The organism is Natranaerovirga pectinivora (assembly GCF_004342165.1).
GTDB classification, from domain to species: Bacteria; Bacillota; Clostridia; order Lachnospirales; family DSM-24629; genus Natranaerovirga; species Natranaerovirga pectinivora.
Window position 1 is genome coordinate 346,030 of record NZ_SMAL01000001.1, and the last position, 115,343, is coordinate 461,372.

Genomic DNA, 115,343 nt, shown 5'->3' on the forward strand with positions numbered 1-115,343 from the left:
AGGTGTTGTGATATATTCACTAGGGAATTTTATATCTTCACAAAGATATAGTACCAATCGTCCAAAAGATACAGACATAGGTATGATTTTTGATATTCATTTTGAAAAAATATATAATGATAAGCCCACTATTAGTGGTATATCCATAATACCTACAATGACCCACTGGAATAGTGAAGCAGTGTCTGTAATACCTGTAAATGAAGTATATGAAAATCTCGATGCAACAGATATAAAACTTAGCAATTTTGAAAGAGAACGGTTAAAATATTCTTATACCAATAGCTTTAAACATTTAATAAGTTACTTAAATGATATAACCTATCATTATGAGGATTACATTTATACGATAAACATAAATGAATAAGATTGGATATTATTAACAAAAATTTTTGTGTAAATAATACCAATAAATATAGGTGTAAGTTTAAATTCAATATATGATACAATAATTTACCAATAAATAGATATTAAATTATTGTATTCTGTACAGTATATTTTTTAAACAGGGTATAATTTTTCATTATTTTTGTTAAAAATAAGTTGACGAATTTTAAATTTATGCTATAATCAACTATAGTGCTTATAAGTATTACCCAATAGTTGTATTAGCACAATAAGCAACTGGAGGGAGGTAGGAGTGGGCTATGTCTAACGTAACTATAAAAGATAATGAGTCTCTCGACAACGCTCTTAGAAGATTTAAACGCAACTGTGCAAAAGCAGGAATTCTTCAAGAGGTACGTAAAAGAGAACATTATGAAAAGCCAAGTGTAAAACGCAAAAAGAAATCCGAAGCTGCTAGAAAACGTAAGTTTAAATAATTTAGTAGAAAAGGATGATTTTATGTCTTTAAAAGACACGTTAATGCAAGACTTGAAAGTAGCTATGAAAGAAAAAGATATAGTTAAGAAGAATACAATTCAGTTGGTTAGAAGCGCTATCCTTCAAATTGAAAAGGATAATCATACGGAGTTAGATGATTCTGCTATTATTGAAGTAATTGCTAGTCAAGTCAAAAAAAGAAAATCAAGTTTAACAGAATTTGAAAAATCTGATCGTAATGATCTGATCGAAGAATTAAATAAAGAAATTGAAATACTAATGGATTATTTGCCTAAACAATTAACAGATGAAGAGCTTGAACAAGTTATTTCACAAGTTATTGCTGAAGTAGACGCTACGTCAATGAAGGACATGGGTAAAGTGATGTCAGCTGTTTCTGAACAAATTGCAGGAAAAGCTGATAATCAAAGAGTTAGTACAATTGTTAAACAAAAATTAAGTTCTTAGCTTTTGCTAAGAGCTTTTTTACTTTATAAGAAAGTTCTCTTTCCTATAAAGTAAAAAAGTTGATTAAAAGCGCGGCATTTTTCTAACAAAGTTAGAAAAAGCTTGATGCGCAAGAACAAAAGTGACTTCAGATAAGATGTTAATAAGTGTTTTAAAGAGTGACGAAGTCACTTTGTTACATGCTAGAAAATTATTAATTTCCTAGCATATTAAAATATTGATTCCCAAAGGGCAAAACAGTTCTACCATATGTTTTGTTCTTTTTTTTATCTTATTTTTCAATGTTTTTATAGTCTTCTTTGTCACATAAATACGTTCTAGTTGAATATAATAAAACATAGAATTATAGGGGTGATATATATGAAGAAAAAATTAAGAAGTGAGGAACACTCTATTAAAAAAAATCTTACTCAAGCGTTGAATCTACCCCAGGATGTAACATTAGGGGCTTCCTTAGTGACAATTACAGGGAAAAATGAAGTTTTTATAGAGAATTATAAAGGTATTATAGAATATGATACTGATTACATAAAGCTAAGTACAAAACAAGGAATAATAGAACTTAGAGGAAAAAGATTTCTTATTAATTACTTAACAGACGATGAAATGAAAATAACGGGTAGAATTAGTAACATTAATTTTATGTAACAAGGTTATAACTATAATCGTTTCTTTTATTTGAACAAATTAAAGTTTTTAGATTAAAGAAAGAGGGGGATTAAGCTGATAAAATTGATGAAATTTATAAGAGGTTATTTATTAGTTCAAGTATCAGGTTTTTCGCCAGAAAGGTTTTTAAATCTATGTGCTAATAAAGGCATTCTAGTATGGAATCTTCAAAAAAATAAAGGTGGATACATATTTAATATTAGTGTTTCAGGTTATAGGTTATTAAAACCTTTTGTAAAGAAGACAGGAACTAAAATTAAAATTCTAGACAAAATAGGACTGCCTTTCTTTTTCTATAAGTACAGAAAGAGAAAGCTGTTTTTTTTAGGCATTGGCATTTTTGCTTCTTTTTTATACATATTATCACTTTTTATTTGGAAAATAGAAATTGTAGGAAATTATAGTTATACAAAGGAAATGCTAACAAAATACTTATCCACCAATTCTTATTCTGTTGGTATGTGGAAGAATAATGTCATAGGAAGCGAAATTGAACAAAAAATGATGATGGATTTTCAAGATATAGCTTGGGTATCTGTTGAAGTCAAAGGAACGAGAATGATACTTAATATGCAAGAAACATTAGAACGCCATCAGTTTGTTTCTGAGGATTTACCTGCAGATATCGTTGCTGACAAAGAAGGTATTATTACTTCTATTGTCACAAGAAGAGGTATGCCACAGGTAGTTCAAGGTGATGTAGTAAAAGAAGGCGATATATTAGTATCAGGCGATATTTTAATAAAAATGGAAGAAGTTTTACGTGATGTTGAATTTACGCATTCTGATGCAGATATTTATGCAAAAACCATTTACGATTACAATAAAGTCTTATCATTAGATTATAGAGAAAAAGTATTTACTGGAAAAGTATCTAAAGGATATGCTTTTAGTTTATTTAATAACAAAGTAACCATGTATCACCCAAAAATAAAATTTGATAAATACGATAAAATTGTAAAAAATGATACAGTAAGAATAGGAAAAGACTTTTATTTACCCTTTGATAGGGTAACAATGGAATACAGAGAATATTATTATGAAGATCGACAATACTCAGTAGAAGAAGCTACTGAAATATTAAAAAGTAAATTACAAAAATTTATTAAGGAATTAGAAGAAAAGGGGGTTCAAATATTAGAAAATAATGTTAAAATAGTAGAAGAGAATAATACAGTAGAATCTACTGGAAGAATTATAGTAATAGAAAGAATAGGCGTAGATGCACCAATAAATACAATAGAGCGGAGGCTAAAATACGAAGATGAAATTATTCGAGAAGACGATACAAATACCCAATGAACATATCATTAATATATTTGGTCAATTCGATACCCATATTAAGAAGATAGAAAAAATATTAAATGTAACCATTGTGGATAGAGAAGAAAACGTTAAAATCATGGGTGACCAGGACAATGTAGATAAAGCCTATAGAGTATTAGAACAACTCCTAGTTTTGTCTGTTAAAAATACCAGTATTAATGAACAAAATGTTAATTATCTACTGGCTTTATTAACAGAAAATGAAGAAACAAAATTAGCAGAAGTTCATGACGATTTAATTTGTGTTACAATAAATGGAAAACAAATTAGGCCTAAGACCCTTGGTCAAAAACACTATGTAGATCTTATTAGAAAAAATATGATTGTTTTTGGTATAGGTCCAGCAGGGACGGGTAAGACTTTCTTAGCTATGGCCATGGCAATTACAGCTTTTAAAAATAATGAAGTCAATAGAATTATTTTAACAAGACCAGCAATTGAAGCCGGTGAAAGATTAGGATTCCTTCCTGGAGATTTACAAAGTAAGATTGATCCGTATCTAAGACCATTATATGACGCATTGTATCAGATTATGGGTGCTGAAACCTATTTGAAAAACATTGAAAAAGGTTTAATCGAAGTTGCACCATTAGCCTATATGAGAGGTAGAACATTAGATAATGCATTTATCGTTCTTGATGAAGCACAAAATACAACACCTGCTCAAATGAAAATGTTCTTAACACGTATTGGTTTTGGTTCAAAGGCAGTAATAACAGGAGATATAACTCAAAAAGATTTACCTTATGGTGCTAAATCAGGCCTAGAAGAAGCTATAAAGGTATTAAATAATGTTGAAGGTATTGGTATCTCTAATCTAACCAATAAAGATGTAGTTAGACATCCATTAGTTCAAAGAATTGTAACAGCATATGAAAAATATGAAAGCAATAATAAACCAAAAGAAGAAAAAAGGTCTACAAATAATTCCGAACTAAAAAGACCTGATAGAAAAAAATGGAAGAGATAGTTTAATCTTGCTAAGGAGAGGGTATAGATGATTAAAAGACAAAGGATAAAAAATCTAGGTTTATTACAATGTGCTTTAGCTTTTATTACTATATGTTCAACAGTGGGGGCTGTTTTAACATATGTGTTTACTGAAGGGTATTATCCAGATACATTAATTGGTATAACAGGTACCATTATACTTCTTTTAATGGGCCTTTGTTTTTATATTTTTACTCAAAAAAAAGAGATAGTTGATCATAAAAACACCCTGTTTTTATTGTTTTTTATTTACCACGTTATTCTGGTTGCTTTTATACTTACAAGTAAATTATCTTTTTACTTATTACCCATTGCAATTGCTGGGATGCTAATTGCGTTACTATTAGATACTCAGTTAGCAATAATAGTCAATGGTATATTAGCTATATTGGCAAGTTTATTAAGTCTTGAGTTTAATTGGCATATTTTAATTTTTTACTTAGTATCAGGGACTATGGCAAGTTTATTGATTCATCATACCAAATTAAGACGAAATATTGTATGGATTGCAATAACATTAATGGCTACAAATGGTTTCCTTGTTGTTTTCATTAAACTAATTGTTGGTGAAACACCTATAGGGATAGATATATTGTACGCTCTTTTGAACGCAGCTTTTTCAATAATTTTGACTGTTGGAAGTTTACCACTTTGGGAGGCGTTATTTGAAGTAGTAACGCCTTTGAAATTATTAGAACTAAGTAACTCAGATCAAAAATTAATTAAAAGATTATTAATTGAAGCACCTGGAACTTTTCATCATTGTCAGTTGGTTGCGAACCTTGCAGAAACAGCATCAACGGATATTGGTGGAGATTATTTGTTAGCAAGAGCTGGTGCATTATATCATGATATTGGCAAGTTAAAGAATCCTCATATGTTTAAAGAAAATCAAAGTGGAGAAAATCCACATGATACCTTAGAACCTGATGAGAGTGCAAGAGTTATTATTGATCATGTTGCCTATGGCATTAAATTGGCCAATGATTATAAGCTGCCTAAAAGTATTATCAGTATAATAGAACAGCATCAAGGGACAACCTTAGTAAAATATTTTTATCACAAGGCAAAAGAAAATAATGCTACAGAGATTGTTGAAGAAAAAGAATATACTTATAAAGGGCCAACACCCCAATCTAATGAAGCTGCAATTGTAATGTTAGCAGATTCTGTTGAAGCTGCTGTGAGGTGCATACCACAAAAAGAAAAATCATTACAAAATATTGAGATAACTATTAAAAAAATAATAAAAATGAAACTAGAAGAAGGTCAATTAGAAAATTCAGATCTTAAAATTAAAGAATTAAATTCTATTTCAGATGCATTTTTGAAAGTTTATAAAGGCATGTATCATGAACGTATAGATTATCCAAAAGAAGCGTAGAGGTGACTTATGACAATATATATTGAAAAAGAAACAGAAGACACATTAAACTTTGATTACGAAGAAATAATCAATAAAGTAGTTATTCAATCATTACAAAGTGAAAATTTTAAACATGACATAGAGGTAAATGTCATCTTAACAAATAATGAAGAAATACAATGTTTGAATAAACAATATAGAGGTAAAGATGCCCCAACAGATGTTTTGTCTTTTCCAATAATAGATGATAGTGAAATTGGCGATATAAAAACATTAGATGAACATATTCCAGTCCATTTTAATATGGAAACAAAGGAATTATTACTTGGTGATATGATTATTTCTATAGAAAAATTAAAGGAACAAGCACAAGAGTATGGTCATTCAGAAGAAAGAGAATTGGCTTTTCTTGTAGCCCATAGTATGTTACATTTATTTGGGTACGATCATATTGAACCAGAAGAAGAAGAGATAATGAAGTCAAAGCAAAATGAAATATTGGATAAAGTAGGTTATTCTAGATGAAAAATCGTACTCTATTAGATTCTTTTAAGAATGCAATAAATGGATTTGTATATTGTTTAAACAATGAAAAAAATTTTAAGATGCATCTTAAAATCTTTGCAATATCAATTTTCTTTGCTTTTTTTCTTGGTTTTAATGTGACAGAAATAGCCATTGTATTATTAATAAGTACAATAGTTATTGCTTTAGAGATGATTAATACTTCAATAGAAAAACTAGTTGATTTAGTAGTGGATAATAAGATACATCCTCTTGCAAAAATCATTAAAGATATTTCTGCAGGGGCTGTTTTTATATCAGCAATTTCCTCTCTTATCATTGCGGGCTTTCTTTATATTCCAAAGTTTTTAATTATACTAAAGTCTTTTAAATAATATTTTTACTAATGTTAAGGGGGAGTACATAATGAAAAATATACTTAGATGTGTTTTGGTGTTATTAACAATATTTGTTTTCGTTGGATGTGGTGGAAGAGATTCAGAAATTATTGAGAAAGAACCTATAGTAGAAGAAATAATTGAAGTTGAAGAAGAAGAAGAAGAAGAAGAAATAGAAGAAATTCCTGAAGGGATGGCCATTAACCCTTTAACTGGATTATGGATTGATGAAGAAGCTGCAAATAGACGCCCTATTAGTATTATGATTAACAATTTAGGACCTGCAGTACCTCAAAGTGGTATTGCACAAGCAGATATATTCTATGAAACATTAGTAGAAGGCGGGATTACAAGACTCTTGGCTATTTTTCAAGATTTTAATGCTGAAAAGATTGGTCCTGTAAGAAGTGCTAGACATTATTTTTTAGACTATGCATATGACCACGATGCATTATATGTACATTATGGTCAAAGCCCTCAAGCCAATGTAGCGTTTAGAGATAGAAGTGCTCCTAATCTTAATGGATTATCCTACTTAGATACTATTATGTGTTTTAGAGACCATTCAAGAGTAGCACCCCACAATACATATACTAGTTTTAATGGATTAATGGCTGCTTGGGATAGAGTTGGCTATAGAACAAATATCAGTGATGAGTTTGAATCTAAACTTCATTTCTTTGAAGAAGAAACAATACATGAAGATGGTAAAAATGCTATTAAAGTAACTTTACCCTATTCAAACAATACCATTTATAGATCTATTTTTAAGTTTGATGCTGATAAAATGGAATATAGACGATACCATAGAGGTGGGACAGAGCCTTTTATAGACAAAGAAACAGGGGACCAATTGCACTTTAAAAATATTATTGTTCAGTATACAGAAATGTGGGTCATTCCAGGAGATACAGAACATCGAATGGACCAACGATTAGTTTCTGAAGGAAATGGCTATTATATAAGTAATGGTAAAGCAATTGAAATATCTTGGAAAAGAGATGATATGAAATCTACCACGAAGTATTTTGATAAAAATGAAAACGAACTTATGATTAACAAAGGGAAAACTTGGATAGCTATATTCCCTAATAATAGAGAAATTATTTTAGAATAGAGGTTATTATGGAGAATATCGAATTAATTAAAGCCGCAAAAAAAGGGATGAGAAATGCGTATGCGCCTTACTCAAAGTTTCAAGTAGGGGCAGCAGTCCTCACTATTAAAAATAATGTTTATACAGGTTGTAATATTGAAAATGCATCTTTTGGTGCAACGAATTGTGCAGAGAGAACTGCTATTTTTAAAGCGATTTCTGAAGGGGAGAGGGAGTTTGCTAAGATAGCTGTTGTAAGTTCATCAAATGACTTAACCTACCCTTGTGGCATATGCAGACAGGTCCTGGGAGAGTTTATGCCTAATGGCGAAGTAATTTTAGTAGATAAAGACGATAATATAAAAATCTATAAAGTAGAAGAATTTCTTCCATATAGATTTATTTTAGAAGATGACAAGTAGACTAACTAGAGGTGTGAGAATGGAACAACAGACAAAAAGAGTAGATACTGGAAACAGTATTGTAAAACAAGGAAGCATACTTGTTATGTCTTCTATTATTGTTAGATTAATAGGTTTCTTTTATAGGGTCCCCCTATATAACATGCTTGGAGATGAAGGCGTTGCTCTTTATTCAAATGCATATGATGTGTACTCTCTTTTATTAATTATTTCTTCATATGGCATTCCAATTGCTGTTTCAAAATTAGTTGCATCAAAACTATCAAATAAAGAGTACAATAATGCCCATAGGGTATTTAAATTATCCTTACTTTTTGCATTTATATCAGGTTCTATTGCTTCTTTAATAGTTTGGTTTGGAGCAGAATTTATTACTCGTGAGATTGTAAATATACCACTTGCTGCAATTCCACTAAAAGCTTTATCTCCTACTATTTTAATTGTGTCAATATTAGGCGTGTTTAGAGGGTATTTCCAAGGTATGAATACAATGGTACCAACGGCATTATCTCAAATAATAGAGCAAATACTAAATGCAATTGTTAGCGTTGTAGCAGCGGCGTCCTTATTAAGTATGGGTATTGAATTTGGTTCAGCTGGTGGTACCATCGGGACTGGAGTGGGTGCACTAACAGGTTTAATATTTATGATAAGTATATATTTACTGATACGTCCTAAGATTAATAGAAGGTTAGCAAGAGATACAAAAACTATTGAAATATCTACCATAAATCTATCTAAAATGATTGCTTTAACCATAGTTCCCATTGTTATAGGGACAACAGTCATTAATCTTACTAATTTTCTAGACAATGTAATGTTTAATCAAAGTTTAGGATTTAGAGGATATACGGATTCTGATATTAGACTGTTAAGTGGCATATTAAATGGTAAATATAAATTAATCATTACTTTTCCTATTTCAATAGGGTCGGCTTTAGCGGCTGCAACGGTACCAAGTATAGCATCATCATTGAATAATAGTTTTAAGGACATTAATAGAAAAATAGATGTGGCTATTAGGTTTTTAATGCTTATCGCCATTCCTTCTGCTTTTGGTATTTTAACATTAGCGGGTCCCATATTAAACTTAGTTTTTAGGGATGAGTCAACGATAGAGGTTGTTAGATTGTTACAACTAGGTTCCGTTTCAATTATTTTCTTCTGTTTATCAACCATCGCAATTGGAATCCTTCAAGGGTTAGATAGAATTAAGTTACCTATAAAGCATTCTGTTATTTCAATGACCATTAAAATGATTATAAACTTTATATTCTTTTTTGTTTTACGTTTAAGTTTGTTTGCAATGATTGTATCTAACATTATCTTTTCAATCATTTCTGCTTATCTTAATCTAAAAGCAGTTAAAAAAATTACAAAATTAAACATTAATATTAAAAAAGCTTTTATACTGCCATCTGTTTCCGCGACAATTATGGGGGTTATTGTTTTTTTAGTATATAACATTACTCATTATATAGTAAAAAGCAATGCCATTAGTACTTTGGTAGCTATTGCTTTCGGTATTGCTACATATGGCATTCTTATCATCAAAACAAAAGCAATTAATGAAAACGAATTATTAGGATTACCTCAAGGAGGTAAACTTGTAAAATTATGCTATAAATTTAGACTACTATAATTATTATAGTAGTCTTTTACTACTTTATAGAAAATGCCCTTCCTATAAAGAAAAAAGTAGATTTAATGTACAGCAATATTAAGCTAAATTTATTGAGTAAGTATAATATAATAGATTTTGGTAGATAATAGGATATATTCCAATATAAGCAAAAACTGCTAGCATAGTCTAACTATGAAAAGGAGTGTTTGAAGTGAAGAGAAAAATTATCTATCCATTATCTTTTTTATTTGTATTTGCATTTGGTTTTTTTATTGCTTACCAGATATTTGTACCAGATAAAGAAATAATTGATGAAAACGAACCTGCTATTGAAGATATTATAGATACAGAAATGCTAGATATTGCAGAAGCAGAATTGAATGAGCCTATTGTTGAATTAAATAGTGGTACTGTTGCTGTTGATACTGTTAGGCAAGAGAGGATAACCCCATCTACCAAATTAGTCATTGAATATCTTTACTTAGAAGACAATACAATTGTTCAAGATGAGATGATTCCCCCTTACTACTTCCTAGATTTAACGAGAGATCAATTAGAGAAATATACAAAAGATTATTTAGGCAATCCAACAGCAAGTGATCAAGAAAAAGACTTGGATAATTTTGAATTGGTTTCATTTTCATCATCTAAAGTAGTACTGCGTAAAGTATATGATTCAGGTTATAAGAATTATTATCAAGTTTATATTGATCCTGAAAGGAATATAATTGTTATTGAAAATCCAGATGGAAGTATACGAGAAGATATTAATGCAGAGGTAAATGCTTTAGGAGAGGAAGAGAGAGAGTCTCTTAAGAAGCCTGGTAGGAAGGTTTATAGTGAAGAGGAGTTATTGCATCTTATTGAGAGTTATTCTAGTTAAAGTAATGTTAATATATAATATGACAAGGTATTTGCCTTGTCTTATTATAATATTTTGTTTTTCTTTATTTTTTAGCAGGAAAAAAATTCCTGTTTAAGGTATAAGAATATTTTAGAGTCCGAAAATAAATTAATATCATATAAACTAATAACAAAGATACGAAAAACATCCTGATACATCCTGTAAAATCAAGAGTTCTAAAAGCAGAGAGATACAAAGATAGACCTGTTCAAAAGGGAGAATGAAAAAAGTCATTTATATGTTTCTATTAAATAAAATTTCTGATTAATATTTGACAGCTTATGCATATGCTAATATAATTTACATATTAGCATATTTTTTTGTAAAATTTTATGATTTTAAGTACAAAAAGATTCTATGGTAGTTGATAAAAATAAATAGGAGTGATATAAGTGAATTGAGATCAGATTATTGATAAGAATAACAACCTGTAATAACAATTTATTTGCATAATGACATCTGTACTGTATCAAGACATTGTAAACTTTGGTTATAGCTGTAATAAAAGTTCCCTAGTATCATCAAAGAAATAGAGTTTTTAGATTTTAACTTATTCCATTTTTTTGTAAATATTTTTTGTAAATATTTTTCTATTTATTAGATTGAAAAAATTATATCATAAAAAACAGTAAAAATATATTTTTCTAGAGATGTACTAAAAAAAAGATTATTAATGTGGGGGATAAAAATGAATAAAAAAAGAAAAATTAGTATGTTATTAATTGTTTTAGTAATCACTACTTTTGTATTACAAGTTCCAGCTCAACAGGCTAAATCAACTTTTGAAATAGGGGATTATATTGAATTTGGACGCTATAATGGAGAACCTATCTTATGGAGAATTATTCATATTGATGATGAGGGAGCACCGCTGTTGTGGTCTGAAAACATTATTACTTATAAACCCTTTGACTCAGCATTGAGTGGTGAATTTGGCGTTACAAAAAGTGGAAAGGATTTATGGAATAATAGAATAAGCAGTACTGAAAAAGAACGGCGAGAAGCTTATGGTAGCAATCGCTGGTCTACTTCAAATCTTAGAGAATGGTTAAATAGTGAGGACTTTAATGTAAACTATACAACGCATCCACCTACGGAATCAGCAGTGATACGTAATGCCTATTCTCATGAACCTGGATTTCTAAGTCATTTTACTTATGAAGAAAGAGGAGCTATTAAGTATGTTACAAATAAAACTCTTTTATCTGAAATAGATCAGTACTTAGCTAATGGAGGAAGTGAATATCACGAATACGAGCATGAATTGCCTCAAGAAGCAGTAACTAATTATGATAGTGCATATTTTGAATGGGTAGTAGATCAAGTTTTTTTGCTTTCTATTAAAGAATTAGCAGATTACGTCGATGCAAGAGGATATCGAAGGTTTAAATCTCCAACTAGTAAAGCCCTTGAAAAAGATGAGGGTGATAGGTTTAGAGAGCCAGGATTTGAAGATTACTATTGGTTACGAACTCCATTAACGGCTTATGCTACTGATGTTCGAAGTGTGTGTGTGTTTGGTAGTGTTAGTGAGGTTCAAGCTTTCCATTATGAAATTGGAGTGGCTCCAGCATTATATCTAAACCCTAACTCTGTTATTTCTACATTTGGCTTGGGAACAAAAGAGAATCCTTATGAAGTAAAGATAAACTTAAATGAAGAGCATTCAGAATTAATTAACAATCCTTCACCTTGGGCAGTAATGGAAATTGAGAAAGCAAAAAAGAATAATTTAACCACTGTCAGAATTACAAACAATTATCAACAAAGTATAACCAGAGAAGAGTTTTGCGAATTAGTAGTTAAGCTATATGAAAAATTATCAGGAAAAAAAGCAGAATTGTCTTCAATCAATGGATTTACTGATACAATTAACCCTGAAATACTTAAAGCACATGCATTAGGAATTGTAAATGGAGTAAGTGATACTAAGTTTAAACCTAATAATAATGTTTCTAGGCAAGAAATAGCTGTTATGTTTTTTAGAACTTTGAAAGCAGTAGATGAAAGCTTAATAGATGGTATTTATCCGGTTAATTTTGAAGATAAAAGTGAAATCGCAAGTTGGGCTGAAGAGGCTATAGGCTTTATGAGCAATAAAGGGATAGTTGGGGGAGTAGGAAATAATCTAGTTAATCCAAAAGGAAATGCAACAAGGGAGCAAGCTATTGCTTTGGTTGTTAGGACATTTGAAGAGTTTAATTAATTAAGGATTGTAATTATACAAAGTGAATTAATGATAATTTAGAAAAGGAAAAATGAAAGATGAATAATAAAAAAAGAATAGTATTATCGATACTTATTATGACATTAATGAGCTTATTATTAGCTTGTGGAAGTGCACAGAAAGAATCAGAATTAATTGGTGAGTGGGAATTAATAGAAGATGTGTTAGCTTTTGGATTTTTTACTTATCCTAAAGGATCTAAAGTGCAATTTTATAGTGATGGTAATATGAGTTTTATGGGAATTGGATCAAAATATGAAATAGTTGATGGTAAATTAAAATTAACAGAAAATGATGGACCAGTTACGTATAACGAATACAAAGTAGATGGAGATACGCTGACATTACATTTACAAGCAACTGGATTATTGGCAGGGAACTCTGTTGAGTTGAATTATAAAAGAGTAGCTAAATAAATCAATAATAGCAGTAAATACAATAAAAAAGGATAACCCACACATAAGGGTTATTTTTTTTAGCTACAACTTACAACTCATTATATAAAACAAACAACGTAAGTTATACAGCCATTAGTAAAGGTAGTATGATGTTAAGATACGGTATAAAGAAATTCCAGATGCTATAAATATTAAATAATTAGAAGATAAAGGTATTGGTTTAAAATGAGAAGAAGGCTATGGGCAAATTATCTTTAAAGTTTTTTTGAAGTTTGTATTTACAATCAAATTAATTTATTAAGAAACTAAATTTATTGTTGGTAAAATCCATCGCTATTCTGTATAAATGTAATAAATAGGTGGTAAAATGAGTATGAACAAAAAACTAAGATTTATTCTGGTTAGAATATGTTGAACTTAAGTGGATTTTAAAGTAGAATAATATATAAATATAAAGCAAAGTAGGGTAATTATGGGTAAGAACACAGTTGCAATTATTGGTGGAGGTGCTTCTGGCCTTGTGGCAGGTATTGTTAGTGCTAGAGGTGGTGCCAAAGTTACGATTATTGAAAGAATGGATAGATTAGGTAAAAAAATATTGGCTACTGGAAATGGACGTTGTAATTTGACTAACACAGTATTGTCTGTAGATCATTTTAATGGAGAAAACCCTAAGTTTTCTATGCCAGTACTAAGTGCTTTCGATGTAGAGAAGACCATAGAGTTTTTTAATGGGCTTGGAATCTACCCAAGGGTAGAGAATGGGTATGTTTATCCTTATTCTAATCAAGCTTCTTCTGTTTTAGATGTACTTAGGCAAGAGATTGAACAATTAAAAATTAATGTTGTTTATGAGGAAGAAGTTAAAGAGATCGAAAAAAAGAAAAATCAATTTATTATACATACGAATGGTAATAAATATTATACCAATAAAGTTATTTTATGTGCAGGAGGGAACTCAACTCCCAACCTTGGGTCAAATGGGAGTGGTTTTGATTTAGCCAAGAAACTAGGACATAGAATCGTTAGCCCTTACCCTGCATTGGTTCAGATTAAAGCCAGTGAAAATTATTTGAAAAGGATTAAAGGGGTAAGGGTAATAGCAAAACTTCATTTGTATATTGATGATACTTTAAAAAGAGAAGAAGTTGGGGAAGTTTTGTTTACAGATTATGGTTTATCAGGTATACCAATATTACAGATTAGTAGATATATAGGTGAAGCCATTAATAATGGTAAAAAGATTAAAGTTTTATTGGATTTAATCCCAGAATTAGAAACGGAGGCTTTAGATAAAATATTAGTAGAGCGATTTACCAATATGCCTTATAAATCCATAGAAGATAACTTAATTGGGTTATTAAATAAAAAGCTAATTCCTATAATTACACATTTATCAGATATAAAAGATAATCAGCCCGTTAGTCAGATAAGTAAATCTCAAAGACATAAATTAATTGAATCAATAAAAAATCTAACCTTTAATATAACAGGAACAAATGATTGGAATCAATCACAGGTTACTGTAGGCGGTGTGGCAACGGATGAAGTAGATCCTAATACATTAGAATCTAAAATTCATCCAAACTTATATTTTGCAGGAGAAATTCTTGATATTGACGGCGATTGTGGGGGATATAATTTGCAATGGGCTTGGAGTAGTGGGTATATAGCTGGTAAAACCATAGTTAAGAAAACCAATTAAAAACAAAGGATGTAAAAGTGATGATAAGAATACAACAATTAAGATTTGAGTTAAATCATAATGATAATAATATTAAAAATAAGATACTAAAAGAGCTAAGAATAACAGAAGATGCTTTAAAAGAATACAGAATTATTAAAAAATCCATTGATGCTAGAAAGAAAAATAATATCATAATTGTATATACTATTGATATTAAAGTACAAGATGAAAAGAGTGTAATGAAGAAGATTAACAATAATAATATTATGTTAACAACTCATCAAAAATACACTTTTAATGTTACTGGACCAGAAAAGATTAAGCATAGACCTATAATTGTTGGAACAGGTCCAGCAGGATTATTTGCTGCTCTACTATTGGCAGAAAAAGGGTTTAAGCCTATAATAATAGAAAGAGGACAGCCAGTAGAAGAAAGATTTAAAGATGTGAATCGTTTCTGGGAAACAGGTGTATTAAATCCTGAGTCAAATGTTCAATTTGGTGAAGGTGGTGCAGGTACTTTTTCTGATGGAAAGCTAAATACCATGGTAAAAGAGGAAACAGGAAGAAATCATAAGGTTTTAGAGACATTTGTAGAGGCTGGAGCCCCATCAGAAATTCTTTATATAAACAAACCTCATATTGGTACAGATTATTTAAGAACGGTTGTAAAAAATATGAGAGAAAAGTTAATTGATCTAGGAGCAGACATTAAATTCGGAACTAAATTAACGGATATTATTATTGAAAACAATACAATTATTGGAATTGAAGTCAATAACAATGAAAAAATAGAGTGCCAAATGTTAATTCTTGCAATTGGTCATAGTGCTAGAGATACATTTGAAATGCTATACAAACATAATATCCAAATGGCTAGTAAACCTTTTGCTATTGGTGTTAGAATTGAACATCCACAGATTCTTATTAGTAAGAATCAATATGGAGATTATTATGAAAGCCCACATTTGCCAGTTGCGGATTATAAATTAACCCATAAATGTTCTAATGGAAGAAGTATTTATTCTTTTTGTATGTGCCCAGGCGGTTTTGTTGTTAATGCCTCTTCTGAAAAAGGTCGAATTGTTACTAATGGCATGAGTAATTATGCCAGAGATGAAGTAAATGCCAATAGTGCTATTATTGTCACTGTTAAGCCTGAAGATTTTGAATCAGAACATCCCTTAGCAGCTATAGCTTTTCAAAGAAAATGGGAAGAAAAGGCTTTTCAAGTGGGTGGAAGTTCATACAAAGTACCCATTCAATTGGTAGATGATTTTTATAAAAATAAAGCATCAAATAATTTAGGAGATGTTATGCCATCTTTAAAAGAACAAGGGGTATTGGCAAATATTCAGGAATGTTTACCTCATTATGTTATTGAGGGATTAAAAGAGGGCATTCAAGCTTTTGATAAAAAAATCAAGGGATTTGCAAGACAAGATGCAATTTTATCTGGAGTAGAAACAAGAACGTCATCACCAGTTAGAATCCATAGAGATGATAATTTTGAAAGTAATATCAAAGGATTATATCCTTGTGGTGAAGGTGCTGGCTATGCAGGAGGTATAACTTCTGCAGCTATGGATGGTATAAAAACGGCAGAAGCTATATTTAAACGATTTAAACCAGAATAATAGGGGGGATTCACTTGAGTAAACGAAGTCATTTGAAAGATAAAAAAAGAATTGTAATAAAGATTGGTTCATCTTCATTAACCCATCCAGAGACAGGGCATCTGAATCTTGCTAAATTAGATAAGTTCACAAGGATTTTGTCTGATTTAAAGAACAAGAATAAAGATGTTATTCTTGTAACCTCTGGTGCTATTGCAGTTGGGTATAAAGCTGTAGGATTAAAAGAAAAACCTGTGGAAATTTCTAAAAAACAAGCCTGTGCATCTGTTGGGCAAGCTATTCTTATGATGATTTATCAAAAGTTATTTAGAGAATATAACCAAACAGCAAGTCAGATACTGTTAACCAAAGATATTATGGATTCAGATATAAGAAGAAGGAATGCAGAGAATACATTTAAAGAATTATTTGAAATGAATGTTATTCCTATTGTTAACGAGAATGATACAATCTCTACTGAAGAAATTGAATTCGGTGATAATGACACATTATCTGCAATAGTGGCCACCTTGGTTAAAGCAGATTTATTAATACTTCTTTCAGATATAGAAGGGTTATATACAGATGATCCAAGAAAAAACAAAGATGCTGTTTTTGTTGAGGAAGTTGCAGTGATTGATGAAAATCTACTCAATATGGCAAAAGGTGCAGGGAGTAAAGTTGGCACAGGAGGTATGATTACTAAAATTCTGGCTGCTAAAATTGCAACTGAATCAGGTGTTGATATGGTTATTTCTAATGGGGATGATGTTAACAATATACTTAGAATTATCGATGGTGAAAACATAGGAACATTATTTTGTAAAAACTAGAAATCAAGGATACATAGGAATGAAAACCACTGTAAATAATTATAGTGGTTTTTTTAAAGGAAAATTCCACAGGAAGTTTTAAATTTTACAACCAATAATAGTATTAAAAATAATAAAGGCTATATATAATATTAAAAAGAGGAAATTTGCAATCTATGAAAGCAAGAAGGGATATGGCTATCGCATTAATACTAATTGGAGTACTAATCATTGGTATTATTATCTTCATTAGGTACTTTGATTTGAATTTTAAGAATGAAGAAAATAAATTAGAATTTAGAATATCCAATAAAAGGAATGGAGAAAAAGAAGATACAAAAGGAAAGACCTATGAGGGGATATGGCTCATAGAAAGTGAAGATATTAAACAGTGCCAGCCTTTAATATATGTTTTTGGTGGCATGATTTTAGATATCCAACAGATCAATAATGAAATTATTAAAGGTGAAATAAGTACAATACAAAGTGCCCCCTCCAATAGAATTGCTAGTGTAACTTTTGAAGCATTAAGGTCCAATAATATTCTAAAGTACCTTTTTTCTGATGACGGATGGGGGAATAAAGGGCAAATTACATTAGAGTTTTTAGAAGATACATTAGACCTTACAATTGATTTAACAGACATTGGAGAAGGTGCTATGTGGGGAATTGGAAATGGCAATTTTATTTTTCATAGGGCATTACCATTTGAAGAATTAGAAATAACAGAATTATCAAGAGCACCTTTTGAAAAATATTTTTCTGAATTAGAAAAAGGGTATTTACAACCATTTAAAGAGTTTCATTTAGAGAATGATCAACTTATTACTTTTGCAATTTTATATTATGCGTATAACCATATTAATGCCACAACAATTGAAAAGTCTGAAGTAGATAAAATAATTTATGATTTTTTTGGTATTAAAGACATAGAACATAATTCAGTATTTGATTATGGCATTATTTATACCAATAATTCATATACATATCCTGTTGTTTCGGGTGTTTCTCGAATCCCAATTGTTGAACAAATCATAGAATGTGATAGTAAGTATTATATTATGTTTACCTTCAATTATATTGATTTTGAAACAAGTGGGTACAATCTAGATGCGTTAATGTTAGCAACTTTAGAGAAAGGATCTGAAGGGTCTAGTATGGACTATTGGCTTAAGGAATACAAAGAGATTTATAAATTTGATTAATGCTACTTTAAACTAGTGATGATTGCACTAGTTTTTTCTTTTAGGATTTAGGCATTAAAAAACTCTTGGAAAAAAAATTGATACATGTTACTATAAAAGTAAAATTTTTATATATGAACTATTTTGGGCTACCTTTTTTCTAATAAGAAAAATATGGGGATGCAATAGAGTTTACATTATGGAGGGTTTTTATGACTTACGAAGATGCGTTAGAATATATTCATGGTTCATTAAGATTCGGTGATAAGCTTGGACTTGATAATATACGTAAATTATTAGAATTAATGGGTAATCCACAAAAAAAATTAAAATTCATACATGTAGCAGGCACCAATGGGAAAGGGTCAACTTGTGCAATCCTTGCAAGTATTTTAAAAGAAGAGGGTTATAAAGTTGGTATGTTTACATCCCCTTATATAGAAGCCTTTACAGAGCGAATAATTATAAATGATGAACAAATTCTTAAAATGGACTTAGCAAGAATAACTGAAGATATAAAAAGCCATGTTGATCATATGGTGAAGGAAGGTTTTAATCATCCAACAGAATTTGAGATTGTTACGGCCATTGGCTTTCAACATTTTTTTGAAAAGAACTGTGATATAGTTGTCCTTGAAGTAGGTATGGGCGGAAGATTAGATTCAACAAATGTTATTGATCTACCCTTGGTTTCTGTAATAACTTCCATAAGTTTAGATCATACAGATTATCTTGGGGATACCATTGACAAGATTGCTTTTGAAAAATGTGGTATTATTAAGGATAATGGGATTACAGTAAGTTATCTTGATCAGAAAAATGAAGCACTTGAAGTCATTAAAAAAACTGCAGAAGAAAGAAACAATCACTTTGTAGTGCCGAGTAATCATTATAAGATTATTAGTAATGACTTAAATGGGATTGTTTTTAATTATAATGCGTATGAGAATCTTCGAATCACTTTATTAGGTAAGCATCAATTATTAAATGCTATTACTGCAATTACAGTGATCGAGGTATTGAATGAAAAAGGTTTATTGAGGGTATCTAGAGAAAGTTTAATAAATGGTCTTAGTAATGCAAAGTGGATTGGAAGGTTTGAGGTATTAAAAACGGAGCCTTATTTTATCATTGATGGTGCTCATAATATTTCTGGTATTGAAGCTTTATCAGATTCTGTTGATGCTTATTTGATGGATAAGAAATTGACTTTTTTAGTTGGGATGTTGAAGGATAAGGACTATGAGCAAATCTTAAGTATTATTGGGCATAAGGCTCATAGGATTATTGCTACGACCCCTGATAATCCTCGAGCTTTGTCTGGTGAAGCGTTAGGTGAGGTTGCTAGGAAGTATTGTGAGGATGTTATAGTGGAAGAAGAGATTGAAAATGCTATTACTAGGGCTTTTGAATGTACAAGGAAAGATGAAGTGATTTTGTGTTTTGGGTCGTTATATTTGATTGGGGAAGTAAGGAGAAGAGTCTTGTGTTTTAATTAGTGAATAGGAAGACTAAGGTATTATATATATAAGATTAATTGCCCCATATCCTTCCTTGGATATAAGGGGCAAGCTACGCCATCCTTGGCTCCGCTGTTACATCTTATATATATATACCTTAGTCTGAGAGTACTGTTTGTTATGGATTTGATAGGGAAGATTCTTATAATAGTATATAATGACAATTATAAATATAAATAAACTTTAGTTTTTACTTTGAAAGGAGATTTTTTTATGGAACAACATAAGATTGATAGGATAAATGAGTTGGCTAGGAAGAAGAAGGCAGAAGGGTTGACTGAGGCTGAAGTTCAGGAGCAGGCTGTTCTTAGGGAAGAGTATTTGTCTTTGATTAGAGGGAATTTTAGAAGTACTATGAGTACTATTAAGATTAAGGATGAAGATGGTACCATAAGACCATTAAAACCGAAAGAATGACGAAGAAAGAGATTCGTCGTTTTATTTCTCAAAAGAAGAGTCTTTTAAGGGAAGACAAGATTCGCTTTGATAGTGAGACAATAGCAAGAACCCTTCTTGAACAAGTAGAATATGATAGTTGTAATACTATTTTTGTCTATGTGCCTTTTAATCAAGAAGTGAGAACTCAAGGGATTATTGAACAAGGGTGGATGGATCATAAAAGAATTGCCGTACCTAAGATAGTGGATAATGTAATGAGATTTTATTACATAAGTTCGTGGAATGATTTGCAAATTGGGTACTATAATATACTTGAGCCACATAGTAAAGAGGAAGCTTTATTAGATGAGACGACTTTAGTCATTATGCCTGGGTTAGCTTTTGATACCCAAAGAAATCGAATAGGTTATGGTGGCGGTTTCTATGATAAATTTTTAGAGGATAGAAAACCTTTTTCAAAGATTGCACTTACATTTGATTTTCAAGTTTTAGATAGTATTCCAAATGAACATAATGATATAAAACCTGATACCATTATAACTGAAAAAAGAATAATAAGAGGTGATAAGGATGTCTAATGAATTAATAATGAAGGGGCAGAAAGCCCAAGAAGTAAGTCGTAAGCTAATGCTTTTAAGTTCTAATGAAAAGAATAATGCTCTTGAAGCTGTTGCAGAGGCTTTGATAAAGAGAGAGGCAGAGATTCTTGAAGAGAATGGAAAAGATTTAGAAAGTGCGAAAGAAAAAGGTATTACTGGGGCCTTAATGGATAGGCTAACACTGAATCATAATAGAATTGAAGGTATTGCAGAAGGTCTGAAAATGCTAATTAATTTAGAAGATCCAGTAGGAGAAGTCTTATGGATGAAAAAAAGACCTAATGGCTTACAGTTAGGGCAAAAAAGAGTGCCTTTAGGGGTTATTGGTATTATTTATGAAGCAAGACCAAATGTAACTGTTGACGCTTTTGGTTTGTGTTTTAAAACAGGAAATGCAGTGATTCTTAGAGGCGGTAGTGAAGCCATTCATGCCAATACTAAAATTGTTGAGATTATTCAAGATGCACTAATGAGCATAGGTCTTCCAGCAGAAGCCGTTCAATTGTTAGAAGATACAAGCAGAGAAACCGCTAAAGAAATGATGCGCTTAAATCAATATATTGATGTGCTTATCCCAAGAGGTGGGGCAGGTTTAATTAAAACCGTAGTAGAAAACAGTACCATTCCTGTTATTGAAACAGGGGTAGGTAATTGCCATGTGTATATTGACTCTGAAGCAGATATTAATATGGCTGTAAAAGTTGCTTATAATGCCAAAACCCATAGACCAGGGGTATGTAATGCTTGTGAGAGTATTTTAATTAATAAAGAGATTTTAGATAAAGTAGCGCCTCTATTAATTGCCAAATTACAAGAAGGCAATGTTGAAATCCGTGGCGACGAAGAAATTAAAAAATACAGTGACAAAATAGTTGATGCTTGCGAAGAGGATTGGTCAACAGAGTATTTAGATTATATTGTTTCTATGAAAACTGTAGCAAATATTGAAGAGGCCATTAATCATATTAACACTTACGGATCAAAGCATTCAGAAGCCATCATAACAAATAATTATGAAAAATCAAATCGATTCTTAGATGCAATAGATGCAGCTGCTGTTTATGTCAATGCATCCACTCGATTTACAGATGGATTTGAATTTGGTTTTGGTGCAGAAATCGGTATTAGTACTCAAAAACTCCATGCAAGAGGACCAATGGGGTTAAAAGAATTAACAACGACAAAATATATTATATACGGTAATGGACAAATTAGAGAATAATAGCAGACACCTGATAAGATTAAATTTATATTAAAATTTAGTATCAAAATGGGAACAAAACTTTTAATCACTACGTCAATTAGTATATACCAAGTTTTAACAACTATTACCTTAGGAGGTTAAAAATGAAAAAAATATATATTGGCGTAGTTTTTTTATTGTTGGTTATAGGGAGTTTGACATTAATTAGACTTTTTGTATTAGGGGAAGAAAAAGAAAGTTTTATTGAAAGCAGGGGGATTACTAAAGTAGGTATTATATCTGTTTGGTCAGACTTAGATAATAAGCAATATGCATTAAAAGAAGAAATAGAAGTTATGGATAAGGAGACAATTGATAAGTTTATAGAGATAATTAATAATGGAACATTAAGTAAAGGTCTTTTAATGGATCGATTGCCTCACGAATATGAATTGAAAATATATTATAAAGATAGAATTATTAGATGTTCCTATGGTTATGAGGAGTCCCAATATAATATGCAAATTCAAGGTGTAAGTGGTGTTATTACAATTGATCATAGGATAATGGATGAATTAATTATTGGTGTTACAGGCGAAGTGAATAGACAAAAAAACGTGAACCCATATTAAAAGAGACAATTATTAATTGTCTCTTTTAATATATTCTATTATAGGTGATATATGGATTTTGATTATACATGAGTTCCGGAAACCCGCAACCATCCTTGCTGCGTTATTACACTTATATAAAATAAAAATTCTTGTTCTATCAGCTTGCCTACAGACTGAGAGACAATTATTAATGATCCCCTTAATATGTTTGTTAGTTAATGATTTGAATATTCCTTTCTAACTGTCTATAAACCTCAACAAGCTTATCTTCTAAAGCATCTTTTTCAGGATCAACATATTTACCAGATGCTTCAAACCAATTTATGATTTCTTTCAAACCTTCATTTAAGCCAATTGTTGCTTCATACTCTGGAGCATCTCTTTTGATCTTTGAATTATCAAATATACCTGGATAACATTTTTCTAAGTGTATATGAGTAAATAGGTCTGGGTTTCCTTTATAAAGGATCTCAGATGGCAAATAGTTAATAATAGGTTCAATCCCAACGATTTTACCAATCTCTAAGTATAAATCTTTCCACATTTGTCTATCTTCATTTGTAATGTGATATGCTTCACCGTATGCTTTTTTATTCCCTACTAATGCCACATAGCCTTTCGCCAAATCAGGTGCAAAAGTAAAGCTCCAAGGGTTTGTACCATCACCAAACATAATAAGTGGTTTGCCTTTTTTTATTCTATCCACAATACCATAATTTTGTCTTAAGACACCTATATTGGCCGCACCTATACCATAAGTTAAAGAAGGTCTAACAATTGTAATAGGAAGTATGCCTTCTTCAATCACTGTGTGAAGATATCTTTCCATTTCAGCTTTTTTATATGCATATAGGAAGCTTGGGTCATCACATAATGATTCTTTTTCTTCAATAATGGGTAACGTATTATAAGGTCTTTTATAAGCTGCTACACTAGAAGTGAAAATTATTTGACTGGTTTGATTTTTAAAAGTATCAACGGTCATTATGGCATCTTGTTCATGAAAGGAAATCATATCAATAACAACATCAAAAAAACGATTCTTAAATGCAGATTCAAACTGTTCTTTATTATTTCTATCACCAATAATCTGCTCAACTTGACCATCAAATAATGTATTGTTACCTCTATTAAAGATAGTTACTTCATAATTTTTATTCAATAGTTCTACAACAATAGCACGACTGATTACACCTGTTCCACCTAAAACTAAAACTTTCATCTTACCCCATCCTTTCAACTTATATTCTTCTTTAGTATAGCCTAATAACAAAATTGAAACAACGCAATATTTGCGGGGTGTGAATTCAAAGTAAATAGATTTTGCATAATTCATCTAAATCCTGTAAACTATTTATACAATAGTTGAAAGGACTGAAGGTATGAATTCTAAAAAAATAATCTTTGGGATAATTGGTAGTGGATGGAGAGCTGAATGTTTTTTAAATGTGGCAAAAGCATGTCCTGATCGATTTGAAGTCTGTGGTGTTGTAACAAGAAGTGAAGAAAACAAAATAAAGATAGGTAACAAATGGAATGTGAATGTCTATCATACCATAGAAGAACTTCTAGAAGAGCATAAGCCGGAATTTGTAATAACTGCAGTTGCTAAAAAAGCCGGAACAGAGGTTATCTTAGATCTTACATCTAAGAATATTCCTGTATTAGCAGAGACCCCACCAGGAAATACAATAGAAGACTTAATTAGATTACATAATAATATTAATGTAAACTCGAAAATACAAATTGCAGAGCAATATCATCTACAACCGATTCATGCATCGAGGATATCATTAATAGATGCCAAGACAATTGGACCCGTACAATATTGTGAAGTTTCAATTAGCCAAGGGTACCATAGTATAAGTTTAATGAGAAAGTACTTAGGCATACAATTTGAAAATGCTACCATCAGAGCCTACAGATTTAAAAATCCTGTTATTGAAGGACCTGGAAGAAGCGGTCCACCTAATAAAGATAATTTAGTGGAAAATGAACATACAATAGCCATTTTAGATTTTGATGGTAAAGTGGGATGTCATAATTTTGAAAATAACCAACATCGTTCTTGGGTAAGATCTCAAAATGTTGTCATTAGAGGCACAAAAGGGGAAATAAAAAATACAAGAGTGAGTTATTTAAAGGATTATCTAACACCAATAGAATTTGAGCTTAAAAGAAAAAGTGCAGGAGAATTTGAGAATCTAGAAGGTTATTACTTTAAAGGCATTATAGGTGAAGGGGAATGGCTATATAAAAATGAGTTTATGCCTTCTAGAATGTCAGATGAAGAAATAGCTTTAGGGACTACAATTATAAAAATGAGCGAATATGTAAAAACAGGACAATCTTTTTATAGTCTGGCAGAAGCTTGTCAAGATCAGTACTTATCTTTAATGATAGAAGAAGCTATAGAAAAGGACATTACAGTAAAAACAAAATATCAAAAATGGGCAAGGCTTTAAAAGTAATTTAAGAAATTCTTTGGTTATCTTTAATTAAATATTAATGTACTAACCAAAGAAATATAGTATAATATTATCAATTAATATCAATTAATATCAATTATTATCAAATATTATTGGGAATTCAGGGGGACACATGAAGGACATTAAATATTCAACTAAAATAGGTTTTTTTGATAAACTTTCATATGGTATAGGGAATTTAGGTTTTGGTGTTGCTATGCAATGTTTGGCAAGTTTTTTAATGTTTTATTCTACAGTTATATTAGGTGTGCCAGGTAGGTATGTTGGTTTTATTGTGGCCTTAAGTGTGTTTTGGGATGCTGTAACTGATCCAGTTATCGGTTATTTATCCGATAATACCAAGTTTAAGCGCGGTAGAAGACATTTTTATTTATTTTGGGGAACAATTACCATTGCCTTTTTTAACTATTTTATGTGGACGATTAATCCTAGTTATAGTATGGAAATTAAAGTTGTTTTCCTATTCCTTTTAATATTTGTATTAAAAACTGTAATGACTGTTTATGGTACACCTTATACAGCATTAGGTGCTGAGCTTTCTTATGATTATGATACAAGAACGGCTATTCAAGGTTATAGAATTTTTTTCTTTCTAATGGGACTTGCCTTTCCTACAGTAGTAGGCATTACTTGGTTTTTTAGAAGTACATATGAGTTTCCAATAGGTCAAATGAATCCTGTTGGATATGAATTAATGGGCATTACCATATCTATCATTGTTTTAGTATCTGGGTTTATCTGTTATTTTGTAACCAAAAAGTATATTCCTAATTTACCTAAAGCCAAATCAGAGATGGAAAAATCTAAAAATATTTTAAAGGATATTTTTATAATGTTTTCAGAGGCACTAAAAAATAGGTATTTTAGTAAGATATTTTGGGGTTACTTGTTTGTTAATATTTGCGCTGCATTAATTGGAACCCTTGGTTTACATGTTTTTACCTATACCTTTATTATGGATAATAATCAGATCGGTATTGTTATGGGCATCTTCTTTTTAATGAGTTTACTTTCGCAACCTTTCTGGACCAAATATTCTGCTAAAAATGATAAGCAACCTTCAATGGAAAAATCCATTCTTATTTCATTAATTGGCTGTATCTTTTTAACAGGGTTGGTTATTTTCAAACATATCGTTAGAACACATTTTTGGCTTTTAATTCCCATTTTAGGTGTAGTGGGTTTTGGAGCTGGAGGTTTATTTTTATTTCCACCTGCAATGGTTGGAGATGTAATTGATGTAGAAGAGTATGAAACGGGAAAAAGATCAGAAGGTATATACTTTGGAACCATGACTTTTGGTTATAAGGCATCTCAAGCTATTGCAATATTCTTAGTTGGTATTTCTCTTGATGTTATTGGTTTTAACGCTGAAATTGAAATTCAATCATATTATACCTCTTTAATGCTTGGACTAATTCTTTGTATTGGCAGTATTATTGTTTTAATTATTGCATTATTTATTTATAGAAAATACACTTTAAATAAAGACAAAGTATTGAACATACAAAGTGAAATTATTGACACAGAAATAGTGAACTAATTTTTAAATTGGAATATTATATAGTAACCATTAATTTCGGAGGGTGAAAAATGAAATCACTTGACGAGTTTCGTACATATTACAATAGTATGTATTACAGATTAGTTGCCCTTGATAGCCAAAGGGAAAATGTTAAGAGAAGATTAGATTTAATGTATGGTCTAGTGGTTGTTATAGGCGTTTGTTTATTTTTAATATTTTATCGTTATAAATTAATTCCAACACTTCTAATAACCGTTGTGGTTATTAGTATTCAAATTTTAACAGGGTATATTTTACAATATTTTATTAAAAGAAACTATCTAATTGAGTTTAAAGAGATCTTCATCAAAGAAGCCATCGTTTTTTTTAGTGAGTCTTTAGAGTACAAACCAGATGCTTTTATTCCTATTGAAGAATTTAATTTGTCTAGGCTTTATATAGGGAGTCCTGACCAATACACAGGAGAAGATCTTGTGAGTGGTACATTATACTCATCTCAAGAGAAGGAAAATCTTGGAAAAGGTATAAATATAAAAATGTCTGAACTTGAAGTTAAAGAGAGACGAAGAGGTCATAAGGGTCAAAGTCATTATGCAACTTATTTTAAGGGCGTTTTTATGATCATAGATTTTAATAAAAATTTTAAAGGTGAAACATTTATCCTTGAAGATGCAGGTGTTTTTAACTATCTAGGGGGTAGGAATGGAACAGAGAGAGTAAAATTAGAAGATATTGACTTTGAGAAGAAGTTTGCTGTGTATGGAACGGATGAAATTGAAACCAGAGAGCTACTAACCCCTTCTTTCATAGATGATATCTATGAGATGAGTTGTAGAATTGGCAAACCTAAAATGGCACTGATCAATAATAAAATGTATATTGGTATACCTACTAAAGGGAATATTTTAGAACCTATGTATAAAGATTCTTTATTGGAATTTGATAATGTTAAAAAGTACTATGATCAATTGGCAAAGTATTTTAAAGTTATTGAGGAGCTAAATCTTGATGAGTAAACAGGAAGTTGATATATATAGATAGCAACAAAAAAAGTTAATTTATGTTATGATTATAATAAATAATTTTATTAGACGGAATTCAATTATAAAATTACAATAAAAGGAGTTGGTTATGAAAATCACCTTCAAAAACAGTCTGAGTAACTTTTTGGAGGTGATTAGTATGATTGTAACTTTGGTATTATTATTTATAAGATTACCAACAGCAGTTACTTTTACTATTATAAGGAGTGAATACATTTGGACAAAAAAAATGACTACCAAGAAGAAAAAGGGAATGGGAATATTAGTAAATTAGTAAACTTTAGTTTTTTTAGGAGCGTAAGTTGGAAGTTAGTATTGGTTATAACAATTACTTTTATTATTAATGCACCAATTACACAGAGTATAAATAATTTTATCATTGAACTTGGAATAATCAGTAACGATATTGGTGCTTACATAAATACAGTAGTAAACATACTTTTTGTTAATATTATTATATTATTTGTCTTTAATACTATTATATTAAAGCCTTTGAAGGCACATATTAAAACACTTAATGAATTAAGTTTAGGCGATTTGTCTCATAATGTTGAGGTAAGAGGCAATGGGGAATTTGCACAACTTGCAGTAGCAACGAATGCAACCATAGATAAATTAAATAGTCTTATTAGTGAAATTAAAACAAGTGCAAATGACACAGAAGAAGTTACTTCAAATTTTGCAAAAAGTTTGAGTGATATTAATATTAGTACCAAAGAAGTTGCAAAAGTAATAGAAGAAATTGCAGTGGGTAATACTAAACAAGCTCAAGACATAGAAGAAGGATTTTCAAAAGCTGTCCAATTAGGGGCTGCAATAGAAGATAATCAAATTCATTTGCAAGAATTGAATATATCCTCTAAAAATGTTAGTGAATTAGTTGAAGAAGGACTCAGTGAGATGAAAGAGTTATCTGATATTACTGATAAAAATGGTATGGCTATGAAAGAGATTTATGATGTAATATTAAGATCAAATGAAAGTTCAAGAAAGATTGGAGAAGCAACTAGTGTAATTTCATCAATAGCAGAGCAGACGAATTTATTAGCTTTAAATGCAGCAATTGAGGCTGCTCGTGCAGGAGAAGCAGGAAGAGGATTTGCCATTGTTGCAAATGAAATAAAAAACTTAGCTGAACAATCATCTGATTCTACAAAATCAATTGATGAAACAGTAAAAGAATTACAAAATACTTCAAAGATTGTAGTTGATACCATGGAGAAAGTTTCTTCAATATCACTAACACAAGAAAAAAGCATAGAAAATAGTAAGTCAAAATATACTTTAATATCCGTGGCAATTAAAAAATCAGAAGAAGCAGTTAACAGATTGAATACCTCTGGAGATCAGGTGGGAGAATTAAAAAAAGAAATAATAGATACCTTACAAAATCTATCAGCAGTTGCACAAGAAAATGCTGCATCAACAGAAGAAGTTGCAGCGTCAATACAAGAGCAAACAGCTTCTATTAATAAAATTGCTACTGCAGGAAAAAATATGTCAAACTCTGCAGAAAAATTAAGTTTAATGGTTGATGTATTTCAAGTGAAAAATGAATTATAAAAGAAATCCATTCAATAATGATACTTTGTGAGTTGAAATTGCTTTTATAGTTATCAAAATTATATGTGTTTTAAATAAAACTTGACATATTGTTTGTCGTCTGATAATATTATTATAAATTAAATGGTTTAAAGTCAATGATCAAAGAGAGTACTTATTGGAAAATGTTCAGCGAGTCGATGGTTGGTGTGAGATCGATACAGGAGACCTTTAAGGAATGGGTTTGTGAGACGCAAGGTGAATTATAGTAGCTGATGCCGTGGTCCTTACGTTACAGAGGTAAGATATCGAATTTATTTCCGTATCTGAAAATGAGAGAGAATGTTATTTACATTTGGTGGCTATAGGTATTTCCCAAATTTTGGGGGATACCTTTTTTGATTTTAAGATAGTTGCTTTTGTAGATAGGATTCTAACTTGGGTGGTACCACGGTAACGCATCGTCCCATATTTTTGGGGATGAATGCGTTTTTTTATTACCTTTTTTAAAAGTTGTTCCTTGGTTTAGAGAGGTTACTTACTTTAGAAAGCTGTTCCTGCAAGGCTTATATTATTAAATTGGCTGCCTTTCCTTTCAGCCGGTCGACGCCAATTCAATAATATAAGCCTTGCTGGAACATGAGTCGGATAAGAGTTGACTTGCTTGAGCATGTTATAAATTAGAAATAATAATAAAAAATTATTTGGGAGTTGTTGAGTATGAAGAAGTTGAGGATTTATTTTAAGAGATTAGAGAATATAGGTGTTAATCCATCTTATTTGTATGAGTTGTATGTTGGTGATGCGTTAGGTTTTTTACTTGAGAGTTATAGTGATGGGAAAGGGCGTTATTCATTTGCGGGGAAGAGACCTTGTGAGAAGTTGGTTTCTAGGGATGATGGATTGAGTATTGATGATTTTAATGGGAATATCAGGACTTTGAGTGGAAATCCTGTGGCCTTATTGAAAGCGTATCTTTCAGAGTATGAGGTTATGAATTCTATTGATTTGCCTTTTGAAGGCGGTTTGGTTGGAGCTATTGGATACGATTTTATTCGATATATAGAGGAGTTGCCTAATTCTAATGACGATCTTTTAGGTATTGAGCCTGTGCAGCTTTTATTGGTTAAAGAGTTTATTGCCATTGACCATATGACGAAGGAAATGACCATTGTGGTTTTAGAGAGTGATTCAGTAGAGGGTGAAGAAAGAGCCAGTAAGAAGATCAAAGGCATAGAAGTTGAAATAGAAGGTTATTTTTCTAATCCAATAACAAATAAATTTCAAGGATACAGTCAATGTGACGGTGTGATTGTTGGTAAGACAGATAATAAGGAAGGGTTTTCTGAAAAGGTTAGAAAAGCCAAAAGGTATATAAAAGAGGGAGATATCTTCCAAGTTGTTTTATCACAAAGATGGGCAATTGAAACAAAAAAAGAAGGGTTTACTTTGTTTAAGGAATTAAAAGAGCTTAACCCATCTCCTTATTTGTATTATTTTAATTTTATTGACTATGAGATTATAGGGAGTTCACCAGAGATGTTGGTGAATAAAACAGGGGATAAAGTCCTTACTTGCCCAATTGCAGGCACAAGAAAAAGAGGTAAAACACCAGAGGAAGATTTAGCTCTTAAAAAGGAATTATTAGAGGATGAAAAAGAAAGAGCAGAACATGTTATGTTAGTAGATCTTGCTAGAAATGATATGGGAAAAATAGCTGAATTTAATTCTGTTAATGTGTGCCAGTTTATGGAAGTTCACAATTATTCTCACGTAATGCACATTGTTTCTTTAGTTGAGGGCATTAGCAAATCAAAACATTCGTTAGATATTCTTGGTTCCTTTTTGCCAGCAGGTACATTAAGTGGGGCACCGAAAATTAGGGCAATGGAAATCATTGATGAGTTAGAGTCTGTTAGAAGAGGTCTATATGGTGGGGCCATTGGTTATATTGGGTTTAATGGGAATATGGATGTATGTATTACCATAAGAACCATGATTAAAAAAGCCAATACAGTGTATTTACAAGCTGGAGCAGGTATTGTTGCTGATTCAATACCAGAGATGGAATATGAAGAATGTTGTCACAAAGCAAAAGCACTATCAAAAATTTTATTAGAGGAGGTAGACAGTCTTGATTCTACTTATTGATAATTACGATTCTTTCACTTATAACTTGTATCAATATCTTGGCAAATACACATCAGATATAAAAGTAGTACGTAACGATAAAATTACCATTAAAGAAATTAGAGAACTTAATCCAGATAAAATCATATTATCACCAGGACCTAAAACCCCTTATGAAGCAGGTATATGTATGGATGTGGTAACAGAATTATCAAGAGATTATCCAATATTAGGTATTTGTTTAGGTCATCAATCCATTGCAGCAGCTTTTGGTGGTACCGTAAGTTATGCCAAAGCATTGTTCCATGGCAAACAATCAGTCATTACGCATGATGGTGAAGGTATTTTTAAAAACCTTCCAAACCCTTTACCTGTTGCCAGATATCACTCTTTATCTGTAATTAAAGAAAACCTGCCAGAAGAACTTATGGCTATTGCAGAAACAGATGATGGAGAAATTATGGCAATAAAACATAGAACTTATAAAACAGTTGGGTTGCAATTCCATCCTGAATCTATTTATACAGAGGAAGGACACCAAATTATTTATAACTTTTTGAAAGGGGATATTTAAGATGATTAAAGAGGCATTAGAACAAGTAATCCATAAAGAAAATCTTTCAGAAGAAACAATGACAATAGTAATGACTGAAATTATGAACGGAGAAGTCAATGAAATTTTGTTATCCTCCTTCTTAACAGCATTAAAAATAAAAGGTGAAACAGCAGATGAAATTGCTGGCGCAGCAAAAGTAATGAGAGAAAAGGCAGATAAAATAGATTTAGAAGCCTTAGACACCATAGATACATGCGGTACTGGTGGAGATGGTGTGGGTACCTTTAATATATCCACAGGTGTTGCCTTTGTATTAGCAGCTGCAGATTTAAAAGTAGTAAAACACGGTAATCGCTCCATTAGTAGCAAGTGTGGAAGTGCTGATGTTTTGGAAGAAATGAATGTTAATCTAGATTTAGATAAAGAAAAAATTAAAAAATGCATTCTAGAGGAAAATATAGGTTTTTTATTTGCACCAAATCATCATCAAGCAATGAAATATGCCATGACTGTTCGAAAAACTTTAGGTTTTAGAACCATCTTTAACCTTCTTGGGCCTTTATCTAATCCAGCTTTAGCAAAAAAACAGCTACTAGGTGTTTATGATGCCCATTTGACAGAAACTATGGCATTGGCTCTTCAAAAAGTTGGTGTAGAGCGAGCCCTAGTGGTTCACGGTAGTGATGGTCTTGACGAGATAACCATTACTGGGCCAACGAAAATGACTGAACTAAATAATGGACAAATAACCACATACTTTGTAAAACCGGAAGACTTTGGTCTTAAGGCTGCATCTATTGAAGACATTAAAGGTGGGAATAAAGAAGAAAATGCAGCAATTCTTAAAGCTATATTTAATGGGGAAGAAAGTCCAAAAACAGATATTTTATTGCTAAACAGTGGAGCAGCACTTTATATTGCTGGTAAGGTAAAAAATATAGAAGAAGGTATTACAATGGCTAGAGAGTTGATCCGTAGTCAAAAAGTATATAAAAAACTTGAATCCTATGTCAATTATACAAAAAAGTTAGCATAAGCCCCTTGAAAGGATGAGGACAATGATATTAGATGAAATTATAGAAAAAAAGAAAAAAAGAATTGAAGAAGTAAAGAGGGATATACCTTTTGAGATAATAAAAGAGAGAGCATTAAAAATGGGTATTGAAAAGGATAATAAATTTTATAATGCCATAAGTCAACAAGGCTTATCTGTCATAGGTGAAATTAAAAATGCTTCTCCATCAACAGGTCCATTACAAGTCCAGCTTAGTTTAGAGGATAGGGTGGATAAATATACAAACGCTGTTGATGCTATTTCTGTATTAACAGAAGAAGATTACTTTAATGGAAGTGTTACGATTTTGGAAAGTGTACGTAAAAGAACAAGAACACCAATTCTTAGAAAAGATTTTATAGTGGATACCTATCAAATATATGAAGCAAGAACAATAGGATCGGATGCCATCTTACTCATTGCCGCAGCATTGCATTTAGATGAATTGATTATGTTCAATGTATTGGCAAGAAGTCTTAATTTAGAAGTGTTATTAGAAGTACATGATGAAGAGGACTTAGATAAAGCATTGCTTACAAACAATAGAATCATAGGCATTAACAATAGAAACCTTAAAGATTTTTCCATAAGTTTAGAAACGACAAAAAGACTGAGACCTCTCATACCAAATGATCGATTGGTTGTATCAGAAAGTGGCATTAGTACAATTAGAGATATAGAGTATTTAAAAACATTAAATATTAATGGTATTTTAGTGGGAAGATCTTTAATGGAAACAGAAAATCCAGATCAATTGGTGAAGGAGTGGAAAGAGCATTTTGAATCCTAAAATTAAAATATGTGGTATAACAAAAAAGGAAGAAATTCCTGTATTAAATGAATTCAATATAGATTATGTAGGATTTGTATTTGCTAAGTCCAAAAGAGAAGTAAGTGTAAAGGATTCTATGAATTTAAGAGCCAATCTTAATAATAATATAAAAACAGTAGCCGTTGTAAAAGAACCTCCTATAGAATTATTAGAAGAAATCCTCCAAGGTGGGTTTGATATTCTTCAATGGCACGGTTCTTTAAAAGAAGAAACAATAAAACATATTAATATGCCCATATGGCAGGCCATTTCAGTTAAGGACAAAGAATCATTAGGGAATATTATATATGACGAAAAAATTATTGGATATGTTTTTGATGGGAGCGCCCCTGGAAGTGGGAAGCCATTTGATTGGCAAGTTCTAAGTGATATTCAAATCAATTCTGAATTAATCCTTGCAGGTGGATTAGATAGTGATAATATTATTGAAGCCATCAATAAGATTAAACCGACAATTGTAGATGTAAGTTCAGGTGTAGAAAGTGACAAAGGCAAAGATCCTTATAAAATAAAAGAATTTGTAAGAAAGGTGAAAAATTATGGAAATGAACAGTAAATTTGGTATTTTTGGTGGACAGTATGTGCCAGAAACATTGATGCAAACTTTAAAAGAATTAGATGAAGCCCTTGAAGAAGCGATAAAGGATAAAGACTTTATGGAGGAATACAATTATTACCTTGCTCAGTATGTGGGACGTCCAAGTCCATTGTATTATGCAAGCAGGTTAACAGAATATGTAGGTGGAGCAAAAATTTACCTTAAAAGAGAAGATTTAAATCATACAGGGGCACATAAAATCAACAATGTTATTGGACAATTGCTCTTAGCCAAACGTTTAGGTAAGACAAAGATCATAGCCGAAACAGGAGCAGGGCAACATGGCGTTGCAACAGCTACAGGGGCAGCCCTTTTTAATATGGAATGTACTGTTTATATGGGAGAAGAAGATATGCGTCGTCAAGCCCTTAATGTCTTTAGAATGGAATTACTAGGGGCGAAAGTGCAAGGGGTTTCTAATGGGAGTAAGACTTTAAAAGAAGCAACAAGTGAAGCCATTCGTGCTTGGGCAAAAAATGTAGAGGATACCTTTTATATAATTGGTTCAGTTGTAGGCCCACATCCGTATCCTAAGATGGTAAGATGTTTTCAACAGATTATTGGAGAAGAGACTAAAAGTCAAAGCATGGAACAAGAAGGCAAATTGCCTGACGCTGTTATTGCCTGTGTAGGTGGAGGTAGTAATGCTATGGGTATTTTTTATCCAATGCTTAAGGATGATGTTGAATTAATAGGCGTTGAAGCAGCAGGAAAAGGTATCGATACAAAAGAGCATGCCTGCTCCCTAGCTAAAGGTCAGATTGGTGTTTTACATGGTATGAAAAGTTATTTATTACAAGATGAAAATGGCAATGTGGATCTTGCTCATTCTATATCTGCGGGACTAGATTATCCAGGAATAGGACCAGAACATGCCTACCTTAAAGACAGTAAAAGAGTTAGTTATGTGTCAATAACAGACGATGAAGCTGTTGATGCCTTTATGTTATTGTGTAAGAAAGAAGGGATTATTCCAGCCCTTGAAAGCTCTCATGCAATAGCCCATGGGCTTAAAAAAGCCAAAGAGATGAAAAAAGATGAGATTTTAGTCATTAATTTATCAGGTCGTGGTGATAAAGATGTTCATACAATAGGGGATTATCTAAAAGATAAGGAAGGTGAGAAAGTTGAATAGGATTGTTAATAGGCTGGAAATATTAAAAAAAGAGAATAAGAAAGCTTTTGTTACTTATATAATGGCGGGATATCCTGATGCCAAAACCACAAAAGAATTAGTACTTGAACAGGCAAAAGTAGGAGTAGATGTATTAGAAATTGGGGTGCCTTTTTCAGACCCTGTTGCTGATGGCTCCGTTATTCAAGTTGCAGGTGCTAGAGCATTGGCCAATGGCATGTCTCATAGGAAAGTTATTGAGATTGTTAAAGAAGTAAGAGAAGAATGTGATGTGCCTATTATTTTGATGCTATATTATAATACGGTTTTACACTATGGCTTAGAAAAATTTGTCAATGATTGTATAGAAGCAGGAGTAGATGGATTGATTATACCTGATTTACCATTAGAAGAACAATATGAATTAGAAGCTTTTTTGAAAACAGATGAATTGATTAATATTCAATTGGTGGCACCAACTTCACTAAAAAGACTACCCTACATACTTGATCAGGCAAAAGGGTTTTTATATTGTGTTTCTTCATTAGGGGTAACGGGACAAGAAAATGCCTTTCATAATGGGTTGTCAGAATTTTTAACAACTCTGAAAAGTCATACAGAGTTACCGCTAATGTTAGGTTTTGGTATTACTAAACCAGAAGATGTAAAGCCATTAAACAATGTTATTGATGGGGTTATTGTTGGCTCTGCTTTTATAAATGAAATAATGAAAAATGAAAGTAATATTGAGAACGCAATTCACTGGGTTAGGAATTTTAAAGATAATCTATAAGTTTAGTTATGAGCCCTTATTATTTAAAATAGAATATTTGATATAATTCTATTAAGTTATGTGATTGAATAATATATTATGTTCAATATAAATTTAGATAAGGGGAATTAAAATGTATAATCAGGGATTTAATAAGTTTTACTGGGCATTTTTATTTATAATGCTTAATTTCAGAATACAAGGTGTAAGCTTAATACCGGATATTGTAGGGTATTGTCTTTTAGCATGGGGATTTAAAACTCTTATGACAAAAAGTATTCACTTTAAAAAAGGCTTTAATTTTACTATTCCATTAATTTTTTTATCCATATTTACTATTTATGAACCACCTGCAACAGAACAATGGATTGTATTCAATAATGCTTTGTTCCTAAGTGCATTATTAACCATTGTCTATGTTGGATTAAACCTATATGTAGTCTATTGCATGTTTTATGGCATTATAGATATGGCTAAAGGAATGGAAAAAAATGGCATAAGTAGTGGAGCACAAAAATTATGGGAAACATATCTGTTTCTTAAGCTTGCAATGTTAGTGATTTATGTTTTAATGATCATCCCATTAATAGGGCTATTATTTTTAATCGGATACTTTGTTGCAACTATAGTGGTTCTAGTTAAAATTATGAAGTTTATTAAAGAAACAAATATTGAGTTTAGTAATTACGATGTAGAGACTTGTAATAGAGATTATTTAAATTAGTTCTATAAAACTAGGGGATTCTCCTAGTTTTTTTGCCATCGTTCCTAACTATTGAAGTTGTCCTTGTAATTTTAACCAATATCAAGTATAATTTGAACAAGTGTTCTTAAATACAGGGGTGATTTTATGTTAGCATTTATTAAAGGGATTTTAAATGATATTATAGAGGATATCATTATTATAGAAAGCAATAATATTGGTTATGAAGTTAGAGTACCTCTTTCTGTTATATCTCAATTGCCTACCATTGGCAATGATATAAAGATACATACATACCTTTATGTTAGAGAAGATGCTATGTCCTTGTATGGGTTTTTAACTAGGGATGACTTAACAGTTTTTAAACTACTTATTACTGTTAGTGGCATAGGTCCAAAAGGTGCTTTAGGTATTTTATCAACGGTTACCCCAGATGAATTAAGATTTGCAGTTATTGCAGACGATGTTAAAACCATTTCAAAATCACCAGGTATAGGCAAGAAAACAGCACAAAAATTGATTCTTGAATTAAAAGATAAATTAAGTATCAGTGATACTTTAATTCATAAAGAAGTAGAATCTAATTCAAATGATTTTATACCAACAGATATAAAAACAGAGGCTATTCAAGCATTAACCACACTTGGATATACAAGTACAGAGGCGGTAAAAGCTGTCAAGGATATAGAAATTAATGATAACACACAAGTAGAGTATATAATTAAAGAAGCTCTAAAAAAACTATCTTTATTTTAAAGGTGATCTAAATGGAAAAGAGATTTATTACAACAGAATTAATTGATGAAGATAATAAAATAGAGAATCATTTAAGACCTCAAATGTTTGGTGACTACATAGGTCAGTTTAAAGTAAAAGAGAATTTGAAGGTATTTATAGAAGCTGCAAAGTTGAGAAATGAATCCTTAGACCATGTCTTACTATATGGTCCACCTGGTCTTGGCAAAACAACATTAGCAAGTATTATTGCTAATGAAATGGGCGTTAATATTAAAGTTACTTCAGGACCGGCCATAGAAAAACCAGGAGATATGGCAGCTATACTTAATAATTTACAAGAAGGAGATGTCCTTTTTATAGATGAAATACATAGACTAAATAGGCAAGTGGAAGAAGTGATGTATCCTGCAATGGAAGATTTTGCTATTGATATTATTATTGGCAAAGGCCCAGCTGCAAGATCAATTCGATTAGATTTGCCTAAATTTACTCTTATAGGGGCTACTACCAGAGTAGGGTTATTAACATCTCCTTTAAGAGATCGATTTGGTGTTATTAACAGATTAGAATTATATTCTACAGAAGAATTAACAGATATTGTCAAAAGGTCGTCAACAGTTCTAAATGTATGTATTGATAATACTGGTGCAGAAGAGATTGCAAGACGCTCTAGAGGCACACCAAGATTAGCCAACCGATTATTAAAAAGGGTGAGAGATTATGCCCAAGTAAAGTACGATGGTTCAATAAATAAAGAAGTGGCAGATGATGCCCTTAACTTACTTGAAGTAGATAAAATGGGATTGGATAAAATAGATCGTAGAATGCTAAAAGCGATGATGGATAAATTTAATGGAGGTCCTGTTGGGTTAGACACATTAGCAGCTTCTATTGGAGAAGACAGCGGAACAATCGAAGATGTTTATGAACCTTTTCTAATTAAGATAGGGTATATCAATAGAACGCCTCGAGGTCGTATGCTTACCCCTTTAGCCTATAAGCATTTTGGTATAGAAATAGAATAAATACTGAATCAACTAACTTTCACTGCCCTAGTGAAAGTTTTTTTGCTTTAAATGTTTTTTAATAAATTATTATCTAAATTCCCATAAATACTTATTTATATAAATAATAATAAAAAACTATAATTATTATAAAGAAATATTGACAAATTACGACTATTTAATTAAACTATATATAGATACTGTTCACTAATTGAACTGGTGGTGAAAATATATGGATCGGGAATTACAGATACTAAGCTTAATCGAAGAAAATGGACAAATTACCCAAAGAGAACTTTCAAAAGAAACAGGACTTGCATTAGGCACCATCAATAATGCTTTGCAAAAATTGATTTATGAAGGGTTTATTAATGTTGTTCAGGAGAATCCACGATCTATTAATTATTTAATTACAATAAAAGGGAAAGTATATAAAGCAAAGTGCTATTCCAATTTAATAGAAACGAGCTATGATATCATTACCAGCTTCAAGTCAGACATTAAGGAATGTATTAATACTTTAATTATTGAGGGAAAGAACAATATATTACTTTATGGTGAACAAAACAATATTTTCAGATTGGTTAAAATGAACTTAATAGAAGCAAGTAGAGTACATAAAATTGACTATAAAGTGATAAATGAATTGCCAAAGCATATAGACAGCAATACCATCGTATTAATATGGCATGCACAAATGGATAAAAAAGTTATAAAAAAAGAAGGCATTTATAATATTCTACTAGATTGGGACAGGCATCAGAAGAACAGAGTGACTTCGGCACTCTAAAAACTGTTGTAACTTCTTATCTGAAGTCAGTAATACCCATATTTTACGATTGGTATACGGTGAAATATGTGTTATAATATAAAAAATTGTAAGGGGGTCTGTTATTATGTCGCCTAAGAAAGATATTGAAGTTTTAATAGGTGGTAAAGTATACACTTTAAGTGGTGATGAGTCTGAAGAATATATGCAAAAAGTGGCTTTGTATATACATAATAAAAAAATGAAGCTACAAGAACTCGACAGCACTAGAAAGTTGAATATTCAGACTTGGGAAATATTATTGGCCCTAAATATTGCAGACGATTATTTTAAAGCAAAAAATCAATTAGATGGAAAAGATTCTATTATAGAGAAGAATGAAGAATTAATCACTGCCTTAGAACAAGAAGTTATTAGCGAAAGGCTCCGATCTGAAGAATTAGAAGCTGTTGTAGGCAAATTACATTCTGAAATAAATAGATTAGAAGTAGAACTGAACAAATACAAAGCTGAGTTAGATGAATACATCAATACATTTGGTGAGTAAATACGATTATATAGAGGGTATATCTATAAAGGACATCAAAAAACTTTATAGATATTACCCTTTTTTTAAATATTTATTAAATAAATTAGGATTTCTTTCTATAATATTCCAAATGGGTTATAATATATAATAATAATAAATGTAAAGAAATTATATGACGATATAAATTTTACAAATAGATAAGGAGAATTTTATGTTTAGAAAACCTGAGTTATTAGCACCAGCAGGTTCATTTGAGAGTTTAAGAGGCGCTATTAATGCTGGAGCAGATGCTGTATATTTAGGTGGGAAACTATTCAGTGCTAGAGCATATGCAACGAACTTTGATGAAGAAGAATTAAAAAGAGCAATTAATTATTGCCATATACATGGTGTTAATATATATTTAACCATTAATACATTACTTAAAAATAATGAAATTGAATCTTTGTACGATTATGTACTGCCATATTATAAAGAAGGGTTAGATGGTGTGATCCTTCAAGATTTTGGTGTTTTAAATTTCTTAAAGCAAAGCTTTCCAGATTTGCCATTACACGGGAGTACTCAAATGAATGCTCATAATTACAAAGACTTAGAAGTATTAAAAAATCTTGGGTTACAACGTGTGGTATTAGCTAGGGAAGTGACTTTAGAAGAAATTGAAGATATAAAAAGTAAAACCAATATAGAAATTGAAACCTTTGTTCATGGTGCTCTTTGTTATTGTTATTCGGGGCAATGTTTAATGAGCAGTATTCTAGGTGGACGTAGTGGTAATAGAGGCAAATGTGCACAACCTTGTCGTCTCCCTTATACACTAAACTCTGATGCACTACCAAGTAGAGAATCTAAGAACAAATATTTATTAAGTCCAAAAGATATTAATACCCTAGAAATTATTCCAGAATTAATTGATAGGAAAATTGACTCCTTTAAAATAGAAGGAAGAATGAAAGGGCCTGAATATGTATCAGGTGTCACCAATATTTACAGAAGAGTTATAGATGAATATATTGAAAAAGGTTCTATTAATAAAAACTTTCTTAATAAGGATATAGATACATTATTAGAGCTCTTTAATAGGGGTGGTTTTTCAAAAGGTTACTATCTTGGAAAACATAATGAAGATATGCTAGCCATTGATAAGCCAAAACATTTAGGCAATCCTATTGGTAAGGTCACTAAAGTTAGTAAATCTAAAATTACTGTTACCTTAAGTGAAGACGTCAATAAAGACGATGTAATTGAAATAGGAGAAACAACGGATATTCAAGAAAAACTAAAAATTGAAAATGATACAAAAATGGGCAGTAGCATTGTCTTTTTGCTTAAAAAACAAATTTCAGTTGATCCTCTTAATTTAGTGGCGTATAGAACTAAAAATATGGCTCTTATCAAGAATCTAAAAGAAAGGTTTATTGAGAATGACAAAAAAGTAAACATTGAAGGTTCCATTGTTTGTAAAAAAGATAAACCATTGTATATGAGTGTTGCTTATGATAATTACATCCTTACAAATACTGGTCCAATAGTTGAAAAAGCTAAAAACCAACCTTTGCTTATGAAAAAAATAGAGGAACAAGTAAAGAAAACAGGGAATACCCTTTTTAATATTGACACATTAGATGTCCAAATGGATGAAGATATATTTATTCCTATTAGCGTAATCAATAAACAAAGAAGAGATTTATTAGAAGAACTGGAAGTAAAAATTCTAAAGGATTACAAAAGAAGTAAAGAAATGACTAAACCATCTTTTACGAAAGCTTTTGTTACAAATAATGAAAAGAAAAAAAACCTTATTGTTGCCTTTGATAATCTAGAGAAAGCTTTAATTGGTGTGGAAGCAGAGGGTGTTGATAGTATATATGTAGAGGCTGGGCCTAGTGATTTAGGGGAACTATTAAGTCTTGTTAATGCAGCCCATAGTTACAAGAAAAAAATCTATCTGCTCATGCCACATATTTATAGAAAAGCCACTAATAAATCCTTTGCAAAGTTTATAGAGAGTTTAAAAAAATCTCATATAGACGGCTTTGTTATTAAAACCCTTGGTCAGTATTATGATTTGGAAGATAGTAGTAAAGAATTGATTTTAGATTATAACCTTTATGCTATTAATAATTATGCTGTGGATGAATGGGAACAACTAGATGTTTCAAGATATACCCTTTCACCAGAGTTACATTATAAGGAAATGTCTGAATTGCCATTAGAGCGTTATGACTTAATTGCATATGGTTATCTACCACTTATGGTTAGTGATCAATGTGTCATTAAAAATGTGAATGGATGTCATAAAAATAGCAATGATAACAGAATTATCGATCGGTACAAAAAAGAATTTAGAATAAAGTCCAATTGCAATTATTGTTATAATACCATTTACAATAGCAGCCCTACTATGTTATTAGATCAATTGAAAAAAACAAATGAAATGGGAATTAATAATATAAGGCTTCATTTTACTTTTGAAGAAAATGATGAAGTGAAAAGAATCATTAAAAGCTATGTAAATGTGTTTAAATATAATAAAGAGGAAAGATTAGATTTAGTAGATTTTAATAGAGGGCATTTTTTAAGAGGTGTAGAGTAGGTGATGAAAATTGATAAGTCTTTATACAACAGCGTCCATGTACCTTTTTTTGTTTTTGATGATTTTATTTATATATACAAATGTTAAAGGGTATACAGATAAAAATATAGCCATTAACAATAGAACAAGCAGAAGTCAAAGAATAATAATATATTTGTCTCATTTAATGGGATTCTTAATAGTATTTTTTCAAAGTTTGAATTTAGAAGTAGTGTTTTTATATTTACAGCAAGTAGGTTTTATTGTTTTATTCTTTTTCTTTTACAATCGCTTTTATAAAGATGCCTCAAGAATGTTATTGAATAATATAATGTATCTCCAAATAATAAGTTATATGATATTAACAAGGCTATCTTTTGATACAGGTGCCAAACAATTTAACTGGAGTGTACTAAGTGGGGTAATCACTTTTTTAGTGCCATTTATTCTATTGCATCTTGAATATATTGTCTTTAAGATAAAATGGATTTATGCCATTGTAGGTTTTATTTTACTTGTGGCTGTTTCTTTTTATGGTCAAGAAATATATGGTGCCCAGAACTGGATTATTATCGGTGAATATAGTTTTCAACCATCAGAGTTAGTTACCATTGTATTTATCTTTTTTGTGGCTTCTATGTTTAGAAAAGATCAATCTTTTAAAAATGTTGTATTGACCTCAATGGTTACATTAGTTTATATAAGCATATTAATCTATCAAAAAGACTTGGGAATAGCATTAATATTCTTTATTATATATATGGTAATGTTATATGTAGCTACTTCTAATTGGTTGTATTTTTTTGGTGGTTTATTAGGCGCATCTATTGTATCTAGAATTGCCTATACCCATTTTTACCATGTTCAAAGACGTGTTATGGCTTGGTTAAATCCTTGGGCACATATATCTGATCAAGGATTTCAAATTGCCCATGGTTTATTTGCCATAGGGGCTGGTGGCTGGTTCGGTGTAGGTCTTGGAAAAGGAATGCCTAATAGAATTCCAGTAGTTGATTCAGACATGATATTTCCCGCAATAACTGAAGAATTTGGCGCTTTCTTTGCCATTGGTTTAATCCTAATTATGCTTTCTATTTTCTTTGTAGGTCTTAAAATATCTAGAAATTGTAATAGTTTTTTTTATATGCAAATTGGGGTAGGTATTAGTTGTGCGTATGCTTTTAGGGTTTTTTCAATCATAGGTGGATCAACAAAATTAATACCATTAACAGGATTAACACTACCCTTTGTTAGTTATGGTGGTAGCTCACTGTTTTCAAGTTACTTAATGATTGCAGTTTTACAAGGAATTTTAATTATAAATAATAGAAAAATAGAAAATTCATCTGGTGATATTAATGATAAAAAAGAAGAAAGCTAAAGAAAATATTAATAGAATTCAAAGTCTCTTTATAGGATTATTTGTATTGCTTATTGCTAATATGATTTATTTAGCGGGATATAAAAAGGAAGAACTGATTATTAGTCCTTATAATCCAAGATTAACAACTCTAGAAGAAGAAGTAATTAGAGGTAAAATCTTGGGTAATAATTATGAAGTTCTTGCAGAGACAGTAGAATTAGAAGATGGAATAACAGAAAGAATTTATCCTTATGGAAGAATTTTTTCACATATTATTGGTTATACAGCGCAAGGCAAATCAGGCATAGAGTCTTTAGCTAACTTTGACTTAATTAGAACTGGTGAAGGGATAATTGGTCAAATCTGGAATGAATTTATAGGTGAAAAAAATAAAGGGAATAATGTCGTAACAACATTGGATCCTCTTTTACAAGAAATAGCTTTTGAAGGTTTAGGGAATAATAAGGGTGCTATTGTAGTATTGGAACCATCTACTGGAAAAATACTTGCATTGGTTTCTAAGCCAGATTTTAATCCCAATGAAATCGAATTTTTATTAGCAGAATTAAATAGGGGTAATACTTCAGAAACTTTTCTTTTTAATCGAGCAACTCAAGGATTATATCCACCTGGATCTACTTTTAAAGTATTAACAGCACTGCATTATATAATGGAAAATCCAGATTGGGAAGAATTTCAATACACTTGTAGTGGATCAGATGTGTTCTACGACAATACAATAAACTGTTTTAACAATACGGCTCATGGAATAATGGGTATTAGAGAAGCATTGGCGGTATCTTGTAACACTACCTTTGCCCAGTTAGGTACAGAAATTGACCTGAAAGATTTTAAAAGATTCAATGAAAATTTTATGTTTAATAATAGATTACCATTTCCATTACCAAATTCAATTAGTAAGTATCAATTAGATGTAAATAGTAATTTAGAAAGTATTCCTGAGACAGTTATGGGTCAAGGAAAAACTGAAATCACGCCACTACAAAATGCATTGATTACGGCCACAATTGCTAATGGGGGCATTATGATGAAGCCTTATTTGATTGATCGAATTGAAGACCATAATGGAAAAGTTATTAAAAAATTTATGCCTGAGCAACACAAAAGAATCATAAACCCTAATTATGCATTTCTGATTACTGAACTTATGGCTGGTGTTGTCACAGATGGAACAGGTAGAAGTCTTAATAATTTACCTTTTACTGTAGCTGGTAAAACAGGAACTGCAGAACATAGAAAAGATGAAAAGCCACATTCCCTATTTATTGGTTTTGCACCGACTGATAATCCTAAAATTGTAGTAAGCATAGTCGTTGAAAATGCTGGTACAGGAACTCAAGCAGCTGTACCCATTGCTAGAAGACTACTTGAGGCATATTTTGAAAATCAGTAATTTCTTATATGTGTAATAATGGATGTATACCTATTAGTATATGTACAAATCCTATCATTAATAGAGACTATATATTTGAGTAAAAATTTCTATTATCAAAAAGTTAATTTTTTATATCAATATAAATATAAAAGTTGAAAAATGGATAAAAAAGTTGTATACTGTGAAAAGATAATGAAACTCAAATACGTTTTACAGGAGGCTATTATATGATCGAAGCAACTAGTTGCGGCGGGGTGGTCATATATCGAGGGAAAATCCTATTATTGTATAAGAATTATAGAAATAAATATGAAGGATGGGTTTTGCCAAAAGGAACGGTAGAAGAAGGCGAAGAATTTAAAGAAACGGCTATAAGAGAAGTTAAAGAAGAAGCCAGTGTAAAAGCCAATATAGTTAAATATATTGGGAAAAGTCAATATTCATTTGCTACTCCAAGTGATACAATTGTTAAAGATGTTCACTGGTTCCTTATGAAATCTTATGGTTATTTTAGCAAACCACAACGCGAAGAATATTTTGTAGATTCAGGATATTATAAATACCACGAAGCTTATCATTTATTGAAATTTAGCAATGAAAGACATATTTTAGAAAGAGCATACAATGAATATGTTGAATTAAGAAGATGTAATTTATGGGGAGGCAAAAACTTTTAATTAAGTTTTAGATCCTAGAAATTGTATTTATTGAAATGTTATACTAAGATTATAAAAGCAAAAAACGTATCAGATAATCTGATACGTTTTCTTATGAGATATTTAAAAAATGCGGATGAAGGGACTCGAACCCCCACGATGTTGCCACCGGCAGATTTTGAGTCTGCTGCGTCTGCCAATTCCGCCACATCCGCTTAAAAAATAACTGCTTTAAAATAGTATCACATAAATAAAATTATTTCAACAGGAATTTTAATAAAAAGTTTAATTTATATACTTGTGGAGGTTAGACATTTCAGAGAAACTTGTGTGTCTGGAGATGTATAGAGCATAAGTTAGTTAATGATGAAAGGGGTGTTTGTGTGTGTTTGATATGGAAAACGCATTGATTAAAAAAGCGCAGAAAGGTCAAATGGATGCTTTTGAAAAATTAATATTAAAATACGAAAAAAAAATATTCAACTTAGCATATCAGATGTTTCATAATGAACAAGATGCATATGATATATCTCAAGAAGTTTTTATTAAAGTATACCAATCCATTAATTCATTTAATTTTTCTTCTAAGTTCTCAACTTGGTTACATAGGATAACGGTAAACACTTCAATAGATGAATTAAGAAAACGAAAAAACAAGGTGACACAGTCTATGGACGAACTATTAGATTTAGGTGAATCTACTGTCCATAAACAATTTGAAGATACTGAAAAAACGCCAGAAGAAGCTGTTTTAATAAAAGAAAAAAATAACGAAATGGTGGCATTGTTAAATCAATTAAAAGAAGAACATAGAACGATTGTTATACTTAGAGATATAAAAGGATATTCATACGAAGAAATATCAGAAATTCTTGACTGCACAATAGGAACTGTTAAATCCAGATTATCAAGGGCTAGAGCAAAATTAAAAGACTTATATTTGGAAAACAAAAAAGATAGCATAACTGAGTTTGTAAAATAATAGAGGAGGCTGAAATTATGAACTGTAATAAAGTACAATCATTAATCTCCTTATATCTGGATAACAGTCTTTCTGAGATTGAGAAGTTAGAGTTGGAAAAACATATAGAGAATTGCCCGAGTTGCAAAGAAGAAGTTAGGACTTATGCTTTTTTAATGAGTGAATTAAGTCATTTAGATGATGAAAAAGACTTGCCAGAACATTATCATAAGGATCTTATGTCAAAACTTAAAAATACAAGTCAAAAGAAGAAGAGATTCAATTATCGCCCGTATATTTCTTCGGCAGCAGCAATTATATTAGTTGTCCTTGTTGTAAGTATTTTTTCACAGAACAATCCTTTAGATTTTAAAGGTGGTACAGAGGAAATTGCTTTTGATGCTCTTGAGTCAGAGGGAGAAACTGATTTTTTTACTACGGCTGAAGGGGCTAGAACCTTGTTGCCTGAGGTAGAGATGGAGATGAAGACCTTTGAATCTGGGGAGATTATGATGACTTCAGCTTTGGAAGTTGAGAAGGAAGAGCATTATACATTGTATATTATTTTAGGTGGGCTTTTTTCTGTTGGGGTTGTTGGGTTTGTTTATATGCTTCTTCGGAAGGCTAAAAGAAAGTCAAAACCTTAAATATAGGTTTTAAGCGGGTACAGTGGATTTTTCATATATATGAAAAATCCTTATACTTAGTCGGCTACCATTTTGATAGGGATACTAGATGTGCTTTTGCACATCTTTTTTAGTACATAGAAGATTCATTTTCTAGCATATAAAAAATTTTTTTCAAATTCCTTTATTATATGGAACAAAATATATTTTTATACGTCAAATTATTATAGACTTGAAAGGAGGCTGAGGACATGAAATGTTTGGATTTTAGATTATTGATCTCCTTATATCTTGATGATTTGTTATCAGACCAAGAAAGACTTGAGTTTGAAAACCATTTTAATGAGTGTATGGATTGTAAAGAAGAACTAGAGTTGTATTGTGAAGTTCAGAAAAAATGTAAAGAAAGTTTTGTTGACATAGAAGTTCCAAATAGTTTTCATTTGGATTTAATGTGTAAAATTGGAGATATATCTAGTGTTAAAATTAGTGATACTAAAGGAAAGAAAAAAGTTTTTACAAAGTATATGTATACTGCAGCTTCTTTAATAATGATGCTTTTTGTTGTTCATCTTGTAAATGGATTTGATGTAAACACTTTTAAAGGTGATTCTGGTGATGAATGGGTTAACAACCTAGCTATGTTGTCTGTAGTGGAAGATATAGATTTAGAGATACCTGAAAGTTATTCATTGGACAAAGCAATGCGGATGGAAAGTAAAGTTGCACTAGAAGTAGATGTTCCTTTTGAAACAGAATCTACTGAAGACGATTTTTTTATTACTTCAGAAGTTGTAGCGTTAGATAGTGACTTTATGGATATTAATGATATTAATGATAGGACAGATTCTTTAGTGATTTATTTAATTGTGACAAGCTTATCATTAATAGCATTCTTATATATATTAAAAAGGAGGCGTTCAAAATGAAACAATTGGTTAAAAGAGTAGTTACTATCGTAACTGTTTTAACATTAGTTGTTTACGGAAGCATCATTGCTACAGGTGTTTTAAATACCAATGTAGATGCATCTGAATCATCAAAAAGTACAATCAATGTAACAGGAAAAGGTGCAATTCAAGTGGCACCAGATATGGCTTATGTAACACTTGGTGTAAGGACAGAAAATAAAGACCCAAAAGTTGCTCAAGAAGAAAATAGTAAGAAAATGAATCAGGTAATTGATGCCTTAAAAAAACTTGGCATTGATCAAAAAGACATTAAAACTTCAAATTTCAATATTTACCCTGAGTACATCTATGATAAAAACGATTATTCAGTAAGAAGTATTGACAGATATGTGGTTAATCACAATCTTGAAATTACAGTAAGAGATATTACGAAAGTTGGTAATATTATTGATACAGGAGTAAAATTTGGTGTGAATATGGCTAATTCTATTAGATTTACTATTTCTAACCCAGATGAAGTGTATCAACAAGCTTTAGTAGAAGCCATTAAGAATGCAGAAGGAAAAGCAAAAACAATTGCCAGTACCTTAAGTGTAAAAGTATCAAAACCAAAGTCAGTAACAGAACAAGGCTCATATAATATACCTATAGCATATAGCAGTTATGATAAAGTTGCTATGGAGCGTGCAGAAATGTCAGTTCCAATGCCTGTAGAAACAGGGGAACTTGAAATAGTTGCTCATATAAATGTGGTTTATGAATATTAAACCTTATTAACTGTTTAACGTTAGAAAATCAGCTGAGATTCTTTACTATTATTAAGATTAAGAATTATTTCTTATAGTAGAAAGGGTCTCAGTTTTTATATGCTAAGAACTAATTGAAGTTACTAAAGGGGCTTCATTACTTTTTAGAGGTGATGACGTTACTTTGTTCCTTCGACCTAATTCTTAAGTATTCATCATAATTGTATAATTGTACCTTGTTTATAATATATACATTTGTTATAATTACCTAGAAGATTTAATGTTTTACAAATCCTTTAAATATAGTTATGGAGAGATCTAATGAGTAAAATTTTATTAGTGGATGGACACAGTATTTTAAATAGAGCATTCTACGGATTACCTTTATTGACTAACAATGAGGGCCTTCACACCAACGCTGTTTATGGTTTTTTAAATATTTTATTTAAAATTTTAGATGAAGAGAAAAGTGAATATGCCATAGTAGCCTTTGACGTTAGTCAACCTACATTTAGGCATGAAATGTTTGAAGAATATAAAGGAACAAGAAAAGGAATGCCAGATGAATTAAGAGAACAAGTCCCTATTATAAAAGAAGTTCTTAAAACAATGGGGGTTAATATATTAGAGTGCCCAGGGTTTGAAGCAGATGATATTATTGGTACAATTGCGGCTAAAGGAGAAGAAAAGGGTCTTGAGGTATCCATACTTTCTGGAGATAGAGATCTACTTCAATTGGCTACAGATGTAGTAAAAATTCGAATTCCTAAAACCAAAAAAGGCGGGACGGAAATAGAGAATTATAATAGTGAAGAAGTGCTTGCTAAATATGAGGTTAACCCAAAAGAGTACATTGATGTAAAGGGACTTATGGGCGATCCATCAGATAATATACCTGGCGTACCTGGGATTGGAGAAAAAACAGCTGTAAAAATAATAAAAGAATATAAATCAATAGAAAATGCATATGAGAATATAGATAAAGTAAAACCAGCAAGAGCAGCAAACAATTTAAAAGAGTTTTACGATCAAGCCTTACTTAGCAAAAAATTAGCAACAATCAAAGTAGATTGTGATGTAGATTTAGATTTAGAATGTAGTAAATTAAGCAATTTGTTTAATGAGGAAACTTATAAGTTATTTAAACGATTAGAGTTTAAAACTTTGTTAACAAGGTTTAACTTTGAAGTGGATTATAATAATTTAAAAGATTTAAACAAAGATAATTTTAATTGTATCAAAAACAGTGATGATTTTAAAAATATTAAAAAAGCTATCTGTGAGCAAGAAGTTATAAGTATAACTCTAATTGGTCAAGATAGTTTACTAGGGATTTCATTGTGCTATGGGGAAGAAAGTGCATACTATATACCTATATCGCTAGACATATCAGAAGATGATATAATATGTTATATTAATGAGTTGTTTTTACAAGATAACAAAAAAATAGTAGTGCACAATTTAAAAAAACAGCTACAACTAGTAAAAAATAAAGGCATACAATTTAATATTCATAGTTTTTTTGATACACACTTAGCTGCATATTTATGTAATCCATCTAAGGAAACTTATAATTATGATGAGTTGGCAAATGAATTTTTAAGCTTACTTGTTCCAAGTGAAGAAGAGCTCCTTGGAAAAGGCAGAACTAAAAAATTATTGAATACGATATTAGAGGATGATTTAGTGAATTTTGCTTGTTATCAAACAAGTATTTTTTATAAAGCCTATGAAGTTCTTAATTCAAAATTAGAAACAGAGAAGATGAAAGAATTATTCTATAATATAGAAATGCCTTTAGTAGAAGTTCTGTACGAAATGGAACAATTAGGTATTAAAATTGATTCTAATGCATTAAAAGAATATGGAAATAGATTATTAGAACGCATCACTGAATTGGAAGAAGAAATTTTTAATTTAGCAGGTGAGACGTTTAATATTAATTCTCCAAAGCAGCTGGGAGAAATATTATTTGAAAAGTTAGAATTACCAACTGCTAAAAAAACAAAAACTGGGTATTCAACGGCACAGGATGTTCTTGAAAAGTTAGTGGACAAACACCCTATTATTAATCTTATAACAGAATACCGTCACTTGGTTAAACTTAAAAGTACTTATGCCGATGGCCTTTTTGACTGTATATGTCAAGAAGATAATCGTATTCATAGTCAGTTTAATCAAACCATTACAGCAACAGGAAGAATTAGTAGTACTGAGCCAAATCTTCAAAATATACCTATTAAACTAGAACTAGGTAGGGAGATAAGAAAAGTTTTTGTGCCAGAAGAAGGCTATTCTTTTGTAGATGCTGACTATTCACAGATAGAATTAAGATTATTAGCTCATTTATCCCAAGATGATAAATTAATAGATGCTTACAAAAACAACCAAGATATACACAGACTTACAGCATCTCAAGTTTTTCACACGCCTTTTGAAGAAGTAACTTCTCTTCAAAGAAGCAATGCAAAAGCAGTTAATTTTGGAATTGTTTATGGTATTAGTGCTTTTGGTTTAAGCCAAGACCTTAATATTACTAGAAAAGAAGCAGATACTTATATAAATAATTACTTTGATAAGTATCCTAGTGTAAAAATCTTTTTAGAAAACACAATAAGGCTTGCTAAAGAAAGAGGCTTTGCTGTAACAATGTTCAATAGACGAAGACTTATTCCTGAGTTGCAGTCAAAGAATTTCATGCAGCGTTCATTTGGTGAACGTGTTGCAATGAACTCTCCTATCCAAGGAAGTGCAGCAGATATTATAAAAATTGCTATGATTAAAGTCCATAATAAGCTTAAAGAACTGAATCTTAAATCACGTTTGATTTTACAAGTTCATGATGAGCTATTAATAGAGGCACATAATAGTGAAATTGAACAAGTTAAGACAATCTTAATTAGCGAAATGGAGAGAGCTGTAGAATTAAGTGTTCCTCTAGACATTGATGTTAATGTAGGAAAAAGTTGGTACGAAACAAAGTAGAGGTGTATAGATGAAAAGAATTGGATTAATCGGGGGCGTGGGTACAGGTAAATCAATAGTTGCTGACATACTAGAAAAATATTTTAATAGTTTTGTTATTAAAGCAGACACTGTTGGCCATGAAATTATTAAAAAAGGAACCCCTAGTTATCAACTAATTGTAGACTATTTCGGTAAAGAGATTCTGAACTCAGAGGAAGAAATAGATCGTTCAAAACTTGGACCAATTGTTATGAATGAGAAGACCAAATTGAACAAACTCAATAGTTTTACTCATCCGTTTATCTATGATTATATAAAAAATCAAGTATTAAAAACCATGTCTGAAGGTAGTTATCAATATATAGTTATAGAGGTACCTTTAATGATTGAAGCTGGATTTGATGATTTAGTAGATGAGAATTGGTATATTCATACTGACTTAGAAATTCGAAAACAAAGACTTAAAGACAGCAGAAACTATTCAGACGAAAAAATAAACAGTATACTATCAAATCAATTATCAGATGAAAAATACAGAGAAAATGCGAATTATGAAATTGATAATAATGGGGAAATTGATGAGACTGTACAACAAATAAAAGACATCTTAAGTGGAGGTAAATATGATTAAGTCAAAAAATATATTGATCTTATTATTAATAATATTATCATTGTTTCTAGTAGGTTGTGACGAAGCTGTTGAAATAGAGGAAGAACCAGAAATTATAGAAGAAGAAATGGTTGTAGAAATACCTGATCCGGATTTTGGGGGGAATATTAATGTACCAGTGAGAATTCCAGCAACTTTAAATCCTATATTAAATGAAGATAGATCCATTGATCAATTTCTTAAACTGGTATTTGAACCCTTATTTGATTTAGATGAAAATGAAAGACCAATACCTAATTTAGTAGAATCCTTTACCATTGCTGATGAAGGTAACTTTATAGATATAAAATTAAGAGAAAATTTATTATGGCATGATGAAGAACCAATTACTGCTGATGACATAATTTTTACTTTTAATCAATTACAAAGTGCTAGAAGTACAGTAGTTTACAAAAGATGTATTAACAACATAGCCCGTATGTCTAGAGTAAATGAACTAGAAGTTAGAATTTATTTTAACCAAGCATCTTCAACAAATTTATTTGCTTTACTTTTTCCAATCATACCAAGACATTATTATGAAGGAAAAATGACTATCGATTCGGATGTGAACTTTAAACCGTTAGGAAATGGTATGTATGAATTTGATAGTTATGTACCAATGCAAGAAATCACTTTACTAAGAAACGATAACTGGTATAAAGGTAATCCTTACATTGATACAGTAAGAGGCGTAATTATTAAGGATGATGAAACAGATACAACAGCCTTTGAACAAAATTTAGTGGATATTATATATCCAAGTATTTTTAACTGGCAAAACTTTGCAGAGAGAGAAGGTTATAAGGTAAATGAATATACTTCATATTTCTATGATTTTATAGGATTTAACTTTAACAATCCTTTGCTTAATGATAAAAATATTAGACAAGCAATTGCATATGGTATTAACAGAGACGTAATGAACAGACAGTTATTTCTTAATTCTTCAACCATTATAGATGTGCCACTACATGCCAATTCTTGGTTAAACAATACTGTTGTAAGATATGAATTTAATTCGGAAACAGCTAGTGAATTACTAAAGAATAGTGGTTTTATAACAGCAAATGAAGAAAATGTTTTGGTGAATGAAAATAACCAAACTTTAACTTTTAAACTTATTGTTAATGAAGATGATTCTGTGAAAGTTCAAATGGCAGACGCCATTAAAGAACAATTAAAAAACATTGGTATTTACATTAACATTAATGCCCTAGATTCAGAAACTTATTCAACTAGCCTTAGTGAAGGCAATTATGACTTAGTAGTAGGATCTTGGAAGCTTTCTCCTATTCCTGATTTGACTTTTGCATTTCATACAGGATCAAACCGTAACTTTATTAATTATTCTACTGAGCAAATGGATAACTTATTAAGTCAAAGTTATAGGGCCTATAGAGAGAATAATATTACAAGAGCATATAATGAATTGTTAGGGTATATTCAAGAAGAATTGCCATATTTTAGTTTGTATTTTAGAGGCTCTGCAGTTATATTAAATAGAGATGTTTATGGGGAGTTAAACCCTAGCACTTATAATGCATTTAGAGGCTTTGAAGAATTATATATTAGTAGATAACACAAAGGGTGGAGTATCTCCGCCCTTTTCCAAACCCTTGCAAGCAAGTTTGTAAATTACTCACCTTATGCCTTTTTCATTGAAAAAGACAAAAGGTTCATTGAAAATGTAATTTCTAAACCCTTGCAAGCAAGTTTATAAATTACTCACCTTATGCCTTTTTCATTGAAAAAGACAAAAGGTTCCTTGAAAATGTAATTTCTAAACCCTTGCAAGCAAGTTTGTAAATTACTCACCTTATGCCTTTTTCATTGAAAAAGACAAAAGGTTCATTGAAAATGTAATTTCCAAACCCTTGCAAGCAAGTTTGTAAATTACATTTTCAAAATAATACTAGAAATTTCCCTTGTAAATTGGTATGATTATATTTATAAATATTGTATCTGGAGGTGTCTTAATGACTGACCAGTTTAATGATAACACACCTTTGGTTTTTGGACTTGATATTGGAACTAGAAGTGTTGTTGGTATAGTTGGCTATAAAGAAAAAGAAAAGTTTCATATTGTTGGTCATCATATGATAGAACATGATACAAGAGCTATGATTGATGGTCAAATTCATGATATAAATAAAGTAGCCGAAACAGTGAACTTAGTTAAAGAGGCCTTAGAAAAGCAGATTAATAGGCCTTTAACAAGTGTATGTATTGCGGCTGCTGGACGCGTCTTAAAAACAGGGAATGTTAAAGTGGAGTCTGAATTTGAAGTGGAGACCCCTCTCAATAAAGAACATATATTTTCTTTAGAACTACAAGGGGTAGAACAAGCACACAGACAAGTGATATCAACAGATGACAATGATATCACTTACCATTGTGTTGGGTATTCTATTGTTAAGTATTATTTAAATGACTTTATTATGACAAGTCTAGATGGCCATAAAGGGAAAAAAATAGGAGCAGAAGTTTTGGCTACTTTTTTACCTCAAGAAGTCATTGATAGTTTGTATTCAGTGATTGAAAAAGTAGGCTTAAAAGTTAGCAGCCTTACATTAGAACCCATTGCGGCTATTAATGTGGCAATACCTGAAAATTATAGATTGCTTAATTTAGCTTTAGTAGATGTAGGTGCAGGAACTTCTGATATTGCCATTACAAAAGATGGCAGTATTATTGCTTATGGTATGATTCCCTATGCAGGGGATGAGATTACAGAACAAATTGTACATCATTATCTTGTTGATTTTGAAACGGCTGAGAAAATCAAATTAAAGTTAGATAAAAGTAAAGTGATTTCATTTAAGGACATTATGGGGACGTCACATAAGTATGAGCCTAGTGAGATTATAAAAACAATTATGCCTGCCATTGAAAATATGGCTGAGAATATTTCAAGTAAAATTTATGAACTTAATGGTAATAAACCAACTAATGCTGTTTTTTGTGTTGGTGGTGGTGGTCAAATAAGTTCTTTTACAGACCTTCTTTCACAAAAGCTTAATCTAACGAAAGAAAGGGTTGCGTTAAGGGGTTCAGAAGTTCTACAATTTGTAAACATATTAAAAAAAGGTGTTAAGAAAGACCCTTCAATAGTGACTCCTGTAGGAATAGCATTAAGTGCTTATTATCAAAACAGCAATTTCATTCATGTATTTGTGAACGATACGCTTGTAAAGATTTATAATAATAATAAGTTAACAGTAATTGATGTTGCTGTTTTAACTGGATTTAATTATAAAGATTTATTTCCTAAAAGAGGAGAAAGCTTAACATTTACCCTTAATGGCGAGGAACAAGTTATTAAAGGTATGCTTGGTGAGTCTGCAAAAATAGTTTTAAATAATGAAGAAGTAAGTATTAATACACCTATTGTACATAATGATCAAATACAATTAATAGAGGCAACTAGTGGAGAACCCCCTACTGTTAAAGTAGAAGAATTAAAAGCCTTTAAAGGGGATCTGCATTTTATAATAAACAATCAAAACATTAGCTGCCCTCCTATTATTAAGGCCAATGGAGAACATATAACAAAAGAATATATCATTAATAATAATGATCGAATTGAGATTAAAAATAACTATACCGTTGGAGACTTATTAGAATTTATGGATTTAACTATTGAAATTGATAGAATCATCCTTAATGGAGAAAAAGTTAATGAAGACTCAATCATTGAGAATAATGATTATGTCAATTGGAAAGAAAAAAAACCTTCAATGGAAATAGAAGAATTATTAAATAACAAAGAAATTGCCTTTCAAGAGGCAGTTGTAACTGTAGATGAAATTGGAAGCAGTGAAATGTCAGATAGAATTCTTTCATCCATAATAGTAAAAGTAAACAACGAAGAGATAAAGCTTTTAAACAAATCAGAATACATCTTCGTTGATATATTTGACTACATTGATTTTGATTTAAGAAAACCAAAAGGAAAATTGATTACAAAGCTAAATAATAATGATGTTACCTATACACAAGCTTTAAAATCCGGAGATAAAATAGAAATATATTGGGAAGGATAGTGTTTCATGGATAGGCTCCTTAGATATGAAAAAACCTTTATTAATATTCATAATAATATTGCCATAGCTGTACTTATATATATTCTAATATTTACGATTTCAGGACGAGCTGATGAATTGTTATGGATTTATGTAATTCTTGCAGTAGTAAGTCATGGGATAAACTATTTTATATTTAAATTTGATTTTTTTAATAAAATACAACTATTTTATTCTATAAAGTATGTACAGATACTTTTATCTGCTTTTTTTGCTTTTGAACAAGTGAATTATACAGAAGCAATAGGATCCATTTTTTATCTTTTACTATTTATTGAAGTTATTATTGCAACGGGCAGACACTCCAAACTATCCCAATATATACTTTCTGCTGTTTTTATTTTTCCAATAATTATATCTTATATTTTCGCGGCCTATACCTTTAATTATCCTGAAAATATTGGTATTGACATTGTTTTTTTTATGTCTTCATTTATAATTGTAATAATGGGGCTTGGCCATATTATTTCAGAATATGCCATTGAATTAAATGATCAAATTGATATCCAAAGAAATCTTGTTTTTAAAACAAAGCAATCTAACGAAGAGTTAATTACTACACAAAAAAAATTCCAAGAAGCCCATGAAAAACTAACTGTACAAAATACTGACTTAGAACAAGCCTATAAAAAACTTAATCGTGCTAGTTCTGAGATGTATATTCAAAATGAACTTTTGAAATATATTAGTTCATCTTTAGAAATTGATGAGCTAATGGATATGGTGACAGACTCTATTATTGGAGCCATAGGTGTAGATACTTGTTCCATTATTATTTATGACGACAATAGAGATGTATACCAATTTAAGATAAAAAGTACCTATAGCAAAGATTACACTAAAAGTTTAGAACAATTTATTAATGAAGGAAAATTTGATAAGTACTTTAAGAGTACAAAAGCATTTACGGATAACAATGTGGAACAAGAAAATTATTCTTTTTTAGACGATAGAACTGTGGGTTCTCTAATGATAATGCCCTTAATTAGGAATAATTTAACTTATGGATTGTTAATTGCTGAACAAAAAACCAATAATACTTTTGTAGATAATATACAATTCTTTGAAGGGATTGCAACACAAATTATTATAGCCATCAGCAATGCAAACCTTTATACAAAAATGGAAGAAATGGCAACTCATGATGGATTAACAGGGGTATATAATAGAACTTATTTACAAACCCGTTTTAGTGAAATCGTTAGGGAAGCCATTATGAATAAATCTTGTATTTCTGTTGCATTATTTGATATAGATAAGTTCAAAAGAATAAATGACACCTATGGTCATTTGTTTGGTGATGAAGTTATAAAAATGGCAGCAAGAGTTACTGAGAAAATCGTTTCTATTAATAAAGGTTTAGTTGGTCGTTTTGGTGGAGAAGAATTTGTTATGATTTTTCCAAATAAATCCGTTAATGAAACATTAGAAGTTGTTAAGGAAGTACAAGAGGCTATTAATAGTGAAGTATTATATCATAATGGAGAGAAAGTTATTGTGAATGTGAGTACTGGAATAACCAATTATCCAGATATTTGTAAAAATCCAAGTGAATTGCTTAATAGAGCCGATCTTGCTATGTATTATTCAAAAGAGAACGGTAGGGGTATTATTACCGTGGATAATGATACTTTAAGCAAATAGTATAGCCCACTTACACTTTCTTGTAATAAAGTGCTTATTGTGTTATAATTATCTTTATGCTTTTGAAGAACATGTTAGAGTAGGTGCGTTAATATCCTAGTTTTTAGGATATTCTTTTTAATAAATTTGAGGTGTAAATAATGTCGATGTATTTATGTAGTATTGCAAGTGGTAGTAGTGGCAATTGTATTTATGTAGGTTCTGATAATGCCAATATAATTATTGATGCTGGAATAAGTGGAAAAAAGATTGAAACAGGATTGAATTCAATAGGACTAAAAACCTCAGAAATTGATGGGATTTTTATAACCCATGAACATTCAGATCATGTTAAAGGCATTGGTGTTTTAGCTAGAAGATATGGCATTCCAATTTATGCCACAAAAAATACATCGGATGCTATATTAAATGCTAGTGCCTTAGGAAAAATACCTGAAGGTTTAGTACATATTATTGAAAGCAATGTTGATTTAAAAATAAAGGACTTAACCATTCATCCATATAATACGCCTCATGATGCGGCTGATCCTGTATGTTATACCATTAAGAATCATAATAAAAAGATTGGTATTGCAACAGATTTAGGGAATTATAATGATTATATCATAGAAAAGTTAAGGGATTCTAATATGTTGTTTATTGAGGCCAATCATGATGTTAAAATGCTTCAAGTTGGTTCTTATCCTTATTTTCTTAAGCAAAGGATTTTAGGAGAGCATGGTCATTTGTCTAATGAAATGTCGGGACAATTGATTTCTAAGCTTGTTAATGATAACCTTGAGCAAATTGTGTTAGGGCATTTAAGCAATGAGAATAATTTTGAAGAATTGGCTTTTCAGAGCGTCCAATTGGAGATTAATAGTCATAGTGATTATATTGCTAGTGATTTGAATATGTTTGTTGCTAGTCGTAGTGAGAGTTCTAGGCGTATTGCAATTTAGGCTTGTTGTTGATTTATTTAGGTCGTGGGTGCTTTCGTATGTGGTTTACTATGTAAAACAGTTCCGTTAAATATTATGAGAAAAACTAAGCGCTCTGAGATGTAATTTCCTAAGCCTTAAGAACTCCCTTCGGTCAGACACTTAAGGCTTTTAACGGAATCTTCATCTCAGATTGCTAAGGTTTTCTTCATAATATTTAAAAGTCACTTTATTTTCATAGCAAATCACATACTGGAACCATGCATTAAATATGAGCTACCTCGGGATATTATAAATTAGAGATTCAAAACAAATTAAATAAATAATTAAAATTATATAAATATAACTATTACTTTAGGAGGATTTACCATGGAAAGATGTATTATTACTGTAGTTGGAAAAGACAAGGTTGGTATTATTGCTAATGTTTGTACTTATTTAGCGGATAATCAAATTAATATTTTAGATATTTCTCAAACGATTGTTCAGGATTTCTTTAATATGATGATGATTGTTGATGTTGTTAAGGTTGATAAACCATTTGAGACCGTTGTTTCTGAGCTTAAGAAACTTGGTGAAGATATTGGTGTTAATGTTAGATTACAACATGAAGATATTTTTAATAGAATGCATAGAATCTAGAGAGGGTTGGCGTAATGATTAATTTTTTTGAAGTTAATGAAACAAATAAAATGATCGATCAAGAGAATCTTGATGTTAGAACGATTACTCTTGGTATTAATCTTTTAGATTGCTCTGATAGTAATCTTGAAGAGTTAAAGAAAAAGATTTATAACAAAATTACGACGACAGCTAGAGATTTGGTTAAAGTCGGTAAAGAGATTGAGACTCAATATGGTATTCCTATTGTGAATAAGAGAATTTCTATTACACCTATTTCTTTAGTGGCTCATTTTGACAATGAAGAAGCCTATGTTTCTATTGCTGAGACTTTAGATAAGGCTGCTAAAGAAGTTGGCGTTAATTTTATTGGTGGTTTTTCTGCTCTTGTTTCTAAAGGTATGACTAGGAGCGATAGAATGCTTATGAATTCTATTCCTAAAGCATTGGCTAAAACAGAAAGAGTCTGTTCTTCTGTTAATGTAGGTTCAACTAAAACAGGTATCAATATGGATGCAGTTAAAATGATTGGGAGAATTATAAAAGAAACAGCTGTACTAACACAAGATAAAGATTCTATTGGTTGTGCTAAGTTTGTTGTTTTCTGTAATGCACCTGATGACAATCCATTTATGGCTGGCGCATTCCATGGTGTTACGGAATATGATGCAGTTATTAATGTTGGTGTTAGTGGTCCAGGAGTAGTTAAGAAAGCTCTTGAATCTGCTAGAGGTGCTGATTTTGGTGAGTTATGTGAGACTATTAAGAAAACAGCTTTTAAAATTACAAGAGTAGGACAATTGGTTGCAATGGAAGCTTCTAAGAAATTAGGCATTCCATTTGGTATTATTGACCTTTCTTTAGCGCCTACACCTGCTATTGGTGACAGTATTGCTGATATTTTAGAAGAAATTGGTGTAGAGTATGCAGGTGCGCCTGGTACAACGGCAGCTTTAGCTTTACTTAATGATCAAGTTAAAAAAGGTGGGGCAATGGCTTCTTCTTATGTTGGTGGATTAAGTGGTGCCTTTATTCCAGTTAGTGAAGACCAAGGTATGATTAAGGCAGCTACTATTGGTGCTTTAACCATTGAAAAATTAGAAGCAATGTCATGTGTATGTTCTGTTGGATTAGACATGGTTGCAATTCCTGGTGATACTAAAGAAACAACAATTTCTGGTATTATTGCAGATGAAATGGCCATTGGTATGATCAATCAAAAAACAACGGCTGTAAGAATTATACCGGTTATAGGTAAAAAAGTAGGGGATTCTGCAGAATTTGGTGGTTTACTTGGGTATGCACCAATTATGCCAGTGAACCCATACAGTTGTGATAGATTTATTGCAAGAGGTGGAAGAATTCCAGCACCAATTCACAGTTATAAAAATTAATTTTAATTGTTGGAAAAGTATTTTCTAGCATAAATTTAATAGGGATATGAAGAAGATACAAAAGTTCTTATATACTAGGAAAGCGTTACTTTCCCAGTATATAAAACTTATGATTAGAAGGGCTGACTTTTCTCGCAACAAAGAAAAAAGCTTGATGCCATGAACAAATTGACTTCACCAGGATTATTACTCTTGGGTTAAATATAATGAAGTCAATTTGTTCTACGTGCATATAACATATCTTCCTTTCATATCCTAATTTTATATAACTATAAACTTTAATTAGAGGTGAGGAAATGGTCCTTAGTAATCTAGAACCAAAATCCGTTTTTTATTACTTTGAAAAGCTAACACAAATCCCAAGGGAATCAGGAAATGAAAAAGAAGTTAGTGATTATTGCGTGAATTTTGCCAAAGAAAGAAATTTATCTGTCTATCAAGATGAATACTTTAATGTCATTATAAGAAAACCTGGAACGAAAGGGTATGAAAATCTTCCAACGGTTATTATACAAGGTCATTTAGATATGGTATGTGAAAAAAACATGGATACAGAGTTTGACTTTGATACAGAGCCCTTACAGCTAATTATAAAAGATGACTTGTTAATGGCTAATGGGACGACTTTAGGTGCAGACAATGGTGTTGCTGTGGCTTACGGTTTGGCGTTACTAGATTGTAATGATATCCCTCATCCACCTTTAGAAGTATTGCTTACTACAGATGAAGAAGTAGGTATGAAAGGTGCTCTAAAACTAGACTGTAAACAGTTAAAAGGGAAGTATTTTATCAACTTAGATACGGAAGAAGAAGGGGAACTACTTGTAAGTTGTGCAGGTGGTTTAAAAGCATCTATAAATTTACAAAAAGAAGTTATAGACAATAAAGATGAGGCAGCCTTTAAGATTCTTATTAAAGGATTAAAAGGTGGACACTCAGGAATGGAAATAGATAAACATAGAGCCAATTCTAATAAGCTCATGGGTCGTTTGTTAAATGAATTGAATGATGTGATAGAGTATGCTATAGCCGATATAGGTGGTGGTCTAAAGGACAACGCTATTCCAAGGGAAGCATTTGCCACAATAACTTTAGCTGAAAGTACGATACCAGCCCTTGAAAAAGTTGTTAAGAATATGGAAGCTGTTTTTAGAAATGAGTTTAAAACCAGTGACCCTGATATTGAGATTGTACTAGATAAAGTTGAGAATCCACATAAAGTATTCTCATATAACCTTAAGAAAAATTTACTCTTCTTAATGCTAACATTACCAGATGGGATTCAAACAATGAGTGCTGATATTAAAGACCTTGTTGTGAGTTCTTTAAACTTTGGGGTTTTAGTTAATGAAGAAGATAAAGTAAAGCTTATTTTTGCCATTAGAAGCTCTGTAAAATCTAAAATATATGATATTAGAAATCAAATCAAAGCTTTTGCTGATTTTATAGGAGCAGAGTTTATTCAAACTGCAGAATATCCTGAATGGGAATACAATAAAGAGTCCAAGTTAAGAGATCTTTTTATTAGAACTTATGAAGAGATGTATGGTAAAAAGCCACTGATTAAAGCAATTCATGCTGGATTAGAATGTGGTGTATTTGCTGAGCAAATAGAAGGTTTAGATTTAATATCTTTAGGCCCAGATATTTTTGATGTGCACACCCCTAAAGAAAATTTTAGTATTAGTTCTGTTAAAAGAACTTGGGAATATTTACTGGAAGCGTTAAAAAATTTCAAAGACATTGAAACTTTTGATGGTCAATAAATGATTAATAAAAATAATTAAACAGGTGATAAATTTTGAAGTCAAAAAAAACCAATGATGAAATAGGTCAATTAAAGAAAAAATACAATTACAAACTCCTAGAATCTTTTTATAAACACTCTTTAGAGAATGAAATGTATCCAACCCTAGATGATAGTACTTGGCATGATTTAAATATGAATGAAGTATTTTCAAAGTTAGACTGGACCATTACAACACCTGGAGAACAAGTTTTATATAAGACCCTTAGAAGTCCAGCAATGGATAAAGGGCCTATATTAGAGAAAGGTAACGTAATCAACAAACTGAACAACAAAGAAATTAGTGAACCCATTAGAGGGGAATTAGCTAGAATAGGTAGAATCAAATATGATGTAGATACAATCCAGGTGCTTAATAAAATCAAACCCAACAAACCTTTAAAGAATATCTGTAGATTGTTGGCATTTTTAAATGTGGCCAATCTTATTGCTTTGATTGTATTTTTACTACCAATGTTTATTATTAATGCCATTATTTTATTTGTATTAAGTCTTGTAATGCATTATAAAATTGAGGATGTTATCCATAGAGAATTACAATTTGTTGATTATATAACCAAACTCATTGGGAGAAGTAATAATATTGGAGATATGCTTCCAGAAGGTGTAGCAGATTATAAAAATAAACTTAAGGCCACTCATAACAAATGTAAACCTATTCTAAGAAAAGCTTCTGTATTATTTAAGATTCAAGGGTTGAATGTTATAGCTGATTATATCAATATCTTTTTATTCGTTAAAGAAAGGAACTTCTTTAACATTGTAACAGGATTTGAAAAAAACAGAGAAGACATTTTTGAACTCTATACACTCCTTGGAGAAATTGATGTAAATATTGCTATCAATTATTATAGAGACAGTTTAGAATATTACACCGAGCCTAATTTTACAGATAATAAAAAAACATTAAATGTAGAAGGGTTGGTACATCCTTTATTAGATGACCCCATTTCTAATACCCTAGAAATTAATAATTTTGATGTTGTAATTACAGGTTCTAATATGAGTGGAAAATCAACTTTTCTTAGAACTATTGGTGTTAATGCATTATTAGCTCAAACAATAAATACAGTACTGGCAAAGACATATACCGCTAGTATTTTTAATATCATTACTTCTATAAGCTTAAATGATGATGTCCTTCAAGGAAAAAGTTATTATTTAAGTGAAGCAGAAGCAGTTAAAAGGATCATCTTATCAAGTAAGGAAGATATTACCTGCTTATCCCTTATTGATGAGATATTTAAAGGAACAAACCCGGTAGAAAGAATTAATGCAGCTGCAGAAATACTTAATTATCTTAATAAAAGCAATACCCTAACATTTGTTGCTACCCATGACTTGCAATTAATACCTATGTTAGAAGGCTATAAGAGTTATTACTTTAAAGAAGAAGTTTCTGAAGAAGAAGGCATGATTTTTGATTATAAAATTAAAGAAGGTATTTCTTCTACAAAAAATGCTATAAAAATTCTAGAATTCTTAAATTATCCGAAGGAATTAACCGATAAGATTAATGAAAGAATAAAAAAATCAGAACATAAGTAAAACAGTAAATTATAGCTAATGTAATTATGATGGAGGTCATTCACATGGAGATAAAAATTTTTGCAGGAAGCACAGGAAAAGAATTTGCTGAAAGAATGTGTAAGTATTTAGGCACTGACTTAGGTAAATCAAAAGTCCTTACCTTTACAGAAGGCAACACATATGTTAAAGCTGAAGAGACCGTTAGAGACAAAGATGTTTACTTAGTTCAGTCCATTGGATTACACCCAAACAATGAGTTTACGGAGATTCTTTTCTGGATGGATGCCTTTAAAAGAGCAAGTGCTCATTCTGTTACCGTTGTGATGCCCTATTTCTCATATGCCAAAGGAGACAAAAAAGACGAACCTCGTGTTTCTATAAGAGGACGGGTTTGTGCTGATTGCATTGAATTGGCTGGAGCAGATAGAGTTGTAACAATGGATTTACATAGTCCTCAAATTCAAGGATTCTTTAAAATACCTGTAGACCATTTATTTGCATTACCTATTTTATGTGAGTATGTTAAAACTTTGAATATTGAAGATCTAATAGTTGTATCTCCAGACTCAGGGTTTGCTAAAGAGGCTAGAAGCTATGCTAGATACCTTAACGCCCCTGTTGCTATAGGGGATAAAGAAAGAGTGGATCATAGCGAAAACGCTAATGTTATCGACATTGTTGGTGATGTACAAGGAAAAAATGCCCTTATTGTAGATGATTTTAGTATTTCTGGGGGCACACTTATAGATGTGGCCCGTGCCTTAAAAGAAAAAGGCGCTAAAAAGATATATGCAGCATTATCCCATATTGTCTTAAATGAAAAAGGTGTCAAAAAAATTGAAGACAGTCCAATTGAATTACTAATTAGTACAGATTCAGTAAATAACCCGTTTGTTAAAGACTCAGATAAAATAAAAATTGTATCTGTAGCCCCTTTATTTGCTGAAACCATAGCTAGAATTGACAGAAAAGAATCGGTTAGTCCGTTATTTAATGAAGTACCAAGCAAGGTATTTAATAATATATAAAAACTATTTACAAAAAGTTCTTACTAAGAAAAGATTCACCTATTGAAAAAAATAGGTGCATCTTTTTTTATTGTATATTTATTAGTACCTTTCTCATAAAAAGAACATAATATAAATCAATCTAATATGTAGATGATTTGCTTTTATGGAGGGTATATGACAACAACAAACAGCAACTATAAAAATGAATTATGGGCTAAGAGTCTATATTATTATAACTTGTTTGATGACATCAAAGAATTTGATAGGGATAAGGCCTTTGATTATTATCAAGCATCAAATTACTATTTAACCCTATACCATGAAGAAAATGAAAATTCCCCTGAAATATATACTCAAGAAAGTGAATTTCCAGAGGAGATTATAAGAATATCTCATATAATGGATTTAGATACCAACTGGAGCAAACATATTGTTCCTTATAGTGAATTAACAAAGCTTCAACCAAAAGATAGAATTGTAACAGAAAAAGATTTAGTAGAAAGACCAGTAAAAGATGAAATAAGAGGAATGAAAGATGACGAACCTGTTATCGTTGCTAATGTTAATGGAATAACCAAAGCATATCCCATAAAAGAACTACTCTGGAATCCAGTAATTAATGACTTTTTGGGGGATATACCTATCGTTATAACCTATTGTCCATTATGTAATATTGCTTTTGTATTTAATAGAGAAGTACAGGAAGAAATCCTTACCTTTGGGTTCTCAGGTATGCTCTATAACTCTTGTGTTGTTTTTTATGATTTCAAAACTGAAAGTTTATGGGATTCATTAACAGGAATCTGTCTTGCAGGTGATTATGCTGGTAACCAATTAAGTTATATTCCGAAAAATACAGTATCCTATTCAAGCTATAAAAGAGATTTTCCAGATGGTACAGTTGTCGCTAACGTACGTGGCATATTAAGACCAATTACAAAAAATCCTTATATTGCTTACGACCTTATTAAAAAACCATTGTTTTTTTACAAACAAATTGACCCACGCCTACCTGCAATGGAAAGAGTCGTTGGTATATGGAATGATGATAGATCTATTTGTTATTCTTACTCAGATGTCCTTAGAAGAAAAGTTATAGAAAATGAATTTGAAGGAGAGGATTTTATTATCTTTCATAAGTTTGGTATGATCTCACCTTTAAGTGATCCTATTGCAGACGGAAGAGATATTGGGTCAACTTCAGTATTTAGCCCTTATGTGGATGGTATAAAACTCAACTTTTATGTAGTGGACAATAGATTGTTTGATGTAGAAACAAATTCAGAATGGAGTAGCTTAGGAGTAGCAATAGATGGATTCTATAAAGGTACACAACTAAGATGGATTCGTCATGCCGATACCTATTGGTTTGTATGGGCAGCATATTTTCCAGAAGTAACCATAAGAAGATAAATAATAAAGCTCCCATTAGGGGAGTTTTTGTTATTATTGGAATTTATTAGTCATATATGACTATTTGGAATATTTGAGTTATTTATTGACATTTTTTGAGTTTATATTTATAATTTCTCTAGGGTTATATTTTTATAATTCAACAGTATACTAATTATTTTCAAACATTTTTGAAGGAGGAGTTTAAATGAACAAAACAATTAAGAAATTTTTAGTTGTAACACTATCTATTGCGCTGGTTTTCAGTTTGACATTGCCAGTGTATGCTAAAAACAACAAAGACAAAGGTAGAAAGGTACCAAAGGTTGTATTAAAAGTAGCTACACCATTTAGAGAAGGGCATATTCTTGCTGATACAGCAGAAAAATTCAAAGAGCTTGTAGAACAAAGTAGCAAGGGTAAAATCGCAGTCATAATCGAAGCAGGTCTTGATACAGAAGAAAATGTAAATTTAAGATGTGCCTCAGGTGATGTGGATATCCAATTAACAGGTGGCGAACCTCTTGAAGTTTTCTCACCAGAATACTTTTTCTTTAACGCACCATATGTTATAAAAGACTATGACCATTTCCTAAGAGTGTGGAATGGACCTTTAGGGGACGAATCAAAAGCTTTAATATCAGAAAATGGAAATATGAAAAGTTTAGGAACAGTTTTCCGCGGATACAGACAAATGACATCTAACAAACCAATTAGTGGGCCTAGTGATATAGCAAATATAAAACTAAGGTTACCTGGTGTACATACTTGGATAAGCGTATGGAGTCAAATTGGAGCTAATCCAGTTGCTGTTCCATTAACAGGTCTTTACCAAGCATTAGCAGATGGGACAGCAGAAGCTTCAGAAGGTGATTTGACACAGATTATGTCATTTAACTTAGCAGAAGTACAATCTCATCTAACAATAACAAATCACTTATGTGCCGTTGGATATATTACAATAAATAACGATACTTATAACAGTCTGAAAAAACAAGAAAGACGTCTTGTTGAGAGAGCGATGAAAGAAGCTAGTGAATGGGCTACTCAAGTAACAATGGATAGCGACAATGCAAGACTAGAATACTTACAAAATGCAGGAATGACCTTAGGATACCCAGATGCAGATGCCATTAGAGAACTAGCAAAGCCTGCAATAGAAGAATTATTTATTAATGAATGGCCAGTAACAACTTGGGAAGAAGTGCTTGCACAATAAGATTTAGATTAATGAAGGGACTGATCCTATATGGACAGTCCCTTTTAAGTAAATATGCGTTTATTTCTCACAAACAGCAACCATTAAATAATACTTTTTATCTGGATGTGGGATCTCTATAATATCATCTACTTGATTATACATTGTAACGGCTTTAAATGGCTTTAAGACATCTAAAAACTCCTCACAGGTGTATTGATAGACATGGTATTCATTTTTACAAGGAAAATCTTTGCCTTTACCAAATGGGGTAGAAACAATTAATTTGCCACCAGGCTTTAATAGATTGTATAAATTCTTTATAAATAGCGCATCTTCACTGAAATGTTCAATGGTCTCAAAACTAATGATGGTATCAAAAGTACCATAGATATTATGTAAGTCTTCATTAAGGGCATTGTCTACATAATACTTTGTATTAGGAAAGTTATAATGGGTTTTAGCATATTCAATAGACGCTGGGTCCACATCTATGCCAACAAATTCAGTAATTTCATTATTGTCTAGAACATGTTCAGCGCCATAACCAACGCCACAAGCAATATCTAAAACTCTCCCTTTACAAAAATCTTTTGCAAAAATATAACGCTCTATATGTTCTATTAACATCCCATTCTTAGGATTCATAATTTTAGGTATAACTCTTTCACCTGTGTATTCCATTATTTCAACTCCTTTGTAATGTTTCAGTTATAATCAAGAATTTTAGTATACCATAAAATGACAGATAGAACTAGGCACTTATCTATTTGCCTTTAAAGGTGGTACTTTAAAAATTAGGTGAAATACTTTATAATATAAAGGGTAGTAAATACTTAAGAATAGGAGACCATTATGAGTAAAATTAAAATAGATATCTTTGGCATAGAAAGCTATGTCTTAGGAAAAAGTTGTTGTGGCAAAACGTATTGTGACAAAAATACAAGAACCAATAAAGAATCCTATGAGGAATTCTTAGAATTTATAGGCAAAATGGATATACAAGACAAAGTAGACATTAACTTCATAGACATTGTAAAAGAGAACTTAGAAAACTATGAAGAAGTTAAAGAAGAGCTAAAAGAAGGGGCAATAATTCCTTTAGTATATATTAATGGGGTACTAGAATTTCAAGAAGGGATTCCAAGTACAAAGATATATAAAAAGATATTAGATCAATGGGTATAAAATAATAAGAGAGATTCTTTAGGTTAATATGCTTAAAAGAATCTCTCTTATTTTAAATCATCTCTTTTTTACCAAAAATAGTATTAAAAATATAAAAACTAGCCCAACCAATACCAATTCATAGGATAATGAACCCCCACCATTACTCAAGAACATAAACTTACAAAATTAATTTAAAGTATAACTTGAATACCTAGCACTTATTCTATATAATTATCAATAGTGTGTTCTTATAATTCTATAAGAAAAATATATAATATTTCCTAGAGGAGTTTTTTATGTCTAAAAATAAGGAAGAAGCCTATCAGGAAGAAAGAGAACGATTAGAGTATACGATAGATTACTTGATACAAAATATAAATGCAACAGAAGACTACAAAAACAACTTTAAATCCAATATAAAAGAGGCCTATGAAAACTTAGACCCTCAAGACAGTAGTCAAAGTTACATAAACATAATCATCAACTCGAACCTTCTAGAAACGGCTATAAAGAATTATACCAGTTACAAAAAAGCAGTTAAAAAACCTTACTTTGCAAGAATAGATATAAAATCTGAAGCCTCAGATGAATTAGAAAAATTATATATAGGTAAAACATCCCTATTCAAAGAAGACAATAGCCCAGTTATCTTAGATTGGCGTTCACCATTAGCCTCTGTCTACTATGACGGTCGATTAGGAGAAGTAACCTATGATTCTCCAGGTGGCGAAGAAATTGTTGATCTGGTTCTTAAAAGACAATTCACCATAGCAGAAGGTGAATTAGAAAACTTTGTAGATATAGATATCACTGCAAATGATGCTTTCTTACAAGCTGCATTAGAAGAAAATGCAGACGATCGATTAAAAGACATTGCATCAACCATACAGGCAGAACAAAACAAAGTCATAAGAGCAGAACTTAAAAACCCCTTAATTGTACAAGGGGTAGCAGGTAGTGGGAAAACAACCATTGCCCTTCATAGAATAGCCTATTTTATTTACACCTATGAAAACATATTTGACCCTGATAACTTTATGATTATAGCCCCTAATAAACTATTTATTAACTATATATCAGAAGTCCTACCTGAACTTGGCGTAGAAGATGTAAACCAAACTACATTTACTGAGTTGATGGAAGACTTTATAGGGTTTAAATTCAAGGTCAAAAATCCATTTGAAGATATGGAAACATTGATTCAAAACAAAACCAATGAAAATGTTGATCTATTAAAATGGTTACTATCTTTTAAAGGCTCTTTAAAAGTTAAGGATATAATAGATGATTATATATCTACTATAAAAGAAACATTTGTACCAGATGAAGACTTTGCTTTACAAGAAAACATTATTGTAAAAAAAGAGAACATTAAGCGAATGTTTTTAGTAGATTTAGAAGGAATACCTTTATACAAAAGGGTAGAAGAAATAAAGAAAAACCTTAAATACCGATTCGGTTTAGTAAAAAAACAAATCTTAAGAGAAACAGAAAATGAGTTTGACAGAAAAATACAACACATAAGAAATAAAGAATTTGAATCAGAAGAACGAAGATTAAAACTTGTAGAACTCATAAATGCAAGAGATGAGAAACTAGAAACCCTAAGAAAAGATTCTACAAGTTTAGTTAGAAAATACATTACTAAATTCCCTAAAACAAAATTAATGGACTATTATAAGGATTTATTTACTAATAAAGAGACTTTGATGTCCTATGTGGGTAATGACTTGTCAAAAGAGCAAATAGAGTACTTATCAAACTATGTTAAGAGTGCTATAAGCAAAAAAACTTTTGACTTAGAAGATTTATCAACTATAGCCTATATGCGACATAAAATCTTTGGCTTAGATAAAAAGTACTCCATAAAAAATGTAGTCATTGACGAAGCACAAGATTACAGTCCATTACAAATATACGCCTTAAAACAAATATTCAATACAAATATGTTCACCTTACTAGGAGACTTGTCACAAGGCATATACTCTTATAGAGCCATTAACACTTGGGATGAAGTAATGAACAATATATTTGATAACAAAACAGATTATATGACCTTAGTACAAAGTTACAGAACCACAATCGAGATTATGGAATTGGCTAATGACGTCATCAAAAAACTGGACAACCAATTGGACCTAGCAAAACCAGTTATCAGACATGGTAAAAAACCAGAGATTGAAAGTTTTGATAATGAAAATGAAGTCATTGAGGCAATTTACCAGAGCATAGAAGAAATAAAAGACAACTATACTTCCATTGCAGTCATATGTAAATCAGCAGAAGAATGTATGTATCTAAAAAAAGAGCTATCTAAAAAAGGCCTTACAGAATTACAAGTAATAGACGAAAGTCAAGAAAACTACGGGGCAGGCATTATATTAGTGCCATCTTACTTAGCAAAAGGCTTAGAATTCGACGCAGTCATACTAGCAGCCATAAAAGAAAGATTTACAATGAATGCCCTAGACTTAAAACTTCTGTACGTGGCATTAACAAGATCCTTACACAGACTGTTTATATATAGTATACGTGGCAATATAGAAGCATTGAATCAGACAACACCTTAGAAACTAATAAAACTAATAACATAATACTTGGAGGATAATATGCAAAAGGATAGCATTAAACAATCATTAATATTATTAGCAACATACGCAAAGGAAACAGTAGAAAAACCTGAAAGAGCAAAAATCATAGAGAAAAATGTTCAGATCGTAAACAGCTACTTAGATAAAGCAGGGGTAACGAATGTAGAGATACAATCAGATGTTGATAATAGATATGTTCTGAATTATAGAAATATGGGTATGGATGAGAGAATAGAGCTATTGCTTGAAGGAAGTAGTAAGAGAATTTTGAGTAGATAAATGGTTTGGTATAATTGAATAATTAACACAACACAGAACTGATTGAGTGAATTTGACACTTAATCAGTTTTTTTGTGTATTTGTGTCATAAAAAGCTATTAATTTGGAGCGTTCTTGTGGTATAATGCTATTAATGTAATTATGAGTATATTTTTACAAATCATAGTATATAAGTAATATTTGTGAAGTTTGGTTCGTGAATACCGCCCTATAGGGGGTATAGATGAAATTGTGTTCATAGATACAGTAGTTAGCAGACATATATAACTAGGTTAAGAGGAGAGAATCTAATGAATGGTGAATTACTAGATTTGGTTCAGATATCTTCCAATGCAAAGGCAATAATACGTGGAGGAAGTTCAGAGTTTTCACAAGCCCAATATATCGAGAGTGTGAAGTTTTTTATAAAAGGCCAACCGACGTTTATTGAAAAATTGGTTAGGGGGAAGGATCAGAAATTTAGAGAAGTTGCATCTTCAGTTAATGATTGGTATGAGTATCTTGTAAGTTGTGATACTAAAGATGTATTCCTTAGTCTAGGGAAAGTTGAGGAGCAAGATATAAATTTATCAGCTTTTGCAAATGGTGTACCAAAGTGGTGTATGCTAACGATGAAAGATAATGGTTCACTACTGGCTTGGTACCGAAGATGGTATAGAGATGAGTACATTAATAAGTGGCATGTTGAGTTCTATGGTTTGCCATCAAATTTATTGGATTCAGGTATTATTGAATCAGCTGAAGGTCTTAAGGAGGCTTTATATTCGAGACTAACTGATATTATTGAACTGTCGCAGAATATTAGAGAAGAATCTTGGGTTTCTTTTTTCGAGAGAGCAAGAAAGAAACTGGTTGATGATGAACCAGTTGTATCAAACCATATTTCAGGTTCATATCCAGAGTTAAATCATAGATTGATTGAGACAGTTTCATTAGCTTGGTGCTTTGGAGGAATGGGTTCTTGGAATGATAGTCCACCATATTCAGCTCATACTGCTGGACTAGATGAAGAATTTAAGCGTGTGACGGAAGGCCTATATAATATATTCCTTGATGTCATTGAAGCTACGGTTAACGTATATTGAAAGTTTCCGTTATATACATCTGCTAACACCAGCTTCACGCAAGGGTCATTCTGAGAAGCGAATGACCACATCCAGCCCCCTAAGCCCGTCGGGACGTCACCGCATTAGGCGTTCGCAGGCTCACAGCCATAAGCGGAGACTCTAAGGGGCCAGGACGTCGTGAAGCCAAAACGTTAGTGCGCCAAGCGAAGCTTGGCATTTCTGGCAAAGTGAGAGTCTTTGCAAGGTAAGGTCTAGCCAACCACCTTTATCGAGTGTTGTGCCGTTACTGGAGACAGTAAAGGTAAAGCGTACACAGAGAATCCTATAGACCATAAGGGAGACCATAATCCCTGAAGCACATTGAGCCCAGTTAATGTTGCTCTAGAAATAGAGGAAGCGCAGATGACGACGTGTTTAACGTCACGGAAGTCAATACAAAGAAGTCGATAAAGGCAAGACTTTAGAGGGTCTGCCGGGGTCAAAGAACGTGGTATGTAGGAAGAGAAATGTCAGGAACTTGGGAGACCTCAATACTTCCAACAAAGATTGGTAAGCCTACCCAATCGAAAAAGAGGATGGCTGAAGAGTAATGAGGAGTCGGATTTCTTCATAGTACTCAGAGGTCAGGAGAGCTGGCTACAAGGGGAAGGGAGAAACAGGAGTATGAATCATACAAAGGAAACAATGACTAGACAAGTAGGGCTGGGTAAAACATTGCAAACCTCCCTGTATGAAATCGAAAGGAAAGCAACTAAGAATAAAAAACACAAATTCGAGAACTTATATCAATTACTAAACAGACAAAACCTAATAAAAGCCTATAGAGATATAAATAAACAAGCATCAAGTGGAATAGATGGGCAAAGTGCAAAAGAATTCGGTGAAAATTTGATAGAAGAAGTAACAAAAATCGAAGAAGAGTTGAAAACCAATAGATATAGAACAAGCTTAGTAAAAAGAACATATATAGAAAAGCCTGGTGGAGGACAAAGACCATTAGGAATACCAACGGTAAAAGATAAAACCATACAAATTGCAACAAAGAAAATACTAGAAGCCATATATGAACCTGAATTTATAGAAAGTAGTATGGGATATCGAAAAAACCGAGGCGCAAAACAGGCAGTAGAATATCTAGGAAAAGAACTGAACTTCGGAAAATACACCTATATAGTAGAAGCTGATATCAAGGGATTCTTTGATAATGTCAATCATCAATGGTTAAAAAGAATGCTAGAAGAAAAAGTTAGAGACAAAAGAATAATAACATTAATAGAAAAATGGCTTAAAGCTGGCATTATAGAACCAACAGGAGAAATAGAAAAACCACAAAAAGGAACACCACAAGGTGGTGCAATAAGTCCAATACTAGCAAACAGATATTTACACTACGCTTTAGACCTGTGGTTTGAAAAAATAGTTGAACCTAAAAGTGAAGGTGAATGTAAGCTGGCGAGATATGCAGATGACTTTGTTTGCGCCTTTCGATATAAAAGAGATGCTGAAAGATTTATGAAAACTCTAGGGAAAAGGCTAGGAAAATTTGGGTTAACATTAGCAGAAGAAAAAACAAAAATGATTAGGTTTAGTAGATTTGAAAAAGAAAAGAATGATACCTTTGATTTTCTAGGATTTACATTCAGATGGGAAAAGTCAAGAAAAGGAAAAGATATAATCACCCATAAGACTAGTAAAAAAGGATTCAAAAGGACCATACAAAAGTTCAAAGAATGGATAAGGAAAACTAGACATTGTCGTTTGATGAAAATGTTTAAAGAACTAAATACAAAACTACGAGGTTACAATAGGAAATAGCAAGAAAATAACCCAAGTATACAGGATAATAATAGGAACTCTATACAAGTGGTTAAATAGACGTAGTCAAAGAAAAAGTTTTATATGGGAAGCGTTTGGAAAAGTAATAAAAAAGTATAAACTCTTAAAACCCTATATAGCATCAAGATATCAACAAATGACAATAAAGATAAGTTGCTGAAATATGGAAGTAGATTTTACAACTGAGGAGCCCAGTGCGGGAAATCCGCACGCTGGGATCTGTGCGAGGGGCATCGGGTAACCGATGGCTCTATCGTGACTATGAAATTGCCAACTAGTAAATCACAAGAGAATAAAGGAGATTTTTTCTTATGAAAAGAGAATTTAGGAGTAAAACGTTAAAAATATTAATTCCGGTGATTATTTCTGTAATTGCAATAACAGTTTTATTTTTAATGTCAACTTTTTTATGGATAGGTATATCTAATTATAAATTGACAGAATTTTGCTTTGTGTTTCGGTTAATACTCCAAAATATGGGTGGATACAGTACATTATTAGCTGCAATCATTGCAACAATATTTTTTGGAAGCTACACGGCAACGAAAGCAGATGATAAAGATATGGAATTAAAAATTCAAAACATTGGTCACTATACTTTAGCCTTTCAGCGGGAGAATGATGAATACAAAGAAGATTTTAAGGGTGATAAGATAGTGTTAGAAATATACATTGATTCAGATTTTGATATCGATAGTGTAGATAAAATAAGTGAAGAGCTATATGTTCCATTTTTTATCAAATTTTTAACTTCAAAAAACTGCGCAACTAATTTAAAAAATATAATGGCTTTTAGTGATGAATATTTCACAAAAAACCAACAGAAAATAGTATCAAAATATTTTGACTACTGTGAAAAGGTAAAATACCCATCACCTTTATATTGTTCTGCAAAACCAACTAGTGAATTAGAAAACAACTCAAAAGCAGATATAAATAGGTATTTTAATTTAATGATAAAAATATGTAATGAAGAGATTAAAAATATATGGGTTTCTGCTATTACAGATGAAGGAGTCCTTTTGTTTATAAAAGTTAAATTAAAAGTTGATAAAAGGTTAAATAATCAAAAAACAAGTTATTATTGTCAACTTATTCAACAAACTAGTTATTTTAAACATAATAGATGCATAACTGCTTTATTTCGATAAAAATTTTTTTGTTTTTAACTTCCGTTGGCAACTTCACATAACTAATAGAAATATATTGACCATTATAAACAAAAAACCCCATCCAGGGGATGAGGAATAATGGTTGAGATATTTTGTTGTACGAAGCCGCGGCCCTAGTGGAAAGTATGTAAGCAACCATGTCATTATAACAAGCTTTTTTATGACTTTAAGTTGTTTTTGAGCTTAAATTTTAATACTAAACAGTGTTTTGAGCATAGCTTCCCCCTCCCCACTAAAGAGGCTTAAAAAAAAGAACATAAAATTAAAAAATTTCCTAATTAAGATTTACTTCGTGAACATAAGTGTAAAAATTACCGCAGTTTGGACAACATAACTTCTCCTTGCCGATAAGGTTAATAAGCAGTTCAAACTTATGAATAGAAGGAGTAACTGTTAAAACAACGCCACTTTGTTTAGCTATAAACTTACGACAAAGAGCTACTTTTTTAGCTCTAAAACGATTAGTCAAAAAGCCATAATGCCTAATCTTAACAAATCGATGAGGCAACACATGCATAAGAAAACGTCTCATAAACTCATCATAAGTCAAAGACATAAACTTCTTTTTACCACCATCCTTATTATCAAGATAGGAAAAAGTAACCTTAGAATTCTCCGTTGATACAATTCGATAATCAGAAATTGCAACACGATGGGTATAACGCCCAAGATACTTAATTACATGATTAGAACATTTCAAAACAGGTTTAGAAAAAACAATCCAATCCTTTAGATAAAGATCATCAATAAAAGATGCAAAATCATCATGACACTTAAGAAACTGTAAATCATAAGGAAACTTTAAATCTCCATTATTATAAAGTGCTTTAAAACCATCAAGAAACTTACCTTTAAAAACAGTAGATAAAACCTTTACATGAAGAAAAAACTTCTTTTTAAAAGACTTAAAAAAAGATTCATCTTTAGAAAGACCACCACCAGCTAAAACACAATGAAGATGAGGATGAAACATAAGGGTTTGGCTCCAAGTATGTAAAATTAAAGAAAATCCAGGAATAACTCCAAGGTCATTTTTAGAAAGGTCTAAAATTGTTTTAGAAACTGAATCATAAAGAAGATCATAAAGGACCTTTTGATTAAAATAAATAATAGACCTAAGAGTATCAGGTACAGTAAAAACAAGAAGAAAATAATGAGAAGGCAACAAAGATTCCTGTTGCTTATTCACCCATAACTCTTTCTTAAAAGAACCACAAGTAGGACAATGTCTATTAGAACAAGAATTAGAAACAACTTTAGAATGTCCACAATCACAAGAAAGCTTATGAGAACCCATATTAGGGGTACGACAAGAAACAATAGAATTAACCGCTTTAACCTGTTGAATAGAAGTAGAAAAATTAGACATATAATTCATAACATTATATGATAAAATAGACTTAATCTTACTCAAAATCTGACACCTCCCTATCAAGGGGACTGATAACAGAAAGCACCTTAGAAGGTGCAAGATGAAGATAAATAGAAGTAGTCTGAATACTAGTATGACCAAGAAGTTGCATAATGGTATAAATATCAGTACCAGCAATAAGTAAATGAGTAGCAAAAGAATGCCTAAGGGTATGAACCGTAACCGGTTTTAAAATACCAGCTTTTAAAGTAGAGGCTTTGAAAGTTTTCTGCACGGTCCTAGATGTTAAATGCATCGAAGAGTTAGCACCGCTGGGAAAAAGCCAATCGGTGGGACGATAAACTTTGAAATACTCTCGAAGCAATAAAAGGTTCTGATGAGAAAGGATAGCATAACGATCTTTATCACCCTTACCCGAATGAATGTGGAGTTGCATATTATTAGAATCCACATCAGAAACTTTGAGACGAACAGCTTCGCTAACTCTAAGACCTGCAGAATAAGTAGTCATTAAGATGGCCCTATGCTTAAGATTAGTAGTAGCAGAAATAATCTGATCTACTTCAGAGCGAGATAAAACAACAGGAAGCTTCTTAGAGCTCTTAATACGAGGCACATCATTAAGACTAAAAGGCTTTTTGAGAACAAGAGTAAAGAAAAGTTGGGTAGAAGAATAGGCACTATTGATATAAGAAGTAGACAATTTTCTAGAAATTAAAAAATAGAGAAAAGATTTTAAATCCTCAGGAACAAGAGAATCGATAGGTTTGTTTGTAAAATTAAGAAAACGTAAGAGGTACTTAGAATAAGATTCGATAGACCTAGGACTATAACCACGAAGCTCCATTTCTTTAATTAAAGATTGACGATAAATTTCATACATAAAAAAACTCCTTTCAAGTCAGTGAATAAGTAACAAGACCATGATACTTGAAAAAGAGTAAGAAATAAAACTTGCAAATATAAAGCTTCAAAAGCTACCGCGCTAGCGGTTTAGTACAACAGCGAATTCACGACATGGACAAGAAATCGGAAGGATGTCCACGTCGTGAATTCGTGGAACGTTAGGTGTCATATCAATATGAGCAGGGCTCTGTTGTTTTAATTATTTCCAGTTGCCAATTGCAGGCTATTGAAGTGAGGTGAAATAAGTAAGAAATAGAATTACATATTATAGCAATAATGGGAAGTTGATATACAACTCGAAAAAAGGGGATATTATATAAAATAAAATCAATTTAAAACAGTAAAAATATGTAAATATGCTTCGATCGGAATTAAGAATTAATTTCCTATGAACGAGGAAGGTTTTTCAATAAGTTTTTAAATAGTTCTTCGTAATCGTCAAATAACAGATTATATTAATGGAGGTTAGTATGAGTTTTAAAGATAAAGTTGATGAATTGCGTAATCAGGCGCAAACAACACAAGCTGCAAACAAAATTATTGATCAGCTCAAAAAACTAGAAAATAGTAATAATGAAGATACTTCCTATCGTTGGATTTGGGAGCTTATTCAGAATGCAAAAGATGTAGTTAACTCCACTGGAAAAGTTGATATTCTTGTTAATTTTGATGAATACAGAAGGGTTATAGAGTTTAAGCATAATGGAAAGCTATTCTTGACAAAAAATATTGTTTTTCTTATCGAACAAGTTTCTACAAAAGAGCGAAATGAACTTGATAGGAAAGAAAAGAAGATAACAGGAAAGTTTGGAACAGGGTTTCTAACAACTCATTTACTTTCAAAAAAAGTAAATGTAACTGGATATTTATGTGATGAAGATGAGCCTGTACACCAATTTAATATTGATATTGACCGTTCAAGTGATAATCAGACAGAAATCATCAAGTCAATCGAAGATAGCTGCGAGCAACTTAACAAAAATGCAGTAGAAGTTACGAAAGAGATAAATGAAAGTGATTTTAATACTTGTTTTACATATGAGTTAAACGTTCTTGGAATTAAAATAGCAAAGGCAGGTTTAAATAATCTTGTTGCGTCAATTGCATATGTTTTTGCTTTTGTCCCTGAGATAGAATCAATTACTATTCAAGCTAATACTATAGAAGGTAAGTATAATCAGGTTCTTTCTCGTGGTGACGATGTAGATGTTACATTGAAAAATGCGAAAATTATAACGGTGTGCGATACAAAAAGAAAGAATCCAAGGTATATTTTTACTCTAAAAGACGAAGTATTGACACATTTATCAATTGCGGTTGCATTGTTAGATGTTGGCGAAAAATCAGCTGTAAAACAAATGAATGATAATTTACCTAAACTATTTTGTGATTTTCCATTACTTGGCACAAGTGATTTTGCTTTTCCAGTAGTAATCAATAATCCGTATTTCGAACCTACAGAACCTCGTGACGGAATTGAATTGGAGAGCAAAGCCGAAGAAAAACAATATATTAAAGACAATAAAACGGCATTAGAAACTGCTGTCGAACTTTATAAAACTGGATTGAGTTTTTTTGTAGAAAACAATTATAAAGGTGTATATAACATTGTAAAAATAAATGATCAACCTCATAAAACTTGGCTAAATGCAGAATGGTTTGAGAATAAAATACTTGAACCTATAAAAGATGAAATAAAATATTTAAACCTAATTACTACAAGTGCTGACGATAAAAAACCATTGTTTAAGTTATGGGATGACCCTATTGTTTTGATTCCTAAAAATCAAGAGAATAAAGAGGAAATGTTTAATCTTTGGTCGTTATCAAATGCTTTGTTCCCTGAGTTTCTCCCGAAACAAGAAGAGTTAGAAGCTTGGTGTTATTCGCTCTGGGATGAATGTAAAAACTTGGATATAGACAACATAGTACAAGCCATTGTAGGTTCTGAAAATGTATCTTCTTTAGCAGATAAAATAAAGGGACAAGACGTAATTATCTGGTTGAATGAGTTTTATAAATTACTCTTAACAAGCGAAGAAGATGGCTGCAAAAAAGCAATAGAACACTCAGAGGTTTTTCTCAATCAAAATGGTGAGTTCTGCTGCTTAAATAGCATTTATTTTGACAAGGAAATTGATGATACATACAAGGAAGTTTCATTATTATTAGATATAGATGTTAAAGATAAATTACTTCATAAAAGGGTTTCAACAGAGATTTCAAAGCATATTGAAGTAACACAATATGGGTATTCCGAATTATTTTCAGAAATTTCACGGTGTTTACAAAATGAACATCAAAATTGTGAAGATTTCTTTCAAAGAATACTATGCATACAAACAAATGAAAAACAAAAACAAGATGATTTTTTGAAAATAGCTAAACTAGTTTACAAAAATACCAAATGGGAGATTATCAGTTCTATAAGGTATTCAAAACAACTTTTTGAACAGGCACTAAACAATTGGATTGCAAAGCTATGTTTTGACATACAACAAAGTAAAACGCTGAATGGTTTTGCTGAAGAATATTTTTCTGATAACGTAGATGATGCGGTTTGGTTTATAAATCAATTTGTTTTGTTTTTAGAAAAAAATGATTATAAATATTTGACAGACAAATATTCTATTCTTCCTAACCAAAATAGATTATTTAAAAGAAGCCCTGAGTTACAGCTCGATACGGGAGAGATTGACGAAGTGGTGAAAGATGCTTACTGCTTTACCGGAGTGGACATCAGAATAAAACTGCTTATGAGTAGTATATGTTTTCCATTGTCTGAAAACACAGCAACCAATCTTTATTCATTAGCAAATGAAATAACAAATTATATTGAAAATCATAAGAATAAGCTTGGTGAAGATAATGATCAAGAAAGATTGGTTTTTCAAAATTTCTTTTCATACTTAAAGAGCACAGATAATAAAACTATTAGAAATGCTTTCAAAACTCTTTATAGCAATTTATATTGGTTTTATAATGACGACATAATTTCTGACAATATGCAAAAGGCTGAGCAGTATGAGCAGTTGCTATCCAAACACGGAGTTTCAAATTTCCAAGAGTTAGAAGAGCTATTAAAGCAAGCTAAAAACAATGTACAATCAACAGATACAATTAATGTTTCAAAAGAACAACTTGCACAGCTTGGAATTAATACGGAAGATGATTTGTTGCAAGTTTTAAATATATTAGTTGGAGAAGGTGAATTAACCGATTCCCAATTAGGCGAACTGGCAAGTGGCATGTCTATAGAGGAAGTTTCCAAAAAATTCTTACATAGTTCAAAAAATAATAAATTGGCACGTGAATATTATGAGAAAATAATGAATCGTGCTATACAACAAGTTTTTTACTACCTGAAAGAAACTTGCAGGTATGAAATGTCAGATACATTGGAAGAGTGGAAAAAGACAAGCTATTCAAAAACTGTTTTTTGGGCTAAGAAAAATGGTGCTGATATTCGTATTGTTGTAAGACCAAGTGATGATGATAAAATCATTTTCTTTTATGAACAAGAAGTTGCTGCGATGGACGATACCAATTATGAGCTTTGGACTAACAATGATGATGGAAATACACGAATGATTACATTGGGTGACATTATTAAAACAACGGGAATCTCAGTCGTTCCATTAAAAAATCTTAATCCGAAATAGTAGAAAGTGAGGCGACTATCTTGACGGCAAACGAAATATTAAACTTAATAGCAAACAATAGCCGTGATAATATTTATTGCGTTTATCCTGTTACAACTGATGAAACTATTGGTAAATTAATCTCAGCCCTTTCAAATAGTAGTGGAGGGTTAGTTGCTTTTGGTGTGCAAGATGACGGAAAAAAGCTAAGAGTTAAAGGATATAAATTTAATATTAATTTTGATTCAATAAAAGCGAAACTTAGTGATAATGTTAATTTGACTTTTTTTGACTTGCCGCATGAAACGGAGACGCTTAAATGTATTAATGTTAAACAATGCGAAAATATGGTCGTCTATAGTAACGTACCTTACACACTTGACGGTAATAGAAATGTAACAGAACTCTATATAAAAAAAGTGTTTCTTTCTTATTCGCACAATGATACTTGCATTGCTGACTTAGTAGATGAAAAGCTGTACTTTTTTGGAAAAGGTAGATTGGCTATTACAAGGGATAAAAGAACGTTAGAATATAAAAGTGATATTGAAAAATTCATGCAGACAGTTTCATCTCACGATTTCATGGTATCTATTATATCAGATAGTTATTTAAAATCTCAAGGATGTATGTATGAAGTTTCAGAATTAATGCGGAATAGAGCGTTTAATGATAAGCTATTGACAATTATTTTATCTGAAGCAGATGAAAATTTTTATTCTAAAGACAAGAAACCAAAACAGGTAAAAGCAGATGTATATTCACTAAATCGCTTCGAGTATTTAAAATATTGGGAAACTGAAAAAGGTAAAGTGAATAAACTGAATTCAGAAATAAGTGATTTAGCTCTTAAACAAGGATTAGTTGACGAAATTAAGCGGATAAACACTATTTCGACAAATGTTTCAGAACTAATTGAAATTTTTAAGAAAAGTTTAGGAAAAGACTTTACTGAAATTAATCAAAATGAGTTTTCGGATTTATTATCTATATTACTTTCATAGAATGAAAATAGATTATTCTTAATATTTCGCTACCAAGCAGCTGAGAAGGTTACCAGTGGATATATGATACGACACCTAACAATGCACTCAAGTTCGCTTTGGCTGCCTAGGGTCATCCCTTTTTAGTAGTTGAAGCCAAAGCACATTTCTCAGCCCAAGATAAGAGCTATCTAGGGCTGAGAAACGTCTTGACTATCGGCCGCGCGGCCGTTAGGCGCAATCATTAGCTCGGCAAGGGAGGAATACTATGGAAGATATTTTTGGGATGTTGTCATCAACATTAGATTTAAGGGATACGTATCGGGTCGGTCAAAAGGTTTCCTCGGAGAATTTACTTGAGAATAAGAAGAAAGTGAATCAGATTATTTCGCGAGCAAAGATAAATGCTAAAAGTGATAGGTGTCTTTATTGTGGAGAGAAGGTCACGAGTTTCTGTAATTCACATACTATACCTGCTTTTATTCTAGAAAATATATCAGTTGAAGGGAACTTGTATAACTTTAATAAGATGATTGGCTCTCCTTTAATTAAAGATGAGGATGGTATCAATAGGTCAGGGATTTTTTATGTTATCTGCAGAGATTGTGATAGTAAGGTGTTTGCAGAATACGAAAATCCAGATAAGTACTCTACTGGTCCGAGCCATAAGATGCTAGCTCAGATAGCAATGAAAAATTTCTTGAAGAATATTTATAAAAGAAAGCTTGAACTTGAAATGTATAAGGTGATTAATGAACAAATGGGATTACCTTATGGTATGTTAGAACATCAAAGTAATATTATTAAATTGGACTTGAATGAATTTATGAATGAGTATATACGAGCTAAGAAGTCAGATGAGAAGAATAAGAGTGATGCGTATAATATGTTCTTTTGTGAACGCCTAGATTATGTTGTTCCTGTTGCCTTCCAAGGTCCGATTGCTATGTCAACTGACTTAGAGGGTGGAGTTATTAATAAGTTGTTTGATATGGATCCGAAATATAAGCTTCAGGAGCTACATTTATGTATTTTTCCATTTAAGGAAGAAAGTCTTGTATTTATGTTTATTGATAGTAGATGGAAGAGATATAGAAAATTTTATAAGCAGTTTAGAAAGCTTTCCTTGGAAGAACAGTTAAAGGTAGTTGTATATTTGCTTTTTGCGTATACAGAAGATTTCTTTATACATAAGGACTTAGATGATGAGATATTGAGTAATGAAGTATTACTTGAGATTAGCGGAAAATCGTCAATAGTTACTTCAATGATACCCTTTGTTGATGGAGATGAAGTTGTTCAACAATCTTATGATTTTAGTCAACTAAGCCTAGTTCCCAATATCCTTAGTAAAAGATATGAAGTAGGTCGCTAATGACTGCGCCTAACAACGCACTTAAGTTCGCTTTGCCTGTTTTGGGTCAGCTCTTCGAATAAGCAAGGCACATTTCTCAGCCTAAGATAAGAGCTATCTAAGGCTGAGAAACGTCTTGAGTTCGGAGACGTTAGGTGAAAGACAATTCGATTAAGGAGGAAAATTATGAGTGTTGAATCGGGTATGGTATATCAATTTGTAGAGAATAAGTATGATGAGTTAAAAGATAAAGATGGTAAGTATTATCCATCATTGCACGATAAATTAGTCTTTGAATTGGCAGCAGAAGAGTTTTCTATAACTCCGTTAGAAGCAGAAAAGAAATACTCAGAATATAGTAAAGTTGAAGCTCAGTTAGTTGTCAAAAAATTAAATAGACTTCCGAAAGCTCTAAAGAAAAAACGTGAAATGGAAATGCTGACTAATATTGTTAAGAATAATGGTGATTTGCCTTATGCAGACTTAGAGGGACCAGCCACAGAACCAATAAAGTCAGGTCTTATAACATTAAGAGATGAATATAAAACTATAGTTGAGAGTGCTGGTAGTTACGGATGGGCTATCCCAATGAGTATTAATTTAAGTAGGTTAGAGCCCTTGAGAGATAAAGAAAATAAAGTAGGGGAATTTGATGCATTTTTTATTGATTATTATTATAATAAGAATTTCGAATTACTAGTGAAGCATGTAAACAAGAGCAAAATAAATGACGTGCAAAAGGGATTATTTAATGATTGTGTTGATGCTTACAATTCTGAAAAATACTTGTTGTGCATAAATGGGTTAATGCCAATTTTAGAAGGTATTTTATCTCAATTTGGGAATGATCCAATAGATGTACGGATGATGAAAATTTGTAGATTTAATATGGATAAAACTGAAAGTGACAAAAAATTGATAAATCATTTGGTTTGGGCATCATGTTATAGCTTTATTAGTAATTTGTATAAGAAATCTGATTTTACTAGTGCTGAACCGACTATACTGAATAGGCATTGGATATTACATGGAAGAACAAATACAGAATGGGGAGCAGAAGATTGTATTAGATTGTTTAATGCTATTTATACTGTTAGTTCTTTGTTAAGATATATATAAAATCGAATTGTCTATCACCTAACCGACAGTTACCAAAATGGCTGAGAACCGCCACTTCAGTAACTGCCGTAACGCACCACATCGACTATCAAGCGAGTTTGCAACGCAAGTAATCCGCCAGCAAGCTGACAGATTACTTGCGTCGCAAACCCGCGCGGCCGATATGCGAAAGTATCAGTTAATTACTGATTGATAAATTAAAGTAATGATAGAAGTAATTCTTTGGAGGGAAATTATGAGTTGTGAAATACCACTAATAGTACCATTAGCAGCAAATTATTACGGTAATGCAATGAACAAGGAGAATCTTACATATTATTGAAGCCTTGATGTTAGACTATGCTTGGAGAAAATTGCAGATACAATGATACATGAATTTGTGTCAGAAGAAAGTAAACAAAAATGGCGAAAGCTATCGTACATGAAAAGCTGATGTCATCTAAAGAATTCCTTGATAGCTGTATAGTTGAAAAGCCAATTGCTGCAAAGAAGACTGGAAATTTAGGAGCCCATGAAGGTGAAGAAGCGAATGTTACAGATATTAATATTCAATTATCACTTGAAGCCGTCTCAAATTTCTCGATTGAAATGTTTGTATCATATTTTAAAATGAATGGTTTTCATAATAGTGGTGTTAGTGCATGGATTCCAACAGTATTTAGCACTTTACCACCAAAATATAGAATTCAAATACTAGAGAAGTACTTTGATTATGATAATTCAATTCTAATTATTGATAAATTAGCAATGGCGTATTTAAAAGATGGACTTGAAGAAGAGTGTTTCAAATTTATTGACAGATGCTATAAAGAAAGTTTGATTACAGAATATCCATTGGAAATTATGTACTTAAATATAAAGGTAAGTATATTACAATAATTCATAGTAAATTCAATAAAAATTTCCTTGGTGTGGTTTGTGATTGAACCTCAATATGGCAATACAATTATATGAAAATTTGTGACTTGAGAACAGCAAAATTGGCCGCATTTGATATTTATAATAACTGGCTAATACACCAAGCGTGTTTCAGCAAGGAGTTATTGAATATAAATAGACATAAAGATGATAAAATGGCAGGGAGTTTAGAGAGAGAAAATGAATAATAGATTGATAGGGATAACAAAATATTTTAGAAATGCAGTTGCAGCTCAGACCAATATGGGGATTGATTTTAAAGTTGATAACTTTTTTATCATTGATCCTAAAGAATTGGGGCAGGGTAAGCTTAACCCTATAGCTTGTAAAGGCATTTTTACAGAGGCGAAGAAGAATACATTTGATGACGAGGCTAAATCAAGGAAAAAATCTCTTGTAAATGTCATCATTTGTGCTAAAACGATAAAAACAATATATGAGGCAAATGAAAAGGTACAGGATGAAATTGAGGAACTAACTGGAGTATACTATATTCCGGCAATTCTCAATTCAGAAGGTTTGCTTATATTTGATGAGGGTGACAAAAAACTCCCATGGTTTCCAAGGGAGTATCTAACGCCTATGCTTGAACCAAAATTGGCAATAGGAGAAGCAGAAACGGTTGATAATTTTATAAGTAATCACGTTGACAGTGTAGAAAAAATTAAATATTGGTCAGATTATGTTACCTTTTTTACGGAACTATATGAGTCTGTTACAGAGTCTGAATTTAATCAAAACATAATCCGGAATCTAGATGATAAAGAACCGTTTTTTGAACTGGAGAAACATGTATATGTTTTCTTAGATAAAACTGTTTATTCAACTTTTCATATTATGAATTTATATAATCATCTGCAGGATGATAATCAGCCCAAAGAGCTTTATGACAATTTCATATCTACGCATATGGCAGAAGTAAGTCCGCTTATAGAAAACGATTTGTCGAAAATGCAGGTACATAGCGGTCAGATGAACGGAGAGTATCCTCTGTCTCCATCTCAAAGGGAGGCGGTCAATCACTTTAACGCTATGAATAGTGGAGAAATTCTGGCGGTAAATGGTCCTCCTGGTACGGGGAAAACCACCTTGTTGCAAACCATAGTTGCAGACATGTATGTTAAAAGGGCTATGAAAAAGGAAAAGGCACCGCTTATTGTTGCATCTTCAACGAATAATCAGGCGGTAACAAACATCATTGCCTCTTTCGGAAATATCAAAAAGATGGGCATCTCCAATTTGGAAGAGAGATGGATTGAAGGAGTGAATAGTTTCGCTTCCTATTTTCCGTCTTTCTCAAAGGTAAAAGATGCAAAAAGAAAAGGGTATCAGTACACTAATCAAAAAGGGGAATTTTTTGTCTCTGATGTTGAAGATAAAGCCAATATCGTAAAATCTAAGGCTAAGCTGATACAATCCTGCAACGAATATTTTGGAAGTGAGTACAAAAATATAACTTCCTGTCAGGAGAAATTGCATCAAGAGCTGTTAGTCATTGAAAAGAGTAAGACAGCATTGCTTTCACTTGCTCAGGAAGCTTCTCAATCTGATTTGAATGGTGAAACTATTGATAAATGCCTTGAGAAATTATTCATGGGAATCGAAGAAAAGCAAACAGCAATCTCCAATATCCACCAAAGAATCATTGACTGGGAGAGTTGTTATAAAAAAATACCTTTCTATGTCAAATGGCTAAAGTTTCTAAAAAGCTTTGCAAGGAAAATACAAACGGAATTCAGACTGTTTATAAACGATGAAGAGCAGAACTTTCTGAATGAACATATGAACTTTTACGAAATCAAAGAAAAATACAGCCAGTTGTATGCCGAGTGCAATAAAGCAATTTCCGACCTTAAAGAGAAAAAATCTGTGATTGAGAAAATAAAAAAACGATATGACAGCGAGCTGGAGCGATTACAGCAGCATAATATTAATTTGCATGGAGAAAATGATGAAAAGTATAGGCTTGACCTTGAATATATAAACGACTTGATGGATAAAAAGCATAGGTATGTGGAGTTCTGGCTGGCGGTTCATTATTATGAATGCAGGTGGTTGAGTGGAGAGGATGAACTATCGGAAAAACAAAAGAGCACTAACTATACAAACGTTTTGGAAAAGTTTTATAATAGGCTCAGCATGATAACACCTTGTCTGGTTATGACATTCTACATGTTACCTAGACAGTTCTTGGCATTCGGAGAACAGAAAAATTTTTTTATGTATAATTACATAGATTTACTCATTATAGATGAGGCTGGACAGGTATCTCCGGAGATTGCTGCAGGCTCATTTTCCCTTGCTAAAAAATCTGTAGTCGTCGGTGATATTTATCAGATAGAGCCGGTATGGAGTGTGAACAGAGCACTGGACAAAGCATTGGCAGTGTCAAATGGGGCAATACAATCCTTAGATGAATTTGAATTACTGGTACAGACCGGATTAAACAGTTCTTACTCCAGCGTGATGAAAGTTGCTGCAAAGTGCTGTAAATATGAAAAATTCGATGAAAAAGGCTTGTTCCTTAGTGAACATCGACGTTGCTATGATGAAATTATTGATTACTGCAACAGGCTGGTTTATAAGGAAAATCTCCAGCCGATGCGAGGAAAGGGCATGGAAGACGAGAAGCTTGCTATAAAGCACTGGCCGCAAATGGGCTTCAAACAAATTGATACGGAGTATTCTAACAGGAATGGCAGCAGTAGATTAAACCGCTTAGAAGCGGAACAGATCGTTGAATGGATAAAAAATAATTTCAAACTTATTGCAAATGCTTATCCTAAAGAGGCAAAAGAAAATTTAATTGGAATTATCACACCGTTTAAAGCGCAGGTGGAGTGTATAAAATCAGAGCTAAAAAAGCAGATGCCGACCAATCATTCTAAGATAAGCGTTGGTACGGTACATACTTTTCAAGGGGCAGAAAGAAACATTATTATACTGTCTACAGTGTATGGAAAGCAGGACGGATGTTTTTTCATCGATGCAAACAAGAGCTTAATGAATGTTGCGGTATCTCGTGCAAAGGATAAATTTTTCGTTTTTGGAGACATCAATTGTTTGAAAGATACGCAGAGCAGTGCAAGCGGGTTGCTTAAAAAATGTATTTCAAATATAGAAATGGAGATGCATTATAATGAACTGTAATGGTATATTATAGTTGTAACACCTAGTACGAATAATATATAATAAAAGCGAACGATCAAGGAGTACAGTTTACCTCCTGGGCCTTTACGGAGTATTGTGTAAATCAAGGAATTATCCAAAGCATGAGCAAATCAGGATGTCCATATGACCATGCTCCAATGGAAATCTTTTATAAATCTTTTAAAACGGAATTAATATATTTAAATAAATTTGAAAATGAAGAGCAATTGGATGTAGCCCTAAATAGATATGTTTATGTGTGGTATAACCATATCAGACCACATACATTCAATGGTGGGTTAACTCCTTTTAAAGCAGTAAATATAAGTTAAAATACTCGAATTAAGTGTTACAAAAAAGCTCGACCATTACAATTCATAAAGGAGAACGAAAGTGGAAAAATTTTTAGCTATTATAGGTGCATTAATGCCTATATTAACCATAGTTGTAACTAGATTAATAAAAGAAAAATTTGGTGATAAAATGTATTCAAACTATAGTCCATATAATAATTATAAAGGTAATCCATTACTAAATACACTTAATTAGTTATCCAATAGTCTTTTAGTATTTACTTTAGGAATTGCTTTGAATTTTGGGATTATTAATTTTATACTATTTATTATAAAAGATAAATCCTTATTCTTTATTTTTACTTTATTTGTTGTAGAGTTATTAATTGTAGGAGTTTTTTTGTTTTTAATGAAAAAGAACATGATATTCAACCGAACAGTATTAAGGTCTTTAAGAAAGTTAGAAGACTATTATTAATCATATATTTTCCACTATCTTGTCTATTTGCTATTGGATTAATATACGCTACTGGCTTTATTAAAGGCACTGAAATTATTATGAATCAGAATATTCCCATGAGTTTATATTGGATTATTTCAAGCGTTATAGTACTTTTTATTGGAATGACTTATTTCAAAAATTTGTACATAAAGTATTTACCTGATTTTAAATTTAGAGTTTTTTTAAAAGATGGTACAAACATTCAATGTGAAGAATTAACAAAGCGAAAAGGGAAAATTGTTTTAGAAATAAATATGATTATAGCAGAAACTAAATGTATAAAGAAAAAGTTTATAGAAAAACCACTTGATGAAGTTGATTGGATTGAAGCAGAAGTAATTCTTAATAAAATATAAAGGAACACAAAGAATGTTAGTTAAAAAGATAGTTTCTATCTGATCCTTCATTTCCTGTAGGATATAAGTATGACAGTCAAGAAACAGTGATGTTTTATGTGGAGTATTTGGGCAATAGAGAAGATTTAAAGCCACAGGATGAAGAAATTGATAAAGTTGAGTTTTATAACAAAGAAGACTTAATGAGGGTTATATCTCAAGAAGAAACATATGAATTTTTAAAACAAATATATAATGAAATATAGTGGTTAAAGAATTGGAGGGGTTAGAATGTTAATTATATCATTAATTATGACTGCAATAATATGTTTATCTATGATTGGATTTGGACTTTTAATGGTAAAAAAACCACCTAAGGAAATTAATGCTTTATTTGGTTATCGTACAGCTATGCATCAAAAAACAAGGATACTTGGGATTTTGCACACAGGTACTCAGGTAAAATATGGATTAGAAGTGGGATTATCACTGGAACCATAACAATTATATTGGTATTTACTTTACAGGGATTAAGTAATTACAATCAACTTATGGTTGCGTTATGTTATATTCAAATTATAATATTACTACTAGTGATCCCTTTTACAGAGTAAGCTTTAAGAAAAACATTTGATAAAAATGATATTAGAAAATAAAATGCAAGAACAAAACAATGATCTCTATGTGTTTAGAGTACAAATTGATGATATCAAGGGGGCCTTTAATGAGTTGGTTGAAAAAACATAAGGTGAGGTTTGTTCTTTCTATACTGATCCTATTTTTGGTTCTACTTATTACATATTTTTACCCTAGTTACTATATGAATGATGTAGAGCAAATATATGTTTCTCATAGTAGTTATGGTGTTAGAACAAGTGAATACAAGATAGATTTTACAGAAAAAAAGTTTTATCAATTCAATCATGGTGGTTCATATAAACCAAGGGATAAGACACTTGATAATGAAGGGTATCAAATGATTACTGATATATCAATAAATCACATAACTATATTTAATAAAAAAGCTCAAAGATATCGGTTTTTAAGATGGAAAGAAAGATACATAAATCATAACGTAGAAGGTGGACATCATTGGAGTATTTATATTTTTTTTAAAGATGGGGAAGTCAAAAAAATCTATGGAGTTCATAAGTATCCTCTCACTTGGAATAAAATGCTAATGGCTTTTGAAGAATTAACGGGTAGCAATATATTATATAAAAAGATAAGATGGTAAAAGAAAATAAATATATTCCTAGATGACACGTTGGGACGTTTCTTTTGTGTCAATGACTAGATTGAGTTTCTAACACTTTATTAGATATCATCATAAAAAGGTATAACCTAAATCGTTAAGCAATGTGTTGATAAAGGCATAATAAAAAAACAAGTATAATTATAGATGCCACCAAATAGAATCAAATACATTTAAAATACACCTAAAAACTAAGTAAGATAGGAAACTGATTAAGTTAATTTAGTAATTAATCAATTCTTTTTAATTTTCGAAAAAAAATAAGTTAATGTAAATTGTGACTATGGTATAATGCTATTAATATTATTTCAAGTATTTATAAAATTTATTTCCTGTAACACTTAATCATAAACTATATTTTTTAAAACTATACTTAAAATGACAGCAATTAGTCATATAAGGGAGATGCTATGAAGATAAGAAAAGCAGTTGGCGCTGTTGTATTTCAAAACAATGAATATTTATTAATTCACAAAGTTAAGAACTCTGATTGTAATGAAGATATTAGTGGGCACTGGGACTTTCCAAAAGGTGGGGTGATAGATCAGGATAGCGATTTAGAATCATCAGTTTTAAGAGAATTAAAAGAGGAAACAGGTTCTACTAATTATAGAATAGTTTATAAATTTGATCCAAAGATTTGTTTTTCATTTCCTGCTGGATATAAGTATGACAGCCAAGAAACAGTGATGTTTTATGTGGAGTATTTGGGCAATAGAGAAGATTTAACGCCACAAGATGAAGAAATTGATAAAGTTGAATTTTACAGCAAAGAATATTTATTAAGGCTTATATCTCAACAAGAAACATATGCTTTTTTAAAACAAGTATATAATGAAATATAGTGGTTAAAGAATTGGATGGGTTAGAATGTTAATTATATCATTAATTATGACTGCAATAATATGCTTATCTATGATTGGATTTGGTTTTTTAATGGTAAAAAAACCACCTAAAGAAATTAATGCTTTATTTGGTTATCGTACAGCTATGTCATCAAAAAACAAGGATACTTGGGTTTTTGCACACAGGTACTCAGGTAAAATATGGATAAGAAGTGGCATTATTACTGGAATTATATCCGTTATATTGGCATTTGCTTTACAGGGACTAAGCAATTACAATCTACTTTTGGTTGTTATATGTTATATTCAAATTATAGTCTTACTACTAGTGATTCCTTTTACAGCGGCAGCTTTAAGAAAAACATTTGATAAAAATGGTAATAGAAAATAAGCAGGGGGTATTATGACAAGATTATATATAACAAGGCATGGTCAAACACAGTGGAATCTAGAGGGTAGATTACAAGGAAGGAAAGATTCACCTCTAACCAAGTTGGGCGAAGATCAAGCAAAATGGTTGGGTGAAAAATTAAAAGAATTTGAAATAGATATTATTATATCAAGTCCAAGTGGAAGAGCACTAAAAACAGCAGAGATCCTTCGCGGGGATAGGGATATAGAAATAATTCAAAATTCTAATCTAATGGAAATGGATTTTGGTGATTGGGAAGGACAGTTACATTCAGAAATTGAAAAACAATCACCTGTTGAGAAAGAAAACTATTCAAAATTTCCTCATCTATATGCATATATTAGTGGTGAAACGTTTTACCAAGTTTTAGATAGAGTAGGAAATGAAATTGAAAAAATCATAAGTAAGCACGAAGGGAAATCCATATTAGTAGTAACACATGCAGTCGTATTAAAAGCAATTTTTACATATTTAGAGAATAAAGAAGTTAAAGATTTGTGGAGTGGCGCATTTATGCACCCTACTTGCTTAAATATTATTGATATAAAAAATGGGAGCAGAGAAATAGTACTTCAAGGGGATATATCTCATTATCAAGAGTAATTTTATCTTGAGAGAATATATAACTAGATTTAATTTAGTAAATACGTAGACATTATAAATATTACATGACATATTAGTATTGAATAAGAAAAACTATAACAGCCTAAGCTACAAACTTGCTTACAAGTATCTGTAGATTAGGCTGTTGTGACTACTGCATTTATTATTCTATTAAGGAATTAATACTCTTTTATAGCAACTGGAAATTCAATAACCATCTCAGCAATGTAAACATTTTCTTTTGAGATTGGAGGTACATATCCAATCCTACTTCTATAATGAACAAATGAATTCAGACGTCCTCCGTCTTTGTGTTCTCTAAATAGGTTGTAACGAATAATGGCGCTTTGTCTTATGCCACGCCAAGGTACTAAAAATATAGTTGTTTCTGTACTATTTTTATCAAAATCCTTTATATAGGCAATTACTTTGTCATCTTCAGTATAGTGGTCTAGAAAATTCTCTTCTTCAATCCATTTAAAAATTTCACTTATAATAGCTTCTTTTTCTGGAAAATCATCAACTTCTGGCATTTGAGGTTCATCGATAAAAATAGTCCCCCTATAATAAACCTTTCGCCCCCATCTCTTTTGGTTGTCTAAACCAAAGAGAAATGCAAAATCAGCCTCACCTTCTAAATCTTCTAAAGAATCCAAAGTCAAGAAATTATAATTATAATAATCCTCGTAATACTGAAAATAAGTTGGAAGATCCCACCAATATTTCTTAGTACTATCATTTGTTTCTTCAATATGTAAGCTCATACCTGTATAAGCTGTATGTAAATCAGTAAAGTTAGGGCTTAATATAACACTAAAATGGTGAGAAACGCCATCAAAGTCTGGATATTCATCTGTCATAGTGTCCATAGAGCCAGTAACTATGTAATCAACCTCATGGCCGATAAAATGATGGATATAAGAATCATCAGGATCTGTATAAAACAGGGTATTGTTAAATTGTTTTCTTAGTTGTTCTTCAATAATATCTTTATCAATAGGAAGATCATCTTTATACCCAAGTGTTTTTTCAATTACATCCAAAAGGCTATCATCATTATCATCAGTAGCGTCCCCATTATTACACGCGGATAAGCTCATTAAAAGAAGTAATATAAAGAAAATATATATTGCTTTTGCATGTTTTTTCATTTGCACCATCCTTATTATTAAATTGCTATATTCATTTTAACCCTATACTATATAAACAAATGGAAGGGGTGGTTTCTTACACTTTTTTAAAATAACATTTATGAGACCATTAATTTGTAATTGGCAATAAAGCGAACATTACAATTATAAGCTTCTGGATTAGAACGATGCATTTTAGTCTATATAAATAGTGTGAAATTTAATTTTAAGGGAAGCCACTTTGGTTTCCCTTAAAATCTTTATATAAGTAGAAATTGGTTGATTTAAAAAACTTAAAATTGGTGGTTGATAGTTACAAATATTAACCATATAATAAAATCGGATGCATCCAAAGGAGTGGTTTGGTTTATGAGAATTGTAATTAATAGAGATGATACTAAAGCAGTTTACCTACAGATATTTGAACAAATACGTCAACAGATTTTATCAGGTGAACTTATTCCTGGTTTTACATTGCCACCTGAGAGAAAACTTGCTGAAAGTTTAGGTGTTAATAGGACCACAGTGTTAAATGCTTATCGGGAATTAAAAGCAGAAGGGTTAATTGATTCTAGGGTTGGTAAGGGAACGATTGTTCTTTCTTATCCAGATTCTGAGTTAAGTAACGCTACTCATTATGAAGAACCTGTATGGGATCATACATTTAGCCAATACTCAGGACAATTTGATCCATTTATGTTAAAAGAACTTTTAGCAATAGCCAATAGAAAAGATGTTATCTCATTTGCAACAGGAATTGCTTCTCCTGAATCAGGTCCTTTACAAATATTTAAAGGTATTGAAGAAGAAATATTAAATAGCAATGACTATAAGGCCTTACTTCATTCTCCTACAGAAGGGTTTCATTCTATTAGGGAATCGGTCTGTCAATTGATGCATAAAAGAGGCGTGTACTGTGGTATTGAAGAAGTAATGCTTTTTTCAGGATCTCAACAATGTATTGATATAATGGCTAGAATTCTATTAGATCCAGGGGATATTGTGGTCGTGGAAGAACCTTCTTTCTTCCCAGCCGTTCAAGCATTTAAAAGTCTTGGTGCTAGAGTAATGGGTGTCCCTATGGATGATAAAGGTATGAGGCTGGATATACTAGAGCAATTGCTTCAAAGGTATAGACCAAAGTTTATTTATACCATGCCTAACTTTCAAAATCCAACAGGGTTGGAGATGGTTCTTGAGAGAAGAAAAGGACTTTATGAACTTGCTCGTAAGTATAAAGTTTTTATAATGGAAGACGATGCTTACGGGGATCTTTCTTATGATGGTATGCCTCTTCCTTTAATTAAATCTATGGACAATGAAGGGTATGTTATTTACATTAGTACATTTTCGAAAAGTGTCTATCCAGGATTAAGATTGGGATGGATGGTGGCCCATAAGAAGATTGTTCAAAAATGTACAGCCCTAAAGCAAGTAATGGATATACACTCAAACAGTCTTTCGCAATGGATCATAGAAAGATTTATTAGGAGTGGTGACTTTGATAAACATATGAAAAAATCATGTAATGACTATAGAATTAAAAGAGATGCTATGTATGAAGCTTTGCTTAATTACGCACCTCATGATTTAAAATGGCATAAACCAAAGGGCGGCTATTACTTTTGGTGTAAACTTCCCAATGGGATATTGGCTTCTAAGCTGGTGTTAAAAGCAGCAGAATATAAGGTGGCTTTTGTACCTGGTTCTACCTTCTTTACATCGGGGGAAGGAGAAGAATATATACGTCTTAATTTTACCTTTGCTTCTGTTCCTGAGATTGATGAGGGTATTAAAAGGTTGTGTAAAGCCATTAGGGATTTAAAAGAATCAAGTGATGATGAAGAAGCTTTTAATAATATAGAAATGAACCCAATTGTTTAAATTTATGGGAGGTATGGGTATGGAGTATAAATTAGCGGATAGAATGAGTTATTTGAAAGCCTCTGAAATTAGGGAAATTCTTAAGGTAACTGAAAGACCTGAAGTAATTTCATTTGCAGGAGGGTTACCGGCACCAGAGCTTTTTCCAATAGAAGCAATACAAGAAGCCAGCAATAGAGTATTTGAAGAAGAAGGCTATAAAGCCCTTCAATATACGACGACAGAAGGCTATAGACCTTTAAGAGAGTGGATTTCTAATAGAATGAATAAACGATGGCAAACAGCCTTTGAGCCTGATAACATTGTCTTAACCCATGGCTCTCAACAAGCTTTGGACCTTTCTGGAAAAGTGTTTTTAGATCAAGGAGATATTGTTTTATGTGAAAGTCCAACTTATTTAGCTGCCATTAGTGCCTTTAAAGCTTATGGTTGTGAGTTCATCGAAGTACCAACAGATAATGAGGGAATGATCACTTCCCAAGTTGAAAGTATTTTAGAGACACAAGGAAATAGGGTTAAATTAATCTATGTCATACCAGATTTTCAAAATCCTACAGGAAGAACATGGTCATTGAGGAGAAGGGAACAACTGGTTAAGTTAGCTACAAAGTATGAGATTGTAATCATTGAAGATAACCCTTATGGAGAACTTAGATTTGAAGGTGAAATGTTACCATCTTTACAATCTTTTGATGATGTAGGATGTGTTGTTTCATTAGGCTCATTTTCAAAAGTATTTTGTCCTGGTTATAGAATTGGATGGGTTATGGCCCATGAGAAACTAATTGAAAAATATGTTTTAGTAAAGCAAGGGGCAGACTTACAATGTAATACAATGGCTCAGATGGTAATTAGTAAATACCTTGAGTTGTATAATATAGATGAACACATAGATAAAATACGCGATGTCTATAGACAAAGAAGAGATGCCGCTATTGAAGTAATGGAAAAGGAATTCCCAAAAGAGGTAAAATTCACAAGACCTGAAGGTGGACTATTTGCTTGGGTAGAATTGCCTACACATATAAATGCAAGAGTTGTTTTAGAAAAATGTCTTGAAAAGAATGTAGCTTTTGTACCAGGCGGTTCGTTTTTCCCAAATGGTGGCAATGAAAATACATTAAGGCTTAATTTTTCTAATATGCCTGTAGATAGAATTAAAGAAGGTCTTAAGTGTTTGGCAAGAGTATTAAATCAATTAAATATAACTTGATTCTGAGTCGCAGAGCTGTTCTATGACTGATGAAACTAAAATGACCTTATAGAAGATAAAACTATAGGTCATTTTTTGTTATCAGTTTTATAATATAATTTGTTAAGTATTAATGTATATGGTATAATATTTCTTAATTATCTATATAGTTTTATTAATTTATACAATAATAACTAATAAAAAATAGGAGAGTGTTTATAATTGTTAAAAATACGTAAAAGGATTCTAATCCTATTATGCATCATTATTGCATTAAGTGTAGGGTGTAGCAGTAAAAGCAAAAGCAGTGACTATATCGGTTACATTTCAGCAAATACAGATTCAATTTATGAACAAACATTTAAAGAACTGCATCTTGGTAATTTATTTAATTTTGACTTAAAATTACTTCGTGCTAATGAAAGCTGGGTGACTCTTTGGGTTGAACTTTATAGCGATGGGGTATTAGTTGATCCTAATCCAATTATTAGTCATTCATATGGCAGAAGTCCTTTAGAAGTAGAAGAAAGCTCAACTGGATTCGGTATCATTAATCCCAATAGAAGTGACAAACAATTCTTTATGTATTCAAAATATAGCACATCAAGTACAACAATAGGACCTCAAAGCATTAATAATGATTTCTTTCAAGACCAAGGCATTAGAACTTGGGGATATGCTCTTGGCGATGAAACCATTGGTTTAAAATCAGGAGAAGAAGTTATATTAGCTGTATACCAACAAGGGGGAGGCAATTCAGTAAGAACATATAACTATCAAGATCCAGAGGCTATAACTGAAATAATTAATATAGATAATACAGTACTATTGCTTAAAATAAAAGTGGAAGAAGATAAAGAAGATTAAGGGGTAGAATATTTTATTTCTTTTTCCCTACAAGAATATTCAACGAAAACAAAATATATGGTTTACTATGGCTAAACAAGGATCAAGTATTGTAATTGAATTACAAGTACAAATAAAGTTGAGAGGTGTATTATGTTTAATAAAAAAGTAAAAAAAATATTCCTAATAGCTTTGATCATACTAATTACAATTTTTTCAGGGTACTTACTACGGGTTGATAGATTTGGTTTCTCACAAATCTCTTGGGAAGACTGTTTACAAATAAATGGCACTAAGTATTATGGGGGCGCAGATAAAACTTTGGTTGATAGTGCTGATATAGAAAATGAAATTGGAGAAGTAAAATTTAATGTTTCTAAAAAAGTTAATAACCCTCGTTATAGATTTAGAAATGGCGATGCAACATTTATAGAGAAAGGTACTGAAATATATAGTATAAAAAACAAAAATGCCTCAGTAGCAGTAAAAATCGAGGGTGTTTATTATATGTATATTGAAAAAACATTAGAAGGCATGAAAGATGCGTTAATGTAAATTATTAGTTATATAGTAGAAAGGAGCAGTTCTATGAATAAGAAGGCACAAGTTTTATTAATAATAGGAGGAATTAGTTTTATATTCGTAGGCATTATGAGTTTGTTTGAAAAGAAATACTTTTTGGGGATTGTTTTTATCATTGTAGGAATATTGAATACCATATCAAGTATTTTAGCTTATAAAAAGAAACCAATTGATATAGAACTTGATGATTTAACCAAAGAGAGTATGGATAAAGAATTAAAGTTACTAATTGCAGAAGGAAAATATTATAAAGCAATTAAAAGATGTAGAGTCATAACAGGTTTTGGGCTAAAAGAAGCTAAAGAATATGTAGATCTATTAAATTAAGAGAACACAGGGAGCTAACACAGGAGAACACAGAAGAACGTCCCTTCGTGTGCTGTGTTAAAAAAAGGGGAATGTAGATGAACAAAGAAATTGTACTTGAAGCAATTAAGCTTCGAAAGACTTATTCTAATGGGGAGTTAAAGGTAGAAGCCTTAAAAAACATTGATTTAACAATCTATAAAGGTGAAATGCTTGCCATTATGGGAGCAAGTGGTTCAGGCAAAAGCACACTATTAAATCTTATTGGTGCACTAGATGCCCCAAGTGACGGAACTATAAAGATTAAGAATAGGATCATTAGTAATTATCATAAGGAACCTTATGCAACACAGTATAGAAGCGAGTATATAGGGTTTATTTTTCAAGATTATAACTTATTAAAAGATTTAACAGTTGAAGAGAATTTGGCCCTACCACTTATTTTAATGAACAAAGATTCTAAAACCATAAAGGAAGAAGTAGGTAAATACATTGATCTAGTCGGTCTAGGAGGAAAAGAAAAAGTAAGACCTTATAAATTATCAGGAGGACAACAACAACGTGTTGCTATCGCAAGGGCTTTAATTACTAACCCACCCTTATTATTAGCAGATGAGCCAACAGGTAATTTAGATTATCAAACATCAGAAGAAATACTGAACATAATCAAAGATTTACAGGAAGCATTAGATCAAAGTATTGTCATTGTCACTCACGACCCTCAAGTTGCCACCTTTGCAGATAGAGTGTTATTTATACATAACGGTAAAATCGTAAATGAATATGTAAAGAAAGCTAAGGCAGGAGATATAGATAAAATTCTTCATATGCTTAAGAATTCCATGAGGTGTTAAGTATGTACTCTTTAAGTAGAATCGCTTTTAAGATATATAAAGGGAATAAGGGGATGGTTATTACTGCTATAGTAACCATTACCATATCCGTAATGTTGATTATTAATATGCTATCCTTAACAAAGAATGCTACTAGAATTATGACAGACGAACTGTTCCAACAATATGGCAATATGAATTTATCAGTAAGTATGGCAGATCACAGAGGTATTGACAATCAATTGTTTCAACAAATAAAAAGACAGCCAAATATTAATGAAGTGGCAAGAGTAGTAGTTGGAAATTTAGAAATTGCTAATGGCTATCAAATATATGCACTTGGATTAGATAATACGGAGTTATCTAAAAGTAGATACAAGTATACAAAGGATATTGGTAGTGATCAGGTTATTATTAATAAGGGATTGGCAGATTTTTTAGATGTTTCTATCAGTGATATAGTTTTAATAAACAATACCAGATTTCAAGTCGTTGAGATTCTTAATAATATAAATGAGTCCAGTTCGATACCGGACTTTGCTATGATACATATTGACACTTATTTAACTTTTATTATGGAAGAAATGGTTGCAACCTATCTTATGATTGACATATTTGATGAAGTAGAGAGTGTTGCTTTAGCAGATAGAATAACAAGTTTTAATGATAATGTTGAAGTAGATATTTTTATTCATAATGAAGAAATCACGAGAAATTTAGATATGATCAATGCATACGTCATTATATTGTCATTTATAGCCATTATGATCTGTGGACTGCTATTAATATCAAACTTCCAAACTTTTCTATATCAATATCGAAAACAATTCTCACTTATTAGAGCAATAGGTGGGAGTGTTAAGCAATCTTTTAAGATTATATTTTTACAGAGCTTGATGTTATCTCTAACAGGTGTATTCTTTGGACTAGTTTTTTCATATATATTCCATAACCTATTGCAGAATAAATTAGGAGAGATTTTAATCAATAAACAATTTGAATATTCTTTTGTTCTTGTAGATGCGTTGAAAATAGCATTCGTTGTTTTTATAATCATACAACTTTTTATGTTAATACCTGTAATGAAATATTCAAGAATATTACCTTTAGAAATAGTTAGAGAAAATGAAGAGCTGGATGTTAAGGGTAACGTCTCAAAAATTTTGGGGTATATTTCCTTAGTCTTTTCAATGATTTTCTTTCTTTATGGTGTATACTTTGCAGGTCTAGAAAGTACAGGCTTTGGAATACTTTCAGCAGTTGTATTTATGGTTGGTGTCTACTTGGTTTTCCCTTATTATATCAAAGAGATTCTTCTGTTTATTATGCCTGGTATTAGAAAAGTATTTGGAAATGCTTCTTTTGTTGCTTTGAAAAATGTTATACCACAAGTTAAAAAGAATTCTATTATTATTCTATCCATTAGTTTATTAGTAGCACTTAGTATTTTTGGTGGTACTATATTGAACACCATTAGTAAAAATAATGAGAATTATTTAAAAAGCCAATATAAATTAGATTTGATGTTAACTGCAAGAGAAGGCTATGGGATGAAGATTAACCATGCTTTTTATGAAGATCTAATGGAAATAACTAGCATTAGAAATATCTTACCTTATAGTATAATGCACAGCTTGTTTTATAAGAATGATGACAAAATTAAAACCCTTTCATATTCCCTAATGAATTTTGATGGTATGGCATCAGTAGGAATAATTAATGAAAACAGTAATCATAGAGAAAATAACGGGATAATTGTTACTGTTGAATTTGCTGAACAAAATAATTTATCAATAGGTGATAAAATCTATGTAATGCCTTCTTATAATTTCAATAGAAGTATTGATACTATAACAGTTGACGATAACTTTAATAGCTTGATAATTAATGGTATATATGAAAATATTGATTATCGTCAAGTTGTAATGGTTGGTATAGATTGGGAGAATGATTTTTATATTAATGAATTCACAATTATAGATAAAATTTTAATTGGTACTTATGATTTAAACCAGACAATCGCCGATCTAGAAAATTTAAGAAGAAAATACCCGAATATAAAATGGTCTACTTTAGAAGAAGCTTTAGAAACTTCTAACGATATGCTAAATCAAAGGTGGAAGTTATTAACGATATCAATCACTGCAATTTTAATAGGATTAATTATTGGTTCCCAAAATATGATGATAAACAATATCTTAAACAAAAGAATAGAATACGCCATACTAAGGACACTGAAAGTTAATAGAGGAAAGTTGATTAATATTATTCTTACTCAAGTACTTACTTTTAATTTTATAGGAGTAGTATTAGGGGGTATAATAGGCATTATTATTTCTAATATACTTACTATATGCGAAGGAAGGTATTTTAGTTCTATTGATTTTACTGTTCTTTGGTATGTTATATTGATGCTCGTCTTTTCAAACCTATTAATATTTATTCCATTTGGCAGTAGACTTGCAAAAGGGTCAATTGCTACTGAACTAAAAGGATGAACAAAGAACACGAGAGAACACAAGGAGACTGTTCTTTTGTATTAAAACTATAAAGATTTATAAAATTTATAGTTATAGCTAATTTTTTCTAAGGCTAGGATAGGAATGGAAGAATCCAATTAGCCATATATATTAAATTCCAAATAAGGAGTATTTATAAAATGAAAAAATTTTTATCTCTTAGAATGGTTATTTGTTTAATAGTTTTGCTTATACTATGTTCTGCATGTGGCAATAAAACTACAATCAACACCTATATAAAATATGAAAACTTACCAAATAATTATACTTTAGAGTCTGCTAAGGCTGATGGGTGTGTTGTATTCGAAAATCACCAACTTACATCTGGTGAGGAAAAATGGCAAGAGTTTATTGAAAGAACTGAAGCAGGCAAGGCTGCAATGGTCAGACTTGCATATCTTTATTTGCCTGATTTTAAAAAAACTTCTATTGATTATCATGATGAGATTATAGATATGCTTCCTCTATATATAGCAGATCTCAATTTTGATGGTAACACATATGTATTTACCTACACTGAAGATGTCCAAACATATGAATACGAATACCCATATCTTGTGAGATTTACAGGTTCTCCGAGTAGTAGAACTGCTATTTATAGTCAATATGATCGATACTTTCTAGTACATGATAAAGATATTACATTTGAAGAAATCGAACGTAGTTGGTATAGCAGTCAATCAGGAGATTCTAGAGATTATGTATCAGTGTATGTGAATCTAATAAACTAGAATACACAAGGGTTTACTCTATTGTGTGTAATAACTAACATTCCAGATAGTGAGGGGGATAGGTTATGAAACTTAAAAGTTCCGGAAGAATATTGATTTATATTATATTTACTTTTTTAAGTGGTTTAGCGGCATTGGCAAGTTTTCCTTATTATACAAATGAAGAACTCATTGATAAATCTGATTTAATTATTGTTGGAGAATTGGTAGGGCCAACTGGAGAAGAGGAATTTAATAATAGGTTTTGGTGGACTGAATGGCAGATTAATATAGAATATGTTATTAAAGGAGAAGTAGAAGAAAAGGCATTTATTATTAGGACTCCAGGAGCTAAGGATAAAAATATTAGCACATCTATTGATTTTACTTTAAATGACAATCATAAATATGTCTTGTTATTCTTATATAAGTCAAATGATTTTTACGTCCCATTTTCACCTCAAGCAATAGAATACTTAATGCTTAAAGAAAGTAATAGTGATAATTTATTTACTCGATTTGAATTTTATGACGAAAGTATTAAAAATGATATAGAATCTTATACAAGATTGAATAATATTACACTTGAATTCAAAAAAGAACATAATAGTAATAATATAGTGGTTTTAATTAGTGTGATTGTGGGTGCTTTTACGATTGTATTTTTGGCATTTAGATTCTTAAATAAGAAATTGACAAGAAATAAGGAGAATTAAAACACAAGAGAAGGCCGTCCATTTGTGTTCTTGAAAGGAGAAGAAGTATGAATCTTAATACATATAAAAAATACACAATAAGAATAACCCTCTTAGTGGGTATTTTATCACTTTTTATTGTTTCCATTTTAAATCTAAGTATAGATAATAGTTCTACATTTAATATTTTTCTTTCCATAGTAAATGCGCTAGTCTTTTCAACGATAGTAATGTTAGTTACTTATTCCATTAGAATAAGGAATTTTGCAAAAAAAAATAATTTACAAAAATATTATTTATACAGCAAGTATCTTAGTTGTATAATATGGTTGAGTTTTTTTCTTTTTTTATTTCCATTAATTTTGCGATGGAGTCGGTTAGATTCTACTATATCTGATACCTCGATTTATTTATTAATGGGTGTAAATCTTTACCTACTTAGTAGAATATACATAGGCAATGAAATTCTTATACTAAATGGTACTATCATAGAAAAATCAACTATAAGAAATATAAAAATAACTAAATATTTCAAAAAATATAAATTAGTGGTTGAATATAATCAATCAGCTAGAATTGCCATAACTGGTGTAACCAATGAAGTTAAGACTCTTTTAGAAAAAGATAAAACACTACTACAGATATATTAATTTTAGAACAAGGTTTGACATAGTAAATGCGTAACTCAAAGTAGAAGTTTAAGTATCTGAATAAAATGTGTTCCTTGTTAAAAACAATTGACACATTTTATTTATTAAGTTAATATTATGTTATACGATATATCGCGTCGCATAATATTGAAAGGGTGTTACTATGGGATATAATGGTGGACCAATGACAGAAGCAATGTATTATGTGCTTTTAGCACTTATGAATCCTAATCATGGGTATCAACTGATGAATGATATCAATGAAGTGTCTAAGGGTAGAATTTCTATGGGCCCTGGAACACTTTATGGGGTGCTTACAAGGATGAAAAAAGATAAACTTATTTCTTTAGAAGAAGACGATGGCAGAAAAAAAACTTATAGAATTACTACCTTAGGCGAAGAAGCCCTTCGCACAGAATACAGAAGATTATTGGCTTTAGTAGAGGATGGAATAATTTTAAAAGAAGGTGAAACTATTGTATAAGTATATTTATAAAATTCGTCCTTGTGATTATTGGCGTATTGGGGAGAATGAAAGTTGGTTTAGTGATATGGCATCCAAAGGCTTGCATCTTGAAGGAACGGGCATTCATTTTGCAAAATTTCTAAAAGGTGAACCTAAAAAAATGAAGTATCGAATTGATATTAGTCAACCTATTACTTTAGAGGAAAAGGAACTATTTGCAGCAAATGGGTGGGACTATGTGACCCATTATAAAGAGTTTTATATTTATGCATCACCAGAAGAAAGAGATGCACCAGAGTTTCATACAGATTCCCCTGAACAATCTTATACATTAGAGTCCTTGAATAGAAAATTTCTTCTTAATTTTGTATTTGGTGCTATTATAACTATCTTAACTATAGGTTTTTTATACACCGTATTGAATCAAAAAAACATCATTCTTAGTTTAGTGGAAGAGGTCTTTACACTTCAATATCAATTACCACTCATTATATTAATGTTGTATTCTTTGTATTCTTCATTTCAAGCTGTTTTTTCTATAAGTAGACTAAGAAAAATGCTAAGGATAGGGGAACCCATCAACCATAATGCACCCTGGAAAAAATACGTTAAAAGAAAAAAATTTCGCGTAATTTTATATTGTACTGTTTTTATTAGCTTGTTTTCCATTATCCCTATAGCTCAAATCATAAATAGTAAAAGTTATCCTTTGCCAACTGGTGATACTAATTTACCTATAGTGAGATTAATAGATCTAGGAGAAGATGTTGAATTAATTAAAGAACGGCCTGATATAACAGATTATTTTAGTGTATATAGTTATGACTGGAGTCTTCTAGCACCAAAACAATATCATTCACAAGATATATTCTCTACCAGTAGCAATAATCTTTTAGGAAATAAAATCTACACAATTGACACCTATGTTATAACTAAGTTTTATCAACTTCGATTTTCGTCTAATTCAAATTTACTACTGAGGGACTTGATTGATAAATATGGTTTTGCAGATAATAATACGGAGTATATTGAATTAGACCATTTAGATTTTGATTATCTATATGTCTATGAATCAGAGGACCATGTTAAACAAGTTTTTGCTGCTAAAGGTAAATCTGTTATTTATCTTCGATATAGAGGTAAAGTTGATTTTGAATCAATAATAGAGGTTATTTCTCTTAAGATATAAATTTTACAGTAAGACTAAAAATTAACCGATGCGGAAATTTTTAGTCTTATCTTAATGCTATAGATTAAATATATGATCTATAGCATTATTTTTTATCCAAAGAGCTATCTATTTTTATAGACATTGTATTTATTTTTAGACGACATAGATTATTATTAGTACATATTTTGAACTATAAACTCTCTAAACCATTGATAATAAAGGATTCTTAATAAAAACACCAATGTCGTCTAAGTATACATTAGACGACATAGCTAAAATTCTTTTGATTTATTATTGATAATCAATTATAACAGAAAAGAAACATATGTTTGGTTGTTAGGAAATCACAAGAAAAATTATGACGTCATATTTCTTGTTTTAAGGTCGTTATTTTTTGAAATTTGACACATTGTATAGCTAACGAATAAAACTGTATTATTTTAGCTAATATGAGTTTATAATGAATATCAAGAAAAAAGTTGGTTTTATATATGACATTGATATGTTTTTAATAGTATGTTGATCATAATTAACTAAAATTCAGAGGAGGATATGATTTGGAGAATAAATCCATTAACCTAGATAAATTAGTAGAACATTATTATGAGTATTTAATTGGGCAACTCTATTCAAATAAAACCCTTAGAAACTATATGTCTTGTATTCATAAGTTTATAGATTTTAAAAACAATCAGTATTCTAAAGAAATTATGCTTAATAGTGAAGAAGTAAGTAATTTACTACAATCCTATAGAGCTGAATTAATAAAAACTTATAGCAATGAACATAGTGCAAATTCTCATACACTAAATGCACATACAAGTGCCTTACGTGGATTGTTTAACTATGCAAACGATAGAAATTATTTGAACATCCAATTGAACTCAGTTGCAAAGTATTATAAAAATGATACAGGAAAAAAAAGAGAAATTCTAAAACCTAACGACATACAAAAAATCAGTGATATCCTTATAGAAGATATTAGAAATGCCAATGAAGCTAATAGATATTTATATGAACGTAATAGAGCATTGTTTTATACATATTTATATACTGGAGCAAGAGTAGCAGAAGGTGCACTTACATAATGATCACCTTATGATTTTATACAGTTATGATAAATTTTTAAAAGACAATAATTTATATGGTAAGTATCTCTTTTTTTCACGAAAAAACCCTGATGAACATCTAACCATAAGGAGTATACAGAGAATTATTAATGACTTATACGAGAGGGCAAGTATTAAAAATGATCTTTTAGTTGTCCATTCCTTACGTCATACATATGCCAGTTATTTATTAGCAGGGGGAAGTGATCTTGCAACTGTAAAAGAATTATTAGGACATGGTTCTGTTATAACGACTGGTAATACATATGCACATATTATTTCTTTAAAACGAAAAAAAGCAGCAGTTGCAGATATTAATTATGGAAAAGAAATTAGTGAAATCATAAATGAAAAAATAAGGTAGTTCTAAGAATAGATGAAAAGAGTATATTCTTTTTCTAATTCATAGCTTTTGATGAAAAATTTATCTATTAAATAGTAGAACCTATTGGATTAAAATTCATATAAATAAAGTAGGAGAATTTAACCTGAATCAGCAACACTTTCCAATAATCCATTCAGGCTAAGTAGGAGTGTATCATATGGATAATTTGAACAAATTATTAAATTATCATATTAAAAGGATGAATGAATGCAAACTATTTATGAATGAGCATAGTCAAAAGGATATCGATAACTATGAAATGGGTATTCAAAAATACAAATATCATATGAATGAATATGAGGAATGTTTAGGGTTACAATTAGCAACAAATCCTACTTTAGTAATTCAACAACAACCCATTCTAGACGTATCAGGAATTACTGATCTTAATATAAATTGGACTTTGTTTGATGTTCCATTAGATGAATTAATTAAAACAAAAGGCAAAGATGTACACCCATATCTATTTGATCCTAAGTTTTTGACTATACCAGGCGCCCGTAGATATATAGATTCAAAAGCCCCCGTTTTAGTTATACAAGATGATGATGAAGCAAAAGCATATCCACTACAAATTTTATTATGGCATGGTGCCGTAAATGATGTCTTCAATAATCGTCCTATTGTAATTTCCTATAGTGGCTTAACAAATAATACAAGAATATTAGACAGAGATATTAACGGAATCACTTATACTTTTGGTACGCCAGGAATATTAAGGAACTCCGTTAGATTACTTTATGATTTAGAAACAGAAAGTATTTGGGATCCTTTTACTGGAAGGGCAATAGTCGGGCATATGACAGGTGAAATTCTTGAGAGTATACCAAGTAATATTGTACCTTTTAGTTTGTTTGCAGAATTATATCCTTCAGGATTGGTTTTAAGTCCAGAAACAGGTTATATTAGAAGATATTTAGCAAACCCTTATATTGGATACGATACAGGTGATGAGCCATTATTTTTCTTAGGAGAGATTGACAGGAGATTTCCAACAATGGAAAGAGTTGTTGGAATAAGTATTGGGGATACTCATAAAGCATACCCTTATCCAATTTTAATCAGAGAAAGAGTAGTTGAAGATGTCATTAACGATACAGAGCTAGTCATTTTTTATAAAACAGGAATGATATCAAATATGGATACGGCAAGAATTGAAGAGGGAAGAGATGTAGGTTATACGGGTGTGTTTAGTCCCTATATTAATGGAGAAAAACTCACATTTTACTCTATGGATAATGAAATATATGATGAGCAAACAAATAGTAGATGGAATTTATTAGGTATAGCTGAAGAAGGGCCTCTAGAAGGTGAAAAATTAGAAATGCTAATTGCAGCTGATGTATTCTGGTTTTCTTGGGCAGCTTATTTTCCAGATACAGAAATATATACTTAGGGTCTATATTAAATAGGGCGTATATTTGCTAATAATTTACGTCCTTATTTATGAGTTTTTTATTATAGAAAAATTGTAATGCCTATTGTTGTTTGCTTCTTATTAGGTCTTCATATAATACATTATCAGTGCATAATATTAAGAATAGATAAGCTTTTGAAGTTCTTAGAAGCATCAAATAGCTCTCACGCTGAAAGGAAATGATTTATTTTGGATGAAGATAAAAAACTTCAAGGAAGTGAATTGATTCGAATAGACTGTCGAGAAGCTATTGTATCTGAAGATTTTGCTGATTTAATTGTTGCTTACGAAGGTAATATTACACAAGCATTAATTGACTATAATGCTATTTGTTACCAAATAATAAATGAAAACGTTGCAGTTTTACACACGTCTTTAGCTATTTCAATTGCAATAGGTACAAGTGATGATATTAGGAATATACCTAGGCTACTTGGCCCCTATGGTACTCTTAGCGTAGATCGATCAGGAATACTTCCTTTTCATACACATCCATATATTCCACTAAGGGGAACAGGTGTTATAATTGGCTTTGTTGATTCGGGGATAGATTATACTAACCCTGCATTTATAAAAAGGAATAACACATCAAAAATTCTATCGATTTGGGATCAAACCATTCAAGAAGGATTGCCTCCTTCGAATTTTCAATATGGGACAGAATATACAAATAATGATATTAATATAGCCTTACAGAGCGAGAATCCGTATGAAGTAGTGCCTTCAATTGATGAAACAGGTCATGGCACATTTTTAGCAGGTATTGCAGCAGGAGTGGCTATCGATGATACATTTGTAGGGGCAGCTCCAGAAGCAGACGTTATAATGGTAAAATTAAAACCAGGAAAAAAATACATAAGAGATTTTTATTTGATAGAAGAAGATGCAATCGTTTATCAAGATAATGATATTATAATGGGTATACAATATCTTGTAGATAAAGCAGCAAGTGTAAACCGCCCATTGGTTATATGTTTAGGAATTGGTACTAATTTAGATGGTCATGACGGGACTTCTTTACTAGAGGAGTTTATTAATACCATTGGTGATATAACAGGCAAAGCTATAATAGTAGCTGCAGGGAATGAAGCTAATTTACGCCATCATTTTACGAACGTATATCCTTACAATACACCTTATCAAGATACAGAAGTCATTGTTGGTGGAAATGAGAGAGGCCTTTTTATAAATATATGGGCACAGGCACCAGATATTTATTCTATTGCCATATTATCACCAACAGGAGAATTTATTTCTAGAGTACCACCTATTGAAAGATGGAAAGAGTACACTTTATGGTTAGAACGCACTGAGATTTATATAAAATATATATCTATTGAACCAAGAACAGGAAGTCAATTAATTTTAATTAGAATTAAAGAACCAACTGAAGGTGTATGGACTTTAAGAATTATTGGGGAAGTGGTTGTAGTAGGGCAATACAGCATATATTTGGATAGAGAAGGATGGATATTGCCAACAACAAGTTTTTTTATTTCTTCAATTTTCTCTACAGTAACGGTACCTGGAACGGCTAAAACTCCTATTACCGTAGGCGCATACAATCATTATGATGAAAGTCTATATATAAGTTCTGGCAGAGGTCCTACAAGGGCAGGCGTTTTAAAACCGGAGTTAGTTGCACCAGGTGTAAATGTCATTGGTCCCCTGCCTTTTAATCAATTAGGGGTTATGACAGGAACAAGTGTTGCAGCTGCCCATGTTGCTGGAGCTGCTGCATTATTATTTCAGTGGGGGATAGTTTTAGGTAATAATCCACAGATGAATACAAGGGCAATAAAACAAATCCTAATAAGAGGTGCAGAAAGGAAAGGTCTATACGAATTTCCAAATAATTTATGGGGATACGGTATGCTAAATTTATTTAGGTCATTTGAAATCCTAAGAGGCAGGAGAAGTTAAGAGAAGTTAAGATTATTTAATATAATGTTAAATGTGGTGAGTATATGAAAAACAAAAATATAGAATCACAACAATTAAGTGAATTAGATTGTAAAGTAGCTATAATGTCCAATGCATTTGCAGATTATATTGTTGACTATGAAGGTGATTTTTCTGAAATAACCCAAAGAGATAATGCTATCTGCTATCAAGTAATTGATGAAAAATATGTCGTTGTACATACCCCTAGGATTGAAAGCCCTTTCTTTGATTTTCCAAATATGCCAAGTTTATTCAGCCCCTGTGGTATAAGTAGTGTAGATTCCGCTGGAATTCTATTGCTTCATACACAACCTTATCTTACTTTAAGAGGAAGCGGCGTATTAATTGGATTCCTAGATACGGGCATAGATTATACCCATCCAGCTTTTATTTATGAAGACAATACAACAAAAATATTATCTATATGGGATCAAACCATTCAAGAAGGTATTCCACCAATAAATTTTTTATATGGGTCAGAATATACAAGTTTTGATATTAATCAAGCTTTAGTTAGTGATAATCCTTATGATATAGTTCCATCAATTGATGAAATAGGCCATGGGACATTTAACGCAGGTGTGGCTGCAGGTCGTTATATTGAAAGAGAACCCTTTGTTGGTGCAGCTCCAGATGCTGAAATCATAATGGTAAAATTAAAACCTGCTAAAGAATATCTAAAGGAGATTTATTTATTAAGAGAAGATGCTGTTGCATACCAAGAAAATGATATTATGTTAGGTATTCAATATTTAATGCAGCAAGCTTCAATCTACGGGAGACCCTTAGTCATATGTATTACTGTAGGTAGTAATCAAGGCTCACATGATGGTACTTCTATTTTAGAGGAGTACTTAGAGAGGGTGTCTAAAATAATGGGCTACGCAGTGGTAGTTGCTGCAGGGAATGAAGCCAATCTAGGGCATCACTATTTAGGAAACTATCCAGAAGGCACACCTTTTCAAGATGTTGATATAAGTGTAGCTGAAAACGAAAGAGGCATTTGTGCTCAAATATGGGCACAAAGACCTGATGTATATTCTGTTGGTATTTTATCACCAATTGGTAGTGTTGTTCCAAGAATAGCCCCAAGTATTCAATTACAAGAAGAGTTTGATTTACTATTAGAAAGAACAAGAATATATATTGAATATCAACTTATAGAAGATAATTCAGGAGATCAATTAATAATATTAAGACTACAAAACCCTACACCAGGTATATGGACAATTAGAATATATGGTGATGTTGTTGTAACAGGAAGGTACAATATTTGGTTAGATCGAGAGGGATGGATTTTTCCTAGGACTCAATTTTTATCTCCAAATATTAGTGATACGATAACCATCCCTGGTACGGCAAATACACCTATAACAGTAGGGGCATATAATCATTTAGACAATAGTATTTATATAGGTTCAGGTAGGGGACCCACTAGAGATGGTAGATTAAAGCCTGAAATTGTAGCTCCAGGCGTTAATGTAATAGGGCCATTACCTAATAATCAATACGGTTCTAGGACAGGAACAAGTATTTCTGCATCACATGTGGCTGGTGCTGCAGCCCTCATACTTCAAGGGGCTATATTTGAAGGGGTAATTGGTATTACAAATACAAGATCAATTAAAAATATGCTTAATAGAGGGGCTACCAGACGATCACCTATTATTTACCCTAATTATGTATGGGGATTTGGTGAGTTGGATTTAATAAATTCTTACGAAATATTACGTGGACGGTTAGATTAGAGAATGTTCTTATAAAATTTTATCGGGGGTGTAACTATGGAGACTTATGTGGTAAAACCAGAAGATACGTTATTTGATATTGCTATGGAATTTGGTGTTACTGAACAATCGATAATGGAAACCAATACAATTCAACAACCTGAAGATTTGGTAGTTGGTCAGGCATTAATAATTCCAATATGGGGAACTTATTATTATACAGAACCAGGAGATACTTTAGAAATAATTAGTGATAAAACAGGGGTTTCTGTCGATCAATTAATTCTTTTAAACGAGATTACAGATTCATATGATCTAGAAGTAGGAACAAGATTATTCATACCACCAACACCCAGGAAAGTAATAGATGTGACCGCTTATGTAGATCTAGCAATGGGTGAAAGACTAATTAAGGATATAGGAAAAGCGGCGGAACAATTAACTTTTATCAATGTCTTTAGTTATGAAATGAATCCAGATGGTACATTAAATCCAATAGATGATGAAGAAGTTGTTCAAACAGCCTATGGTAATATTATTTCTCCTATTATGGTAGTCACCAATATAGCGCAAGGTCAATTCAGTAAAGAGTTAGCTACTATAGTACTAACAAATGAAGAATTCCAAGATCGCCTTTTAAGTGAGGCTTTATTAATTATGGAAAATAGAGGATATGATGGTATTGATTTTGACTTTGAGTATCTGGGCATTCAAAATCGTGATCATTATAATGCCTTTTTAAAAAAAGCTGTAGAGTTATTTAAACCATTAGGTTATATAGTTTCTACAGCCGTGGCTCCTAAAGATTTTCAAGACCAAGAAGGTATTATGTATGAGGGTCACGATTATAAAGGAATAGACCAGATGGTAGATTATGTTAATATTATGACTTATGAATGGAGCTGGTTAGGAGGAGCACCAAGGCCTGTTGCACCAATTAATGCAGTCAGGCAAGTTATGGAATATGCAGTTTCTGTAATGCCAAAAGAAAAAATTATGATGGGAATACCTTTATATGGGTATGATTGGACTTTGTCATATGAACAAGAAGGCGACTTCCCTATAGTAATAAGTCCTCAAAGGGCTTTAGAAATAGCAAAGGAATATGGCGCAGAGATACAATATGACAAAGAAGTGGAAGCACCATTTTTTACTTATACAGATGAGGAAGGTGCTTTCCATATTGTATGGTTTGAAGATGCAAGAAGTATTCAAGCAAAATTTGACTTAGTTAAAGAACTGGGAATAAAAGGCATAAATTTTTGGCTTATGGGAAAAGATTTTCCACAAAATT

The 115,343-nt window shown here is 31.3% G+C and carries 106 protein-coding genes, 1 tRNA gene and 1 other annotated feature (2 of these 108 only partly in view); of the genes, 101 read left to right on the top strand and 6 right to left on the bottom strand.

Translation table 11 applies throughout. The features are described from left to right. From EDC18_RS01695 to EDC18_RS01810, 24 genes are all read left to right on the top strand, one after another. A protein-coding gene (locus EDC18_RS01695; RefSeq protein WP_165878422.1) for a CapA family protein crosses the window boundary here: on the top strand, positions 1–367 show its 3' end. The gene continues 950 nt to the left of window position 1, outside the view; 367 of the gene's 1,317 nt are visible here — the last part of the coding sequence; the start codon falls outside the window, past its left edge; the stop codon is at positions 365–367. A gap of 280 nt (positions 368–647) precedes the next feature. Further along, positions 648–824, top strand: coding sequence for a 30S ribosomal protein S21 (gene rpsU, locus EDC18_RS01700; RefSeq protein WP_132249625.1), 177 nt, complete (start codon positions 648–650; stop codon positions 822–824). A 22-nt stretch (positions 825–846) separates the two neighbouring features. Beyond that, positions 847–1,293, top strand: a complete 447-nt coding sequence (locus EDC18_RS01705) for a GatB/YqeY domain-containing protein (RefSeq protein WP_132249627.1) — start codon at positions 847–849, stop codon at positions 1,291–1,293. A 360-nt stretch (positions 1,294–1,653) separates the two neighbouring features. Further along, on the top strand, positions 1,654–1,941 hold the full coding sequence (locus tag EDC18_RS01710; protein ID WP_132249629.1) for a YabP/YqfC family sporulation protein: 288 nt from the start codon (positions 1,654–1,656) through the stop codon (positions 1,939–1,941). 87 nt (positions 1,942–2,028) lie between these two features. Beyond that, the gene (gene yqfD, locus EDC18_RS01715; RefSeq protein ID WP_132249631.1) at positions 2,029–3,264 is read left to right on the top strand and encodes a sporulation protein YqfD; all 1,236 of its coding nucleotides are present in this window, start codon (positions 2,029–2,031) and stop codon (positions 3,262–3,264) included. Next, positions 3,227–4,258 carry a PhoH family protein gene (locus EDC18_RS01720; RefSeq protein ID WP_132249633.1) on the top strand — a complete coding sequence of 344 codons (1,032 nt, stop codon included), beginning with the start codon at positions 3,227–3,229 and terminating at the stop codon, positions 4,256–4,258. Before yqfD ends, EDC18_RS01720 begins: the two co-directional genes overlap by 38 nt. 27 nt (positions 4,259–4,285) lie before the next feature. Further along, complete coding sequence (locus EDC18_RS01725) at positions 4,286–5,662, top strand: HD family phosphohydrolase (protein WP_132249635.1); 1,377 nt, start codon at positions 4,286–4,288, stop codon at positions 5,660–5,662. A 9-nt stretch (positions 5,663–5,671) separates the two neighbouring features. Then, the gene (gene ybeY, locus EDC18_RS01730) at positions 5,672–6,169 is read left to right on the top strand and encodes an rRNA maturation RNase YbeY (protein WP_132249637.1); all 498 of its coding nucleotides are present in this window, start codon (positions 5,672–5,674) and stop codon (positions 6,167–6,169) included. Continuing rightward, positions 6,166–6,543, top strand: coding sequence for a diacylglycerol kinase (locus EDC18_RS01735; RefSeq protein WP_132249639.1), 378 nt, complete (start codon positions 6,166–6,168; stop codon positions 6,541–6,543). The genes ybeY and EDC18_RS01735 overlap by 4 nt, the downstream gene beginning before the upstream one ends. A 31-nt stretch (positions 6,544–6,574) precedes the next feature. Further along, positions 6,575–7,663 (top strand): DUF3048 domain-containing protein, encoded by a 1,089-nt coding sequence (locus EDC18_RS01740; protein WP_132249641.1) that lies wholly within the window; start codon positions 6,575–6,577, stop codon positions 7,661–7,663. An 8-nt stretch (positions 7,664–7,671) separates the two neighbouring features. Then, positions 7,672–8,064: a cytidine deaminase gene (locus EDC18_RS01745; protein ID WP_132249643.1), complete on the top strand. Its 393-nt coding sequence runs from the start codon at positions 7,672–7,674 to the stop codon at positions 8,062–8,064. A 19-nt stretch (positions 8,065–8,083) separates the two neighbouring features. Continuing rightward, complete coding sequence (locus tag EDC18_RS01750) at positions 8,084–9,706, top strand: putative polysaccharide biosynthesis protein (protein ID WP_165878423.1); 1,623 nt, start codon at positions 8,084–8,086, stop codon at positions 9,704–9,706. A gap of 193 nt (positions 9,707–9,899) precedes the next feature. Continuing rightward, positions 9,900–10,571, top strand: coding sequence for a hypothetical protein (locus EDC18_RS01755; protein WP_132249647.1), 672 nt, complete (start codon positions 9,900–9,902; stop codon positions 10,569–10,571). A gap of 709 nt (positions 10,572–11,280) precedes the next feature. Then, positions 11,281–12,798: an S-layer homology domain-containing protein gene (locus EDC18_RS01760; protein ID WP_165878424.1), complete on the top strand. Its 1,518-nt coding sequence runs from the start codon at positions 11,281–11,283 to the stop codon at positions 12,796–12,798. A 59-nt stretch (positions 12,799–12,857) separates the two neighbouring features. After that, positions 12,858–13,235: a hypothetical protein gene (locus EDC18_RS01765; RefSeq protein ID WP_132249651.1), complete on the top strand. Its 378-nt coding sequence runs from the start codon at positions 12,858–12,860 to the stop codon at positions 13,233–13,235. Between the two features lie 454 nt (positions 13,236–13,689). Beyond that, on the top strand, positions 13,690–14,922 hold the full coding sequence (locus EDC18_RS01770; protein WP_132249653.1) for a BaiN/RdsA family NAD(P)/FAD-dependent oxidoreductase: 1,233 nt from the start codon (positions 13,690–13,692) through the stop codon (positions 14,920–14,922). Between the two features lie 20 nt (positions 14,923–14,942). After that, complete coding sequence (locus EDC18_RS01775) at positions 14,943–16,541, top strand: NAD(P)/FAD-dependent oxidoreductase (RefSeq protein ID WP_132249992.1); 1,599 nt, start codon at positions 14,943–14,945, stop codon at positions 16,539–16,541. A 14-nt stretch (positions 16,542–16,555) separates the two neighbouring features. Beyond that, positions 16,556–17,353: a glutamate 5-kinase gene (proB, locus tag EDC18_RS01780; RefSeq protein WP_132249655.1), complete on the top strand. Its 798-nt coding sequence runs from the start codon at positions 16,556–16,558 to the stop codon at positions 17,351–17,353. 155 nt (positions 17,354–17,508) lie between these two features. Beyond that, positions 17,509–18,537: a hypothetical protein gene (locus tag EDC18_RS01785; protein ID WP_132249657.1), complete on the top strand. Its 1,029-nt coding sequence runs from the start codon at positions 17,509–17,511 to the stop codon at positions 18,535–18,537. 191 nt (positions 18,538–18,728) lie between these two features. Then, complete coding sequence (locus EDC18_RS01790) at positions 18,729–20,015, top strand: bifunctional folylpolyglutamate synthase/dihydrofolate synthase (RefSeq protein ID WP_132249659.1); 1,287 nt, start codon at positions 18,729–18,731, stop codon at positions 20,013–20,015. A 234-nt stretch (positions 20,016–20,249) separates the two neighbouring features. Further along, entirely contained in the window at positions 20,250–20,453 is a 204-nt protein-coding gene (locus EDC18_RS01795) for a DUF896 domain-containing protein (RefSeq protein ID WP_132249661.1), read from the top strand. After that, entirely contained in the window at positions 20,450–21,013 is a 564-nt protein-coding gene (locus EDC18_RS01800; protein ID WP_132249663.1) for a 5-formyltetrahydrofolate cyclo-ligase, read from the top strand. Before EDC18_RS01795 ends, EDC18_RS01800 begins: the two co-directional genes overlap by 4 nt. After that, the gene (locus EDC18_RS01805; protein WP_132249665.1) at positions 21,006–22,256 is read left to right on the top strand and encodes a glutamate-5-semialdehyde dehydrogenase; all 1,251 of its coding nucleotides are present in this window, start codon (positions 21,006–21,008) and stop codon (positions 22,254–22,256) included. Before EDC18_RS01800 ends, EDC18_RS01805 begins: the two co-directional genes overlap by 8 nt. A 125-nt stretch (positions 22,257–22,381) precedes the next feature. After that, entirely contained in the window at positions 22,382–22,849 is a 468-nt protein-coding gene (locus tag EDC18_RS01810; RefSeq protein WP_132249667.1) for a hypothetical protein, read from the top strand. A 193-nt stretch (positions 22,850–23,042) separates the two neighbouring features. Here the strand turns inward: EDC18_RS01810 and EDC18_RS01815 are convergent, their stop codons facing one another. Further along, the gene (locus EDC18_RS01815) at positions 23,043–24,053 is read right to left on the bottom strand and encodes an NAD-dependent epimerase/dehydratase family protein (protein ID WP_165878425.1); all 1,011 of its coding nucleotides are present in this window, start codon (positions 24,051–24,053) and stop codon (positions 23,043–23,045) included. Between the two features lie 160 nt (positions 24,054–24,213). Between EDC18_RS01815 and EDC18_RS01820 the strand changes: the two genes are divergently transcribed. From EDC18_RS01820 to EDC18_RS01915, 20 genes are all read left to right on the top strand, one after another. Next, a complete protein-coding gene (locus EDC18_RS01820) occupies positions 24,214–25,296 on the top strand; it encodes a Gfo/Idh/MocA family protein (RefSeq protein ID WP_132249671.1) in 1,083 nt (360 codons plus the stop codon). A gap of 136 nt (positions 25,297–25,432) precedes the next feature. Then, positions 25,433–26,863, top strand: a complete 1,431-nt coding sequence (locus EDC18_RS01825; RefSeq protein WP_132249673.1) for an MFS transporter — start codon at positions 25,433–25,435, stop codon at positions 26,861–26,863. 50 nt (positions 26,864–26,913) lie between these two features. Continuing rightward, a complete protein-coding gene (locus EDC18_RS01830; protein ID WP_132249675.1) occupies positions 26,914–27,861 on the top strand; it encodes a DUF3137 domain-containing protein in 948 nt (315 codons plus the stop codon). Between the two features lie 243 nt (positions 27,862–28,104). Continuing rightward, positions 28,105–29,451 (top strand): methyl-accepting chemotaxis protein, encoded by a 1,347-nt coding sequence (locus EDC18_RS01835; RefSeq protein WP_132249677.1) that lies wholly within the window; start codon positions 28,105–28,107, stop codon positions 29,449–29,451. Between the two features lie 128 nt (positions 29,452–29,579). Beyond that, positions 29,580–29,902, top strand: a binding site (T-box leader). A 248-nt stretch (positions 29,903–30,150) separates the two neighbouring features. After that, positions 30,151–31,581 carry an anthranilate synthase component I family protein gene (locus tag EDC18_RS01840; protein WP_132249679.1) on the top strand — a complete coding sequence of 477 codons (1,431 nt, stop codon included), beginning with the start codon at positions 30,151–30,153 and terminating at the stop codon, positions 31,579–31,581. After that, positions 31,565–32,134 (top strand): anthranilate synthase component II, encoded by a 570-nt coding sequence (locus tag EDC18_RS01845; RefSeq protein WP_132249681.1) that lies wholly within the window; start codon positions 31,565–31,567, stop codon positions 32,132–32,134. The genes EDC18_RS01840 and EDC18_RS01845 overlap by 17 nt, the downstream gene beginning before the upstream one ends. 1 nt (position 32,135) lies before the next feature. Continuing rightward, positions 32,136–33,152 carry an anthranilate phosphoribosyltransferase gene (trpD, locus tag EDC18_RS01850; RefSeq protein WP_132249683.1) on the top strand — a complete coding sequence of 339 codons (1,017 nt, stop codon included), beginning with the start codon at positions 32,136–32,138 and terminating at the stop codon, positions 33,150–33,152. Between the two features lie 22 nt (positions 33,153–33,174). Beyond that, positions 33,175–33,960 (top strand): indole-3-glycerol phosphate synthase TrpC, encoded by a 786-nt coding sequence (gene trpC / locus EDC18_RS01855; RefSeq protein WP_132249685.1) that lies wholly within the window; start codon positions 33,175–33,177, stop codon positions 33,958–33,960. Then, a complete protein-coding gene (locus EDC18_RS01860; protein WP_165878426.1) occupies positions 33,950–34,558 on the top strand; it encodes a phosphoribosylanthranilate isomerase in 609 nt (202 codons plus the stop codon). The genes trpC and EDC18_RS01860 overlap by 11 nt, the downstream gene beginning before the upstream one ends. After that, positions 34,542–35,735: a tryptophan synthase subunit beta gene (trpB, locus tag EDC18_RS01865; RefSeq protein ID WP_132249689.1), complete on the top strand. Its 1,194-nt coding sequence runs from the start codon at positions 34,542–34,544 to the stop codon at positions 35,733–35,735. Before EDC18_RS01860 ends, trpB begins: the two co-directional genes overlap by 17 nt. Beyond that, entirely contained in the window at positions 35,728–36,507 is a 780-nt protein-coding gene (gene trpA, locus EDC18_RS01870) for a tryptophan synthase subunit alpha (RefSeq protein WP_132249691.1), read from the top strand. Before trpB ends, trpA begins: the two co-directional genes overlap by 8 nt. Before the next feature lie 112 nt (positions 36,508–36,619). Beyond that, a complete protein-coding gene (locus EDC18_RS01875) occupies positions 36,620–37,210 on the top strand; it encodes a hypothetical protein (RefSeq protein ID WP_132249693.1) in 591 nt (196 codons plus the stop codon). A gap of 126 nt (positions 37,211–37,336) precedes the next feature. Then, positions 37,337–37,945, top strand: coding sequence for a Holliday junction branch migration protein RuvA (ruvA, locus tag EDC18_RS01880; protein WP_132249695.1), 609 nt, complete (start codon positions 37,337–37,339; stop codon positions 37,943–37,945). An 11-nt stretch (positions 37,946–37,956) separates the two neighbouring features. Beyond that, the gene (ruvB, locus tag EDC18_RS01885) at positions 37,957–38,952 is read left to right on the top strand and encodes a Holliday junction branch migration DNA helicase RuvB (RefSeq protein ID WP_132249697.1); all 996 of its coding nucleotides are present in this window, start codon (positions 37,957–37,959) and stop codon (positions 38,950–38,952) included. 211 nt (positions 38,953–39,163) lie between these two features. Continuing rightward, the gene (locus EDC18_RS01890) at positions 39,164–39,721 is read left to right on the top strand and encodes a winged helix-turn-helix domain-containing protein (RefSeq protein ID WP_132249699.1); all 558 of its coding nucleotides are present in this window, start codon (positions 39,164–39,166) and stop codon (positions 39,719–39,721) included. Between the two features lie 106 nt (positions 39,722–39,827). Continuing rightward, the gene (locus tag EDC18_RS01895; RefSeq protein WP_132249701.1) at positions 39,828–40,247 is read left to right on the top strand and encodes a cell division protein ZapA; all 420 of its coding nucleotides are present in this window, start codon (positions 39,828–39,830) and stop codon (positions 40,245–40,247) included. A 193-nt stretch (positions 40,248–40,440) separates the two neighbouring features. After that, a complete protein-coding gene (locus EDC18_RS01900) occupies positions 40,441–42,825 on the top strand; it encodes a U32 family peptidase (protein WP_132249703.1) in 2,385 nt (794 codons plus the stop codon). A gap of 10 nt (positions 42,826–42,835) precedes the next feature. Next, positions 42,836–44,185 (top strand): FtsW/RodA/SpoVE family cell cycle protein, encoded by a 1,350-nt coding sequence (locus tag EDC18_RS01905; protein WP_132249705.1) that lies wholly within the window; start codon positions 42,836–42,838, stop codon positions 44,183–44,185. Then, complete coding sequence (locus tag EDC18_RS01910; RefSeq protein ID WP_132249707.1) at positions 44,163–45,581, top strand: peptidoglycan D,D-transpeptidase FtsI family protein; 1,419 nt, start codon at positions 44,163–44,165, stop codon at positions 45,579–45,581. The genes EDC18_RS01905 and EDC18_RS01910 overlap by 23 nt, the downstream gene beginning before the upstream one ends. Before the next feature lie 209 nt (positions 45,582–45,790). Then, entirely contained in the window at positions 45,791–46,240 is a 450-nt protein-coding gene (locus tag EDC18_RS01915) for an NUDIX hydrolase (protein ID WP_132249709.1), read from the top strand. Between the two features lie 110 nt (positions 46,241–46,350). Here the strand turns inward: EDC18_RS01915 and EDC18_RS01920 are convergent. Then, positions 46,351–46,434 (bottom strand) — tRNA-Leu (locus tag EDC18_RS01920). 179 nt (positions 46,435–46,613) lie between these two features. On the opposite strand from EDC18_RS01920, the gene EDC18_RS01925 reads away from it, so the two are divergent. From EDC18_RS01925 to EDC18_RS02005, 17 genes are all read left to right on the top strand, one after another. Further along, a complete protein-coding gene (locus tag EDC18_RS01925) occupies positions 46,614–47,201 on the top strand; it encodes an RNA polymerase sigma factor (protein ID WP_132249994.1) in 588 nt (195 codons plus the stop codon). Between the two features lie 17 nt (positions 47,202–47,218). Continuing rightward, the gene (locus EDC18_RS01930; RefSeq protein WP_132249711.1) at positions 47,219–47,827 is read left to right on the top strand and encodes an anti-sigma factor family protein; all 609 of its coding nucleotides are present in this window, start codon (positions 47,219–47,221) and stop codon (positions 47,825–47,827) included. A gap of 230 nt (positions 47,828–48,057) precedes the next feature. Continuing rightward, positions 48,058–48,735, top strand: coding sequence for an anti-sigma factor family protein (locus tag EDC18_RS01935; protein ID WP_132249713.1), 678 nt, complete (start codon positions 48,058–48,060; stop codon positions 48,733–48,735). Next, complete coding sequence (locus EDC18_RS01940) at positions 48,732–49,484, top strand: SIMPL domain-containing protein (protein ID WP_132249715.1); 753 nt, start codon at positions 48,732–48,734, stop codon at positions 49,482–49,484. The genes EDC18_RS01935 and EDC18_RS01940 overlap by 4 nt, the downstream gene beginning before the upstream one ends. A 300-nt stretch (positions 49,485–49,784) precedes the next feature. Further along, complete coding sequence (gene polA / locus EDC18_RS01945) at positions 49,785–52,448, top strand: DNA polymerase I (protein WP_132249717.1); 2,664 nt, start codon at positions 49,785–49,787, stop codon at positions 52,446–52,448. Positions 52,449–52,458: 10 nt separating this feature from the next. After that, positions 52,459–53,061 carry a dephospho-CoA kinase gene (coaE, locus tag EDC18_RS01950; RefSeq protein ID WP_132249719.1) on the top strand — a complete coding sequence of 201 codons (603 nt, stop codon included), beginning with the start codon at positions 52,459–52,461 and terminating at the stop codon, positions 53,059–53,061. Beyond that, positions 53,054–54,661 carry a peptide ABC transporter substrate-binding protein gene (locus EDC18_RS01955; protein WP_132249721.1) on the top strand — a complete coding sequence of 536 codons (1,608 nt, stop codon included), beginning with the start codon at positions 53,054–53,056 and terminating at the stop codon, positions 54,659–54,661. The genes coaE and EDC18_RS01955 overlap by 8 nt, the downstream gene beginning before the upstream one ends. 397 nt (positions 54,662–55,058) lie before the next feature. Beyond that, positions 55,059–57,125, top strand: coding sequence for a cell division protein FtsA (locus EDC18_RS01960; RefSeq protein WP_165878427.1), 2,067 nt, complete (start codon positions 55,059–55,061; stop codon positions 57,123–57,125). 6 nt (positions 57,126–57,131) lie between these two features. Further along, positions 57,132–58,808 carry a sensor domain-containing diguanylate cyclase gene (locus EDC18_RS01965; RefSeq protein ID WP_132249725.1) on the top strand — a complete coding sequence of 559 codons (1,677 nt, stop codon included), beginning with the start codon at positions 57,132–57,134 and terminating at the stop codon, positions 58,806–58,808. A gap of 146 nt (positions 58,809–58,954) precedes the next feature. Next, the gene (locus tag EDC18_RS01970) at positions 58,955–59,749 is read left to right on the top strand and encodes an MBL fold metallo-hydrolase (protein ID WP_132249996.1); all 795 of its coding nucleotides are present in this window, start codon (positions 58,955–58,957) and stop codon (positions 59,747–59,749) included. Between the two features lie 348 nt (positions 59,750–60,097). Continuing rightward, positions 60,098–60,370, top strand: a complete 273-nt coding sequence (locus EDC18_RS01975; protein WP_132249727.1) for an ACT domain-containing protein — start codon at positions 60,098–60,100, stop codon at positions 60,368–60,370. A gap of 14 nt (positions 60,371–60,384) precedes the next feature. Beyond that, positions 60,385–61,743 carry a PFL family protein gene (locus tag EDC18_RS01980; RefSeq protein ID WP_132249729.1) on the top strand — a complete coding sequence of 453 codons (1,359 nt, stop codon included), beginning with the start codon at positions 60,385–60,387 and terminating at the stop codon, positions 61,741–61,743. Positions 61,744–62,039: 296 nt separating this feature from the next. Then, the gene (locus EDC18_RS01985) at positions 62,040–63,509 is read left to right on the top strand and encodes an aminoacyl-histidine dipeptidase (RefSeq protein ID WP_132249731.1); all 1,470 of its coding nucleotides are present in this window, start codon (positions 62,040–62,042) and stop codon (positions 63,507–63,509) included. Between the two features lie 35 nt (positions 63,510–63,544). Continuing rightward, entirely contained in the window at positions 63,545–65,098 is a 1,554-nt protein-coding gene (locus tag EDC18_RS01990; protein WP_132249733.1) for a MutS-related protein, read from the top strand. 44 nt (positions 65,099–65,142) lie between these two features. Continuing rightward, complete coding sequence (locus tag EDC18_RS01995; RefSeq protein ID WP_243115035.1) at positions 65,143–66,108, top strand: ribose-phosphate diphosphokinase; 966 nt, start codon at positions 65,143–65,145, stop codon at positions 66,106–66,108. Between the two features lie 156 nt (positions 66,109–66,264). Further along, positions 66,265–67,503, top strand: a complete 1,239-nt coding sequence (locus EDC18_RS02000; RefSeq protein ID WP_165878428.1) for a DUF3179 domain-containing protein — start codon at positions 66,265–66,267, stop codon at positions 67,501–67,503. Between the two features lie 187 nt (positions 67,504–67,690). Next, positions 67,691–68,701 (top strand): TRAP transporter substrate-binding protein, encoded by a 1,011-nt coding sequence (locus tag EDC18_RS02005; protein WP_132249737.1) that lies wholly within the window; start codon positions 67,691–67,693, stop codon positions 68,699–68,701. Positions 68,702–68,761: 60 nt separating this feature from the next. Here the strand turns inward: EDC18_RS02005 and EDC18_RS02010 are convergent, their stop codons facing one another. Then, positions 68,762–69,364 (bottom strand): class I SAM-dependent methyltransferase, encoded by a 603-nt coding sequence (locus EDC18_RS02010; protein ID WP_132249739.1) that lies wholly within the window; start codon positions 69,362–69,364, stop codon positions 68,762–68,764. Positions 69,365–69,535: 171 nt separating this feature from the next. Between EDC18_RS02010 and EDC18_RS02015 the strand changes: the two genes are divergently transcribed. The 6 genes from EDC18_RS02015 (at position 69,536) to EDC18_RS02040 (ending at position 76,774) form a co-directional block, all read left to right on the top strand. Further along, entirely contained in the window at positions 69,536–69,868 is a 333-nt protein-coding gene (locus EDC18_RS02015) for a hypothetical protein (protein WP_132249741.1), read from the top strand. 278 nt (positions 69,869–70,146) lie between these two features. Beyond that, the gene (gene helD / locus EDC18_RS02020) at positions 70,147–72,420 is read left to right on the top strand and encodes an RNA polymerase recycling motor HelD (RefSeq protein WP_132249743.1); all 2,274 of its coding nucleotides are present in this window, start codon (positions 70,147–70,149) and stop codon (positions 72,418–72,420) included. A gap of 39 nt (positions 72,421–72,459) precedes the next feature. After that, positions 72,460–72,720 carry a hypothetical protein gene (locus EDC18_RS02025; RefSeq protein WP_132249745.1) on the top strand — a complete coding sequence of 87 codons (261 nt, stop codon included), beginning with the start codon at positions 72,460–72,462 and terminating at the stop codon, positions 72,718–72,720. Positions 72,721–73,010: 290 nt separating this feature from the next. Beyond that, a complete protein-coding gene (locus EDC18_RS14710; RefSeq protein WP_132249747.1) occupies positions 73,011–73,805 on the top strand; it encodes a hypothetical protein in 795 nt (264 codons plus the stop codon). A 645-nt stretch (positions 73,806–74,450) separates the two neighbouring features. After that, entirely contained in the window at positions 74,451–75,602 is a 1,152-nt protein-coding gene (ltrA, locus tag EDC18_RS02035; protein WP_243115036.1) for a group II intron reverse transcriptase/maturase, read from the top strand. Positions 75,603–75,934: 332 nt separating this feature from the next. Continuing rightward, positions 75,935–76,774 (top strand): hypothetical protein, encoded by an 840-nt coding sequence (locus EDC18_RS02040; RefSeq protein ID WP_132249749.1) that lies wholly within the window; start codon positions 75,935–75,937, stop codon positions 76,772–76,774. 295 nt (positions 76,775–77,069) lie between these two features. Here the strand turns inward: EDC18_RS02040 and EDC18_RS02045 are convergent, their stop codons facing one another. Together EDC18_RS02045 and EDC18_RS02050 are read right to left on the bottom strand one after the other, a co-directional pair. Continuing rightward, positions 77,070–78,209, bottom strand: a complete 1,140-nt coding sequence (locus EDC18_RS02045) for an IS91 family transposase (protein WP_132249751.1) — start codon at positions 78,207–78,209, stop codon at positions 77,070–77,072. Next, positions 78,202–79,050: a tyrosine-type recombinase/integrase gene (locus tag EDC18_RS02050; RefSeq protein ID WP_132249753.1), complete on the bottom strand. Its 849-nt coding sequence runs from the start codon at positions 79,048–79,050 to the stop codon at positions 78,202–78,204. The genes EDC18_RS02045 and EDC18_RS02050 overlap by 8 nt, the downstream gene beginning before the upstream one ends. A gap of 493 nt (positions 79,051–79,543) precedes the next feature. On the opposite strand from EDC18_RS02050, the gene EDC18_RS14660 reads away from it, so the two are divergent. The 16 genes from EDC18_RS14660 (at position 79,544) to EDC18_RS02115 (ending at position 94,483) form a co-directional block, all read left to right on the top strand. Beyond that, positions 79,544–82,735: a sacsin N-terminal ATP-binding-like domain-containing protein gene (locus EDC18_RS14660; protein WP_207669144.1), complete on the top strand. Its 3,192-nt coding sequence runs from the start codon at positions 79,544–79,546 to the stop codon at positions 82,733–82,735. Positions 82,736–82,755: 20 nt separating this feature from the next. Continuing rightward, positions 82,756–83,718 carry a TIR domain-containing protein gene (locus tag EDC18_RS02060; protein WP_132249755.1) on the top strand — a complete coding sequence of 321 codons (963 nt, stop codon included), beginning with the start codon at positions 82,756–82,758 and terminating at the stop codon, positions 83,716–83,718. A 247-nt stretch (positions 83,719–83,965) separates the two neighbouring features. Next, on the top strand, positions 83,966–85,072 hold the full coding sequence (locus tag EDC18_RS02065) for a hypothetical protein (RefSeq protein ID WP_132249757.1): 1,107 nt from the start codon (positions 83,966–83,968) through the stop codon (positions 85,070–85,072). A 165-nt stretch (positions 85,073–85,237) separates the two neighbouring features. Continuing rightward, complete coding sequence (locus EDC18_RS02070; protein WP_132249759.1) at positions 85,238–86,170, top strand: hypothetical protein; 933 nt, start codon at positions 85,238–85,240, stop codon at positions 86,168–86,170. Between the two features lie 402 nt (positions 86,171–86,572). After that, the gene (locus EDC18_RS02075) at positions 86,573–87,049 is read left to right on the top strand and encodes a hypothetical protein (protein WP_132249761.1); all 477 of its coding nucleotides are present in this window, start codon (positions 86,573–86,575) and stop codon (positions 87,047–87,049) included. A 219-nt stretch (positions 87,050–87,268) separates the two neighbouring features. Next, on the top strand, positions 87,269–90,238 hold the full coding sequence (locus EDC18_RS02080) for a DEAD/DEAH box helicase (protein ID WP_132249763.1): 2,970 nt from the start codon (positions 87,269–87,271) through the stop codon (positions 90,236–90,238). 113 nt (positions 90,239–90,351) lie between these two features. Further along, the gene (locus EDC18_RS02085; RefSeq protein ID WP_279230891.1) at positions 90,352–90,570 is read left to right on the top strand and encodes an IS3 family transposase; all 219 of its coding nucleotides are present in this window, start codon (positions 90,352–90,354) and stop codon (positions 90,568–90,570) included. Between the two features lie 61 nt (positions 90,571–90,631). After that, positions 90,632–90,787, top strand: a complete 156-nt coding sequence (locus tag EDC18_RS14445) for a hypothetical protein (RefSeq protein WP_165878429.1) — start codon at positions 90,632–90,634, stop codon at positions 90,785–90,787. Between the two features lie 302 nt (positions 90,788–91,089). Next, a complete protein-coding gene (locus tag EDC18_RS02090) occupies positions 91,090–91,389 on the top strand; it encodes a hypothetical protein (protein WP_132249767.1) in 300 nt (99 codons plus the stop codon). Positions 91,390–91,496: 107 nt separating this feature from the next. Beyond that, complete coding sequence (locus EDC18_RS14450) at positions 91,497–91,634, top strand: hypothetical protein (RefSeq protein WP_165878430.1); 138 nt, start codon at positions 91,497–91,499, stop codon at positions 91,632–91,634. 25 nt (positions 91,635–91,659) lie between these two features. Then, positions 91,660–91,869, top strand: coding sequence for a hypothetical protein (locus tag EDC18_RS14715; protein WP_243115037.1), 210 nt, complete (start codon positions 91,660–91,662; stop codon positions 91,867–91,869). Next, positions 91,839–91,982, top strand: a complete 144-nt coding sequence (locus EDC18_RS14925; RefSeq protein WP_371829305.1) for a hypothetical protein — start codon at positions 91,839–91,841, stop codon at positions 91,980–91,982. The genes EDC18_RS14715 and EDC18_RS14925 overlap by 31 nt, the downstream gene beginning before the upstream one ends. A 110-nt stretch (positions 91,983–92,092) precedes the next feature. Next, a complete protein-coding gene (locus tag EDC18_RS02100; RefSeq protein ID WP_132249769.1) occupies positions 92,093–92,605 on the top strand; it encodes a hypothetical protein in 513 nt (170 codons plus the stop codon). 428 nt (positions 92,606–93,033) lie between these two features. Continuing rightward, positions 93,034–93,468, top strand: a complete 435-nt coding sequence (locus EDC18_RS02105; RefSeq protein ID WP_132249771.1) for an NUDIX domain-containing protein — start codon at positions 93,034–93,036, stop codon at positions 93,466–93,468. Positions 93,469–93,493: 25 nt separating this feature from the next. Beyond that, positions 93,494–93,859, top strand: coding sequence for an SdpI family protein (locus EDC18_RS02110; protein ID WP_132249773.1), 366 nt, complete (start codon positions 93,494–93,496; stop codon positions 93,857–93,859). A 12-nt stretch (positions 93,860–93,871) separates the two neighbouring features. Then, positions 93,872–94,483 carry a histidine phosphatase family protein gene (locus EDC18_RS02115; protein ID WP_132249775.1) on the top strand — a complete coding sequence of 204 codons (612 nt, stop codon included), beginning with the start codon at positions 93,872–93,874 and terminating at the stop codon, positions 94,481–94,483. A 179-nt stretch (positions 94,484–94,662) separates the two neighbouring features. Here the strand turns inward: EDC18_RS02115 and EDC18_RS02120 are convergent, their stop codons facing one another. Further along, positions 94,663–95,634, bottom strand: coding sequence for a hypothetical protein (locus EDC18_RS02120; protein WP_132249777.1), 972 nt, complete (start codon positions 95,632–95,634; stop codon positions 94,663–94,665). A gap of 348 nt (positions 95,635–95,982) precedes the next feature. On the opposite strand from EDC18_RS02120, the gene pdxR reads away from it, so the two are divergent. The 18 genes from pdxR to EDC18_RS02210 all read left to right on the top strand — a co-directional run. Next, positions 95,983–97,497: a MocR-like pyridoxine biosynthesis transcription factor PdxR gene (pdxR, locus tag EDC18_RS02125; RefSeq protein ID WP_132249779.1), complete on the top strand. Its 1,515-nt coding sequence runs from the start codon at positions 95,983–95,985 to the stop codon at positions 97,495–97,497. 19 nt (positions 97,498–97,516) lie between these two features. Further along, entirely contained in the window at positions 97,517–98,710 is a 1,194-nt protein-coding gene (locus EDC18_RS02130; protein WP_132249781.1) for an aminotransferase-like domain-containing protein, read from the top strand. A 201-nt stretch (positions 98,711–98,911) separates the two neighbouring features. After that, positions 98,912–99,556, top strand: coding sequence for a hypothetical protein (locus EDC18_RS02135; protein ID WP_132249783.1), 645 nt, complete (start codon positions 98,912–98,914; stop codon positions 99,554–99,556). 132 nt (positions 99,557–99,688) lie between these two features. Beyond that, positions 99,689–100,090: a hypothetical protein gene (locus EDC18_RS02140; RefSeq protein WP_132249785.1), complete on the top strand. Its 402-nt coding sequence runs from the start codon at positions 99,689–99,691 to the stop codon at positions 100,088–100,090. Between the two features lie 33 nt (positions 100,091–100,123). Then, positions 100,124–100,444 (top strand): DUF8582 domain-containing membrane protein, encoded by a 321-nt coding sequence (locus tag EDC18_RS02145; RefSeq protein WP_165878431.1) that lies wholly within the window; start codon positions 100,124–100,126, stop codon positions 100,442–100,444. A gap of 77 nt (positions 100,445–100,521) precedes the next feature. Continuing rightward, positions 100,522–101,277 carry an ABC transporter ATP-binding protein gene (locus EDC18_RS02150; RefSeq protein ID WP_132249787.1) on the top strand — a complete coding sequence of 252 codons (756 nt, stop codon included), beginning with the start codon at positions 100,522–100,524 and terminating at the stop codon, positions 101,275–101,277. A 2-nt stretch (positions 101,278–101,279) separates the two neighbouring features. After that, complete coding sequence (locus tag EDC18_RS02155; RefSeq protein WP_132249789.1) at positions 101,280–103,754, top strand: ABC transporter permease; 2,475 nt, start codon at positions 101,280–101,282, stop codon at positions 103,752–103,754. 161 nt (positions 103,755–103,915) lie between these two features. After that, positions 103,916–104,506: a hypothetical protein gene (locus tag EDC18_RS02160; RefSeq protein ID WP_132249791.1), complete on the top strand. Its 591-nt coding sequence runs from the start codon at positions 103,916–103,918 to the stop codon at positions 104,504–104,506. Between the two features lie 65 nt (positions 104,507–104,571). Further along, on the top strand, positions 104,572–105,201 hold the full coding sequence (locus EDC18_RS02165; RefSeq protein ID WP_132249793.1) for a hypothetical protein: 630 nt from the start codon (positions 104,572–104,574) through the stop codon (positions 105,199–105,201). A 47-nt stretch (positions 105,202–105,248) separates the two neighbouring features. After that, positions 105,249–105,830 (top strand): hypothetical protein, encoded by a 582-nt coding sequence (locus EDC18_RS02170; RefSeq protein ID WP_132249795.1) that lies wholly within the window; start codon positions 105,249–105,251, stop codon positions 105,828–105,830. 163 nt (positions 105,831–105,993) lie between these two features. After that, a complete protein-coding gene (locus EDC18_RS02175) occupies positions 105,994–106,314 on the top strand; it encodes a PadR family transcriptional regulator (RefSeq protein WP_132249797.1) in 321 nt (106 codons plus the stop codon). Further along, on the top strand, positions 106,307–107,485 hold the full coding sequence (locus tag EDC18_RS02180; protein ID WP_132249799.1) for a DUF2812 domain-containing protein: 1,179 nt from the start codon (positions 106,307–106,309) through the stop codon (positions 107,483–107,485). The genes EDC18_RS02175 and EDC18_RS02180 overlap by 8 nt, the downstream gene beginning before the upstream one ends. A 539-nt stretch (positions 107,486–108,024) precedes the next feature. Then, positions 108,025–108,555: a site-specific integrase gene (locus EDC18_RS02185; RefSeq protein WP_132249801.1), complete on the top strand. Its 531-nt coding sequence runs from the start codon at positions 108,025–108,027 to the stop codon at positions 108,553–108,555. Beyond that, the gene (locus tag EDC18_RS02190; RefSeq protein ID WP_165878432.1) at positions 108,542–108,940 is read left to right on the top strand and encodes a tyrosine-type recombinase/integrase; all 399 of its coding nucleotides are present in this window, start codon (positions 108,542–108,544) and stop codon (positions 108,938–108,940) included. Before EDC18_RS02185 ends, EDC18_RS02190 begins: the two co-directional genes overlap by 14 nt. Positions 108,941–109,118: 178 nt before the next feature. Next, complete coding sequence (locus tag EDC18_RS02195; protein WP_132249805.1) at positions 109,119–110,357, top strand: DUF3179 domain-containing protein; 1,239 nt, start codon at positions 109,119–109,121, stop codon at positions 110,355–110,357. A gap of 210 nt (positions 110,358–110,567) precedes the next feature. Beyond that, positions 110,568–112,301, top strand: coding sequence for a S8 family peptidase (locus tag EDC18_RS02200; RefSeq protein WP_132249807.1), 1,734 nt, complete (start codon positions 110,568–110,570; stop codon positions 112,299–112,301). Positions 112,302–112,345: 44 nt separating this feature from the next. Then, positions 112,346–114,070, top strand: a complete 1,725-nt coding sequence (locus EDC18_RS02205; protein WP_132249809.1) for a S8 family peptidase — start codon at positions 112,346–112,348, stop codon at positions 114,068–114,070. A 36-nt stretch (positions 114,071–114,106) separates the two neighbouring features. Further along, positions 114,107–115,343 carry the 5' portion of a glycosyl hydrolase family 18 protein gene (locus tag EDC18_RS02210; protein ID WP_132249811.1) on the top strand. 44 nt of this gene lie beyond the right edge of the window, so 1,237 of the gene's 1,281 nt are visible here — the first part of the coding sequence; it begins with the start codon at positions 114,107–114,109; its stop codon lies off the right edge, out of view.

What these genes read in the sequence shown, in the direction of transcription:
- rpsU (WP_132249625.1), top strand. Translation starts at nt 648, where the DNA reads ATGTCTAACGTAACTATAAAAGATAATGAGTCTCTCGACAACGCTCTT.
- EDC18_RS01705 (WP_132249627.1), top strand. Translation starts at nt 847, where the DNA reads ATGTCTTTAAAAGACACGTTAATGCAAGACTTGAAAGTAGCTATGAAA.
- EDC18_RS01710 (WP_132249629.1), top strand. Translation starts at nt 1,654, where the DNA reads ATGAAGAAAAAATTAAGAAGTGAGGAACACTCTATTAAAAAAAATCTT.
- yqfD (WP_132249631.1), top strand. Translation starts at nt 2,029, where the DNA reads ATGAAATTTATAAGAGGTTATTTATTAGTTCAAGTATCAGGTTTTTCG.
- EDC18_RS01720 (WP_132249633.1), top strand. Translation starts at nt 3,227, where the DNA reads ATGAAATTATTCGAGAAGACGATACAAATACCCAATGAACATATCATT.
- EDC18_RS01725 (WP_132249635.1), top strand. Translation starts at nt 4,286, where the DNA reads ATGATTAAAAGACAAAGGATAAAAAATCTAGGTTTATTACAATGTGCT.
- ybeY (WP_132249637.1), top strand. Translation starts at nt 5,672, where the DNA reads ATGACAATATATATTGAAAAAGAAACAGAAGACACATTAAACTTTGAT.
- EDC18_RS01735 (WP_132249639.1), top strand. Translation starts at nt 6,166, where the DNA reads ATGAAAAATCGTACTCTATTAGATTCTTTTAAGAATGCAATAAATGGA.
- EDC18_RS01740 (WP_132249641.1), top strand. Translation starts at nt 6,575, where the DNA reads ATGAAAAATATACTTAGATGTGTTTTGGTGTTATTAACAATATTTGTT.
- EDC18_RS01745 (WP_132249643.1), top strand. Translation starts at nt 7,672, where the DNA reads ATGGAGAATATCGAATTAATTAAAGCCGCAAAAAAAGGGATGAGAAAT.
- EDC18_RS01750 (WP_165878423.1), top strand. Translation starts at nt 8,084, where the DNA reads ATGGAACAACAGACAAAAAGAGTAGATACTGGAAACAGTATTGTAAAA.
- EDC18_RS01760 (WP_165878424.1), top strand. Translation starts at nt 11,281, where the DNA reads ATGAATAAAAAAAGAAAAATTAGTATGTTATTAATTGTTTTAGTAATC.
- EDC18_RS01765 (WP_132249651.1), top strand. Translation starts at nt 12,858, where the DNA reads ATGAATAATAAAAAAAGAATAGTATTATCGATACTTATTATGACATTA.
- EDC18_RS01770 (WP_132249653.1), top strand. Translation starts at nt 13,690, where the DNA reads ATGGGTAAGAACACAGTTGCAATTATTGGTGGAGGTGCTTCTGGCCTT.
- EDC18_RS01775 (WP_132249992.1), top strand. Translation starts at nt 14,943, where the DNA reads ATGATAAGAATACAACAATTAAGATTTGAGTTAAATCATAATGATAAT.
- EDC18_RS01785 (WP_132249657.1), top strand. Translation starts at nt 17,509, where the DNA reads ATGAAAGCAAGAAGGGATATGGCTATCGCATTAATACTAATTGGAGTA.
- EDC18_RS01790 (WP_132249659.1), top strand. Translation starts at nt 18,729, where the DNA reads ATGACTTACGAAGATGCGTTAGAATATATTCATGGTTCATTAAGATTC.
- EDC18_RS01795 (WP_132249661.1), top strand. Translation starts at nt 20,250, where the DNA reads ATGGAACAACATAAGATTGATAGGATAAATGAGTTGGCTAGGAAGAAG.
- EDC18_RS01800 (WP_132249663.1), top strand. Translation starts at nt 20,450, where the DNA reads ATGACGAAGAAAGAGATTCGTCGTTTTATTTCTCAAAAGAAGAGTCTT.
- EDC18_RS01805 (WP_132249665.1), top strand. Translation starts at nt 21,006, where the DNA reads ATGTCTAATGAATTAATAATGAAGGGGCAGAAAGCCCAAGAAGTAAGT.
- EDC18_RS01810 (WP_132249667.1), top strand. Translation starts at nt 22,382, where the DNA reads ATGAAAAAAATATATATTGGCGTAGTTTTTTTATTGTTGGTTATAGGG.
- EDC18_RS01815 (WP_165878425.1), bottom strand. Translation starts at nt 24,053, where the DNA reads ATGAAAGTTTTAGTTTTAGGTGGAACAGGTGTAATCAGTCGTGCTATT.
- EDC18_RS01820 (WP_132249671.1), top strand. Translation starts at nt 24,214, where the DNA reads ATGAATTCTAAAAAAATAATCTTTGGGATAATTGGTAGTGGATGGAGA.
- EDC18_RS01825 (WP_132249673.1), top strand. Translation starts at nt 25,433, where the DNA reads ATGAAGGACATTAAATATTCAACTAAAATAGGTTTTTTTGATAAACTT.
- EDC18_RS01830 (WP_132249675.1), top strand. Translation starts at nt 26,914, where the DNA reads ATGAAATCACTTGACGAGTTTCGTACATATTACAATAGTATGTATTAC.
- EDC18_RS01840 (WP_132249679.1), top strand. Translation starts at nt 30,151, where the DNA reads ATGAAGAAGTTGAGGATTTATTTTAAGAGATTAGAGAATATAGGTGTT.
- trpD (WP_132249683.1), top strand. Translation starts at nt 32,136, where the DNA reads ATGATTAAAGAGGCATTAGAACAAGTAATCCATAAAGAAAATCTTTCA.
- trpC (WP_132249685.1), top strand. Translation starts at nt 33,175, where the DNA reads ATGATATTAGATGAAATTATAGAAAAAAAGAAAAAAAGAATTGAAGAA.
- trpB (WP_132249689.1), top strand. Translation starts at nt 34,542, where the DNA reads ATGGAAATGAACAGTAAATTTGGTATTTTTGGTGGACAGTATGTGCCA.
- EDC18_RS01875 (WP_132249693.1), top strand. Translation starts at nt 36,620, where the DNA reads ATGTATAATCAGGGATTTAATAAGTTTTACTGGGCATTTTTATTTATA.
- ruvA (WP_132249695.1), top strand. Translation starts at nt 37,337, where the DNA reads ATGTTAGCATTTATTAAAGGGATTTTAAATGATATTATAGAGGATATC.
- ruvB (WP_132249697.1), top strand. Translation starts at nt 37,957, where the DNA reads ATGGAAAAGAGATTTATTACAACAGAATTAATTGATGAAGATAATAAA.
- EDC18_RS01890 (WP_132249699.1), top strand. Translation starts at nt 39,164, where the DNA reads ATGGATCGGGAATTACAGATACTAAGCTTAATCGAAGAAAATGGACAA.
- EDC18_RS01895 (WP_132249701.1), top strand. Translation starts at nt 39,828, where the DNA reads ATGTCGCCTAAGAAAGATATTGAAGTTTTAATAGGTGGTAAAGTATAC.
- EDC18_RS01900 (WP_132249703.1), top strand. Translation starts at nt 40,441, where the DNA reads ATGTTTAGAAAACCTGAGTTATTAGCACCAGCAGGTTCATTTGAGAGT.
- EDC18_RS01910 (WP_132249707.1), top strand. Translation starts at nt 44,163, where the DNA reads ATGATAAAAAAGAAGAAAGCTAAAGAAAATATTAATAGAATTCAAAGT.
- EDC18_RS01915 (WP_132249709.1), top strand. Translation starts at nt 45,791, where the DNA reads ATGATCGAAGCAACTAGTTGCGGCGGGGTGGTCATATATCGAGGGAAA.
- EDC18_RS01925 (WP_132249994.1), top strand. Translation starts at nt 46,614, where the DNA reads ATGGAAAACGCATTGATTAAAAAAGCGCAGAAAGGTCAAATGGATGCT.
- EDC18_RS01930 (WP_132249711.1), top strand. Translation starts at nt 47,219, where the DNA reads ATGAACTGTAATAAAGTACAATCATTAATCTCCTTATATCTGGATAAC.
- EDC18_RS01935 (WP_132249713.1), top strand. Translation starts at nt 48,058, where the DNA reads ATGAAATGTTTGGATTTTAGATTATTGATCTCCTTATATCTTGATGAT.
- EDC18_RS01940 (WP_132249715.1), top strand. Translation starts at nt 48,732, where the DNA reads ATGAAACAATTGGTTAAAAGAGTAGTTACTATCGTAACTGTTTTAACA.
- polA (WP_132249717.1), top strand. Translation starts at nt 49,785, where the DNA reads ATGAGTAAAATTTTATTAGTGGATGGACACAGTATTTTAAATAGAGCA.
- coaE (WP_132249719.1), top strand. Translation starts at nt 52,459, where the DNA reads ATGAAAAGAATTGGATTAATCGGGGGCGTGGGTACAGGTAAATCAATA.
- EDC18_RS01955 (WP_132249721.1), top strand. Translation starts at nt 53,054, where the DNA reads ATGATTAAGTCAAAAAATATATTGATCTTATTATTAATAATATTATCA.
- EDC18_RS01960 (WP_165878427.1), top strand. Translation starts at nt 55,059, where the DNA reads ATGACTGACCAGTTTAATGATAACACACCTTTGGTTTTTGGACTTGAT.
- EDC18_RS01965 (WP_132249725.1), top strand. Translation starts at nt 57,132, where the DNA reads ATGGATAGGCTCCTTAGATATGAAAAAACCTTTATTAATATTCATAAT.
- EDC18_RS01970 (WP_132249996.1), top strand. Translation starts at nt 58,955, where the DNA reads ATGTATTTATGTAGTATTGCAAGTGGTAGTAGTGGCAATTGTATTTAT.
- EDC18_RS01975 (WP_132249727.1), top strand. Translation starts at nt 60,098, where the DNA reads ATGGAAAGATGTATTATTACTGTAGTTGGAAAAGACAAGGTTGGTATT.
- EDC18_RS01980 (WP_132249729.1), top strand. Translation starts at nt 60,385, where the DNA reads ATGATTAATTTTTTTGAAGTTAATGAAACAAATAAAATGATCGATCAA.
- EDC18_RS01985 (WP_132249731.1), top strand. Translation starts at nt 62,040, where the DNA reads ATGGTCCTTAGTAATCTAGAACCAAAATCCGTTTTTTATTACTTTGAA.
- EDC18_RS01995 (WP_243115035.1), top strand. Translation starts at nt 65,143, where the DNA reads ATGGAGATAAAAATTTTTGCAGGAAGCACAGGAAAAGAATTTGCTGAA.
- EDC18_RS02000 (WP_165878428.1), top strand. Translation starts at nt 66,265, where the DNA reads ATGACAACAACAAACAGCAACTATAAAAATGAATTATGGGCTAAGAGT.
- EDC18_RS02005 (WP_132249737.1), top strand. Translation starts at nt 67,691, where the DNA reads ATGAACAAAACAATTAAGAAATTTTTAGTTGTAACACTATCTATTGCG.
- EDC18_RS02010 (WP_132249739.1), bottom strand. Translation starts at nt 69,364, where the DNA reads ATGGAATACACAGGTGAAAGAGTTATACCTAAAATTATGAATCCTAAG.
- EDC18_RS02015 (WP_132249741.1), top strand. Translation starts at nt 69,536, where the DNA reads ATGAGTAAAATTAAAATAGATATCTTTGGCATAGAAAGCTATGTCTTA.
- helD (WP_132249743.1), top strand. Translation starts at nt 70,147, where the DNA reads ATGTCTAAAAATAAGGAAGAAGCCTATCAGGAAGAAAGAGAACGATTA.
- EDC18_RS02025 (WP_132249745.1), top strand. Translation starts at nt 72,460, where the DNA reads ATGCAAAAGGATAGCATTAAACAATCATTAATATTATTAGCAACATAC.
- EDC18_RS14710 (WP_132249747.1), top strand. Translation starts at nt 73,011, where the DNA reads ATGAATGGTGAATTACTAGATTTGGTTCAGATATCTTCCAATGCAAAG.
- ltrA (WP_243115036.1), top strand. Translation starts at nt 74,451, where the DNA reads ATGAATCATACAAAGGAAACAATGACTAGACAAGTAGGGCTGGGTAAA.
- EDC18_RS02040 (WP_132249749.1), top strand. Translation starts at nt 75,935, where the DNA reads ATGAAAAGAGAATTTAGGAGTAAAACGTTAAAAATATTAATTCCGGTG.
- EDC18_RS02050 (WP_132249753.1), bottom strand. Translation starts at nt 79,050, where the DNA reads ATGTATGAAATTTATCGTCAATCTTTAATTAAAGAAATGGAGCTTCGT.
- EDC18_RS14660 (WP_207669144.1), top strand. Translation starts at nt 79,544, where the DNA reads ATGAGTTTTAAAGATAAAGTTGATGAATTGCGTAATCAGGCGCAAACA.
- EDC18_RS02065 (WP_132249757.1), top strand. Translation starts at nt 83,966, where the DNA reads ATGGAAGATATTTTTGGGATGTTGTCATCAACATTAGATTTAAGGGAT.
- EDC18_RS02070 (WP_132249759.1), top strand. Translation starts at nt 85,238, where the DNA reads ATGAGTGTTGAATCGGGTATGGTATATCAATTTGTAGAGAATAAGTAT.
- EDC18_RS02075 (WP_132249761.1), top strand. Translation starts at nt 86,573, where the DNA reads ATGGCGAAAGCTATCGTACATGAAAAGCTGATGTCATCTAAAGAATTC.
- EDC18_RS02080 (WP_132249763.1), top strand. Translation starts at nt 87,269, where the DNA reads ATGAATAATAGATTGATAGGGATAACAAAATATTTTAGAAATGCAGTT.
- EDC18_RS02090 (WP_132249767.1), top strand. Translation starts at nt 91,090, where the DNA reads ATGAATCAGAATATTCCCATGAGTTTATATTGGATTATTTCAAGCGTT.
- EDC18_RS14715 (WP_243115037.1), top strand. Translation starts at nt 91,660, where the DNA reads ATGTTAATTATATCATTAATTATGACTGCAATAATATGTTTATCTATG.
- EDC18_RS02100 (WP_132249769.1), top strand. Translation starts at nt 92,093, where the DNA reads ATGAGTTGGTTGAAAAAACATAAGGTGAGGTTTGTTCTTTCTATACTG.
- EDC18_RS02105 (WP_132249771.1), top strand. Translation starts at nt 93,034, where the DNA reads ATGAAGATAAGAAAAGCAGTTGGCGCTGTTGTATTTCAAAACAATGAA.
- EDC18_RS02110 (WP_132249773.1), top strand. Translation starts at nt 93,494, where the DNA reads ATGTTAATTATATCATTAATTATGACTGCAATAATATGCTTATCTATG.
- EDC18_RS02115 (WP_132249775.1), top strand. Translation starts at nt 93,872, where the DNA reads ATGACAAGATTATATATAACAAGGCATGGTCAAACACAGTGGAATCTA.
- EDC18_RS02120 (WP_132249777.1), bottom strand. Translation starts at nt 95,634, where the DNA reads ATGAAAAAACATGCAAAAGCAATATATATTTTCTTTATATTACTTCTT.
- pdxR (WP_132249779.1), top strand. Translation starts at nt 95,983, where the DNA reads ATGAGAATTGTAATTAATAGAGATGATACTAAAGCAGTTTACCTACAG.
- EDC18_RS02130 (WP_132249781.1), top strand. Translation starts at nt 97,517, where the DNA reads ATGGAGTATAAATTAGCGGATAGAATGAGTTATTTGAAAGCCTCTGAA.
- EDC18_RS02140 (WP_132249785.1), top strand. Translation starts at nt 99,689, where the DNA reads ATGTTTAATAAAAAAGTAAAAAAAATATTCCTAATAGCTTTGATCATA.
- EDC18_RS02145 (WP_165878431.1), top strand. Translation starts at nt 100,124, where the DNA reads ATGAATAAGAAGGCACAAGTTTTATTAATAATAGGAGGAATTAGTTTT.
- EDC18_RS02150 (WP_132249787.1), top strand. Translation starts at nt 100,522, where the DNA reads ATGAACAAAGAAATTGTACTTGAAGCAATTAAGCTTCGAAAGACTTAT.
- EDC18_RS02155 (WP_132249789.1), top strand. Translation starts at nt 101,280, where the DNA reads ATGTACTCTTTAAGTAGAATCGCTTTTAAGATATATAAAGGGAATAAG.
- EDC18_RS02160 (WP_132249791.1), top strand. Translation starts at nt 103,916, where the DNA reads ATGAAAAAATTTTTATCTCTTAGAATGGTTATTTGTTTAATAGTTTTG.
- EDC18_RS02165 (WP_132249793.1), top strand. Translation starts at nt 104,572, where the DNA reads ATGAAACTTAAAAGTTCCGGAAGAATATTGATTTATATTATATTTACT.
- EDC18_RS02170 (WP_132249795.1), top strand. Translation starts at nt 105,249, where the DNA reads ATGAATCTTAATACATATAAAAAATACACAATAAGAATAACCCTCTTA.
- EDC18_RS02175 (WP_132249797.1), top strand. Translation starts at nt 105,994, where the DNA reads ATGGGATATAATGGTGGACCAATGACAGAAGCAATGTATTATGTGCTT.
- EDC18_RS02195 (WP_132249805.1), top strand. Translation starts at nt 109,119, where the DNA reads ATGGATAATTTGAACAAATTATTAAATTATCATATTAAAAGGATGAAT.
- EDC18_RS02205 (WP_132249809.1), top strand. Translation starts at nt 112,346, where the DNA reads ATGAAAAACAAAAATATAGAATCACAACAATTAAGTGAATTAGATTGT.